Annotated in this window: 69 protein-coding genes, 1 tRNA gene and 7 pseudogenes; 48 read left to right on the top strand and 29 right to left on the bottom strand. The window is 59.0% G+C overall.

The features are described from left to right. Positions 1–381 precede the first annotated feature (381 nt). Together xopAG and ABIB80_RS34065 are read right to left on the bottom strand one after the other, a co-directional pair. The gene (xopAG, locus tag ABIB80_RS34070; RefSeq protein WP_354129073.1) at positions 382–1,755 is read right to left on the bottom strand and encodes a XopAG/AvrGf1 family type III secretion system effector; all 1,374 of its coding nucleotides are present in this window, start codon (positions 1,753–1,755) and stop codon (positions 382–384) included. A gap of 832 nt (positions 1,756–2,587) precedes the next feature. After that, positions 2,588–2,926, bottom strand: a complete 339-nt coding sequence (locus ABIB80_RS34065; protein ID WP_354129072.1) for a hypothetical protein — start codon at positions 2,924–2,926, stop codon at positions 2,588–2,590. 135 nt (positions 2,927–3,061) lie between these two features. On the opposite strand from ABIB80_RS34065, the gene ABIB80_RS34060 reads away from it, so the two are divergent. The 7 genes and pseudogenes from ABIB80_RS34060 to ABIB80_RS34030 form a co-directional block, all read left to right on the top strand. Next, positions 3,062–6,208 (top strand): DUF2169 family type VI secretion system accessory protein, encoded by a 3,147-nt coding sequence (locus ABIB80_RS34060; protein ID WP_354129071.1) that lies wholly within the window; start codon positions 3,062–3,064, stop codon positions 6,206–6,208. After that, positions 6,198–7,274, top strand: a complete 1,077-nt coding sequence (locus ABIB80_RS34055) for a pentapeptide repeat-containing protein (RefSeq protein WP_354129070.1) — start codon at positions 6,198–6,200, stop codon at positions 7,272–7,274. The genes ABIB80_RS34060 and ABIB80_RS34055 overlap by 11 nt, the downstream gene beginning before the upstream one ends. A 3-nt stretch (positions 7,275–7,277) precedes the next feature. Then, entirely contained in the window at positions 7,278–7,685 is a 408-nt protein-coding gene (locus ABIB80_RS34050; protein ID WP_354129069.1) for a DUF4150 domain-containing protein, read from the top strand. 33 nt (positions 7,686–7,718) lie between these two features. Further along, complete coding sequence (locus tag ABIB80_RS34045; RefSeq protein WP_354129068.1) at positions 7,719–8,675, top strand: hypothetical protein; 957 nt, start codon at positions 7,719–7,721, stop codon at positions 8,673–8,675. 17 nt (positions 8,676–8,692) lie between these two features. After that, positions 8,693–9,349 carry a DUF3540 domain-containing protein gene (locus ABIB80_RS34040; protein ID WP_354129067.1) on the top strand — a complete coding sequence of 219 codons (657 nt, stop codon included), beginning with the start codon at positions 8,693–8,695 and terminating at the stop codon, positions 9,347–9,349. A 5-nt stretch (positions 9,350–9,354) separates the two neighbouring features. Further along, positions 9,355–11,127: a tetratricopeptide repeat protein gene (locus tag ABIB80_RS34035; protein WP_354129066.1), complete on the top strand. Its 1,773-nt coding sequence runs from the start codon at positions 9,355–9,357 to the stop codon at positions 11,125–11,127. Positions 11,128–11,845: 718 nt separating this feature from the next. Further along, positions 11,846–12,056: pseudogene (locus tag ABIB80_RS34030) on the top strand (transposase); the annotation flags it as partial. Here ABIB80_RS34030 and ABIB80_RS34025 read toward each other — a convergent pair. The 4 genes and pseudogenes from ABIB80_RS34025 to ABIB80_RS34010 all read right to left on the bottom strand — a co-directional run. Beyond that, positions 12,056–12,223: pseudogene (locus ABIB80_RS34025) on the bottom strand (IS5/IS1182 family transposase); the annotation flags it as partial. The pseudogenes ABIB80_RS34030 and ABIB80_RS34025 sit on opposite strands and share 1 nt — an antisense overlap. 398 nt (positions 12,224–12,621) lie before the next feature. After that, a complete protein-coding gene (locus tag ABIB80_RS34020) occupies positions 12,622–12,867 on the bottom strand; it encodes a hypothetical protein (protein ID WP_354129065.1) in 246 nt (81 codons plus the stop codon). 103 nt (positions 12,868–12,970) lie between these two features. After that, positions 12,971–13,153: a hypothetical protein gene (locus tag ABIB80_RS34015; RefSeq protein ID WP_354129064.1), complete on the bottom strand. Its 183-nt coding sequence runs from the start codon at positions 13,151–13,153 to the stop codon at positions 12,971–12,973. 457 nt (positions 13,154–13,610) lie between these two features. Further along, positions 13,611–14,165 carry a peroxiredoxin gene (locus ABIB80_RS34010; RefSeq protein WP_354129079.1) on the bottom strand — a complete coding sequence of 185 codons (555 nt, stop codon included), beginning with the start codon at positions 14,163–14,165 and terminating at the stop codon, positions 13,611–13,613. A gap of 535 nt (positions 14,166–14,700) precedes the next feature. Here ABIB80_RS34010 and nifH point away from each other — a divergent pair. From nifH to ABIB80_RS33975, 8 genes and pseudogenes are all read left to right on the top strand, one after another. Beyond that, the gene (nifH, locus tag ABIB80_RS34005; RefSeq protein WP_279682290.1) at positions 14,701–15,591 is read left to right on the top strand and encodes a nitrogenase iron protein; all 891 of its coding nucleotides are present in this window, start codon (positions 14,701–14,703) and stop codon (positions 15,589–15,591) included. A 66-nt stretch (positions 15,592–15,657) separates the two neighbouring features. Then, the gene (locus ABIB80_RS34000; RefSeq protein WP_354129063.1) at positions 15,658–16,425 is read left to right on the top strand and encodes a nitrogen fixation protein NifQ; all 768 of its coding nucleotides are present in this window, start codon (positions 15,658–15,660) and stop codon (positions 16,423–16,425) included. After that, positions 16,422–16,481: pseudogene (locus ABIB80_RS39485) on the top strand (hypothetical protein); the annotation flags it as partial. The gene ABIB80_RS34000 and the pseudogene ABIB80_RS39485, both read left to right, overlap by 4 nt. A gap of 228 nt (positions 16,482–16,709) precedes the next feature. Next, a complete protein-coding gene (nifW, locus tag ABIB80_RS33995; protein ID WP_354129078.1) occupies positions 16,710–17,042 on the top strand; it encodes a nitrogenase stabilizing/protective protein NifW in 333 nt (110 codons plus the stop codon). A 1,092-nt stretch (positions 17,043–18,134) separates the two neighbouring features. Beyond that, a complete protein-coding gene (locus ABIB80_RS33990; RefSeq protein WP_502918760.1) occupies positions 18,135–19,250 on the top strand; it encodes an electron transfer flavoprotein subunit alpha/FixB family protein in 1,116 nt (371 codons plus the stop codon). 10 nt (positions 19,251–19,260) lie between these two features. Continuing rightward, on the top strand, positions 19,261–20,568 hold the full coding sequence (locus ABIB80_RS33985) for an FAD-binding protein (protein ID WP_354129062.1): 1,308 nt from the start codon (positions 19,261–19,263) through the stop codon (positions 20,566–20,568). Between the two features lie 41 nt (positions 20,569–20,609). Then, positions 20,610–20,906 carry a ferredoxin family protein gene (locus ABIB80_RS33980; RefSeq protein ID WP_354129076.1) on the top strand — a complete coding sequence of 99 codons (297 nt, stop codon included), beginning with the start codon at positions 20,610–20,612 and terminating at the stop codon, positions 20,904–20,906. A 118-nt stretch (positions 20,907–21,024) separates the two neighbouring features. Further along, positions 21,025–21,603: a hypothetical protein gene (locus tag ABIB80_RS33975; RefSeq protein ID WP_354129061.1), complete on the top strand. Its 579-nt coding sequence runs from the start codon at positions 21,025–21,027 to the stop codon at positions 21,601–21,603. Between the two features lie 887 nt (positions 21,604–22,490). On the opposite strand, the gene ABIB80_RS33970 is transcribed toward ABIB80_RS33975, so the two are convergent. Beyond that, positions 22,491–23,354, bottom strand: a complete 864-nt coding sequence (locus ABIB80_RS33970) for a radical SAM/SPASM domain-containing protein (protein WP_354129060.1) — start codon at positions 23,352–23,354, stop codon at positions 22,491–22,493. Between the two features lie 1,617 nt (positions 23,355–24,971). On the opposite strand from ABIB80_RS33970, the gene ABIB80_RS33965 reads away from it, so the two are divergent. Together ABIB80_RS33965 and ABIB80_RS33960 are read left to right on the top strand one after the other, a co-directional pair. Beyond that, positions 24,972–25,036 (top strand) — tRNA-Glu (locus ABIB80_RS33965). A gap of 99 nt (positions 25,037–25,135) precedes the next feature. Then, entirely contained in the window at positions 25,136–25,870 is a 735-nt protein-coding gene (locus ABIB80_RS33960) for a DUF6538 domain-containing protein (RefSeq protein ID WP_354129059.1), read from the top strand. Positions 25,871–26,266: 396 nt separating this feature from the next. On the opposite strand, the gene ABIB80_RS33955 is transcribed toward ABIB80_RS33960, so the two are convergent. Next, positions 26,267–27,217: a protein kinase gene (locus ABIB80_RS33955; RefSeq protein ID WP_354129058.1), complete on the bottom strand. Its 951-nt coding sequence runs from the start codon at positions 27,215–27,217 to the stop codon at positions 26,267–26,269. A gap of 190 nt (positions 27,218–27,407) precedes the next feature. Here ABIB80_RS33955 and ABIB80_RS33950 point away from each other — a divergent pair, with 190 nt between their 5' ends. Next, positions 27,408–28,808, top strand: coding sequence for an IS1182 family transposase (locus tag ABIB80_RS33950; RefSeq protein ID WP_354129057.1), 1,401 nt, complete (start codon positions 27,408–27,410; stop codon positions 28,806–28,808). Between the two features lie 455 nt (positions 28,809–29,263). Here ABIB80_RS33950 and ABIB80_RS33945 read toward each other — a convergent pair whose 3' ends face one another. Continuing rightward, the gene (locus ABIB80_RS33945; RefSeq protein ID WP_354129056.1) at positions 29,264–29,980 is read right to left on the bottom strand and encodes a recombinase family protein; all 717 of its coding nucleotides are present in this window, start codon (positions 29,978–29,980) and stop codon (positions 29,264–29,266) included. A 107-nt stretch (positions 29,981–30,087) separates the two neighbouring features. Here ABIB80_RS33945 and ABIB80_RS33940 point away from each other — a divergent pair, with 107 nt between their 5' ends. From ABIB80_RS33940 to ABIB80_RS33930, 3 genes are read left to right on the top strand one after another with little or no spacing between them, the layout of a single operon-like run. Continuing rightward, on the top strand, positions 30,088–30,933 hold the full coding sequence (locus tag ABIB80_RS33940; protein ID WP_354129055.1) for a DNA adenine methylase: 846 nt from the start codon (positions 30,088–30,090) through the stop codon (positions 30,931–30,933). An 8-nt stretch (positions 30,934–30,941) separates the two neighbouring features. Beyond that, the gene (locus tag ABIB80_RS33935; RefSeq protein WP_354129054.1) at positions 30,942–31,571 is read left to right on the top strand and encodes a hypothetical protein; all 630 of its coding nucleotides are present in this window, start codon (positions 30,942–30,944) and stop codon (positions 31,569–31,571) included. After that, positions 31,561–32,727: a DGQHR domain-containing protein gene (locus ABIB80_RS33930; RefSeq protein WP_354129053.1), complete on the top strand. Its 1,167-nt coding sequence runs from the start codon at positions 31,561–31,563 to the stop codon at positions 32,725–32,727. Before ABIB80_RS33935 ends, ABIB80_RS33930 begins: the two co-directional genes overlap by 11 nt. Before the next feature lie 393 nt (positions 32,728–33,120). Here ABIB80_RS33930 and ABIB80_RS33925 read toward each other — a convergent pair whose 3' ends face one another. Next, complete coding sequence (locus ABIB80_RS33925; RefSeq protein ID WP_279682303.1) at positions 33,121–34,011, bottom strand: ImmA/IrrE family metallo-endopeptidase; 891 nt, start codon at positions 34,009–34,011, stop codon at positions 33,121–33,123. After that, complete coding sequence (locus ABIB80_RS33920) at positions 34,008–34,325, bottom strand: helix-turn-helix domain-containing protein (protein ID WP_279682305.1); 318 nt, start codon at positions 34,323–34,325, stop codon at positions 34,008–34,010. Before ABIB80_RS33920 ends, ABIB80_RS33925 begins: the two co-directional genes overlap by 4 nt. Before the next feature lie 156 nt (positions 34,326–34,481). On the opposite strand from ABIB80_RS33920, the gene ABIB80_RS33915 reads away from it, so the two are divergent. Genes ABIB80_RS33915 through ABIB80_RS33905 form a run of 3 tightly spaced genes read left to right on the top strand, consistent with a single transcriptional unit; the run spans position 34,482 to position 38,104 of the window. Next, a complete protein-coding gene (locus ABIB80_RS33915) occupies positions 34,482–35,693 on the top strand; it encodes a patatin-like phospholipase family protein (protein ID WP_354129052.1) in 1,212 nt (403 codons plus the stop codon). Then, positions 35,675–36,640, top strand: coding sequence for a ComEC/Rec2 family competence protein (locus ABIB80_RS33910; RefSeq protein WP_354129051.1), 966 nt, complete (start codon positions 35,675–35,677; stop codon positions 36,638–36,640). Before ABIB80_RS33915 ends, ABIB80_RS33910 begins: the two co-directional genes overlap by 19 nt. A gap of 12 nt (positions 36,641–36,652) precedes the next feature. Beyond that, positions 36,653–38,104: a T6SS phospholipase effector Tle1-like catalytic domain-containing protein gene (locus ABIB80_RS33905; RefSeq protein WP_354129050.1), complete on the top strand. Its 1,452-nt coding sequence runs from the start codon at positions 36,653–36,655 to the stop codon at positions 38,102–38,104. 106 nt (positions 38,105–38,210) lie between these two features. Here ABIB80_RS33905 and dinB read toward each other — a convergent pair. The 6 genes and pseudogenes from dinB to ABIB80_RS33875 form a co-directional block, all read right to left on the bottom strand. Then, positions 38,211–39,244 (bottom strand): annotated as a pseudogene (dinB, locus tag ABIB80_RS33900) (DNA polymerase IV). 65 nt (positions 39,245–39,309) lie between these two features. Next, a complete protein-coding gene (locus ABIB80_RS33895; protein WP_354129075.1) occupies positions 39,310–40,035 on the bottom strand; it encodes an SOS response-associated peptidase in 726 nt (241 codons plus the stop codon). Positions 40,036–40,092: 57 nt separating this feature from the next. After that, entirely contained in the window at positions 40,093–41,691 is a 1,599-nt protein-coding gene (locus ABIB80_RS33890; RefSeq protein WP_354129049.1) for a Fic family protein, read from the bottom strand. 192 nt (positions 41,692–41,883) lie between these two features. After that, positions 41,884–43,889, bottom strand: a pseudogene (locus tag ABIB80_RS33885) (ATP-dependent helicase); the annotation flags it as partial. Between the two features lie 2 nt (positions 43,890–43,891). Then, positions 43,892–44,593, bottom strand: a complete 702-nt coding sequence (locus ABIB80_RS33880; protein ID WP_354129048.1) for an RES family NAD+ phosphorylase — start codon at positions 44,591–44,593, stop codon at positions 43,892–43,894. A 2-nt stretch (positions 44,594–44,595) separates the two neighbouring features. Beyond that, a complete protein-coding gene (locus ABIB80_RS33875; RefSeq protein ID WP_279682314.1) occupies positions 44,596–44,985 on the bottom strand; it encodes an antitoxin Xre/MbcA/ParS toxin-binding domain-containing protein in 390 nt (129 codons plus the stop codon). Positions 44,986–45,139: 154 nt separating this feature from the next. On the opposite strand from ABIB80_RS33875, the gene ABIB80_RS33870 reads away from it, so the two are divergent. Genes ABIB80_RS33870 through ABIB80_RS33855 form a run of 4 tightly spaced genes read left to right on the top strand, consistent with a single transcriptional unit; the run spans position 45,140 to position 47,562 of the window. Continuing rightward, positions 45,140–45,847 (top strand): multiubiquitin domain-containing protein, encoded by a 708-nt coding sequence (locus ABIB80_RS33870; RefSeq protein ID WP_279682315.1) that lies wholly within the window; start codon positions 45,140–45,142, stop codon positions 45,845–45,847. After that, complete coding sequence (locus tag ABIB80_RS33865) at positions 45,844–46,173, top strand: hypothetical protein (protein WP_279682317.1); 330 nt, start codon at positions 45,844–45,846, stop codon at positions 46,171–46,173. The genes ABIB80_RS33870 and ABIB80_RS33865 overlap by 4 nt, the downstream gene beginning before the upstream one ends. Beyond that, positions 46,170–46,688 (top strand): hypothetical protein, encoded by a 519-nt coding sequence (locus ABIB80_RS33860; protein ID WP_354129047.1) that lies wholly within the window; start codon positions 46,170–46,172, stop codon positions 46,686–46,688. The genes ABIB80_RS33865 and ABIB80_RS33860 overlap by 4 nt, the downstream gene beginning before the upstream one ends. Then, positions 46,675–47,562 carry a HesA/MoeB/ThiF family protein gene (locus tag ABIB80_RS33855; RefSeq protein ID WP_354129046.1) on the top strand — a complete coding sequence of 296 codons (888 nt, stop codon included), beginning with the start codon at positions 46,675–46,677 and terminating at the stop codon, positions 47,560–47,562. The genes ABIB80_RS33860 and ABIB80_RS33855 overlap by 14 nt, the downstream gene beginning before the upstream one ends. A gap of 66 nt (positions 47,563–47,628) precedes the next feature. Here the strand turns inward: ABIB80_RS33855 and ABIB80_RS33850 are convergent. Then, positions 47,629–48,922: pseudogene (locus ABIB80_RS33850) on the bottom strand (DUF2130 domain-containing protein). 384 nt (positions 48,923–49,306) lie between these two features. Between ABIB80_RS33850 and ABIB80_RS33845 the strand changes: the two are divergent. Next, on the top strand, positions 49,307–50,908 hold the full coding sequence (locus ABIB80_RS33845) for an adenylosuccinate synthetase (RefSeq protein ID WP_354129045.1): 1,602 nt from the start codon (positions 49,307–49,309) through the stop codon (positions 50,906–50,908). Then, positions 50,905–51,594, top strand: a complete 690-nt coding sequence (locus ABIB80_RS33840) for a DUF7002 family protein (RefSeq protein ID WP_502918759.1) — start codon at positions 50,905–50,907, stop codon at positions 51,592–51,594. The genes ABIB80_RS33845 and ABIB80_RS33840 overlap by 4 nt, the downstream gene beginning before the upstream one ends. A 2-nt stretch (positions 51,595–51,596) precedes the next feature. On the opposite strand, the gene ABIB80_RS33835 is transcribed toward ABIB80_RS33840, so the two are convergent. Beyond that, positions 51,597–52,967, bottom strand: a complete 1,371-nt coding sequence (locus ABIB80_RS33835; RefSeq protein WP_279682328.1) for a hypothetical protein — start codon at positions 52,965–52,967, stop codon at positions 51,597–51,599. 100 nt (positions 52,968–53,067) lie between these two features. Then, positions 53,068–53,664 (bottom strand): HD domain-containing protein, encoded by a 597-nt coding sequence (locus ABIB80_RS33830; protein ID WP_279682330.1) that lies wholly within the window; start codon positions 53,662–53,664, stop codon positions 53,068–53,070. Between the two features lie 114 nt (positions 53,665–53,778). On the opposite strand from ABIB80_RS33830, the gene ABIB80_RS33825 reads away from it, so the two are divergent. Beyond that, complete coding sequence (locus tag ABIB80_RS33825; RefSeq protein WP_354129043.1) at positions 53,779–54,132, top strand: helix-turn-helix domain-containing protein; 354 nt, start codon at positions 53,779–53,781, stop codon at positions 54,130–54,132. 39 nt (positions 54,133–54,171) lie between these two features. On the opposite strand, the gene ABIB80_RS33820 is transcribed toward ABIB80_RS33825, so the two are convergent. From ABIB80_RS33820 to ABIB80_RS33810, 3 genes are all read right to left on the bottom strand, one after another. Continuing rightward, positions 54,172–54,588 (bottom strand): BP74-related protein, encoded by a 417-nt coding sequence (locus tag ABIB80_RS33820; RefSeq protein ID WP_279682333.1) that lies wholly within the window; start codon positions 54,586–54,588, stop codon positions 54,172–54,174. A 39-nt stretch (positions 54,589–54,627) separates the two neighbouring features. Then, positions 54,628–54,924, bottom strand: a complete 297-nt coding sequence (locus ABIB80_RS33815) for a helix-turn-helix domain-containing protein (protein WP_354129042.1) — start codon at positions 54,922–54,924, stop codon at positions 54,628–54,630. A gap of 76 nt (positions 54,925–55,000) precedes the next feature. Next, on the bottom strand, positions 55,001–55,456 hold the full coding sequence (locus ABIB80_RS33810; RefSeq protein ID WP_354129041.1) for a hypothetical protein: 456 nt from the start codon (positions 55,454–55,456) through the stop codon (positions 55,001–55,003). A gap of 368 nt (positions 55,457–55,824) precedes the next feature. On the opposite strand from ABIB80_RS33810, the gene ABIB80_RS33805 reads away from it, so the two are divergent. The 12 genes from ABIB80_RS33805 to ABIB80_RS33750 all read left to right on the top strand — a co-directional run bounded on the left by ABIB80_RS33805 (position 55,825) and on the right by ABIB80_RS33750 (position 75,333). Further along, positions 55,825–57,066, top strand: a complete 1,242-nt coding sequence (locus ABIB80_RS33805) for a hypothetical protein (RefSeq protein WP_354129040.1) — start codon at positions 55,825–55,827, stop codon at positions 57,064–57,066. Then, positions 57,056–57,619 carry an RNA polymerase sigma factor gene (locus tag ABIB80_RS33800; protein ID WP_354129039.1) on the top strand — a complete coding sequence of 188 codons (564 nt, stop codon included), beginning with the start codon at positions 57,056–57,058 and terminating at the stop codon, positions 57,617–57,619. Before ABIB80_RS33805 ends, ABIB80_RS33800 begins: the two co-directional genes overlap by 11 nt. Positions 57,620–57,697: 78 nt before the next feature. Next, positions 57,698–58,747 (top strand): hypothetical protein, encoded by a 1,050-nt coding sequence (locus ABIB80_RS33795; protein ID WP_354129038.1) that lies wholly within the window; start codon positions 57,698–57,700, stop codon positions 58,745–58,747. A 640-nt stretch (positions 58,748–59,387) separates the two neighbouring features. Then, positions 59,388–62,924, top strand: a complete 3,537-nt coding sequence (locus ABIB80_RS33790) for a hypothetical protein (protein ID WP_354129037.1) — start codon at positions 59,388–59,390, stop codon at positions 62,922–62,924. A 317-nt stretch (positions 62,925–63,241) separates the two neighbouring features. Next, positions 63,242–64,666 (top strand): Orn/Lys/Arg family decarboxylase, encoded by a 1,425-nt coding sequence (locus tag ABIB80_RS33785; RefSeq protein ID WP_354129036.1) that lies wholly within the window; start codon positions 63,242–63,244, stop codon positions 64,664–64,666. 12 nt (positions 64,667–64,678) lie between these two features. Beyond that, a complete protein-coding gene (gene lysS, locus ABIB80_RS33780; protein ID WP_354129035.1) occupies positions 64,679–66,157 on the top strand; it encodes a lysine--tRNA ligase in 1,479 nt (492 codons plus the stop codon). 357 nt (positions 66,158–66,514) lie between these two features. Next, positions 66,515–68,701: a hypothetical protein gene (locus tag ABIB80_RS33775; RefSeq protein ID WP_354129034.1), complete on the top strand. Its 2,187-nt coding sequence runs from the start codon at positions 66,515–66,517 to the stop codon at positions 68,699–68,701. 276 nt (positions 68,702–68,977) lie between these two features. Continuing rightward, positions 68,978–70,387 (top strand): ankyrin repeat domain-containing protein, encoded by a 1,410-nt coding sequence (locus tag ABIB80_RS33770; protein WP_354129033.1) that lies wholly within the window; start codon positions 68,978–68,980, stop codon positions 70,385–70,387. Positions 70,388–71,229: 842 nt separating this feature from the next. After that, positions 71,230–71,937: a hypothetical protein gene (locus tag ABIB80_RS33765; RefSeq protein WP_354129032.1), complete on the top strand. Its 708-nt coding sequence runs from the start codon at positions 71,230–71,232 to the stop codon at positions 71,935–71,937. Between the two features lie 314 nt (positions 71,938–72,251). Then, a complete protein-coding gene (locus ABIB80_RS33760; protein WP_354129031.1) occupies positions 72,252–72,587 on the top strand; it encodes a hypothetical protein in 336 nt (111 codons plus the stop codon). 205 nt (positions 72,588–72,792) lie between these two features. Further along, on the top strand, positions 72,793–73,941 hold the full coding sequence (locus tag ABIB80_RS33755; RefSeq protein ID WP_354129030.1) for a hypothetical protein: 1,149 nt from the start codon (positions 72,793–72,795) through the stop codon (positions 73,939–73,941). A gap of 24 nt (positions 73,942–73,965) precedes the next feature. Then, on the top strand, positions 73,966–75,333 hold the full coding sequence (locus ABIB80_RS33750; protein WP_354129029.1) for a DUF2272 domain-containing protein: 1,368 nt from the start codon (positions 73,966–73,968) through the stop codon (positions 75,331–75,333). A gap of 417 nt (positions 75,334–75,750) precedes the next feature. Here the strand turns inward: ABIB80_RS33750 and ABIB80_RS33745 are convergent, their stop codons facing one another. Genes ABIB80_RS33745 through ABIB80_RS33730 form a run of 4 tightly spaced genes read right to left on the bottom strand, consistent with a single transcriptional unit; the run spans position 75,751 to position 78,557 of the window. Next, entirely contained in the window at positions 75,751–76,773 is a 1,023-nt protein-coding gene (locus ABIB80_RS33745) for a DUF3616 domain-containing protein (protein ID WP_354129028.1), read from the bottom strand. Positions 76,774–76,804: 31 nt separating this feature from the next. Beyond that, positions 76,805–77,599: a hypothetical protein gene (locus ABIB80_RS33740; RefSeq protein ID WP_354129027.1), complete on the bottom strand. Its 795-nt coding sequence runs from the start codon at positions 77,597–77,599 to the stop codon at positions 76,805–76,807. 3 nt (positions 77,600–77,602) lie between these two features. Then, on the bottom strand, positions 77,603–78,109 hold the full coding sequence (locus ABIB80_RS33735; protein ID WP_354129026.1) for a hypothetical protein: 507 nt from the start codon (positions 78,107–78,109) through the stop codon (positions 77,603–77,605). 10 nt (positions 78,110–78,119) lie between these two features. Continuing rightward, positions 78,120–78,557: a hypothetical protein gene (locus ABIB80_RS33730; RefSeq protein ID WP_354129025.1), complete on the bottom strand. Its 438-nt coding sequence runs from the start codon at positions 78,555–78,557 to the stop codon at positions 78,120–78,122. Between the two features lie 211 nt (positions 78,558–78,768). On the opposite strand from ABIB80_RS33730, the gene ABIB80_RS33725 reads away from it, so the two are divergent. From ABIB80_RS33725 to ABIB80_RS33710, 4 genes and pseudogenes are all read left to right on the top strand, one after another. After that, a complete protein-coding gene (locus tag ABIB80_RS33725; RefSeq protein ID WP_354129024.1) occupies positions 78,769–79,395 on the top strand; it encodes an acyl-homoserine-lactone synthase in 627 nt (208 codons plus the stop codon). Further along, positions 79,392–79,589, top strand: coding sequence for a hypothetical protein (locus ABIB80_RS33720; protein WP_279682361.1), 198 nt, complete (start codon positions 79,392–79,394; stop codon positions 79,587–79,589). The genes ABIB80_RS33725 and ABIB80_RS33720 overlap by 4 nt, the downstream gene beginning before the upstream one ends. Beyond that, positions 79,586–80,068, top strand: a pseudogene (locus ABIB80_RS33715) (aminotransferase class III-fold pyridoxal phosphate-dependent enzyme); the annotation flags it as partial. The gene ABIB80_RS33720 and the pseudogene ABIB80_RS33715, both read left to right, overlap by 4 nt. 37 nt (positions 80,069–80,105) lie before the next feature. Continuing rightward, positions 80,106–80,726, top strand: a complete 621-nt coding sequence (locus ABIB80_RS33710) for an aminotransferase class III-fold pyridoxal phosphate-dependent enzyme (protein WP_354129074.1) — start codon at positions 80,106–80,108, stop codon at positions 80,724–80,726. A gap of 151 nt (positions 80,727–80,877) precedes the next feature. Here ABIB80_RS33710 and ABIB80_RS33705 read toward each other — a convergent pair whose 3' ends face one another. Then, a complete protein-coding gene (locus ABIB80_RS33705) occupies positions 80,878–81,585 on the bottom strand; it encodes a helix-turn-helix transcriptional regulator (RefSeq protein WP_354129023.1) in 708 nt (235 codons plus the stop codon). Between the two features lie 23 nt (positions 81,586–81,608). Beyond that, complete coding sequence (locus tag ABIB80_RS33700) at positions 81,609–82,421, bottom strand: alpha/beta fold hydrolase (protein WP_279682367.1); 813 nt, start codon at positions 82,419–82,421, stop codon at positions 81,609–81,611. 671 nt (positions 82,422–83,092) lie between these two features. Here ABIB80_RS33700 and ABIB80_RS33695 point away from each other — a divergent pair. Next, positions 83,093–83,920: a site-specific integrase gene (locus ABIB80_RS33695; RefSeq protein WP_354129022.1), complete on the top strand. Its 828-nt coding sequence runs from the start codon at positions 83,093–83,095 to the stop codon at positions 83,918–83,920. Positions 83,921–84,265 lie beyond the last annotated feature (345 nt).

The raw sequence follows: 84,265 nt of genomic DNA, 5'->3' as shown, positions 1-84,265 counted from the left end.
GCCTGGCTCAGAGAACTCTTGTGCCTCTTCCTGATCCAGCTATCGCATACGCTTGCCTGTCCGCTCCCGCTCAATTCGGCTTCTTAACGGACGACTATCCAACAAGAGACAAAGCCTCGGTCAAAGGCTGCGCTCTCCGGGGTGACCGCGGCACCGTCATGGCCAACTTCCCGTTCTTAGAGCGCGACCGAAATCGTTCTTGAAGTGGCAACATGCGGTCACGTCCCGCGTTATCATTGCTGGAACGAACCGTCTTTTTCAACCTATCGGATTTGATGTCCAGAGTCTCAGGAAGCATGCACGCGATGATCGGACGTAATTCGCGTTGCGGTTCAGACTGCCTCGATAGCGGCGCTCGCTAATGCACGACTCCTTACGGCGTCAACTCTGCTTCGAGAGATATCTGCCACCGTAATACTCTCGCGAGGCCTTCCGACACACCGTCTCGTAGAACTCATCCGCGTCTTCGATGGTGTAACCAGCACCAGCGAAGCAGCCACGTGCCGTCTCCTGGAGCGTATGCCGTATTGACGTCGTGTCTTCGTAGACGGCGTTCAGACACGCGATGATGACTATAACGTCCTCCTTTGGAAGGCGTGGCTGTCCACTCATCAAGCGCGCGTGATTGATGCAGGCAACGGCATTGGCGCACGTGAACGAGTCACCCAGCCCCGAGCAGTCTTCGAATCCATTGCCTTGCTCGTTCAACTTGACGTGCGCGATGGGCAGATATTTCATGTCATCGATGTCCGGGTGGTTAAAGTCCTGGCCTATCGCGCGATCATGACCCGCTCGCCATTTCTGAAACCAGGTGTCGAGTTGGTGCAGTCCTGGCCCAACCCAGCTTTTGTTGCGTTTGAGCAGATTCTTATTTGGATCCTCGAACATAAGAGTCGCATCGAGCCTGTCGGTTTCCGCCCGTGACAGCCAGCCGTGCTCGCGCAAGGTCTGCATCACGACGTTCTCAGCGTGGCCCCAATGCGGATCCGCAGCGTACACCTGCCTGAAGTTCAGGATGGTCTGCCCAGCCGCGAACTGGGCCTCCTCTCTGAGGCCGCGGTGCTTCTTGAGCAGTGGCTCCAGCCTCTCGACGCATCGCTTGAAAGTTAGTCCCTTCTCGCCTTGGAAGGCGCCCCGGAAGTGCTGCACGCCCTTGTTCACGAAGGGCTGAGTGACCGATCGCGAAGTGTAGCCGTAAGCGCCAGTTGTCTCGTTAAGCACGCCCGTCAATGCGTACTTGTTCTTTCTGTCGTATAAGGGACTGTTCGTCAGGTCCGGATCCTTCGGCACCTTCGGCGGTTTATACTTGGCCACGCACTCGTCCTTGACAAGATGGCCCTTCATGCAACTCAGGTTCAGAAGTAGCGAAGCGTGCGCCGGCATGGAATCGACCAGGTGCGCAACGTGCACGTAAGTCGCCGCCCGGTAGTCGATCATCGTTACGAACAGGTTCATACCGCAGGTGCGGATTGGGTTGAGGGGACGTTCATTGAAACGCCGAGTGTCAGGGTCGGCGGCGTGATACGATGTGTAATACTCCCTCGCCTTCGCCAGAGCCAACCTGAGCCGTTCGTTACTGGTGAAGCCCTTCTTCCCGTCGTGCAGTGACGTGGTCGAAAGGAAGAAGTCGTTTGCGACCTCATTATAGGCGTAGCCCGCGCCAACAAGGCACAATCCGCATTTTACTGCGCTCGCAAAGTTTGGCCCGCGCCCCCTTTCGCCTCCACTATTCGTTCCCTTTTCGACCTGTCGCATTGCAGCGCTCCCCGAAGCTGGAGTTGCCCCGCCCCCGGCAAAGAGCCGATGAGGTGAAAGCCCCTCTCCATTGAGCGCAGTCATCGCATTCGCGGCCTCGGCCAGTCCGCCGACCATTTGCCAAACCTGGGAGCGAAGCGTAGCAAGTGAATGGCCCGCTTGGTGAGACGCACTGAGTGTACTTGGGGCCTTTGCCTGGCCGCCAACGATCAGCCAAACCCGGGAACGGAGAGAAGCAAGCGAGATTTCGTGGAACGCGGTCATCGCACTTAAGGCCTCACGCCGTCCATGAACGATCCACCGGTTGAGTCTCGGCGCGGAGGCTGGTTGTTCCCAATTCGCATCTCATTTGGTGAATCACTGACCGTGACGCAGGCTCACCGGTACGATCCCAGCGCCCTGCGGCTACATGCGCTCGATATTTTGGTCCGAACAGATCGACTTGATCGTACCGCGAGATCTCAAGCCACCAAACGGATCGGTGTATATTCCCCGCGTATCTACGTTGTGCGTTGGACAATTCGTCCGACTCGCAGACCTCCTGTTCGAGCACCTCGTTGGCAGCAGCGACGAGCCCCGATCGAAGAACTTGGCGAAGAGCACCGGCTGGTGGTTGCGGGCCCGTGGCGACACCACTCGTCATGTCACGCGGAACGATGGTGAAGGCAATTCTTTCCTTCCGGCTTGCAGGCATCCTTGGATATATCGCCTGCTTCTTCCCCTTGATTGTCATGTAGGCTTCAAGAGACACTTCCGTCGCCCAGTTTCTGGCATACGCGCTCAGCCGTTCGGTCTTGCTACTTGGATCGCGCGGCCCATTCGGTAAGCTTGGTCACTTGCGATCCGCAGCCTGGTACCCGGCCGACATCGACGATTTGCCTTCCTCGACTGCGACCAAACACAGCGCGTCGGCTAGAATGACGGGCGGGCCACGCAATGTAGTGATTCCGGCTCCCAGTGCACCAACAGCTTCGTCTCCAGAGGGCAGATTTCCAACGACAGCGAAGCGCTTGGTTTTCTGCAAACCGGAGCGCTTGTCCATTTCGGCAATCGCCGCAAGCCCCGACGCAGTCTTCCATCTGGTCGCGCGAGCGGGTTCCGAGCCGATGAGGGCGCCACAGAAGAAAGTCGCGGCTTTCTTGATCAATCTCCTGCAGTTCGGATCGGCCATCTACGCCCCCCTCTGCTGACTTGGCTACCCACCTGATTTGGCAGGTGACACAAAGACGCGTCCGCATGGGCGGACCGAAAGTCCGTCATGTTTGAGAAATATAGCTAAGAAGCGACAATTGTCTCGGCGGGTCTTATGCCTATTATTGTAAAGCCGCGCACATTGGGTCTTTTGACGAAATGCGAGCGCCATCCGCCAGGGGCGAGCCTCGTCATTTCCGTTTTCGCGATGTTCGACCTGGCCAACCCGGGTGCGGGCCGTCTGGAAGGCGAGCAGGACCTCTGGGTTATGGCAGCGAAGGAGCTTCCGCCCGGCAACCCTCTCGACATCGGCATGCCCAAGCCGCAAGCGGAAGTGCTCATCGGCGGACATGCCGCGGCACCAGAGGGGCGGCTGACCGAGCGCATGATGTTGGGCTGGACCGTCGGGTCGATGCAGAAGCACCTTCTGGTGACGGGCGACCGCTATTGGCAGATGGCAGCCTCCGGCTGGCGACCGACAGCCGTGCAACCGTTCCATCAAATACCGCTAACGCGCCAACGCGCGTTTGGGGGGCCCGACTACGCTGCGAACCGACTCGGCGCCGGCCATGAGGCTCTCCGCCGCAGCATGGCCGGCGAATTGGTGGCCCTGCCCAACCTCGAAAGCCCCGAGCATGCGATTCAGTTCATTGACACAAGCGCACCGCCTGCAACGTTCGGACCAATGGCGCTTGATGATAGGGAGCGTCTGCAATACGCGGGAACCTATGACGCTGCGTGGCTGAAATCGGTCGCGCCAGCTCTGGCGACCGACGCTGATCCGCGCCTTTTTCTATTCGCTCCGCCAGACCAGCGCATGACCGGCTTTATCTGCGGCGGAGAACCCTATGCGCTGCAGAACTTCTCGGCGGAGCATCCGTTCATTGCAGATCGTCTACCGGCCTTTCGCGTGCGCTGCTTCATCGGCTGGAGCGATGCGGCGCGGGGCGTCACGGAACTGCAGACGCGCATCGATACCCTGTGGCTGTTCGCGGGCGCCCGCCGCGGCATCATGATCTACCGCACCTCGATTGCCATGCAGGAATTGGACGGCGGTGACGTTGGCGACATTATGGTCGCCTACGAGCGACAAAGCGAGCCCGCGCGTCCGTTAGATCATTATCTGACCGTTCGGCGGTTGCGGCTCGCCCCGAAGACGGCCGCACGCTATGCCTTTTCAGAACATCAACTCACCCCTGGGCCTTCGGTTGCCGAACGCGAGCGCCGCGCAACGCGGCGGCGCCAACTGGCCGAACAGCGTACAGAGCGGAAGATGGCCTCCATGCGCTGGGCGCTCGATCGGGAACTCGCGCGAATTGACCTTCCGCCTTCGCTGCGCCCCGCGATCGAGATACCATCCATCGAACCCTCGAGTATTCCGGAACTGTTGCCCGAAGAACTCGAGAGCGGCGAGATCGAATTGGCCGAGATCCTCGACGCGTTGGAGAAAGTACAGGAGAAGGCGGAATCCGACATCGACAAGCTCGCAGCGCAATACGAACCCGCACGCGCAGCCCATGGAAAGATTGCCGACGGAAACGCCGCATCGAACGATATCGACGCCTTGCTTGCCGCGATCTCCTCCATGGACGCTGCGGGGTCGATGGACGCGAGCCTAGAGGGAGATCTGCCGCTGCCGGTGGACATTGATCCGGCCTTCCTGGGCGATATCAAAGACAGGCTCACGCGCGCTAGGAACTGGCGCGGCAACCTCGTCGGTACGGCACAGCAGCCGCTCGACGAGCAAAAGCAACTCGAGCTTGCGCATGCTCGTTTCTTTAACCTGGCGGCTGGCCGGCCGCTAGAGCCGATACGCAACGCCATAGCGGACGACGCCTTTTCACTTCCCGATATTCCGACGTTGGTCCTGCCGGATGAAGCGCGCAGCGTCGCCCCGGAAGCGCCGCCGCGCCTGTCGATTGACGAGATACTGGCGCAGATCGAGAGCGCCGGTACACCGTCTGAGACCGCAGCACGTCTGCGGGCCGGCTTCGCCGATGCAGAAGCGGCGCTCAAAAAGGTCCTTTCTTCACTAGCCGCCGATGAGCGTCCGCCATTCGAGGCCTTGAGTGCAACCCGTCAAGCGGCAACCGCCGATGGACCCGAAGCAGCGATCGCCGCGGCCAAAACGGAATCTACGAAGGCGCTGACTGCCCTGCAGGCCGAGATCGACCAAGCGGAAGGTCCATTGGCAGCCGGCATGGCCGCGGCCAGGCTTGCCTCACCCAAGCCGCTCAGACCAGAAACCATGCTGGCGCCAGCTGTCGCGCGGGCGCTGGGGGATCTGGTGGAAGAGGAATTTCGGCGCGGCGGCACGGTTGCCGGACGCGATCTGGCCGGCGCCGACCTCTCCAGGCGACGATTCACGAACGCGGACTTCTCCGGTGCCTTTCTCGAACGCGCGAATCTCAACGGGACCGATCTCGCCGGCGCCAAACTCATGAAAGCCACACTGTCAGGCGCGGCGCTCATCAACGCTAATTTAAGCGCGACCGACCTGACCGAAGCCAATCTTTGTGAAGCCGACTGCCGCGGAACGCGTTTCGCGGGGAGCCTGCTTGTGCGCAGCAATCTTCTCAGCGCGCGCATGGCGGGCGCCTGCTTCGACCGAGCGCGTCTTATCGAGCTGCAAATCTTGGGGGTGCCGATGATCGCGGCAACCTTCCGCTCTACACAGCTAGAACAATGCTGCTTTATCCAAGCCACCCTCGATAATACCGTTTGGGAGGACGCCATCCTCCGGCGGGCGCAATTCATGGATTTATCGCTGTCCGGTGCGAGCTTTGCTAACGCGCGAGTCGAGCAAACCTGCTTTCTCAGGGTGGCAGCGCCCCAACTCGATGTCAGCAGCTCGCAATTAGACCAAGTTAGCTTCATCGGCGACATCGATCTGCGCGACGCCCGCTTCGGCCGCAGCAGCGCCGAGGCGCTTTCCTTTCAGGCAGCCGACCTCAGCGGCAGCGACTTCAACCTGGCCCGACTAAACGGTGTTTATTTTGGTAAGTCGACTCTCGCACGCGCCTCCTTCCGAATGACATCGCTGAAACGTGCGGTCTTCACCGGCAACAATCTGCGCGGCGCCGACTTCTATGCCGCCAACCTGCTCGAGGCACATCTCAATCAGACCGACCTGACCGGCGCCAACCTGCGTCATGCAAATCTCTATGGTGCCGACCTGATGGGCTCTGCTTTAGTCGCCGCCGATTTGAGCAACGCCAATATTGATCGCACCGTCATGATGGTCCCGCGTCATGTCAATTGATCTGCTATTGCAGTCGATCGCCCATGGGTTCCCCGTACGCGAAGCTCGCGTCGATGGCCAGATGCTATCTGGACTGATCCTGGATGATGGCGTTGTGCTGAATTCCTCCTTTCGCGACAGCAGCTTCTCGGGCGCCTCCCTGACTGGCATGATGTTTCACGACTGCGACTTCAACGGTGCTTCCTTCGCCGACGCTCGCTTCGAAAAATGCACGTTCGTTGGTTGCCGCGCTGCCGGATCCGACTGGCGACGAGCAGGCTTCACCCAGTCGACGTTCATGTCATCGGATTTGGGCCATAGCGACTTCAGCGAGACGCGGTTTACCCAGACGACAGCGATGCGTTGCATCTTGGCCCATACCGTCCTGCGCGGCGCGATTCTATCTCAAAGCGCTATCATGGATTGCGGGCTTGCCCAGGTCGTGCTCGACAATGCCACGCTTACGAACGCCGCCATCACGCAAGCTGATTTGCGTAGTGCGCGGGTCACGGGAATGCGTTGCGACACGATCGTTTTCTCGGAATGCGATCTGTCGGACCGAGATCTCACCGGGCTGATGCTTGCCCGAGCGAACCTGAGCGGCGCCAAGCTCAACCGCACAAACCTGTCCGGCGTCGACCTCTCCGGCTCAATTTTGACTGGTGCGAGCCTCGTGGGTGCCGACCTCTCCAACACGACCGCCCCGAACGCACTTTTTGTTAGGGCTGACCTGCGAGCGGCCCAGCTGCGTAATGCCAATATGACGCAGTGCGTTTTCACAGACGCGCGCCTCGACGGCTGCGATCTCTCGGGCGCACAACTGGCGATGGCCGTTTTCACGGGTGCATCGGCCAGGTTCGTTTCATTTTCCGGTGCCGACATGTCCTACGCGCTGATGCATCATGCCAAGCTCGATGGAAGCGACTTTTCCGGCTCGCGCTTTCTGCGCACTGACTTTCATTGCGCGTCGGCCGGCGGCCGTCTGTTCGTGCCCCAGCAAGGCAACACACTGCATACCGTATCTGAACGCGCTATCGCCGAGCTCTACGATGCGAGCCGCATCGTCCCGCTCAACGGAGGGTCCTAAACGATGACCTTTGTCAATGCAAATGGTCCGATGTCGGCGAAGGATTACGGCTTTCCCGACGTCTGCAACACACCATTCGGTCCTGTCGTCGTGCCTACACCCTATCCGAACATCGCGACGAACACGGCGGCCATTCCCACGCAGTCTCGTTGTCTTATCATGTGCATGCCTGCGCACAACATGACGACCGAGCGTGCGGTATCGTACGGCGACAATGCGGGTTTGGCCCTCGGCGTCATCTCTGGCCTTGTCATGGGTCCTGGGCGCGCCAAGGCCGGGTCCGACAATTTGTCGATCGGCGGGTCCCCGGCAACCAAAATGGGGATGCCGACTAAACAGAATGGAGCCAATCCGAACGCGTTCGGAGTTTCACTATCGCCCTCTCAAACCCGCTTGATGGCGCAGCGCTAAGGCGCCGACAGTCCTACGATTAGGGAGCCTACGATGCCAAATGCCTACACGCGACTGTTCGTTCCAGAAACACCAGTCTCTCCCATGACGAAATCAACCTATCTGCGCCTCGGTTCTTATTCGGAAGGGGAGGCAAATATTGTCACTGGACTGACGACGACTGTCGAGCAGGGCCTTGCTGGAACGAGTCAGTATGAAAGCGACAACACCGGCATGCTTGCCTTCACCAATGCGGACTTTCAGGCAAACGTCGAAGGTGCCGCATTGATGAAAATCGGTCGCGGTCAGACCACGGAGGTCATGAACGGAAACTCCCAACATAAGGTCTCGGAAGGTACTTATGATATCTCCGCTGAGAAGGGCATATCAATCACGGCTGGCGCTAACGGGACGCCCGCCGACATCACGCTCACGGCCTCGAACGGCGTCAAGTTAATCAACAAAGGCAATAAGTCGGAAACTACCACCGGTGACGTGGAAAAGCAGACGATGGGCAACACCAAGGAGCTCTTCCTAGGCACCAAATTCACTTGCATGAGTGGCGCAGCTACCAAGCTGACGATGGCCCGCAAAGTATCGATTTTCCTCGGAGAAGCGTTCGCGTACAAGGTCTCCCGCGAATGTTCCGTCAATCTCAATGATTTCAACTCGATAACGATCGGCAACAGACTTGATATCGTCCAAGGAAACGACATCAAGCAAGTGATCGGAAACTCGACCAAATCAGTCGTTGGACCCGACTTCAAGTCGGCCGATAGTGATACCAAGATTCTCAGAAGAAGCGATTTCAAGCTCGCGCCAGTTGACGATTTGAAGGTGGTCGGCCGCGACGGCAAGGTCAGCAAGACTAGCGTGTCCGTCACAGAAGAAGAATTGAGAAAGGGAAAGTTGAACACTGAACAGTACGAGGTTGTGAACCGAACAGCGGAGATCATGTCCAGCACCGGCAAGGACGAAGTCATACAAAAGACGTCGATAAATTTCATGTAGCCGACTGGAGAGCGGGAATGACGATGACAATCCGCGTCACAAACAGCGACAGCTTGGCGATGGCCGAGCGCATGCTTGAACCTGGACATCACACAGCCCATGTAGTGTCACTCAGCGATGACGGCAGTGTGATGGAGGTCGAAGTCGCTGGCGCTCGTCACACGGCGACGGTGGCTGTTGGTTGCCTGATCCGGCCTATACCACGGGACAGAGTGCTGCTCTTCGCTAACGTGGAGCAATCCTTCGTCGTGACCGTGCTCGAGCGGGCGGCTTCCAATGATGGCATGCTCGGCTTACCAGGATGTCGCAACATATCGATTGAGGGCGAGACCATCACCATCGCCGCGCGCCAGCGGATATCCTTTCGCGCTGATAGTATCGATTTGCAGGCTAAGTTGTTTGCCGTGCTCGCGAACAAAGGCACCTGGATCGGCAAGCTCTACACGTTAATCGCGGACCGTGTCCGATGCTCGGCGCGGACCCAGGAAGCGAGCGCCGAGTTGCTTACGGTGAAGGCGGGCGAACGTGTCTCAGTGATCGAGCGTATCGACTCATTGCAGACCGAAACCCAGGTTATCAGGGTCACCGGCATTGCCTCCGAGACAGCCCACAGCAAAGTCATCACGGTGAGCGAGGATCTCCGCCTCGACGGCAAACGCGTGACGGTTGCATAATGCGCATGCCGACCACTGGCATGGCCGGCCCGACCCGACAAGACCGGCTCAGGACGGCGCAGGAGTTTATTGCGGCCGGCCGTCTCGAGGAAGCGGAGACGCTGTTGGAGCAGGTCGTCGCCACAAGCGATCCCGATACGCTCAGTGCAAAGGCTGCACTAGCGCTCGCACGGCAACGCACGGAATTGGCATTCGAGCTGCTGGCGGAGGCGGCGACCGGTCATCCCGATCACGCTGGGCTTGCTACTAACCTCGGGATCGCCCATGAGATGCTCGGCAGGTTTGACGAGGCAGTTATTTGCCTCAAACGCGCAGCGGCGCTCGCCCCACGCAGCCAGGAGATCAAGCTCACGCTGGCTCATGCGCTGGAGAGCCGCGGTGACGTTGCTGAAGCCCGCGCGATCACAAAGGCTGTTGTCGAACACGAGCCGGGCAATGCGCGCGCCCTCCTTCAGCTCGGCACACTCGATATCGGCTTGCGCGATTACTCGTCGGCCGAGATCGCCCTGCTTCGTGCCCTGGAGCTTGTTCCCAACGATCCCGATACGCTGCGCAATTTGTCGGTACTCTTGTTTGAATGCGGCTGCTTCGAGCAGGCGCTCAATGTTGCTGAACACGCGCATCTGCGCGCGCCGCTCGACACGGCCGGGCTCTCGCATCTCGCTTATTGCCGTGCCGCGATGGGACTTTGGGCGGAAGCGGAAGCAACCTGCAGGAGATTGCTCGCCTATGCACCGACCCATCTTGGCGCGCGCGAAATCCTTACCCGCGTCATGATTGCCAATGGCGAGGAGGAACGCGCAATTGCTGAGCTCACAACGTTCGTACGCGCGCACAAATCGCACCCCTCTGCTGCGCTTCTTCTGGCCGACGTTTTGCGGTTCGTTGGCCGGTTTGATGAAGCCCTAAGGCTCGCCAGCTACGTCTCGCGAACGCAAACTCAAGATGAAGCGGCTAAATCTCTCGCGACCGCGCTTGAATTGACGCTCGGTCGCTTCCCGAGGCCCGAGCCGGCCGCCTTGGGAGTTGTGATGCGAGTAATCGTGCCACCGAGGACTGGCGCCCTCGAATTCATCGCACTCGCTCGTCTCTTGCGTCGGGCCACCAGCCGGCAAAATGTGCATGTTGTCGCGGAGCCACGTTACCAGGCTCTTCTTAGGAATCTAGCCGAGCAGGCCATTCTCGATGAGCCGAGGCCCGGGCTCTCAACTACCCCCCTGCAATCGTTATTGCCCATTCTGTCGACGGACGCGCGGAACATTGCCGTTGATGTTCCCTACCTGCGCCCCGACGCCGAGCTGTCAGCGAGATGGCGGGATGCCTTGGCCGCCTTCCCAAGGCCTTGGGTTGGCCTCGTGTGGGAGGGCGGCGCTCTCGGCCTATCGATGGAGCAGATCGCCGCCGTGATTCCTCACTCGGTGACGCCGGTCAGTTTGATGACCGACGCGCGACGGCATGACTTGAAGCGATGGAGCCGTCCGATTGATGTTGGTGTGCATATCGAACACCCTGCGGAATTCATTGCAGCGATCGCCAATCTCGACGCCGTGGTCGGGCCCGACAGCTTCGCCGTCCATATCGCCGGAGCGCTCGGCCTTCCAGGGGTAGTCTTTGTTCCGCGCGGTTATCCCTGGTATTGGGCTCAGGCGGATGGCAAGCCCCTGTGGTATCCTTCATTCGAGGTTGTCGTGCAGGAGCGGCTCGGCCATTGGTCCGGCCCTATCGACGACGGTCGGCACCGGCTCGAGACCCTGCTGCGCATACAAACGATTGACTGAGCGGCAAGCTCTTGCTCGTCGGTGGACTGGGGAAAATGTCGGCGAATGGGTTAACGTGGACGGCGCTCGAAAATTTGATGCATTCCACCCAAGCCGGTTCAATCCATTCCTTGGAGAGTGGTGGTTGGCGTACCAACAGCAGCAAGCTGAGAAGCCGAGGCAAGCTGAGCAAGCGGCGCAGCCGCGGTAAGCAGCGCGCCGCCCCCCGAGACCATCCGAAAGAAATTACCCTCACGCCTCTTCCGACAGCCTGAACTACCTCGACGACCTGTTCGAGAAAGCCGCTGAAAAGTCTGACCCGGCAGCTAAGACCCTGAGAGAGAGCCTACTCTGTCTTCGTAAGTTGGCGAATGATCTCGGACGTCTGGGACGGATGATTAGAGCAGACGATGCATCCTTGCCGCTCACGTCTAAAAGTACTGACTTCATGACCACCACGTGATTGGCGCGCTGGGCATGTTTCCTCGATTTCGAAAGGGCTGCTGGCTCGATGGTCGGCGTCAAGCCGCTTGCCCCTCTAAGGCAGACGATGATCTCATTGAAGCTGCCTGTGGTCTGAGTCGGAGAACTACCAGGACTGATGGTGACAAGCTTCGCAAGTTTCCAAAACAGTTCATTGAGGACCTGAAAGACCTAGCGGGCTGCTAAACAGTGGTTTTGCGAGTTGGTTGGAGTGTGATTCCGTGCATGTGTCTGATTCCTTTGGGCTGGGGATGCGATGCGCGGGGCAGATCAGCGGTCGGAAGACATATTCAGCTACCTGCCGTTGGAGCAGCGCGTTCCAGGGGATCATCCCCAGCGTGCCATCCGCGACGTGGCCTACGCGGCGCTGAAGGATCTGTCGCGACTTTGCCAGGCTGTACGCGCGCCATGGCCGACCGTCGATTCCGCCGGAGCGGCTGTTGCGGGCGCTGCTGCTGCAGGCGTACAGCCCGTTGCCGTTCTCCATCATTAGATGCCCCATGTGGCAGAGCTTGGCCTCGTTGCCAGCGGCCTTGCGAAACAAGCGGGCGTCGGGGTCGGTCGAAGAATGCGTATCGTTCTTGCGCTTCTCGCCACGGAAGCCACGCTCGACATTGCGTCCCTGGCCGCTGCCCGATTGCTTTTCGCTTCCACTTGGCCAAGCTTCGCAAGGAACGGTTCCTACCGCTGGACCCGAGCGTCGAGCAGCGACTGGAATGTTACGGTCGCGAGCGATACCTGCTGCTCGGGCGCAGCCCGGATGCGTTCTTCGTGACCTGTGAGGGGCATCGTCTCGGCGATTGCGGTGCGCGCTACAACTTCGCGCATGTATACCAGCAGATCGGGCTAAGGCTTCAGTTCGCTCGCGTTCTGCGACGCACGAATAAGGGGTCGGCAGTTCGAAGTACGCCCGCGCGGCTTGCGATCTGGACTCGGCCGCGTTGTACGCATGTCAGTTCGATGTCGGCGAGGCGGTCCAGATCCGCCACCACACGTCAATCCCTCGTAGGCCGTCATCCCGTTCGCGCGCCATCAGTGCAGCGCCGAGAACAGCCTGTTCAACTGATCGCTCTTCTTCCTCAGGTCGCCAGTGGCCGTCGACCAGTGCTCTTCGATGACGAGATTGCGCTCGCGCCAGGCGGTCGAGAGTTGCTCCAGCACGCTCGACTTCTCGGCTTTGGTCGAGTGCACCTCGAGACAGTAGTTGCTGAGCCCGGTGGCTTGCATCCGCTGCCTGACGCCTTCGAGCGCCGCAGTCTTCTGCGAGACGAACAGCACCGTCTTCTCGCGTGCGAGGCAGTTGGCGATAGTCTGGACTCTAGCCCGGGCGGGCCGAACAGTACATAGTCCGCGCCGCGCTTGGGGCAACGACGCTAGGGATCTACAAGGAATCGGCCGAGAGCGGCGCGAACAGTTCGATCGGATCGATGATCTCGCCGATGGTTCGCGCATCGATGAAGCTCGCCCGGGACCCACCGTAGCTGTGGGTCGGGGTATCGATCGGGTGACGCGCAACCGGATTACTCTTGAGCAAATCTGCGCGGTCGACGAGATCCTTCCACATCAGGTACTTGGTAAAGGACAGCGTCGCGAGCGCAATCGGTTCGGTGACTTCCCAGCCCTTGATGCTCTTAATGTGGCCGCGGACACCTTCGAGCTGGCCAGGCGGATCGGCTCACTCTGAAATGAGTGGGTTTGAGTTGGGCCGGTGCTCTCCGACTTGTCGGCCGAACTCAATCCGCGGGCTGCTGAAATACGAGCTTAAGAAATTCGGCGGAAGCTGATCTGGATGATCGGGCTTGCAACGATGCTCATGGGTCTGTTTGCCTCACTGTCGGGTTGCCGCATCGCCAAAACAGTCGTGTCGGTGACGGCAGCCATGCGCCAGCTCGGCGACGGCCGGTGCGATGTGGTTCTGCCGGCTAGGGGTTCTAGGAAATAGCCTCCATGTAGACGGTACCGAGTCTGATGTCCTTCGAATGCGGGAGCTTCTCCTTCAACTGCACGATCAACATGTCGCCTCAGGCAATTTTAAGCGTATCGCCACCGATCTCCCGGTTGCAAGGGCAGAGCTCGTGAGTCTGTATCGCATCCAGAACGCGTAGCGTGTCCTTTGGGCTCCGGCCGACATTGAGGCTTGTCGCATAGACATGCTGGATCGTGTTCTCAGGATCGACGATGAAGGTGTAGCGATGCGCGATGCCGTCACGCGAGCGCACTCCAAGGCCATCGACCAGCGCGCCCTTGGAGTCGGCAAACTGCCAGATCGATAGACGGTGCAGGTCCTTGTGCTCACGCCGCCAGGCGAGCTTGCAGAACTCGTTATCGGTCGAGCCACCAAGTACGACTGCATCGCGATCGGCGAAATCCTTGGAAAGGCGGGCAAACTCTGCGATTTCGGTTGGGCAGACGAATGTAAAATCCTTCGGATAAAAGAAGATGACTTTCCATTTGCCTGGGAAGCTCCTCTCAGTCAGCGTCTCGAAGGCGCTCTGCCCGTTCTCCTGGTGCAGGTGAAAGCCGGGCTTCACGCCTGTGATGTCGAACGGCGGCAACTTACTTCCAATTCCAGACATATTGTCCTCACAACAACATCGCGTCACGCGCAAACTGCGTTCCGGGACTAGTAAAGCAAGCGATATGCCACCCCATCAGACGGCAAGTACCCACCGTGCCGGTCATGAAACATTCGCCTTCGATGGCGGTGTCCTCGAACCCGATCTCGCACTGTATGATCTCCTCAATCGCCTTGGGCTAAGGCCCGGCGTTCCCCGTTCGCGCCCTTTCGCCGGGCGCTGGTAATGGAACAAACGCGCCAAGGCTTTGTCCGGTTTCTGTCAAAGCCCTTGCGGCTGTCGCATCCGCCACGGCATCCGGTCTCGGACGCCGCGCGATTAGTCGAGCATGGTCAGGCGCTTGACGCACCTTCGAACGAAATGGCACGCCGGTTGCTAAATGAATGCAGCAACAACGAGTGAGGGCTGAGGGCACGCCGACGCCGATGGCGAGCGATGGCCTCCTTCCCGAAACCCGTGTGCCCACGTTTCTGAGAGAGAAACAGCCTCGCGCGTTCGGCGCGAAAAAGTTGGCAATCGGTTGATGGAGAGCAACATGTCTTCGCTGAGACAAATCGCGTTTTATGGCAAGGGTGGCATCGGTAAATCGACGACGTCGCAAAATACGCTGGCGGCCCTTGCTGAGCTGGGCCAAAAGATTCTGATCGTCGGTTGTGATCCCAAAGCAGACTCGACCCGCCTTATCCTGCACGCCAAAGCGCAGGACACCATTCTGAGCCTGGCGGCGAATGCCGGCAGCGTCGAGGACCTCGAAATCGAGGACGTCATCAAGCTCGGCTACAAGGACATTCGATGCGTCGAGTCCGGCGGTCCGGAGCCGGGGGTCGGGTGCGCCGGAAGAGGCGTGATCACTTCCATTAACTTTCTGGAGGAAAATGGCGCCTATGAGAACATCGACTACGTCTCTTACGACGTGCTCGGCGACGTCGTCTGCGGCGGCTTCGCGATGCCTATCCGCGAAAACAAGGCACAGGAAATCTACATCGTGATGTCCGGCGAGATGATGGCGATGTATGCCGCCAACAACATCTCCAAGGGGATTTTGAAGTATGCGAATTCCGGCGGCGTGCGCCTCGGCGGCCTGATCTGCAACGAGCGGCAGACCGACAAGGAGCTGGAGCTTGCAGATGCTCTTGCCAAGAAGCTCGGCAGCAAGTTGATCTACTTCGTGCCGCGCGACAACGTCGTTCAGCACGCGGAGCTGCGCCGCATGACGGTGCTGGAGTACGCGCCAGATTCTAAGCAGGCGGATCACTATCGCAATCTCGCGACCAAGATCCACAATAATGCTGGACAAGGCGCTATCCCGACGCCAATCAGCATGGACGAGCTCGAGGATATGCTCATGGAGCACGGCATCATCAAGCCCGTCGACGAGAGCTTGGTCGGCAAGACCGCCGCCGAGCTCGCCGCTGTTTCGGCATAATTCATATTGTCGGCCTTCTCGATCCGGGAAGGCCGACATCGTCCACTCAGATGCTGGGGGACCCTCATGATTGGTACACAAAGGAAATTGGCCGATACGGTGTTACCTCCTGTATCGGCAGCTCACGTCGCCGAGCAGCGCGATGGAAGTAAGCTCTACGGCCTTCTGACTGGCAGCCATCCAACAGAAGTCGACATCAGCGATGATTACGATTTCGATCGCCATGTGCTCGCTTGCGTTCTCGCCGCATCCGCTATGGATGGCGGCCAACTTCCCGAACGGGCTGGCCTGACTAGCCAGGAGCTCAATGCGCTCCTAGTGCAATACTTCCCGTCCAGCCCGTTCAGAAGGTGTACCTGGCGCGAACAGTCCGCGTCAGCGGCTCCTGACGAGACAATTATGGTGCGCGACCTCCTGCTTGCGCAACGTTCCACCCATAGCGAGGTCGGCGGCTGGTTGGCGACGATGATCGCGCGGCGCGCCATGGAGCCCAATCACTTGTGGGAAGATCTCGGTCTGCGGAAGCGGGACGAATTGTCCCGCCTCCTGGCGCGCCATTTCGGGCCGCTAGCGGCTCGCAACTCCAAGAAGATGCGCTGGAAGCGCTTCTTCTATCGCATGCTATGCGAAGATGACGGTCTGGTGATGTGTACTACGCCGGTCTGCACGGAATGCAATGATTTTGATCTTTGCTTCGGCGAGGAGAGCGGAGAGAGCCGGATGGCAGGACGACGGCGTGATCATCTGCGTCGTCTCGATGACTCCGTTGAAAAGACCGGCTTACCTACCAAGCGCTGGACCCGCGATTGCTTGGTCGCTCCCACCGCATTGTGATCGGCAAGCATTCAGGGCTTGCCGCGATCACTTCGCTGTTGTCCGAGTTGCAGCTATCGATAACCGCCGAGCAAACCGAAACCATCATCGCGCGCGTCCGCAAGCATGCCATCGAGCACAAAGGCCGGTTGCCCAGGAACGGTGGTGGCAAGCTGGCGCGATATTCACGAGGGCTCCCTCATCAGCGGCGGGTGATCGGTTGGTCAGCCATGCGCGCGCGCGATCAGGTTGAAACATTCGGCCCGGATGGTTTCTGGGCGCGGATCTCTAGATGGAGGTTGAGAATGATGACGGACGGCATCCTTTCGCAATTGCAGAAGGCCTCGGCAGCAGAGGAGTTTTTTGCACTGCTCGGCGTCGAGTACGACGAGAAGATCATCAACGTGGCGCGGCTTCACATCCTGCGTCGCATGGGTCAATATCTTGCGGGTGAGGAGTTGACCGGTGCATCCGATCCTGACATCGCCTTGCGTTGTAAGGCTACGCTTGAGCGCGCCTATGCCGACTTCGTTACGTCATCCCCGATCGAACAGCGCGTGTTCAAGGTCCTCAAGGATGCGGCAGCGCCACAACCGAATGAGCATCCAGCATTGGTCCAGCTCGGTTCCTTGGAGTGAATCGAGTTTATATCTCGTGCTCTGGACCGTGAAAGTCCGGAGCTGACATCCCTAGGGCTTCCAATTCAAACGGAAGTTGCGGTGGCCTCGTGGATCCGCAGCTTTAACACTCACTCCGCTCTCCTTAAATGCCAATCACGACTGAGCGCTGGTTTGTCCATCCTTTCAAGCTCCTATCTCCTCCAATGTACGCCGGCAGCGGGAAGCGCACATTTGGCGAGGAAAGCCCACCAGATTCGGATGACTGCCTTGTGTCGCATTCCGGACACGCCTCGACTCGGCTATCGAATGGTCCGATCGTCGTGAGAGGCAGCCAACCCAATTTCCTTCAGCCAGAGTCTGTATTGGCGCCCAATTTTAATCGCCTACGCAATTGGTACGACAATTGCTGACATATGCTCAGCCAGTCTGGAGAAGCGCATGCACATCTTGGTCCGCATCGATGTTGGTTTTGATGTCGCGCAGGTTCGCGCGCGCTGCCTGTCGGCACCGTGATGCGTCGCGACGCCAAAGCGATGGCCGCATATTCCGACCCGGCTCAGCTGAAAGCTGCGCTTGATCCGCGCCAAAGGTTCGTCGACGATATCACCCCCGTTGGCCGATCCATGGCCGAGGTTTCGCCGGGGCAGTCCTTGCTCTCCAGCGCCGGTCGCGCGGCGCCGTTGACGGGGGGGACCCCGGCGCTCGCGCCCTCGCCAAGAGTTGCGGACTTGCCGCTGCGATCGGCGAGAGATCGAGCGCATTCGGAGCAATGGATCGCGTTTTCACAGGCAAGCACGCGGATAATGATATCAGCCGAGCCTCCGCCATATCCTCGATCCGTTCCAGTTCGGTTGCATCTCGAAGATGAGGGGGACAAATCGATCGGCTCGCGTGAGCGGCGTGGAGAACCCGAGACGCGTGCTTCCGGGCTCGTCGACACATCGAGCAATGTCTGTCTCGGCCCCGCGCTGCTGGCAGGCGGCGCCGACTGAATGGCGGCGGGCACCCGGCCGAACTTTTGACTGAAGCAATCCTCAAGCGCGAATTCAAAGCTGGGGGCGGAGCGCGCTCCGCTGGCGAACCGCTACTGAACAACGGATGGGAGTACAGATGATGAGCACCGCACCCAAAAGCGCAGCTCCGGCCGCGGGTGGTGGTCGCGCAGCGACCAAGAGGGAGCTACCCGAACGATTTAAGGCGTATAAGCACGTCTGGGTCTTCATCGAGCAGGAACGCGGGGTTGTGCACCCCGTCTCCTGGGAGCTGATGGGTGCCGGCCGCCGGCTCGCTGACAAGCTCAACGTCGACCTCGCCGCGGTTGTCATCGGCCCGGTCGGGGAGACAACGGAGCAGGCGGTCGCCGAATCCTTCTGTTACGGCGCCGACCTCGCCTATATCGTCGCGGACCATCTCTTGGCCGACTATCGCAATGAATCTTATACCAAGGCCCTGTCAGAGCTGGTCAATACGTACAAGCCGGAAATCCTACTCCTAGGGGCAACTACACTCGGCCGGGATCTCGCCGGCTCAGTGGCCACCACACTGCTCACCGGCCTAACTGCCGACTGCACCGAGCTCGATGTCGATCCCGACGGCTCGCTTGCAGCGACCCGGCCGACGTTTGGCGGTTCACTGCTGTGCACGATCTACACACTCAACTATCGTCCACAGATGGCAACCGTCCGCCCGCGCGTGATGCCGATGCCCGAGCGCGTGACGGGGGCCGTCTGGCGCGTCATCTCGCATCCGCTCGGGCTTGTAGAAGAAGATATCGTCACAAAAGTCCTCTCGTTCCTGCCGGACCGCGATTCCAAAAAGTCCAACCTTGCCTATGCGGACGTGGTTGTCGCTGGAGGGCTCGGTCTGGGATCGCCTGAGAACTTCCAGCTGGTACAGCAACTTGCCGACGTGCTTGGCGCCGAATACGGCTGTTCGCGGCCGCTGGTCCAAAAGGGCTGGGTCACCTCGGACCGACAAATCGGCCAGACTGGGAAAACCATTAGGCCAAAGCTTTACATCGCGGCCGGCATTTCCGGGGCGATCCAGCATCGCGTCGGAGTTGAGGGTGGCGACCTCATCGTTGCCATCAATACCGACAAGAACGCCCCGATCTTCGACTTCGCCCATATCGGTATCGTCACCGACGCCATTCGACTGTTGCCGGCATTGACCTCTGCATTCCGCGCGCGGCTGTCGCCGCACTCGCACGACCGCATCGCCGGCTAGGGAGCTTGTTATGATCGAGGAAAAATTCGACGCGATCGTCGTGGGTGCTGGCATGGGCGGGAATGCGGCGGCGCTTACGATGGCCCAGCGTGGCCTGAAAGTGCTGCAGCTGGAGCGCGGGGAGTATTCGGGGTCTAAGAATGTGCAAGGAGCCATCCTCTATGCCGATATGCTGGAGAAGCTGATCCCGGATTTCCGCGAGGATGCACCGCTTGAGCGGCATCTGGTCGAGCAGCGCTTCTGGATCATGGACGAGCGTTCGCACACGGGGCTTCACTATCGCTCCGATGATTTCAATGAGGAGAAGCCGAACCGCTACACCATCATCCGCGCTCAGTTCGATAAATGGTTCTCGCAGAAGGTCCGCGAGGCCGGCGCCACGGTGCTGTGCGAGACCACGGTGACCGAGCTCCTCCAGGATTCACTTGGGCGGGTGGTCGGGGTGCGCACAGACCGCGATGGCGGTGAAATCCATGCAGATGTCGTCGTGCTGGCCGAGGGGGTGAACGGAGTGCTCGGGACGGGTGCGGGGTTAAGAGGGCGGCCGAAACCGGATAACGTGGCACTCGCGGTCAAGGAGATGCATTTCCTGTCGCGCGAGACAATCGATGCTCGCTTCAGTCTCAAAGGCGACGAGGGGCTCGTCATCGAAGCTGTCGGAACCATCTCCCGCGGCATGACCGGCATGGGCTTCATCTATTCCAACAAGGAATGCATCTCGCTCGGTATTGGCTGTCTTGTTGCCGATTTCCAGCGTACCGGCGAGACGCCCTACGGCTTGCTCGAGGATTTCAAGCGTCACCCCTCCGTTGCGCCGCTGATCGAGGGTTCGGAAGTAAAGGAATATTCCGCGCACTTGATCCCCGAAGGTGGGTACAAGGCGATCCCGCAGCTTTGTGGTGAGGGCTGGGTCGTCGTCGGGGACGCCGCCCAGCTCAACAACGCCATCCATCGCGAGGGGTCCAATCTGGCGATGACGTCGGGCCGTATCGCGGCGGAAGCGATCTGTCTTATCAGATCGCGAAAGGATCCGATGACGGCGAAGAATCTTTCGCTTTACAAAAAAATGCTGAATGACTCCTTCGTAATCAAGGACCTGAAGAAGTACAAGGATATGCCGGCACTGTTGCATACCCACTCGCAGAACTTCTTTCTCACATATCCGCAGCTCTTCTCGAAGGCAATGCAGGATTACGTGCGCGTCGACGGCACACCAAAGCTCGAGAAAGAGAAGCTGACGCTGAACTCGTTCATCAAGGCGCGATCGTGGAGTGGACTGTTCAGCGATGCCGTCCGCATTGCCCGGGCCTGGCGCTGATCACGAACCAAAGATAACGACGATTGACGGAGCCAGAATCAATGCCGTGCGAGCCATCCCAACGTGTCGAGGACAAACTATTCTACAACCGTTATCTTGTTGATTCCGGCCGCGCCCATATCAAGGTGCGGCCGCACACCACGCCATCGTCGCAGCTGCTATCAATGCTGAAGGCTTGCCCAGCACGGTGCTACGATCTCAACGATAAGGGTCATGTTGAGGTTACAGTCGACGGGTGTCTCGAGTGCGGCACCTGCCGGGTGATTTGCGAAGAAAGCGGTGATATCAAGTGGAGCTACCCACGGGGCGGTTACGGTGTGCTATTCAAGTTTGGTTGAAGCTTCAGGGGAGCGCCTGACTTTGGCAGGATGCGGCGTTGTCGCGATGCAACGAGATGCGCGGGACTCAAGATTTCACCCGGGCACATTCAATCGGGGCAACGGGGCAGGCCCTTGCATGGTGGACAACCGCAGCTTCCCAGCTTCCCCCCATGATATTCCCGAAGACAGCCAAATCGAGCGGATCCAAAACAAGGGCGCGACGCATTGTATCGCGGGGATATATCGCCGGCCGGAGAGCATTATGATGATTCGAGTACAAAAGAGCAGGGCAGCCGCTAACGCGCGGGGAGCAGAGGTAGGCCGTGAGAGTTCGGTTGTCGACATCCAGGCATGCATAGCCGAACTGAGAAGCTTGCCGCGCGAGAAGCTCGCGGATGCGGTGTTCATGCTCTCGATGAATGCAAGACGGCAGGGCGAGTTGATCCGACAGGCGATCGAGAAGCGCGCCGAGGTCGACTTGGACTTTGATCCGCCGGCGAATGCGGATTTGGCGACCTATCTCGCCAATGATGCGGTCTCGACCTTACGCCACCACGTTGTTGACCTTCCGGACTTGCTGGACTTCTTGGTTCAGCAAGCGCCTGACGTCTGCTTCACCGTCCACCGGAGGAGGCCGTTTTGCTGCTCGCCGCAATCATTCGCGAACAGCGGCTCGAAGGAGTCCTTGAAGGCCTCAGGCTCGCCGGGCTGCTGAATGAGCCAGCGAAGGATCGTCATGCCGGGATCGGTTCGAACGCGGACTTGAGGGGAGCCGCCGACGGCGTGTGAGTGTTCAGGGCGCTTTGAGGATAGTCCCTGCAGAGGGTCAAAACCGCGTCGAAAGTCGCGGCGTAGTTCCTTTGTCCTCCGTTTGACGTTTATCCCGACGCGGAGCCGCTATGCACGCCCGGTCGCAGTCCCCGGCCGCGTCAAGCTCGGGTCTTTATAGTGAGCACAAGATCCGCAGTTCTGAGCTTTCTTGCTCAGTTGCAGCACGCGCGGTGCGCTGCTGGCGGATCACGGAACCGTTCGTTAACAGCCTAGCAAGGGAAATCACGGCAGGACACGTCGGCCAAGCAGCGGCGAGGCGGACGGCGCTTTTGCGCAGATGGCAGGCTTGCCGGGCGCAAGTTGATCCATGTTCACTTTAGCGTCCGGTTTGGCGCCACGTCCTCCCGACCATGCTCAAAGGAGTAAGATGGTCTCAAACTCTCGTAAGCGCGAACGGCGCAAGACACAAAGTCGCGAGCTCGGCAGGAACGATGCCATCTCGGCCCTGATTCTTGGAAACCATGGACTCGCGGTTATGCCAAGACGCCGCCTTTTGAGTTTGAGAGAGAGCGGCATTCGCCTCAGAAGAATGATGGGGTTCTCCAGGGCCTGACAAGACAAGGGCGTGGCACGGAAACAACAATCAGATTCCGCCGGGTAGCCCAGGCGACCTTCAGCAGACCGGCGACCCACAAAATGCTCCAGGCCATGGCGACCCTCCGTTTATGGCAGGGTCGTGCCCGCGGCTGATGTAATGATGAGCTGCAGGCCGACCTTCGCCAGGGCTCGCGATTCGCTTCGATCAGGCAGCGGCCTAACTGCTCTCAAAGATCAGCTCTCCGACGTTGTTGGTTCAGCGAATTCACACGATCGACAAAGCAGAAAGCCGTCCGTTCCGTTCATGCGATCGGCAATGTTGCGAAAAGTCGCCCCTTCGAAGAGATCCTTGTACCTGTCGCGCAGGAGGTTGCCCAAGACGTGTCGTCGGTCAAAATCCATGCAGCAGAAAGTAACATCGCCGTTTGGGAGAAGAACATTACGATATTGCCGTTCGTCAGGACATGTCAGTCTTCCAACGATTGGCTGTCGTGCTTCAACCATCTCAAGCTCGCCGCTGCCAGCCCTCCTGCGCGGCGGACGCAAGCGGACCAGCGCTTCGTCAGGAATGATGTCGACAAGTTCGGGATGAACCTCGCCCATGACTATGAAGAGCAGTGATGAAATGTCGGCGTCGACAAGTTGGCGCATCAAATCGACATAGTTGCGCCTGACGAGACCGCTATCCGTGTACGTGCCGTCATCAACAACCTGCACCAGGAAAACGCGGAACTGCAGCGCACGTAAGCGTCTTAGATCCTGCCCATTCATTCCGGCCAGAGTTGTGAAAATCCGAATTCCATGGCCACACGCGTAGGCATGCTCAACCATTTCGGTGCAAGCCGGATTGAGCCAAGGCTGCGAATACCCGGAAAAGCTGATGTCGACAGCTGCTGGTACGCTCGCCAGGCATCGCTTGAAATCTTGCAGAGAAAGATGCTTTACGTCGGATCTCGCTCTTTGCCGTTCAGCAAACCTGTCCTGCGAGCAATAAGAACACCCGACGACACAGCCCGTTGTCGTACTTATCTCCAAGACCCTGCCGCCAGCGACTGCAGAGCGCAGCTCCTGTAGCGTCATCGATTTGATATTATCCACTTCCGCGCTTCCCCGTTTGCAATAAGTGATCTTGAGGGTGACCGTCGAGCTGTATCCCTCATGCCAGTTCGCTCATGCATCATCTTCGTTCGTCGCCCATCAGCGCGACACGGCACCGCTGCAAGCGCGCTTGCGAAAGATGAAGAAAGCGCCACGGCTCTCTCCCGCCTAGTCCAGCAGGATCGGGCGGCTGCCGTGTGCGCTTGCATCGATTGATTTGGTCTAACGTCTCGTTTACTTCAACAAGCATCACTCATGCCAGGCGGTGCTTTCCGTCAGTCGACACGTTCGCGATGAATGTCGTCCCAATTGCGGCAACCGAGGCGCAGCTCTGCGCGATCGATAGAGTACAATATGACCTTACGTACGATTCAAGCTCTTTCGGAAATGAGTTGAATTGCGGGTTTCTATGAAATGTGACGGCGTTGCCGCTGCCCCGAGCACCACGTCATCGTGATCGTGGTGGTCGGAATCCGCCGCGCGACGTTGGGATTGCGATTGCGAGCTCCGTCGGCCGCAGTCGACAACCGAAAATCTCCATCGTGCCTTCATGCAGCAAATCGAGAATTTCAACGGTCGAAAACGCAGTGAACATAGGAGTGAGCTGGCGCTATTTGCGCGACTTGGGCTAAATAGCCAACCTCGATTCCGACTGTGCTCAAGCGAAAAGATGGTCGCTATGGCCCGTGAATTACCGCATTCAGATTACACACTTGAAATCGATAGGCGACTCGAGACTGAATTAGCGACGAGAGACGGGACCAAAACTGGCGCGCGAGCTGAAGAAGCGGTTTCCCATGCTTCGAGTCAGAATCTATGACGCGCAAACCAAGACTCGAGAGGACGTCTAGCTAGGGCGATCGATCGCAGCCACCGACCTGCTGGCTTCTTACCGACAAAATGGCGTTTGAGATCTACATCGAGGCCACCACGGCAAACCAGGCCGGCGGCGGCATTGGTAGTACAAGCTTGCCCACCCGAAAGAAGAACAACGCATTGGACGTATCTGCTCCGCATCTGTCGCGAGCCATCCGTCGATTTGCGATCGATTGGTTTCACGCGCCGGGAAGCGCTCTTGCATTCATCATCGACACTTGCCGGCTATGTGTGTGGCCTCAAGCGCGGAAATATCATGATCAGGGTGATGATCTCGTCATCGGGCTTGACCACAGGCTGTTCACAGATTCCGGGGAAGCAGAGTCCCTCGGTCTTCTCTTTCCAGCCTGTTACGCGGCGCATCGCTGCGGCATATCCTGCAATCGCGGCCCGGAACCTAAATCGCATGGGAAAAGAGCGTTCTATAGCTGCTGTTCGGATGATCCGCTAGACAACGCGCTGTCGTCTCGACCCCACGGCGATTACTGTGGGGGCGCTTTTTGCGCTCCTGGGTATAGTGCTCTGATCTCACTGGTGGACCGAGTCGGACGCGACCTGCAACCAGACCGTTATGAGCGGCAGGATAGAGAATGCGATTGTTGATTTTGCTGCGGTTTCGTCTGCGTTCCATCGCGTTTGTTGCGTTCCCGTGAGGTCGTTTCTGGTGCGAAATTGGTGCGGTCACGCCTGCTCGTGCAGACGAGCCGTGATTGACTTCTATAGGACTCGTTTCAGATACTCGCTGAGTGGATCGACCTTGCCCTCTCAAGGCTGAAACAGGGGTTTGATTCCCCTAGGGAGCGCCAGCGGCTCTAGAAGCGCTGAGATTTCAAAAACATCGCACAAATCAATGGCTTTGCTGCTACTTGACTGGTAGCGAATCTTGGTAGCTTTTGATGCATGCGATGCCATATCTGATCAAGAACTCCGCTGGGGTTTGGTGCGTTCAGCGCAAGGTTCCCGAAAGGCTCCAAGCCGCCGTTGCGCGCATAATAGGCAGCAAGAAGCCGACCCAAGCCTATCTCAAAAAATCATTGGCAACGAAGGATCGTCGCGAGGCTACACGACGAGCCCCGCACGCGCTTGCCGACATAGACCGCACCCCTAGGGAAGCCGAGGCTCTCGTAAAGCAGCCAACGGCAAAGGCTGCACTCCGCGCGAACCTCACCGATACCGAAATCAAGCGAATGGCGGAGTACATTTACGCGAAGGCTCTGGCATGGGACGAGCGCACACGATACGGCCGCGATGAACTTAAACGCATGGAAGCGGAGCACATTCGGCTGGAGGGGCGTCCGCTGAGTGGGCCTTGGGCATTTCCCTATGAGACCCTACCTGCATACGGCCTCTCGCCTGCACAGCTTGCTGAGAACCGCGAACAGCTCGCCGAAAGCCTCAAGGATTTTCGCGAGGCTCTCGCGTTGGGCGACATCTCTGCGGTTGAAGATGACATTGTCGATGCGTTGGATGCGTTTCAAATCGATTTAGATAGACGGAGCGTAGCGTATCCTAAGCTAGGCATTGAGGTGCTGAGAGGCTATGTGCGAGCCCTGCAGGCAATCGAGCAGCGCAACGCTGGTGAGCCCGTGCCCACACCACAGCCTTCGCGGTTTCGATCACAACCGCCTCTGGGACATTGAAGGAAGCCTTGGAGGGCTGGAAGAAGGAGCGCGAGAGACCAGAGGGCACCGTGCATGAGTACGGCAGAGCCATCGACATGTTCGTCCAGTTGCACGGCAATCTCTCGATCCTAGAAATAAAACGCTCGCACGCTCGCACGTTTCGCGAAGCGCTGCAGCTAGTACCCAAGGCGCGCAAGGGCTCGCTTCTAAAGGCGTCTCTGCCTGAGTTGAGCGAGTATGGGCATGCGCATCCTACAGTGGTCGACTAAACGAACGGCCACGTGAGACCTTGCAATTTGAAACGCCAGCAGAGAGATTTAATGCCTGTGTTGCGTCAACCGGTTGAGCCGGCAAGGGCAGAACGGAAATGGCCCAGAGGAGACCGAGGGTCAGTGTCTGACCCAAAGGCGAAGTTTAGTCAGAGGTTGGCCGGTTCTTTGTTTGCCAAGCCTTGCGTACTTTATGGGCCGCGTAAACGCAGAACTGTGTGAACATCCGGTCGTCAAGCATGGATTGAGTCACCTCGCTTAGAGGCTTGTTGGGATGCCAAAGTGCCTGCTGTTTTGAAACTCGCTGAACGTCGCTGAGCATACTGTCCTGTGCGAGCCTAGCTTCCATTGGATACTGCGGGTCTTGTTTGACTCTGTATTCGGATAGAGCACGGAGCGCCTTCTTTGCGGCGTCCAACTCCTTGATCTCAGGATCATCGAAAATGTCGAACAGGGTTTCGATTGAAACTCGCCGGTTGCGCAGTAGGATGCCCCCTTTTCCCATATATCGAGACGTCCCAAAGTCACAGAAGACAGGAGTGGCAACTCCAATGGGGCCGACCCCCTCCAAGATGTACCCGTCAGAGTAATGATAGGTGAGGTTTGGAGCGGGAAAGCGCAGCAGCACGTTTCCTGCGTGGGGATCGCCATGAACCAGACCGGCGTCTGCGAGCTCATTCAGGGCCTTCGCGTATTTTTGCGCCAACATAAGGCGGGTGTCTGCGTCAGTCCTCTGATCTCGCAAGATTGTTCTCAAGGAGGGTCCGCGAATTACCTGCATTGTCGAGTAGAAGTTGCCGTTTGCAACGCCGGCCGCGTAAACAGGTAGGACTGTGGGTATCTCCGCTTCGGCGAGCTTTTGGGCCTCAAAGGTACCCTGAATAATCTTGTCACGGTCGTCCGATGGCTTAATCCGCAACCAAATTTTCAAGGCTTCCTCTCGATCCAACCACTTATTCTTGGCTTTGAAAACGACCCCACTTGCTCCCATGCCGAGCACACCGAGAAACTCATGGTCCGGAAATGAAAGAAGCGTGCCCTCTTTGAAGAGACGCCCGTCTTCCAAGCGAAAAAACTTCATCCAGTCCTTTTTCATTTTCTCAGCCCTCGGCTCGAAAAGCTTATCCCGAAAAGGCAACCAACACAGCCGCTATTGGCCCTTTTGGGACCTCGCCCGATGTTCGACTTGTGTCCGTAACACGCACGATTGTGTTGCAAAACTCCGGTTGAGACGACTCGCGAACCGTGATTCCGTTCGTTTGAGGCGGCATTTGCGGGAGCAGCGGATGTTAGGTCGGCAGGAGAGCGGTCAGGGCCAGTTCTTTTACTCCTTTGATCTCGACAAGGTGGTGCCGGTTGATCACCTGGTACGGCAAATCGACGGTTTTCTGGACCTGAGTTGGGTGCACAACGAGCTCGCTCCATTCTACTCCCACACTGGCCGGCCTTCGATTGATCCGGTGCTCATGATCCGGATGCTGGTCTTGGGCTACGTATTTGCACTTCGTTCCGAGCGTCGGCTCTGCGCCGAGGTCCAGGTCAATCTGGCTTATAGATGGTTTTGCAAGCTCGGCATCGAGGATCATATCCCTGATCACTCGGTGTTTTGCCGGGCGCGGCGCGAACGCTTCCGTGAGAGCGATGCCTTACGCCGGGTTTTTGAACGTGTAGTGGCGCTGTGTATTTCGGCGGGGCTGGTCGGAGGCGAAGCGTTCTCAGTCGATGCGAGCCTGATCAAGGCCGATGTGAACAAGACTAGGCGACTTCCCGGCGACCAGCCTATTACCTGGCCAAAGGCGGAGGAAGCATCCCATGCGGTGCGCGAGTACATCGCAGCGCTTGATGCCGCCAATAGCGATAAGGACGGCGATGAAGACGGCGGCGGTTCAAGTGAAGGCAGCCGTCGCCGCAAGCCTCCCAAGGAAGTCTCGCTCAACGATCCGCAAGCAACATGGGTTACGAGGCCGGGCGTGGATCCATTCTTTGCTTATGATGCGAACTATCTGATCGACAACAAGGCCGGGATCATCCTCGATGCGGTAGGCACGCGCGCGAACCGTGCAGTTGAGATTGCTGTCACCCAGATCATGGTGGACCGTGTTGAGCGTCGCTTCGATCTGCGCCCCAAGAGATTGGCAGGCGACACGGCTTACGGCGCGGTCAGATTGCTCAAATGGCTAGTGGATCGCAAGATCACGCCGCACGTTCCGGTGTGGGACAAGTCGGCACGCCCCGATGGCACCTTTAGCCGAGCGGACTTCGTCTTCGACAAAAAGCGCAATGTCTATGTTTGCCCGGGTGGCGCGGAACTGACCAGCACCGGCAATATCGATCAAGGTCACATCGTTTACTACAGGGCCAGCAAGAGCGATTGCTCTGGCTGCGCCTTGAAGCCCAAATGCACGACAGCGGTCGTGCGCAAAATTACCCGTGACGTCAACGAAGATGTGCGCGATCATGTCCGTGCGCTGGCCAATACGGAAGCCTTCGAGCAATCGCACCGCGAGCGCAAAAAGGTCGAGATGCGGTTTGCTCATATGAAACGCATTCTCAGGCTCGACCGGCTTCGGTTGCGGGGCCTGAATGGCGTCAGGGACGAAGTGCTGCTCACAGCCACCGCGAAGAACCTGAGGCGGCTGGCCAAGCTAATCTGCCGTCTCCCGCCACAACTGGCAGTCCCGTGCTGAAATCCACCAGCAAAATGGAAACCGCCGACACGCCGTACCAAAAAAACCGCCGAAACTCCAAAGCCAAGCTCGCCCCCAAGTCAGAAACGAGTTTTGCAACACAATCCGCACCAAAGCGGACATCAGAAACGGCCATGCACTGGGACCCGCTGAGAGGCATGACGATATCGCCTAGGATTTCACACTGCTGTCGTCAGCTGGGCGGCGGCGACGACCTTTAGCCGAAGGAACTTGAAATCGCTCTGAGCTTGCGACCGGCTTAGGGTCCCATATCGCAAAAGGGGACCCATTTTTCAAACTCGCATGGGACCCAGCCGCCGGGGCGGGCGCTTTCTTCCTTACGCAGCACGAGCCGAACTCCGAGGCTTTCCGCCGTGGCCGGCAAGTCCGATACGTTTAACCTCACGAGGTGGTGGCGAGGATCACCAAGAACGTTGCGTCTGTTGTCGTCGACCCTACGCGCGCTCAAGGATGTTGCTTACGGACGTGGCGTGCCACTGACCACCGCGAGCCGTCGCGACCCCTCGGGCATTCAGTGCAGCGGCAATGTCCCTTAGCGTGGTAGCGCCGGCTTTCTGTGCCTCGCGGATGATGGGCAGAACGTTGGCGGCGAACTTGTCAGCCGAGGCCGACACCGTCTCTACCGCGCTTTTACGCGCCACGTGGAGCCTTGGGTTACCGAGGGTCACCCCCCGAGCCTTTGCTGCCGCGAGAGCCTGCCGGGTCCGTGTGCTGATAAGCGCGCGTTCCTTCTCGGCGAGAGCGGCGAACAGGTGAAGCACAAAAGGGTCGACGTCGGGGCCGAGTTCGGCAACCAGGAAGGGCACCTTGTGAGCCATGAGCCCAGAGATGAAATGGACGTCGCGGCTCAGACGGTCGAGCTTCGCAACGCCTACGTGGCACCTGAGCTTACGTGCGGCGGTCAGCGCGGCCTTGAGCTGCGGCCTATGGTCCAGTGCATCGGCTCCCTTCCCGGTCTCCACCTCCACGAACTCCCGAACCACTTCGTATCCCTCCGAAGCCGCGAAGTGAGAGAGGGCGTGCCGTTGCGCCTCTATGCCCAAACCTGAACGGCCTTGGCCGGAGGTGCTAACGCGGATGTAGATGACAAGGGGAGTTGCGGGCACGTCGGGGGTCCTCCAGAGCCGATCTGTAAAGAATATATACGCCATTTAGGATCTTTACAACTGTTTACATCCGTCGAAAGGCCGGTACTGTGCAACTTGCAGTAGGGGGCGACGAGCGTGGCGCTAGTGGGCGCACGCTTGCTGAATTGTGCATGTTGCGAGCGGTATCGAGTGAGACGTCTGCGTTCGTTAGTGAGCCGCAGGTCATTGTGCCATTCTTGAAGTGGGCAGGTGGTAAGCGGTGGCTTTTGAGAAGCTATCCCCACCTCTTCCCCGAGAGCTTTGATACCTACATCGAACCGTTCCTAGGTTCAGGCTCAATCTTTTTCGGCCTCAATCCCCAGCGCGCAATCCTCAGCGACCGAAATGCGGCTCTCGTCGAGTGCTATGCGGCTATCAGAGAGGACCACAAGCGCGTTGCGCGCCACCTAGCGCTTCACGCCGCAAGTCACAGCGCATCGCACTACTATCAAGTTCGCGCGCAAAGTCACCGGACATCAGCCACAAGGGCGGCAGCATTCGTGTACCTAAATCGGGTCTGCTGGAATGGTCTGTACCGAGTGAACCAGCGCGGCCAATTCAACGTTCCCCTCGGGACAAAGACTGCTGTCCTGTTGGATACCGATAACTTCTCGGAGGTGGCGAAGCGCCTTGCCGCAGCGACGATAGCGGCTGCCGACTTCGAAAATACAATCGAGGCTGCCCGCTCGTCAGATTTTATATTCGCCGATCCGCCCTACACAGTGAAGCATAACAACAATGGCTTCATAAAGTACAACGAGGCTTTGTTCGAGTGGTCCGATCAATTGCGTCTGAAGTCGGCGCTGGAACGCGCTTCCGAACGTGGCGCACTTTTTATGCTCACGAACGCCGACCACAGCTCCATCCGAAAACTCTATCAGGGTACCCGCATCCGCAAAGTTCGACGTTTTTCTGTTTTATCAGGAGATGCGAGCTTTAGGGGCGAGACCTCCGAGGTTGTCATCACAAACTACTGAGATTGATCGTGCAGCAGATTGAACGAGGTTTCTGGTGGCTTTTGAATGTCATGACGTATGTCGTGCCGTTCTCGCGAGAGTTCAGGAAGTGTTCTGCTCGCGATTTCAGAGAGGCCTTTCAAGAATTGGCTATCACTACATTCTTTTCCACTATGCCGCTGTGGATCATGCCTTTGCTCGGTCCGATCATCTTCAAGACGGACGTGAGCTTCTCCCATGAACTGGTCGGAACGATCACGGGTGGGGAGCTGTTTGTATACTGCGCCGCTCTCGTAGGGCCGCTGATTTACATCATTACGCGGCGGTATGGAGAGATCACTGAAGACAAAAATCGGTTCGCTTTCAACATTGCTTTTCCGCATGGTGTATCATTCGTGCTGTTCTCCGCGCTGATCTGCCTGTTTGCCGGTTTTGCGTTCAGCTTGATGAAGAACCCTATCTTCCTGCCGCAGGACAGCCCCGTTCACTTCAATCCAAATGGGATATTTTGGACGTCCATCATCGTTTACGTTTTTTCGTTGTACTGTATCTTTACCGCTTCGGCGTATCGAAATGCCATGACTGAGTTTGTTCGGGATACGCCGCGAGAAGAGGATGCTTTCTCAACTCAATTCGAGAACCGCCCCAATGCAGGATGAACTCGAACTGGTTGATCCAGATCCGATACAGTACGAATTTAGCTGCATCCGTGCCTCGCAGCCGATTGGCGATATCTTCGTCGCGTCCATTCCCTTCAAAACGCTCATACGTATGTCGTACTTCGATGTGCGGCGCGTCTTGCAAGAAGAGCGGGACATCGAGCGATACCTCGGCATACAGCGTCCGCTCGAAGACAGGCGCGTGCGGAGCTTGTCCGAGTACGTGAACTACAAGGACGCATCATTTCCGACCTCGATCATCCTTGCAATTGAAGAGGATTACGCGCTCTTCAACGACAAGAAAAACACTATGACCGTTTCGAACAAGCGGCCCGAGGAGGAAGCTCCGTCCATTGCCATCGGTCATCTGGCCAGAGTTTTGGATGGCCAGCACCGAATTGCCGGATTGAATGCGTTCAGAGGGGCTACCTTCGACGTTCCGGTAACGATATTCGTCGGCGCTGACATCTCCGATCAAGCGCACATCTTCGCTACTGTGAACCTAGAACAGACTAAGGTTCAAAAGAGCCTAGTTTACGATTTATTCTCGCTCGCACGCACGCGCAGTCCCCAGAAGACGTGCCATAACATTGCTGTAGCGCTGGACCGTGACAAGAAGGGGCCTCTTCACTCGCGGATCAAGAGGTTGGGCTTCGCCACAGAAGGTCGTGTGTTCGAACCGATCACACAAGCCACTTTCGTTGAGGCCCTGATGCCGTATCTTAGCTCGGCACCGAAAAAGGACCGAGATGATCTTCTGCGCGATAAGCCATTGGAGAAGGCCGTTGACAGCGACCTCTACCGCATGCCGCTGAGAAACCTCTTTGTCGCCGAGCGGGATTTGGAGATCACCGAGACTGTCTCGAACTACTTCGATGCAGTCAAAAGGAGGTGGCCAGTGGCATGGGACGATCAGGGGCGCGGCATGATGTTGAACCGTACAAACGGTTTTCGAGCACTCATGCGGTTCTTCCGCCATGCGTATCTAGATATCGCTGCTCCAGGTGACGTGCCCTCAGCACAAAAATTCTTTGACCGCGTATTCCGTCCGCTAGAGCTCAAGGATGAGGATTTCACCACCGAAAACTTTGTCCCCGGTACGGGCGGTGAAGCGCGCCTCTATCGCGTTCTCCGGAAGGAAGAGGCACTCAGCTGAGGCCCGGTGTATTGCTGGTGGTAGCAAAAAGTGGTAGCAGAGCTACCGCAGCCAAGCCGTTTTTTGCTGGTTTTTCAACGCTTCGCGAGGGCGCGCTTCGTTTCCCTAGGGAGCGCCATCAATTCTCATATTCAACGCACGCGTCCGGCAAAATTGTTGGATGATCTTGGCTGCGCAATGGTGGAGAACCTCGGTCAGATCGAGGCGTCCAGCAGTGATCACGCCGTCTCTTGCCTCTGCTGCCCCCATGCAGTCTTTTGCGGTCGGTCAGGAGTCAATATCCGGCGCCGATATTCTTTCGTTCGCGGATCGGTATTAGAGCAGCCGGATGACGAGCGAGAGATGATCGCGGTCGTGAAGTATTGACCGAGCCCAAGCATCACGGCGCAGGCCTTATCGGCGTTCTGAAAACTTCTCGAAAGTATCCATCAATTCGGGCTCGGCGCTCGGCTGGTAGCGGTATTCCTTCGCAAGATGCAGCAACGTGAGAGTCAAATCATATCGGTTCGACCTAACCGAAATCTCCTCCGTCACCTCGGGGAACCATACTCCCGGAGGATGGGTGCCGATCGCACGGCCAGCCCCGTCGAATTGTTCGCGAACGGCTAGACTCCCCGCTGGAAGCATAAATGTCTGCTTGGCGGTGCGAATAAACCGCCCTGACCTAAATGCCGCATCGCTCGCCTTTGACCAAATGGCTCCGCCATCGCGCGAAACGACCAGGATTGCGCGGCGCTCGGTGTATTCAAGCCATCGCATGATAGCAGCAACGAGTGAAACTCCGTAGCGCTCGGCGCACGCACTCAATTCATCTACGCCCGGCTTGTCGGTCGATGACACCCGCTTTCTGAAATCGTCGAACGGCATGAGCAAATACGCGGCAAACTCGTCGGCTTCCTTCTCGATGCCAATGCCGGCGCGCTGGATGACGACTTTGTCGTCACACTCGATCCCGTCGGGCAGCAAATGCCTATGAGCCAAGTAGTGGCCGAATTCGTGCCCCGTCGTAAATCTTATACGTCCTGGAGATACGTTTGCATTGTTGTAGATTATGGCCCATCCGTCGCGCGGCTCGCCCAGCGGATATAAGGCGCCCTCAAATCCGGGGAGGTTACCCCCCTTGATGGCCTTGAGAGGATCCTTTGGAAAGCGGCTTGCCGACACCTCCATCGCAAGTTTTTCGACGTCGACCGGAAATCGCTCGTCGCCGAGAACTGCGCGCAGCAAGTGGGTCAATTCGGTTGCCCACTTTTTATGACCGATGACCGCGCCGACGTCAGTCATTTCTTGATCATCAGATCCAACATCTGCCTGACTTTATCCTTGGTTGCGGGATCCACCGTCCGGTATTTGCGATAGAAGGCGAGATCCTGTGCGGTCTCCTTCTTCTGATCCTTTTCATCCATCAGATAATCGCTGGTCACGCCAAGTGCCGCAGCAATCCTTGCTATTTTTTCCGCCGATGGTCTTGGCGGATTCTTGTTCTCGAGCTCCCAAATGTAGCTCTTCGACGACTCAGTCTTGTCGGCCAGTTGGTCGAGCGTGAGCCCATTTTCCTTCCGGAGAGCTCGGATCTTTTCTCCGAACGTTTGCGCCATCTCATTTTTCTCCAAGCGATTCAACGAATTAAATAAGTTCAGAGTAGCGATACCAAAACTCCTTGACAATGGAAACCCGCGTTCCCATGTTCGGAGTAGGCATACTTTATGTGCCATTTTTCTAATCGTGTTTTTTTGGGCAGGATTATTTGGGTCATGAGTGACGGCATCGATACCGCGGTTGCGCCGCAGCCGCCTGCGGCGGGTCTCGCTGGCAGGAAGATCGGGCTCGCGCTGTCCGGCGGAGGAGTGCGTGCCGCAGTCTTCCATTTGGGAGTAATCAAGCGCCTCGCCGAAGAAGGGCTTCTCGAGGAGGTCTCGACCGTGTCAACGGTATCCGGCGGCAGCCTGGTGATCGCTGCGGTCATTTCGCACTCGGGAATGTCGTGGCCATCATCGCGGCGCTACCTTCAGAACATCTATCCGGAACTGCGCCGCCGCATGACAGCGGCCGATCTGTTCAGTTTCAAGGCAATAGGCTGGAGCGGCGTCGTCGAATTCAATGCTCGCCTATTCATGGACCGTGCCGCGGTGCTGTCAACGCTCCTTGAGAGGCAGTGGGGCATCCGCGGGCGGCTCGGCGACCTTCCGGACCATCCGCGTTGGCTGATCAACGCCACCTGCTTGGAGACCGGAAAGAACTGGCGCTTCGCCAAGCGCGAAATGGGCGACTGGACTTTCGGCCGGAATTACGCGCCGGACGTGCCCTTGAGCATGGCCGCGGCAGCTTCAGCTGCGGTCCCGTACGCAATCGGCGCGCTGACGCTCCGGTTACCACCCGGAGGTTGGTGGGAAACCGATCCGGCGACCGGCAAGCAGATCAAAATGCGGCCGCCACCGGCGACTTCGGTGCGCCTTTGGGACGGTGGTGCCTACGACAACATGGGCCTTGAGGCGATCTCTAAGCCGGGCTGTGGCCTAAAAGATTGCGACTTTCTGATCTGCAGCGATGCCTCGGGGCCGCTGCGGCCACCGGGCAGATCGCCGCTCGCAGCGCTGTTCAGGGGAATTCTAGCCAAGCCCCGGTTGTTCGACATCGCCGGCGACCAGATCCGCGCGCTCCGCAGCAGGATGCTCATCGCGGATATCGCGTCCGGCAACGTCAGCGGCGTCTTGCTGCGCATGGGCAATTCGGTGCGCAGCGTCGACATCAAGTCGGACCGAGCACGCCCGGTCGGGTTCTACGACGAGTTCCAGTCCGACGAGCAGGCAGTGACGGCCCTGCAATATCCGACCGACCTCAAGGCGCTCTCCGAAACGCAGTTCGACGCTCTTGGGCGGCACGGGTTCGAAGTCGCTGACGTGACCTTGACGACATATACCCCGGCGGGTTTCCCGCGATCGCTTCAGTGGGAGACCCGATCATGAAAAGTATCATCACCCGGTTCCGTGCCTATCACCTGGGTTGTCCCGGCTCTTCGTTCTCCTATTTCGCAGGCGGCCATTTCACCGTCATCGAAGGACGGCTCACCGACGAGAGCCGCCGCCAGCTTGAGCATGAAATGATGAACCGTTGCGGCGTTGAGCAGGCCGACCTTCTCCACATCACGAGTTGGGACGCGGATCACTGCAACAGGCACGAGCTTCTCGATTTGCTGAACCTGATCCAACCGCTGAGGATCGAGTGTCCCGGCTACGACCCCTATACCGACCACGGCGAAGGGTGTCTGGAGATCATCGCGGACTATCGAGACCGCCGTCGCAACACCAATCGGATTCCGGAGATCACACACATCACGCCGGCCTATATCAATGGGCTCGAGCGGGCCGAGAGTCAGGCTTTCCGCAACACGTTGTACAACCCCTATCACATCGGTGATTGCGCCAACGACAACTCGACGGTGAAGCATTTCCGCAAAGGCAGTTTCAACGTCCTGAGCCTCGGCGACGTCGAGTCGCCGATGATCGGCGCGCGGCTTCGCCGGTCACCGGTCCTGACGACGGAAACGGACGTCATGATCCTGGCCCACCATGGTGCCGACAACGGCTTCACCACCAAAAAATTCCTTACCCATCTGGGGCCCAGTCTGGCGATCTGCTCGGCCGACTACGACAACCAGTATGACCATCCACGCGAAGAGATCCGGGAACTGCTGCACGAGCAAGGCATCCGGCTCATGACCACCAAGACCGGCGACGTGATCGTCCGTTCCACCGGCGACCACACCGGCGCGTACCAGGCCATCAACCTGATCGAAAAATCGGGCAAGGAATCGTCCCGAGTCGACTTCGTGTCGAAGAAGAGCGGAATTCTCGACGCCAACGGCGACACGTTGCGGCAGCGCTACGGTCTGCACAAGTCGTATCCCCGGTAGGAGCAGGACATCATGGCAAAGAACATACTAATCTTCTCAGACGGCACCGGACAGGTCGGTGGTCTTCGCCCGGACGAGCGCCGCAGCAACATCTACAAGCTCTACCGGGCAACACGTTGCGGACCGGACTCCGACATCGACCCGGCCGACCAGGTCACCTTCTATGACGCAGGGCTCGGGTCGATGCCGCCGGAGGGCGCCTTTTTCGTCGTCCGCGCCTACCGCTGGCTGCACAACTTGTTCAGCCTCGCTACAGGGCTCGGAATCACCACCAACATCATCGACTGCTACTGCGCGATCCTGAGCATGTGGGAGCCTGGCGACAGGATCTTCGTGTTCGGATTTTCTAGGGGCGCCTACACGGTCCGGTGCCTCGCGGCGGTGCTGTCGATGTGCGGCGTACCGACCACCATGGCGGACGGTAAGACGCCGCTGCGGCGCGATGCGAAATCCATCAAGAAGATTGCAAACGAGGCCGTCAAGAACGTCTACCAGCACGTCAGTTCGCCGGCCGACGAAAAATACGTCGGCCAGCGCAAGGCCATCGCGCTCCGCTTCCGCCGGAAATACAACTCAGATGTTGCCGGCATTCCGAACGTCAACCCGTACTTCATCGGCGTGTTCGACACCGTCGCATCGCTCGGAAGCTACCGGCTGTCGGCGGCCATGGTGGCCGGCGCTGCGGCGCTCCTGCTGCTCGGAAGCTGGGCCCTGTCTATGTTCGCGCTGACGTTCTGGACGTGGATGCTGGTGTTGGGAGGGCTCGCCGTTGCCGTCGCCGGCATTTGGTATGTCGTTTCCCACCTGCGCTATGCCACCGGCCTCGAAGGCTACACATTTTCGGAAACGCTGCACTTCACCTCGCCGAAGATGAGGTTCTACGACCCGCACCTGGACAATGAGGTGCGGTATGCCCGCCACGCCTTGTCGCTCGACGAGAACCGTAACGATTTCGCCATCGTGAAATGGGGCAGCAAGAGCAACAAAGGTCCGCCGCGCAAGGACAGCGATCCGGACTGGCTGCAACAGGTCTGGTTCGCCGGTAACCATTCGGACGTTGGTGGTAGCTATCTGGAAAACGAATCCCGGCTCTCCGATATTTCGCTGAAATGGATGGTGCACGCGGCGACCGCGCTTCCGGACGAGACCGGACCGGACGGCGCCGGCATCAAGGTCAACCCGCTCCTGCTGCAGCTTCGGCCGGATGCACTGGGACCCCAGCACGACGAGCGCGAACCCGGCTTCTGGGGCGTCCGATGGCCGAAGGGGCTGCGTCACGTCGATCCGGAGGCGATCCTGCATTCATCCGTCTACGCAAGGGCGGCCGCCGCGCGCGTCCCGCATTTCTACTCCACCGAGGAGTACTCGCCCGAGAATCTCGCGGACCACATCAAGTTTCAGAAGGCTAAAGCCGACCGAAACGCACCGCCGCCACAGGCTGCGGTCGATCAGCCTTCCTTGTGAGACGCTAGGTGATCGAGATTGCGGACATGCGGTCCGCCGGAACATCGTGCTGGGAGTGAGTAAAGGGCGGGTGAGGACACCGGAATCCCTCGTTGATAGCAGTTAGCTAGATCGGTAGCCCGAGTTGCGGCTCTGCCTGATTGTCACCTTGTAGCGACGAGAGCGCGCCCCCCAGAAGACGCACCGGTTTGGAAAAGGGGATCTCATTCTGCAGTAAGGCGACCGAAAGGCGTTCCAACTCGCGCCGGCTAGAAACCGGAACAGGTACGGACCTGCTGCGCGTGATAATCTCGAAGTCGTTGAATTTCACCTTCAGGGTCACCGTTCGGCCCCGAGACCCCCTGTCGTCGCAATGCCGCCAGACCTTGTCGATTAAGGGCTGCAATTCTGAAAGCATGGCGTCGAGGTCAGATCGCTGGAGAACGTGTTCTCGGCGCCGACGGATTTCCGGATGCGGTCGGCGCGGACCTCACGATTGTCGATGCCTCTGGAGATCCAGTAGTAGTACGCGCCGGCCTTGTCGAAGTTTGCCTGCATGAATTCGAGCGACTGGTTACGCATGTCGAGACCGGTGTACAATCCGAGCGAGTTCATCTTAGCGTTGGTCGCTGGACCTATGCCGTGAAACTTGCCGACGGGGAGAGCTTCGACGAACGCCGGCCCCATCTCCGGCGTGATGACGTACTGGCCGTTCGGCTTGCGGAAGTCGGAGGCGACCTTCGCCAGAAATTTGTTATAGGATATCCCGGCGGAGGCGTTGAGGCCGGTCTCCTGTTTGATCTTGGCACGGATCGCCAAGGCGACGTCCCGCGCCAGCGGAATGCCTTGAAGATTTTCCGTGACGTCCAGATAGGCCTCGTCCAGCGACAGCGGCTCGATGATCGGGGTGTGCTCCGCGAAGATCTCACGAATCTGCTGGGATACCGCCTTGTAGACCTCGAAGCGCGGCTTCACGAAGATCAGATCTGGACACTGCCGCTTGGCGGTTACCGACGGCATGGCCGAGCGCACCCCGAACTTCCTGGCTTCATAGCTGGCTGCCGCCACGACGCCCCGCTCCTGAGATCCGCCGACGGCGACCGGCTTGCCGCGGAGATCCGGATTGTCTCGTTGTTCGACGGACGCGTAGAAGGCGTCCATGTTGACGTGGATGATCTTTCGCTGGCGGCCCGGGGGAACTGCCTGGTCGTCCTCGTCCTCGATGGTCACGTTGTCTGTCCGGGCGGGTCTTCCTTGACGCCGCGGGCGACGATTTTGAGCGACCCGTCCGAAAGCTGCCGTTGCAGCTTCAAGACCTCGTCCGGAGGAGCCGTCATCCAGGTCTCGATCTCGTCCGGAGTCGTCAGGATTACAGGCATCGCCTTGGGGTGGACGGCGCCGACCTCGGCATTCGGCTCAGTCGTGAGGAACGCGTAGAGGTCGTTGGTCGTCTCACCTTCCTTGACCTTCCGGACGGAGGTCCAGTTGGTCCATATGCCGGCGAAGCAGGCGAGGGGACGCGTCTCATCGAGCGCGAACCATATATCGCCGCCCTCGGACTTGTTGAACTCGCTGAAAGAATTGAACGGGACGACGCAACGGTTTTCCGCTCCCAGCCATCTCGTCCAGTGCTTGCTCTTCACGTTGCGGATGTTGGTTGTTCCGCCGTCCGGCTCCATTCGAAGCAATTCCTTGAAATCGACCGACTTGCCTTTGGCCTCAAGTTTCGCGGCGCGCTTCTTGGTCGCCTCCATGAGCGCGTGCTGCGACGACGGCATCCCCCATCGCGCAGTGACAAGCTCGCGTCCGTCGGCGCCGTTGCGCACGATCGGCGCCTTGTAGTCCGGGAACACGCCCGGCATCGGTGCCAGATTGCCGACGTATCGGTTCACGACGCGAAACAGCGCGGTTATGGCAGCCTGGTTGGTGGTGATCGAATAGAGGTTGCACATCTTTGAGCTTGTGGTGGGAAGTCTCATCCGTGTTTCGCGCGGAGCGGATGGAATCCCTTATGGTTTGAGTGGAGACGCCGCTTCGACGATTTCCGCCAGCTTCTCGCCTGGGCGGCTGCGCCTCGGCGGCGGCGGTTCATGTTTCGCGCAGTCGGCAACCATCTTGGCGAAGGGAACGATGTCGCCGTCGCTGCTGGCATTTTCGAGAGCTTGCATGTACTCGACCCGCCGATCGACCGGAATGATCGTCCAAGGAATGCCGCCCGATGCCAGCATCGTGTTCATGATAAAACGGCCCGATCTGCCGTTTCCGTCCGGCAGCGGATGGATAAACGTGAAGAGAAAATGCCCGAGTATCGCGCGGACGCGCGGGTCTTTCTCCTGCTTCAGGCAGTCGAAGAACGCTTCCATCGCATCGGGTACCGACTCCCAGTTCACGGGAGTGTGCCGAGAGCCTCGGATATGGAGGAAATGCTGGCGGTATCCGGCCATGTTCTCTGGCTTGACGATGCCGGCGGCGAGCGAAGGCTGGAACAGCGCGCGGTACCAATTGAGGTGCTCCGCCTCGACGACTTCTGCCGATTGCTCTCCCTTGAGAATGCGGTCGACGGCTTTGCGGACTTCTTGAAATGCATCCCAATATCCTTTGGCCGCCAACGCATTCTTCTGTTCGCGATCTTCCGGATCATCGTCGGGATTCCACTTTCCGCTTCTGACCTTCTCGATCAGATCTTCGGTGACCGTGTATCCCTCGATCGACAGGGAGTGGTAGGCGTCGGACGTGTAGATGTCGTCAACCGAGGCCATGTATGCGTCGTGATCGTTGATCAGCCGCGGCTCGATGTCGAAGTTCTGCAGGACCTTGTCGCGCATCTCCGCCCACATGAGACGGACGCGGGTGGCGATCGGAGAGACCTGGCGCGCGCCCGTTAGTTGCATGGGCACCGGCCCCTTGAACGGATCGGCATCCTCGCGGACATCGTGTCCTGCGCGCTGCATTGTGGCGACGATTTCGTCCGCGACCCGGGTATTTCCGAGCGTCCGATAGGCGCCCGCGATACGTCCGGCTACCAGCGCATGCCCTCCGGCCAGGAGAACGCGCAGGATGACGGGGCTGCGGACTGCGCCGATCAGGGCGACGACGTCGTTCTTGTTGTTTTGCCAGAAGGCTGGTCCAGCCGAGCACAAGGCTTCCTCAGCCGGGAATGCCCGCATTCCAGCGACTTCGATCGGGGTGACGGCGAGCTTCGGGACCCTGAGCAGATAGAAGGAATTGTCGTGCGGTAGCTTGAGCAGTTGGTTGTTGGCGTCCGGGGCATGAATGATGATCTGCTGCGGGACGTTGAGGTTCTCGGCGTTCAGCAAGACGGAGACCTCAGGAGAAAGGACCCACGCTTTGGCGAAGCGGTCATCCAGGTAGGCTCTCGCGAACTCCCAGAACGACGAGTACCAAGAGGTGGTATCGCCCTGGCGGTCGGCCGGACGGGTGGTCATAACCCATCCTTTTATGATTTCAGTCAGAAAGCCGGCTTCGGTTAGGCGCTCGCGGTCCGTGCGGGACAAGTCAGTTGACTTGAACACCCGCCGAGAGGGGTCTCCAGATAATTTCTTGAGATTACTAAGAGAATCGGCCAATTTTTGGTTCAGGCTCGGCATCTGGAACCTCCGGCTCCGGCGTTTGCGCGCACTAACTTTGGGTTGGGTGATTACACTACTTTTATGCTGTATGTTTACACTACTTTTATGTTGTGTTAAAACACTAGTATTATGTTGTTTAGTTACACTAGTATTATGCCGTGTAGCGACACTAGTATTATGACGCGCCTTCGCCCCTTTTGTGGCGGTCAGCTACCGCCACATTCCACGCATGCGCGCGCCGATATCCACCTTGGGTCCTTGGCTAGGAGCACGTGCGCCGGCAGGTACAACTGGCCAAGTCGTCCGCTCGAACAGATCCAGCAGCTTTTCTGGGATGAACCGTGTCCTCGAGGCGTAGAGGTGGCGGTCACCCAGCGAATGCTGACCGTGAACGAAGAAGCGCTGCGGCACGACCAGATGGAGGTCATCCTTTGCTCGGGTCATGGCGACGTAAAGCAGGCGGCGTTCCTCCTCGATCTCGGCCGAGGTCCCGGCACCGAGATCGGACGGCATGCAGCCGTCGACGACGTTCAGCAGATAGACCGACTTCCATTCCTGACCCTTGGCGGAGTGGATCGTCGACAGGATCAGATAGTCCTCATCGAGCAGCGGCACGCCGGCCTGATCGCTAGTCGCGTCGGGCGGATCCAGCGTGAGTTCAGTTAGGAAGCGTTCTCGGGAAGGATATCCGGAGGCGATCTGCTCGAGCTGGAGCAAGTCGGCCCGCCGTGTTTCGGCGTCTTCATGGATGCGGTCGAGATGCGGTTCGTACCAGAGGCGGGCACGCTCGAGATCGACGGGCCACTCGGAATAATGGAGATTGCCCAACGCTTCGACGAAGCCCTTCCAGTCGTCGCCCGTGCGCGGTGGCGTCGGTATGTCCGCGAGCGCTGTGATCGGATCGGAGGCTTGCGCCATGTGGTCAAGCACACGCTGCGCGGTGGCTGAGCCGATGCCAGGCAGCAAATGCAGCAGACGAAACCCGGCCACACGATCGCGCGGATTCTCGACGATCCGCAGCAATGCCAGCATGTCCTTGATGTGAGCGGCATCGAGAAACTTCAGTCCGCCGAACTTTACGAACGGGATGTTCCGACGCGTCAATTCGATCTCAAGCGGACCGCTGTGGCTGGATGTCCGGAACAGAACAGCCTGCTCTTTGAGGAGCGTTCCGGACTCGCGGTTCTCGAGAGTGCGTTCGACGATGAAGCGCGCCTGGTCAGCCTCGTCACGTACGGTGACGAGCTGCGGTTTCGCTGCCGAGGTGCGTTCGGTCCATAGGTTCTTGGTGAAGCGTTCCTTGGCAAGGTCGATAACGCCATTGGCGGCGGCAAGGATCGGCTGCGTCGACCGATAATTGCGGTCGAGCGTGATGATGTTGGCGGGCGGCGAAAATTGTGCAGGAAAGTCGAGGATGTTGCGCACGGTCGCGGCGCGGAACGAGTAGATCGATTGAGCGTCGTCGCCGACGACCGTCAGCCCCCGGCCTCCGGGCTTCGACGCGAGCAGGATCGAGGACTGCAGGCGGTTGGTGTCCTGATACTCGTCGACCAAGACGTGATCAAAGCGGCCGCCGATGTCGTCAGCCAAGGCAGCGTCGCCGACCGTCTGCGCCCAGTAGAGAAGGAGGTCATCGTAATCCAGCACGTTCTGCTTCTGCTTGGCTTCAACATAAGCCGCGAACAGTTCCTTGAGCTCTGCGGCCCACCCGGAACACCATGGATACCAAGCGCCGATTACCTGCTCGATCGGCATCTCGGCGTTGACGCAGCGCGAGTAGATCGAGAGGCACGTCCCTTTGGTAGGGAAGCGGCTCTCGGTCTTCGAGAAGCCTCTCTCATGCCTGACGAGGTTCATCAGGTCTGCAGAGTCTACGCGGTCGTGAATCGTAAAGGCGGGATCCAGGCCGATCTGTTCGGCATACTCGCGCAGCAGCCGGGCGCTAATGCCGTGGTAGGTGCCGGCCCAGGTGAGCGCGTCGGTCATGATCCCAGCGTTCTCGCCCAGTACCTTGCGGGCGATCCGTTCGACCCGCCTTGTCATCTCGGCGGCGGCGCGCCGGGAAAACGTCATCAACAGGATTCGGCGCGGATCGGCGCCTGAACGATCAGATGGGCGACCCGATGGGCGAGGGTGTTGGTCTTTCCCGAACCTGCTCCCGCAATGACTAGCAGCGGCGCAGCGGCCAGTCCTCCGGCGGCGCCGTGCTCGACCGCACTTAAGCCGCCATGGACCCGGCGATAATGTCGTTGCGATCCATGTCGCGGTCGGCGGCGAAGTCATAAAGGCGGCCGATACGCTGACCATCCCATCGGAAACGGTAATGGGCGCCTTGCACGCCACGGTCCACCAAAACCTCGTTGGTGAAAACACAGATGAATTCACTGCCTGGCAGTTCGGTCATCTTGAAGAGGACGCCGTGAACCCCATCCTCATATAGCTGCCGCCCCATCATCCACCTTGCGGTTTGCGATGTGTCGGCCGGCAGTCCGCGAAGATCGACGAAATTCCCGACGACCCTGTTCGTGATCATCCTCATGTCGATGCCGCAGGCCGGTTCGTCGGTACGGGAAAGGAATTCCTCGCGCCGGAGGATTGCCCGGGCAAGAGCGCCGCGCTCTTCGGCGGCAAGCTCGAGGACCGAATAAGGAGGCGGAAGCGAATACGTGCCCTCCGGCATGGGATAGGCGAACGGCGCGTGATTCCAGTTCTGAAGCCTCGGCGAATTTGAATCGGCGGAAATGTCGCCGCCTGTGATGCGGGCCTTGGCAGCAAGACGCGGGTTGGTGATCGTCTCGATCTCGGCGGCAACCGCCTGCATCTCGCGAGAACCGAATTTCTCGTAGATGTCGATGGTCGGCCATTTCGAGGGAATCAACCGCCGATACTGGCCGTCGACTGAGATTTGCGGATACGCCAAACTTAGCCTCCGCGCTGGGCATCGACGTACTGTCGTACCCTGATGATGTCGCTCAGATTGCCGGTGAGCATGATGTCGAGGGCAGATGCCCCCTCGAAGAACCGGTTTGGCTGGCGGATCCAGCGTACGGCGGCTTCCGGCGAATCGAGCAGGATGCCGAGAGCCTTGTAGACGGATCCCAGATGCGAAATCCGCTCGAGGGTATCCGCAGAAACGTCGCCGCCGTCCTTGCGCCAACGGAAGTAGGTCGAGCGGCCAGGCGATCCCAGCAACTTGATCTGTTGATCAGTGCTCAAGTCCCAGATCTCCGCCAGTTTGAAGAAGAAATCGAGTGTTGATGGGCGTGGTCCTTGTGGCTGCTGTGCTGTCTCTGTCCGGTTGCTGATGTCCATAGGGCTCCTCGGTTTGTGCCAAATGGGACTTGATTTACAATTTTAGTCCCATTAGATATAGTCCCAATACGAACTGATTCGGAATCATCGGTCTCTTCCGGGATTTCGTCAAGCCAAACGACGCCTGTCCGGGCGCATGAGACGGAGAAGACGCATGGATACGGTGTTGAAGATCCCCGGCGGCGAAATGGCCCAGCGGGCCCGCTCGTTCAAAGCCGAGGTCGGTGACGACCAATTCGAGTTCCACACGGTGGCGTTCGACGACGCCAAGGTCACCGGGGCCGAAGTCTGCATGGCTGCCGGCAAGCACCCGGTCGAGGATTACGTCGTGCTGCGGCACCTCGCGACCTGTGAACTGGAAACGCTCCGCCCCACCGAGACCTCCGATCTCGACAAGAACAACGTCGGCCGTTTCTTCGTCATCAAGGGCGGCGACATCCACCGCTTTTTCGTCGAGGGCCTGGCGATGGAATGGCCGCTTGCGAAGCTGCTCGCCTCGCAGATCAAGTTCCTCGCCGGCGCCGGCGACGATCAGTCCCTGTCGCTCGAGCGTCCCGGCGTCGACCAGGTCTTCGATGATGACGACGTCGTCGACATCGGCGGTGGCGGTGCCGAACGCTTCAAGCTACGGCACCGCAAGAAGACGGTGACGGTGATCTACGGTGGCGATGCCGAGTTCGAACTCGAGCGCCGCGTCTACACCACCGAGGAACTGATGACGGTGTTCGGCGTTCCTGCCGGCTACAAGTTGGACTTCATCGGTGCCGACGGCGTCTTCCGCGAGATGGCGCCGGGCGAACGCCTCAAGGTCAAGGACGGCATGGAGTTCGCCTCCCATCCGCCGGTGGGACAGTCTTCGTGACCGCTGAACTCCAACTCGCGGCACTGCGGCGGATCAACCGCCGCGCCGAAATCTGGGACGAGGGGGGACAGCCCCTCGTCTACCTGCCGAGCATGCCGGTACAGCACAATGGGGGAAAAGTGACCGTCGATGGTCTGCTCTGTCCCCGCAACCACGCCAGCTACACCACGCGGCTGTTCCTGTCGCAGGCCTTTCCGAACCGCGGCCAGAATTGGACCGCGCACCAGATCATGGGCCGCGCCTGGCACACGATGTCGTTCAACAACGTGCCGGCAGCGCTGCCGTGGTCCGAGATCCTCGCCATCCACTTGGGACAGCTCCAATGAAAGTAGCACTTAAAATCACCGGTTCGCTGCTGGATCTGGTCCGGCGCGACCTCGCTCGGCTCCACTTTTTCGCACACGAGCGCGTCGGCTTCTTGACCGCAGGTGCGGCCGCGGTGCCGGGCGGCCTGATGCTGCTGGTTCGCGAATACATGCCGGTTGCCGACGAGGACTACGAGGTCGATCCCAAGGTCGGTGCACGGATCGGCTCCAACGCAATGCGCAAGGCTGCGCAGGCGGCCTATCGACCAGCCGCGGCCCTTCTGCATGTCCATACCCACGGCGGTCGCGGCCTTCCCGGATTCAGCGGGGTGGACCTCGAGAGCGGCAACAAATTCGTGCCGGGGTTCTTCCATTCATGCCTGAAGATGCCGCACGGGCTGCTGGTGCTGAGCAACAACCGCGCGACCGGCCTTCTCTGGCTCGAGGCCGGCAAACCTTCCGTGTCGATCGATCGCTTCATCCGCATCGATCAGCCGATCGTCGAGCAATGGAGTGCGAAATATGAGCTGGCTTGATCGTCAGAGCTTTCTCGGCGCCAACAGCGAGCAGCGGCTGGCCGAGATGACCGTCGGCCTGGTTGGGCTCGGTGGTGGCAATTCGCACGTCGCCCAGCAGCTTGCGCACGCCGGAGTCGGCCACTTCGTGCTGGCGGACGGGGACCACATCTCGCTGACCAACCTCAACAGACTAATCGGGGGCACCTGGTGGTACGTGTTGAAGCGGACCGCAAAGGTCGCGATCATGAAAAGGATGATCCTTGCGATCAATCCGAAGGCCCGCGTCGAGATTCATTGCAAGCAGTGGCAGCTTGCGGGCGATGCGCTGAAGCGCTGCGAGGTCATCGTGGGCGGTCTCGACAACGTGCGCGGCAAGGACGAACCTGATGCCTTCTGCCGACGCTTCCTGATACCGTACATCGATCAGGGAATGGACGTGCACAAATTGGGCGGCGGCCACGGCCACCTGGTCGCGGGCCAGGTGGTGCTGTCCGAGCCCGGCAGCCCGTGCCTGCGCTGCATGGGAATCGTCATCGATGCGGCGCTGGCAGAAGAGTCCCGTAAGTATGGTGCCGCCGGCGGACGACCGCAGGTGGTGTGGTCGAACGGTGTGCTCGCGTCGCTGGCGGTCGGGCTGGTCGTGCAGATGGTGACGCCCTGGAGTCGACGGGCCAGGCCAGGCGCCTATCTCTCGTACGACGGCAATTCCGGCTTGGTCACCGAGACCGAACGATTTCGGCGCTGGTCGGCTTCCTGCACGCATTACCCGAGTGCGGCCGTCGGCGACATGACCTTTGACATCCGCAAGCTCATGGCCAGCGACCGGCAGGGCTACCGATGGGTGGAGCGGATCATGCGCTCGGTCCGCAAGTGGACGAGCACCGTTATCTGAGCGAGCGATGCGTACGCCGGGACTGCGTCTGCCAATTTCTTGGGCAAGACGCATCTCGGCGCTCCATCATTCGGCCGCGTCAGATATCTCAAGGAGCGGAAGATCCAGGCTGGGGATCTCGGGCATCGCCTTGCCGGCGATCGCCTGCAGGTCCCCGACCATTCCGACGGTCGACTCGACGACGGAGAGTATTTGCGTTTCGCGCTTCGCCCATTGTCGGTTCATGAACTTGCGTTCCTTATCGAGGTCGTCCCGCATGTCGTTGAACTTATCGATGACGGCATCGACGCGCTGCTTGAATTTCGTACCCGTCAGATAGTTGTAGACCTGCTCCATCTTGGTCTGCTGTCCTTGCTGGACCAGCCTCGTGTTAGACACGGCGATTAGCGCCTGCCTCAGCGATACCGCGACGGGAAGGGCGCAACGGGGATGAGCGACCCACACTCCGTCGACAAGATCGAAATACTCGACGTTTTTGGGAAGGGCGTGAGAGACGCGCGACATCGGCGCTGCAACGGCGCTGGTCCTCGCGCAGTTTGGCGAGCCAACCATCGCTCCAGTTTTTGGTACGTTCGGTTTCCCAAAGAATGATGCCGGCCGGCTGCCCGCCGGCGCCATTGACCTGCTGTACCACATCAGCACCGAACTCTCCCTTGGCGACCGGTTCGATTATGTCGGTCGGGAACCTGCCGCGAAGGATCTCCTCAAGTTCCAGTCGAACACCTCGCCTTGCGTCTGCTGGGAGCCCTGTTCGGCCTTGCGCTTGAGCTCCTCGATGGTTCGGGTCATGGATTGGATCGTGTGGTCCTTTTCCGAAATCCGCAGCTTGGCCGCATCATCGGCGTCTTGCCGGGCCTTGATCCGGACGCCCTCGACGGAGGATTGCACCCGCTTTTTCCACGGTTAGGTCGATTTCCCGCTTTTCGTCATCGAGTTCGCGCTGTTTTCGCAATACGTCGGCCTGCGCCTTCTGGGCCTCGGCGAGCTTGACGTTGTTGGCCTCGAGCGTCCTGCGAAGTTCGGCGGCTTCGGCGGACTTCGCCTGGAGTTCGATGGCTGCTGCCTCCCGCGCCTTCTTCGCCTCGGCTGCAACCAAATGATTCCGCTCAACGGCGAGCCGTTGCTTTATTTGGTCCTCGACCTGATCGCGCGCCTTTGCGAGATCGTCCCGCTCCTTGACCAGCACTTCGTTCTTGCGGGCGATCTCCGCGTCCTTATGCGCCATCTGCTCCTGAAAGCGCCGGCGATTCTCCTCCAGCAGGGGGGCCGCCAGTGACTCGGTCAGCCTTATGTCGTGACTGCAGTTGGGGCATCGAACCACCGGTTCGTGCGCCTCTGTTACCGTGGCTGTGAAGGTCATGATTCCCCCGTCGTTCGATCCGTCGCGGGATTAGACCCGGTATGGGCTGCTTCGCCATTTCTGCGACGCGGCATGGAAGCGATGTCCACACCTCTATCCAGCTCGGCGGCGCGCTCGTTCGCTTCGCTGCGGATCCCGCCGCATCATCTCACTCAGCATGAGAACATATAGGGAACATATAATTCAATGGCTAGAACTTGAGCGACGGTCGAGCGGAGGCGCAACCCATTGATTTGCTACCAAAAGTTTTGTGTTCATTAGGGCAGGAGACGCCTTGGCGGACCTCGGAGAATGCCTAGCTTGTCAGGTACTGCCCGCCCGTTAATCAGCTTGAGATGAAAAGTCGGGATTCGTCCTCGTCGCCACGACGAGGGAGGAGGTCTTGTGAGATACGTCATCGCGATATCCGGGCCGGTTGCGGTCGGTAAGTCGGCGCTTGCAGGCGAATTGGAACGGCGTTTCGGTGCCTATCGGATCTCGACGCGCACCTTGCTTATCGATGCCGGGACCAAAAACGAGCGCTCTGAACTGATTGAGGCCGGCAAGCGCCTGGACGTCCAGACCGGCGGCACATGGGTTCGTGACGGCGTGGTCGACCATCTCGGTGTGCACGGCGAAAAGGAGATCGTCCTCGTCGACTCCGTCAGGATCGCCGACCAGGTCAAACACTTGAGAGAAACGTTCGGCGAGAAATTCGTGCATATGCATGTGACCGCGCCATACGAGGTTATCAAGCAGCGCTACGAAGATCGCGGTTCGGTCGCCGACACCGGCATGGAATACGATCAGGTTCGGGCCGATTCCACCGAAAGCGGGGTCTGGCTTCTCGGCCGCATCGCAGATCGCGTCGTGGAAAACTGGAGGTGCGAGCCGTCATCATTGCTGGCGCGCGCGGTCGTGGGATTGGGTCTTTTCCCGTCGGTCGCTGAACCGCTGGTCGATGTGATCATCAGTGGTCAATATGGCAGCGAGGGCAAGGGGCACGTTTGCGCCCACATTGCCAAGGGATACGGCGTTATGGTCCGTGTCGGCGGGCCAAATGCCGGTCATCAGGTGGCTTTTCCGCCGTACAACTATCGACAACTTCCGTCAGGTACGCAGTCAAACGACAGGGCGAAGATATTAATCGCCGCAGGTTCTACGATCCATCCTGAACGAATATTGAAGGAGATCAAGGAGTGCGGTCTGACGCCCGATCGGCTGGTCATCGACGAGCAGGCGATGGTGATCGAGGACTGGGACAGGGAATTCGAAGGTCAGGACGGTGGCTTGGGGTCGATCGGCTCGACCAAGCAGGGCGCCGGTGCAGCACTCGCGCGCAAGATTCTGAATCGCAGCGACAGTCCGATGCTGGGGCCAAAGGTCCGGCTCGCCAAAAATCAAACTGACTTGGCTCCCTACGTGAAGCCCGTGCAGCGCGAGCTGGAGAATGCCTATGCAAACGGAACGCGGATCATGATCGAGGGCACGCAGGGAACGGGATTGAGCCTGCATCACGGACATTATCCGCATGTGACGGCGCGAGAGACGACCGCATCGGGTTGTCTGGCGGATGCCGGCGTGGCGCCCACACGGGTGCGAAGGATCGTCATGGTGGTCAGGAGATATCCCATCCGTGTCGGCGGCGCTTCGGGGCCGATGGGCATCGTGATCGACTTCGACAAGATCGCCGACCGTTCCGGCATCCCGGCCGCAGAGCTCAAGGAAAAGGAGATCGGATCGGTGTCGGGCAACCCCAGGAGGGTAGCCGAATTCGATTGGGAGCAGCTTAGACGCTCTGCCGTCATGAACGGCGCGACCGACATCGCGCTGTCGTTCTCCGACTACATCAGCGTCGAAAATCGCCAGGCTCGGCGCTTCGAGCAGCTCACGGACGAAACCAGGGCCTTCGTCGCCGACGTCGAACGCGTCGCCAACGCCCCCGTGTCGCTGATTTCGACTCGCTTCGAACGCTTTGGCGTCATCGACCGGAGGAACTGGCGTTGAAGGAAGAAGATCTGCTCCGCCATTATCCGCGTCTATGGCACATGGCCGAGGACGGCAGTTGGGATTCGATCCGCAAGCACGGTCTCCTTTCGACGTCGTCGCTGCTAGATCTCTACGGATACACCGGCAAAGCTCGGCGCGAACTCGAAGCTGCAAGACGGCCGGAATCGGTCCTGATCGCGTCCGATGGGTTGCCGCATGCGATCGTACGCGACCAGAAGCCGATGACGGCATCCGCTCTCGAAAAATGCCTGACCGACGGCACCACGCCGGCGGAATGGTTTAAGACGCTCAATTCACGCGTCTTCTTCTGGCTCTCGAAGGAAAGGCTCAGAGGGTTGCTGGACGCAAGAGCCTACCGGGACCGACCGCAGACCGTCTTGACGCTGGACACGGCGAGCCTGGTCGGCGCCAACCGGGAGCGCGTCAGATTGAGCCCGATCAACAGTGGCGCCACTATTTACAATCCGGCACCCCGGGGACTCGATACATTTCTCCCGATATCGGACTTCCCGTTCGAGAAAAGGCGGAAAACGCGGACGCTCCAAAATACGATCGTCGAACTCACCGTTCTCGGAGGCGTGTCCGACATCAGGGATCACGCGATAGCTGTGCATTCGATCCACAATGGCAAGCACACCGAGCTTTGGCGCCGGAAGGGAACGAATTCCGCAGACGGTCCCTGAATTCAGCGCGTTAGCGCGGGGTTGTCGATCCGAGCCGGCCGCCGTGCCTTTCGCAGCAGGTCGGCGATGTGGCTGGTAAGTCCGATTTCACCCTCGATGCGGACCCCGACGTCGCCCGGAAGCTGATCGAGGAAGCCGCGCAAGGCTTCCAATCCCCTTGAAACTTTGAAGACCTCCCAACGGTGGGCGTCGCCCGGCACGATGGTGGATGCTGCACTGTCCGTCGCGCCTTTGTGTAACTGGACGATCCACGCTCGAGAGCCGTCGTGAACCCACTCGAACCGTACGGGACCCAGAGCCGCCTTCGCGTGTTCGTAGAGTCCGTGGACGTCGGCAGAAATAGAAGTCGGAATTTTCTCCGGTACCTTGCGACCGAGCATGAAATGGTCGCCTTCGCCGGCGGTACCCTCGATGACCACTTGACCGTTAGCGTCCGTGATCGCGGCACCCGAATAGGTCGCCGGGACGGCGGCTTGGCAGAGTACCGCCGGGATGGCGGTGCCTTGCGGATCCTCGATCGCAAGTAGCTTGAAAGGATCGGTCCAGCCTTTGACGGTCGTGTAACGGCCCGGTTCCTGCTCTCTCGGACACGTTCGGGTCCATACCTCGCGAGATGCGGTATCCTGGCCGAACGTGAAGGGCGCGACCCTTCTCGCGAAGCAGGTCGTGCGAGGGACGGGCAAACCTATCGCGTGGGCAACGAGAAGCCCGAACGTCTTGTCGCCGATGTGCTGGCTGAACCTGTTCGGCCACTTCATGGCTGGTCGCGCCGGCGCCGATTCCGTGCCTTCGTATTCCCACATCAGGGTATGCGTCCGGCGCCAGCCGCGGGGTTTCGGATGGATGCTGAACTCCAAGCGGCCCCGATCGGCCGCCACCGTTTCGGGTTCGAAGCCGAATACGATGCGGATGACCGCTCGCGCCAGGTCGGACGGCATGGACGCGGTGCCTTCCTTCTCGACGCATCGCGGAGTGTCGTCCGGAGCGAATTCCGCGACCCCTCCTTGGATTACGCCCGAAACGCCGCCATCGGAAATGTCCACCGTCTCGTTCGCGATGACGAACAAGCCTTCCGCCGACATCCGAGCGAGGAGGGATTGCGCTTCGTCGACATTCGCCAGGCCGTAGTGGAAATCCCTGCTGCGCGGACTATCCGGAGTGAAGCTGCGGAGGTTGATTGTGCCTTCAGGGCTGCGTTCGATGAGACTGACCAGTCCCCCACGAACGGAATCGAACGAATGGTTCGGCTCGTAACCCGCGACACGGCAGTACTGCTGTAGAGGAAGCGTCCCGCCGGGCGAATAACTTATGAACTGTGCAACGTTGCCGATCCTCGCGAGTTCATCGAGCGATTGGTCTTTTCTGAGCGACATTGTAAGACCTCGTCGCGAACATGATCGAGAACTAAACTAACGCGGGTGCTACAGGCGGGCGCCCGCTACGTCCAGCGCGCTGCGCGGATATCACCGCATTTCACCGGGCGGATCGAAGGCTATTGACTCTCGAACGCAAGGGATACAGCGCCTCGTAGCGCTCGAGCCAAGCCCGTTTCGCCTCTACCGGGGGCAAATTGCGGACGACGATCGGGGCCGGGACGACATCCTGTCCACGCAGCCAGTCGTCCGTTCCTCGAGGCATGATCTGGCGCTGTTCGGCGGCGAGCACGCGCAGGTCGGCCTGCTTCACCTCGCGAGGTATTGGTGTCTGAATGCCGAACCGGGAGAAGATCGCTCGCTCCACCTCGCCTTCGATCCGTTTGTACTCGGGAAGCATCTGCTTCAGCGGCCGCGTGATGTCGCCGAGAAAGGCCTCCGCCGCGTCGTGCATCAATGCTTCCAACTCAAAGCCGGTGGCCGTCTCGCTCACCAACAGGCTGTGTTCCGCAACCGAATAGAAGCCATTGCACTGTCCCGAATACCGGCAGATGTGCGCAAGCCCGTGCGCGATGTCCTCGATGGTGAAGGGGCTGGCGTGCGGCGCAGCGAAATCGAACCATGCTCCGCTTTGGAGCATGATCGACGGTCCAACATCTATCCTGACAGCAATCACCTTATTCGCTTCCCACGCCATAAAGCCCTCCGACTATAACCCGGAAATCCGGTGTTGTTCCATCGACCGCGTCTGCCACACACGCCTCTTTGAACAAGGTTGCAAAATCGTATATTCCAATTTATGCAAATTTGCATGAAATTAGCAAGCGAATCGAAGCGGGCGCTCGTGGGAGAGATACAAGCCCGGATGGAGGCTAGAAAGCTGGTAACCACGCAGTTTGCGCAATCTTGCGGGGTTGATCAAAGCCAAATCAGCAGGGTGCTGGCTGGCGACTTCAAAGGCGTAAGCCATAATGTAATGCAAATTTGCATACATCTGGGAATTGATCCCATGCGATTTTTCGTTCCTTCGCGCGAGGACGAGTTTGCCAAGAAGCGCATCATGGAAAGTGCGCTTGCGGTGTGGGACGGCACTCCAGAGGACGCCGATCTCCTGGTGTCAGTGTTGGGAGGCATGGCAGCAATGCGCAGTGCACGACCGAAGTGAGACGATAGCCAAGCCGTCGACGTCGCTACGCCAGGTGGATCAAGGGCGGACGGGGATCTCGGACTCTAACTCCGAAGACCAGGGGCACCAGAACGATTTGGGCAGGAAGCTTCCGCCTACCTCGTCGAGATGCTCTTCGACGTAGGTGACGTTGGCATCGCAAACTTCAATCTGCATCTCGAACAGGCGAACCGTCTCGGGGATGAGATGGAACGACCATTCTGGATTATAGGTCGCCTTGTGCTGATCGATGACACCGGAAACGTGACGTTTGGCGTTCGACGGGTTGGCAAGTGCGGCCCGCAACTCGTCGATCCCCGCTTTGCCGCGGACCTCGAAAGCGAAGTGCTTCAGCTCCTTCTTGGGGGACATCTGACGGAATGTGAAGCGCGCGATCTCGGGCGAGGGCTGCTGAGCGTATGTTGCTCCACATGCGGCCAAGCCGGCCGCAACCATCGATAGCTTTGCCATCCTGTTAGCCATTGAGATGCCTCCCTAACGATCCTTGGCGCGTCTCGACTTCGCTTGAACCTCGAACAGCTGTTCGACCCGCACTTCCAGCGTCGTCGCGAGCGTTTCGAGAACAAGAAGAGTGGGGTTCGCGCGCCCATTCTCGATTCGACTGATGAAGCCCTGCTCGACGTCGATCTCGGCGGCCAGGACGTCCTGCGTCCATCCTTTTTCCTTCCTGATCCGCCGGACGTTCGCAGCCAGAGCCTTGGTGGCTACCGAATCCCGCGTTGGAAATCTCTCTTCGAATCCCGACCGTGCCATAGGGGCACGGTCGGGCAATACGTCGATTCTGGTCTATGTGATTTATCATATATTTACCCGCAAACCGCTAAGTTCGGGCGGTTCAGCAGGAGGATCAGCATGAATCTGTTCGAGGTTGAAGGTACGGTGACGGCGCTGGGTCAAAACGTTTTCGACAATAATCGCGATAACCGACGTTTCGGGGCGGCGAACGTTGATCGAGAAGGTTGCCGTCTGCAACGACATCGGCGCTGTCCTCGAACTCGGGCAAAGCGGACATTTTTACGTGGACTGCTTGTTCAACAGCAACAACACATTGAGGTGCCAACTTTGGGGATTGAGAGCCGACGGACTCGCCGTCGTCGACCGCCACAATATCTGATCGCAGACCGGCTTCTTCAGGATCGCCTACGGGATCCTCACCATTCCGGTATTCGGCCTCGGCCTGATGCTGCTCTTCAGCGGTATCCGACTCCTGATGGGTAACTGCGACCGGCAGAAAGTCTTCCGAGGTGGAGAAAATGGTTTGCCGCCGCCGCTTCCGGCACAGGCAATTCGGATATGAAGTCAACAGTACCCGCTCTCGCTGCAACGCTACTGGCTGCCTCAAGTCCATCCGCGATCCGGAGAATTGACTTCTGTTCGTTCGACAATGTTGCAAGCGCTGGCGCCATCACCGGTGCCGCCTCCGTCCGAGCCCTTTCTTCCCTTCGGCTTCACCGCCTTCGCAGCCGGGTCCGCAGCCGTCGCAGGTGGGAAAAGAGGGGTGCGTCGCCACGCCATCCGCCGAGCATCGATTGGACCCTCAAATCGGGAGCAAGCGACACATCGCCTCTCGTCTCCGGTTCGAAGCAACTGTTGGACCTCGTAGATTCCCTAGGCGACACACCCCCAGCGATCCCTCATTCATCGGGGTAGGAGCGGCTGTGGGGGCTTCACATGACAGAAGAGAAGCCGCCGGACGATCGGAATGTTCGGCGGAAACCGGCGTTGCTTACCGTGCACGGCGCGAATTCGGACGGTGTTTGGCAGCGCGAATTGCAAATATTGATGACACCGCACTTCGACTGTCATCCGTACAAATATGGCGGGTACGAAGGTAAGTACGGCGTGGTGAGGGCTGTAATCTACCCTTGGTCGCCGGTGATTGCCCTCGTGATCGCGATCCTGAGCGTAGGTATATTCAAAGTCGGCCTCGTCAAACTCAGCTGGCCTCTTTCCCTCCATGCGATCGCCCTAAGCTTCTGGGCGGTAGCCGCCGTAGCGGGAGTAGTGGCATCCGGCTTCCTTTACTCATATATGAAGCGATCTGCTACCGCAGAGGAACTCAGGGCTGACGTCCACGTCAGGGCATTGCGCCGGCCCCACGTCATCGCCCACAGTTTCGGCTCATATCTCATTGGACGAACGCTCGACAAGTTTCCGGACTTTCGAGTCGAGAACGTTGTTCTGGTTGGCGCGATACTGCCGCGTTCATTCCCTTGGTCGAGCATCCTGAGGGAACGAAAAAGCAGTATCCGCAAGGTTCGCAGTGAGTGTGGACTATCGGACAACGTGGTCCGGGCAATCGGACTCATACGACTATTCGTCCGAGATGTGGGAACCGCGGGAAACCGCGGATTTCTTGAAGGCGCAGACGTGCACTCCGTTCAGGGGCCCATGGAAACGTGCACACGATGCACCGCTGAAAATCAAGCCGTCGTCCATAACGTTCGTCTGCGCAACTTCGGGCATCGCGACCAGTTCTTGACCCGGAATCATGCGCGTTCGTTGTGGCTTCCCTTCCTTTGGAATTTGGAAGTGGAGGAGTTCATTTCGTTCGTCGACGATTGTGACCTAGCAGCCCAGCATCACGCGAACGGGCTTTATCGCGAAGCAGAGCTGTTGATCGATGCGATATGGGAGCGCACCTACTCCTGGACCGGCGGCCGCACCCTGGAGGCTTACGTAAGAAGTGAGATTGCCGCCCGGGTCAAGCATCTGCGGTGGAAGCCAACTGCACCATTGGTCTCGACGCTGGCGGAACAGGTAAAATTCGGTTTGCACAATATGGTGTCGGACGCGGACAGGGAGCATTTTTCCCAAAACAACCCGCTGAACGAACGAGTAGCCCGCTCCCTTCATCCGCACATTGCGATCGCCTCCTATATCGAACAGATCGTCGGCGAAAATGAGCTCTGATCGAAGGGAAGAGGTTCTTTCACAAGGTCTCAAACGGCTGGCGGCACAGCCTGCCGACGAGACCGCATGGCGCTCCGTCTACGACCGGTTGTGGCCATTCGTCACCGCGATAGCCTGGCGACGTCTTAGGGACAGGACCGCGGCGGAAGATGCGGCACAGGAGGTCTTTCTGCGACTTCTGAAGATGAAGCCGTTCGTCGAAATCAACGAGCCAGAAGAGTTCAAGGCGTACGTATGGCGGATGACAGTGAATGTGGCGAACGACATCGCCCGAAAAAATCAACATTCGGACCGTGTCCAGGAGGCCGTGTCGAAATTTGGAAGGGCCGATGAATGGGTCCAACTCAATCCGGCCGATCAACGTCTGCTATTCGAAGAAGTGATGGGCCTTGCCCAAGAGGATCTTTCGAAGGACGAGAACGAAATCTTGAAGCGCCTCGTAGTCGGCCTCACAATTCGCGAAATAGCGGGCGAACTCGGGCTCGCATATTCCGCCACTGCCGTGAGGGTGCATCGACTTCGCCGCAAGCTAGATAAGCTATTGAAATCGTGAAGTAATTTAATTTTGTGGAATGCTGTAATAAACCGGCGCTCCAAGTGGTTTCTCTAAGTACCGGTTGGAGCAGTCCCTATGACGAGAATCGAAGAAGCCGAACCGGACGCCTTGGTGCGTCCCGAAGGAAAAACCCGCATGGAAGCCGTCCTCACGGCCCGCGCCAAGCGGCTGAACCTGCGACTTGATCAGCTTCGAGAGCATGATCATAAAGTAGCGCGCGAATCGCAATACCCCACCCCGACGTGTCTCGATCCAAGTGAGGTCGATCGGTTCTTCACGGGCGATCTCACGGACGATCGTGCGTCTCACATAGAGACGTGCGCGATGTGTGCGGCGATGATCGAAGTGGCGGATCCTCCGGTTCGTTGGTTCGACGATGTGTTCGGCCATGCGATCAAAGACGCTGCGAGCGAACCCAAGCAGCCGCCTCCACGACCGCAGCAGCCCGTGATGACAGCGACGCGCTATACCGCGCCCATTCTCGTGTTTCTCCTAATGATGTTGGTCGGTCTCGCGTTCACGAGTAAAAGCGACGTAATCCTGTTCGGATTGCTCAGGGACAAGATGCCCGCCGTAGCGGTTATCGTCCTAGGTATCGTAGCGTGCACCTTGCTGTTGACCTGGCTTCTCGCAACGGGTCTGCCATCTACAAGAGCGTGGTCGGGCCTCGTCATGGGCGGCATCTGCAGCCTCGTCGTCGGCATCGTACTGGCGCAGTCAATTTTCCATCTTGTCGAGGGATATGACGGAATTACTTCCGCCCAGTATCATCTGTTGGCGACCATCGCGGAAAATCCCACGAAACGAGGCTTCATAGAGCGGGTGGCTTTCGATAAGCAGCAAAAATCGGGAACCCTCGTAGCAACGACGGATAATGGATACTACAAGATATATTGGGAGTTACCTGCAGGGACACGTCGATATTTGGCGAAGGTCTACGAAGGCAAGCTGCAGTATCAGTCAAATGGAGACAGGAAGGTTCTGACGTCCAGCAGAGAACTTCCGGCGAGTCTTCCTCCACCTGACAACAAAATTGAGAACCTGCAGAACGTCATGGCTCTAGTGCCCGAAAAGACGAGCAATGCTGCTCGGATATTTCCGATCGAGAGCGCGGCGCGGTACTAGGCCTAGGTTCGACCTATTCGAAGGCATTCCCCTGATCGCTTGCCGGCGCAGGATCAAGCCTTCCGCCAGACACCCGAATAACTAGGCCTCGACCTGGGCGTCGGAGGTTAGGAGACCCTATTCGTGCCAGACCGATCGACACATCCGCGCCCGAGGCCAAAATGGCTGGTCAATCGACAGCGCCCGCGGCCCCCGGCGACAACTCGTCGTTTTGCGTTCAAGACGGCGATCGTCCCACCGGAATACCTTGCGCCCTATCTGATCCACCTACTGGCTGAATTCCGTGGTCGCTGCACTTGCGCATTGCGCGGGACGGATTGCAACGAGGCGTTTTCAGCATCCGCCGGCCTGCGGTGTTCGGGGGCCTGTTTCGGTCTCGGCATATGGAAGCCGCGGAAACTCGAAATCCATGAGCGACCGAAACGAAATATCGCAGGAGCCACCTGCCAGAACTACTTGGACACCGTCCACCCGGATTGCGACCGAAGAAATAGGTTTTGTCTCCCGTCGCGCTCGCATGCCGACCGGATTCACTCCCGACAGGCGGGGAGCGACCGCATAATTCTGCATCCGCGCTGCATTGGCTTGTTTCGGTGACGAAACCAGCGGAGTCTGAAAGCCTAAGAATTGGGGAGCCAGAATGGCGTACGCTAAGCGTCACAAAAAGCCGGGAAAGCACCCGAAGGTCGAATCCTTCGACAAGGAGCTGCGTAAACTCGAAAGCGAAACTTTCGAGGAGCACGAGGAGTGGTGGCGGGATGACCACTTATCCGGCGCGTTTTCGGCCTTCAAGCGTACCTTGATTATAGAAAGAGCCCTCGAACTCGTTATTCCGCAGCTGAAGAAGAGAACTGCATTTTGCGACGAGCTGGTAGTAGCGATGGAGGGAGCCCTTCCTCAGAAGGGCGCCGGCAAGGGGACAACGAAGGTCGTGACCGCTGATTGGGATACGATCACGTTCAACAACTACCTCCGTGGAGGCACGATCACGCCCGATGCGGAAGAGAGGGAGGCGGTCGCCGAAGCCGCAACTGGCATTGCCATCCGCGAATTCGGGAGCAGGGACAGGGAAGGCGCTGCGATCGACCACGTATTGAAGCAGCGTCACATCTCACCGTCGGCTTGCTTGGAACTTGTGCTGGGCAGCCTTCGGCCGGCGGCTCCCGAAACCTACCGGGCGAGGCCGCCGTTCGCTTCCATCTTGGGGCCGGGATTCGCGGCCGAGCCTCAAGCCGCATCGCCGGCGCCGCTCGAGCAGATGGCGAACCAAATACATGATGAGTTGCGCGGTTTGGATGGAGCGAGGCTTATCCTTGTCGCGGGCCCCCATCTCTCCGGCAAGAAGACAAGTCTCAGGTACCTGTGCAAGAGATTCCGAAATGGAAAGCTATTGAAGCTGGAAAGCGGGTCTCATATTCCCGTGCTTGCGCTCGCGCTGGACGAGTTGGCGCCCGGCGATTTCGTAGACCAGGTCTTCCAATTCTTCCGGAATGGAGATCCCAGCGCAGTGAAAACGCCCGAGGGCGACGAGGGCTTGACCGTCGCCGCCAAGGTGGAGCATGTCCAGCGCCTTTGCAAAAGGCAGCCGGCTTGCGTCATCTTGGCCGACGTCGCGCCGATGGAAAGCGACGAATTGGTGCGAAGCCTTCATCACGATCGCGTCGCGGAAATAGTCAGCCATCTGCTTTCCGGAAATCACGAGACACGGGTCGTCCTGACCGCTCACGATCATGACAAGTTCGGCCCGATGCAGGAAGAAGCTTCGCGTCGGGGGATCCGGCCGGAGGTGTTCCGGTTGCCCCGGCGATTGCTGATCAACCGGGATCTAAAATTTTTGAGAGAAGCGTCGGAAGTCGATGAGACGTCCTCCTCGTCGTTCAAGGTGAGCGGGATAACATACCAGCTCGCGTACATAGCGAAGAAGCTGTCGCATCTCCGTCGTAAGCAGTCAGGCTTCCGGCTGCGCGTCGAGCGAAGCCTCGCGAACAACGAAGATTGGAAAATACTGGACATCGTCTGGGTGGATCTCCTCGAACCTCACGAGCGCTTTCTGCTCGGCGCTGTCGCTTCGAGCTTCGACGGTCTCCGCACCAGCGTCGTAGTCCGAATGGCCAAAGCACTGGCTCAACGCGATGTGCCCTGGATTGAAATGCTATCGACCGAGCAAAAGGTGCAAGAGGTCGCGCAACGCCTTTCCGACTTCGTCCAGATCGGCGCCAGACAACTCGACCTCGGCCAGCATGGCTGGCGAAAGCCGACCATGGAGGATCTGATCTTCATGGATCAAGGCTGGCGCACACATGTCATGTCGACCTGGTTCGAACATGACGACGATATGGCACGTGAATGCCTGTGGCTCGTGGCGAGAGAGGCGGCCGAGCAAGCCCGCACCTTCAAGACCGTCGGAGGTTTCGCGAATGCCAGGAGCGCCTTGGCGCGCGACTTGCAATCATTTGACGCCCTGATCGCTTCCATCGACCCGGAGGATTGCTCCACCGACCGCAAGGATGAGAGCACGTGGTCATCCGAGGCTCGGATTTTACCGAGCTTGGATCGCCGCGATGCTCCGAGACCCGACGCGATAACCGTGTTGCGGTACGCGTACCAGCGATGGTTCACGGACTACCTGGAAGGCGCCGATTACCGTCTTCTTTCGGAGCTGGACGATCCGAGCCTTCGACTGAGGCTTTTGCTCCCTCTCTTCGACCCATCTCGACCTTGGTTGAGGCTTGCCGACAGGCGACTTCATTGGGAAGAGGATGGAGACTCCGAGCGTCCGTCCGACGACTTGTATAGGCAGATTAAAAAGGCCTTTCCCGGCAAGAGGCTGCTGCCGCTTTTGACCGGCATCGCCATGGCATCGTTGCGGGTACAACGCTTCGACCTCCTGAGGACGGTGGGCAGAATGGCAGAGCAGATACTGGATGCGGACGCCGCCGGTCCGGACGCGACCAAAGCATTTCGGATCCTGAGGGCCGAAATCGATGCCGGCCTGTACGGAGGTGGAAATCCGGACGTATCGTTGCCTATGAGACCGTGGGAGAAGTCGGAGAGGGAACGACTTCTCGAGGCTCCCAGCGCCGGACGGCGATCGGAAGGCGAGCAGGAACAATCATATGACGAGGTTGTCGACCGGATAACAAAGGTTTTGGCCGGGAGGTTTCAAGACCAACCAGACGTAACCGCGGAGATGGTGGTCGCGCGGGCGAAGATCGTGGCGCGACTGGGCGAAGCCTACCACATGATGGGACTGACAAGCCGAGCGCGTCAGGCGTTCGATGAAGTGTTGGCAGCCGAAGCCAAGTTGGCGGACAAGTTGGGAGATGAGAGCGGCGTCGGCAGAATACTGGGGGGGCGTTGCGCCCGAGCGTCCATCGCCTTCTACGTCGATTGCAGCCGAAGGCGGCAGTGGATCAAGGACCAGCCAGACCTCAGATTGCCGAATGGCCTGAATTTGCCGCTGCCGCTTATTGTCCGCGGCGACGACGAGGAGTTGAAGAGGGCCCAGGACCTGCTGGCGCTCAACGTTCGGAGGATAGGCGCGTTCGACGCAGCAGACCGGCTCGGGGTCCGGATGGATCAGGCGCGACTGGCAGCCGCCAGGGGCCAATACCTGAACGCCATGGAGTTGTTGAAACCCACCGAGTCTGTACGTCTCAGGCCCGGAGCCAACATCGAGCTGTCGATGGAATTCTGTACCCTCCACACGAAGACGCTTTTGGAGGCTGCCCTGCTGACCTTGCGGTACGAAGCCGGGGCACCGCCGACGGACGACTTCTGGAACCACATTCGGGATTTGAAGCAAGGATACGACACCGATGGAGCGCCCTTGGTCGACGAACTGGTGGAACTCGCCGAGCAGAGCCTGGGGTCCTTCCGATGGTTGGTCGGCTCGCGTAAAGCGTTGTTCCTTCCTTGCGGAATGGTCTTCCGCTACTTCGAGATATGGCTGCGGCTTCTGAGGCTGCGGAATGTCGATGCGGCGGAGATGCGCCATATGGTGCGTCATATTGTTGGCGATCTCGATATCGTCATGGACCACATGAAGGCGATCCATTTTCATCGCTTCCATTACGAAGCCGATGTCCTGAAGCAGCGGTTGGAAGCAATCCTGGCGGACCCCGAGGACACGAGACCGATTCAGAGCGATCCAATCGTCTCCGAGAGTATGGCCTAGCAAATCATCGTACTGAAACTGCATCGGCTGGAGTCGGTCCTTCCGGCGTGCATCATCCTTCCTGCGTTCGCTTCAAGCAGGAAGGAGACTTCGATGATTTCGCAACACCGCTCTTCCGCCCGCGTCTCACCGGTCACGACACCCGCGCCTAATCGAGAGGCGTCGATCTACACCGTTCTTCTCACGTCGGTCGGAAGAACGCGATTCTGCACCCCCCTGAAGAGTCTGCTGGCGAAGGGGGACGAACAATGAACCTGTCTCTCCTGTCGACGTCCCCCGCGGAGCGCCTCGCCGATGTTTTTGGCGAAGCGTACCGGTTGCTGCTCGATCCGCCGTCATGGGCGGCGCTCGCCACGCTTTCCGATCACGACATGGATTGCATGCGCCGCATCGAAAGGAACTTCTTCGGCATCCTCAGCGTCCTGGACAATAGCGGGTCCAATCCCAAGCTCCTCGGGAAACTGGCCGAGGTCAATGTCGCTCTCGCGACCGCATACGGCGCGGCGGAATCGCAATTCGTCGAAGCCGGAAGTTCGGTCGCGAACAATCGGCTTGGGATCGCGTTGGCGAGGCGGCTCGCGCTCGAGAAGCTGCCTTTGAAGGTAGTTCTTGATCGAAATTCGCATGCAAGCGCGCTGGGGTCCGCCGCGCTCGCCGGACTCGATGTCGAGTTCGTTCATCGCGAATACGATTCCGATCTCGACGTGACTATTCCGCTATCCCCGACCCAGGTCGATGAACGGTTGCACGCCACCGGCGCGCATGCGGTCTGGATCGTGTCGCCCACTTACGACGGCTATTGCCCCGATCTTCGGGCAATTTCGGCCGTCTGCAAGAGGCGGAGCGCATTTCTCATCGTCGATGCTGCGTGGGGCGCACTGCACGGACTGCTGGAATGCGGTACATTTCCCCAGTCTGCGATAGCCTGTGGCGCCGATGCGTGCGTCGTCTCGCTGCACAAGAAGGGCCTCGGCCTCTCCCAATCGAGCGTCGCAAACTTCAACGATCCGATTCTTGCGCGTTACTTCAGGCAGGCCGGCGAACTCGGTCTGATGACCACCAGCCCGCTTTACTTCCTGCCGGCTTCGGTCCAGGTGGGACTGGAAGCTCTGCGCTCGGACGCCGGCGGCCAAGCTTGGCGAGCGGCCGCAAATTCGGCAAGCCAATTTCGAATGCTGGTCGACAACTACCAGGGCTGCCGGGTGGTTCGCGCCGAGCACCTTGGTTCCGGCATTTGCGGCGATCCCTGCCATGTTCTGATCAACGTTCGCGAAACGGGCGTGAGCGGATTTCAGATCCTTCAGGCCTTGGGCGGGGCGGACAATGACATCGAGATGGCAACACGGGACACCGTACTGTTGCTCTTCGGACCCGAGCACGCGGGGTCGGCAGTTGCGCTCGCGCATCTGTTTCGGCACGCGGTCGAGACCGCCGAACGTGGCCGCGACGCCGATCATCTTCGTGTTCCGTCTTTGCGCCCGCCGCGCGCCATGAACCCTCGCGATGCCCTGATGGCGCCGGCGGAGCAAGTGCTCCTTTCCGAAGCGGTCGGCCGCGTCGCTGCGCAGACCATCGGTGCATATCCCCCTGGCCAGGCCATCCTGTGTCTCGGAGAGGAGATCACGCGCGAAGTCGCGGACTACCTCTTCGCCGTCGAGCGGGCCGGAGGACGCCTCAAGGGTGTCGCGGGTCGCCTGGACGAGAGCCCTATCGAAGTCGTCGCCGAAACCACTGGACATTGAAAGGAAGCTGAAATGAACATGACAACGCTCAACAACTCGAACAGCGAAATGTCGGTGCGGCTGACCCGTATCAAGGCCTTGCGGGACCGGGGTGTCGATCCCTATCCGGCGGCTGCATTCAAGCCGACGATGCCGATTCGGGATGCACTACTCAACTCCGACGATCTCATCTCCGATTCGACCCAGTTGCGCTTCGCCGGCCGGCTTCTCGGACTCCGCCATTTCGGTTCGGGCGCCTTCGCCGATCTCGTTCACGACGACGAACGTATCCAACTTTACGTGGCCGCCGCGCACTCCGATCAGGAGGCCATGGAACTCGTCGAGTACCTCGATCTGGGCGATTTTGTCGGAGCCGAGGGCACGATGTTCATGACGCAGAGGGGCGAAAAGAGTTTCAAGGTAAAAACGCTCCATGTGCTTGCAAAGTCCGTCCGGCCGCTGCCGGCCGGGAAGCGGACAGCCGCCGGGAGCGTGCATCAGGCTCTCGTCGACCAAGGACGCTTGGCGAGGGAGCGACACGTAGCACTGATCGCCGACCGCGAGCTTCGCCAGAGGATCTTGTGCAGGACCAAGATCATTCGCGCAATACGGCGATATTTCGAGAACGAGGGGTTCGTCGAAGTCGATACGCCGATTCTCTCCGGCGCCTACGGAGGCGCCGCGGCCCAGCCCTTCGTGACGACAAGCAAGGCGCTCGGAAGCGATCTTTACCTGCGGGTTTCCCCGGAATGCAGCCTCAAGCGCGCACTTTGCGGCGGGATCCCGAAGGTGTTCGAGATCGGCAAGAATTTCCGCAACGAGGGCATCGATCATTCGCACAGTCCGGAATTCACGGCGATCGAATGGTACGAAGCCTTTTCTGACTACCGCGAGCAAATGGTCCGGTTCGAGAATCTCGTCGGAGGACTCGCCATGGAGGTGCATGGCTCCCATTTCGTCAGGTTCCGGGACCGCACATTCGATTTTGCTCCTCCGTGGCCGCGGGTGAAGGTCCTGGACGCGGTGGCGTTGGCTCTCAAGCGCTCCCCGACCGAGTTGTCCGAGGCAGATGTCCTGAACGAGTATCGACGGATTGATCCTGAAATAGGTCACTTCACATGGGGTGAGGCGCTCATGGGCCTCTTCGAGGCGCTGGTCGAGCCGGAACTGGTGGGACCGGTTTTCGTGATTGATCATCCGGTCGAGGTCAGCCCGCTGACGAAGCGGCACCGGTGCGATAGTCGTCTTGTCGAGCGGTTTGAGCCTTTTGTTGCAGGCATGGAAATTGGCAACGCCTACAGCGAACTCAACGATCCGATCGAACAGCGGCAACGGCTCGAAAATCAAGATATCGCACGCGAAGAGCCTTACGGTTTGGACGAGGACTTTCTCAGGGCGATCGAGCACGGGATGCCGCAGGCCGGTGGTGCAGGGTTGGGCATCGATCGGATCGTCATGATCCTGACGGATGCACGTCGACTTGCCGATGTGCTGCTGTTCCCCATGGTCTAGACCGAAGCGGATCCGGGAGAACCATATGGGTGGCTGTGACAAAGCCAAACTCGCGGCCACCCACAGACGAACGCTGCCAATGCGGTAGCTGCGCTCGTTACCAGTTCGTTTTCGCTGAACACCGGATGCCCGTGAGTTCGAAAGTGTGCTCCATCATGCCGCGAGGTCGGGGCCTGAACGTTTTCGATCCGGGCCCGATCTACCGCGACCTGGCGTCCTAGGGAGCCTCCTAGGACGATGGACGCGACGGCTGTGACAGGATAGGCGAGGTGGAGAGACGGACAAGATCTGCCATCTTAGCTTCGTCGGCAGTTGACCGATCGGGGCGCATTCGGTTGCGCAATGCGGGAGGCTACGTTGAAGCGAAGCCAGACGGTCCTGATGGCGTTGGCCTGCGGTTTCATCCTGGCATTCCCCCCGCAAGTGCATGAAATCTATCGGTCTATGGCCGAGGCGATCGCTATTGGCGTTCCGCGGGCCTGGATCGAACCAACCCTATCTTCGATTGCTCTGGTGCTGCTCTGTTGGGGCCTCTTCTACTTGGACCGAATCTACGGGCGGCCAGCGACGGGTGCAGGCCCGCCAGCCGGTCCGCTGGTACCAATGGCTGTCGCTCAATTCCCCATAGTCGGCGCAGCCGTCGGCATTTTCTGGTCCAGGATCGACGATGCGGCGCTCGGTCCAGTGCGGTCGGCTCTCATGCAGGCCAGACTCGACTATCTGGTCCTCGACGGCGCCGGTACCGCCGAGCAGGTGGCCCCCATCGCCGACCGCTTCGCGTCCAACATCATGCGCTTCGACGACTATCTGTTCTATTCGTCGTTTGCATTTGGTGTCCTGGCGGTCGCCTCCGGAATTCTCCTTCTCGCGATCGTGTCCCGGTATTCGCGCGGAGCGGCCATGGGCTCTGGGCGTTCGTACTTGGCGACGGCTGCGATGGTCGCGACCATGCTTCTCATCGCCGCGTTTGCAATCTCGGGCACGCGCATAGTCGTTGCTAGAGTACTAATGCCGGTTCCGTTGCTCGCGATGGCTCTTTTTCTCGCCGGGTTCTGGCTCTCGTGGCTGGGGACGGAAGGTCGACGTCGAGGCTTTCCGATCATAATCTGCATTGTTCTGGCGGCGCTATTGTACTCGGCGTTCGATCTGAACGATGACCATCGAGTAAGTACGCTTCCGAATCAAAGTCCGCCTTCGAGAACCACGGTTCGTGACCAATTTCGAACCTGGCTGGAAGCTCGTTCGGCGGACCTGAGCGCTTTCTCGAGCAAAAAATACCCGATATACATTGTCGCCGCCCAAGGCGGGGGCATTTATGCCGCCTACCACGCAGCCGGCTTCTTGGCGACCGTCCAGGACGATTGCCCCAATTTCGGACGACATATTTTCGCGATCAGCGGCGTCTCGGGAGGAAGCGTCGGTGGATCGGTATTCGCCTCGCTCCTTCATCAGGCCAGCGAAGCGGGGGTAACAAACGTGATTGGGGGGCGCCCCTGCCGCAAGACTAACGATACCTCCCCGATTTTTCAGGACGCCACAGACGAGTTGTTGAGTGAAGACTACCTCACGCCGCTTCTCGGCAGCTTCCTTTTCCCCGACGCATTCCAGCAGACACTTCCGATCGCCGTCCCGCCTTTTGATCGCGCGCAATCGCTCGAGCTTGGACTCGAACAGTCCTGGCAGAAAATAATGGCGTCGAAGCAATTTAGAAGTCTACGCGGTACAAACGACAAACTGACGCTTCCACTTTCGTCGTCTTTCACAAGTCTTTGGCAGCCAGCGCGGTCACCCGCTCCGGCGCTTGTACTGAATACCACCGAGGTAAATTCTGGGCAGCGGCGTATAATCGCTCCGTTTGAATTCGAGGGTATTGAAACCTCATTCGTGCCGATCTGGAGCGATACGGAACTCGCCCGCCGTTTTCCCAAATTCGTGCCGAATATTTCGGTCAGCACGGCCGCGTTCCTCAGTTCGCGTTTCCCTTGGGTAACCCCCGCAGGATACTTCGAAGACGTAGGGCCGAAGGACAAGAAGCCGGTAAAGGTGAGAGTAGTCGACGGCGGATATTTCGAGAATTCGGGACTGGCTACCGCTCTCGATCTCCTCAGCTCTCTAGAGGCCGCCGTCGAAGCTGATCCCAAACTTCGACCTTTCCGGGAGAAGATCGAGATCAACATCATCACACTGAATTCTAAGCGCTTCGACTTGGGGTCTTTTGCCGGGTTCGGAGAATGGCTCTCGCCAATCTCCAGCATGATGAGTACCAGAAACGCGCGCGCGCCTTTGGAAACATCACGGGCCGAATTGCTGGTGGCACGATCCGCAAAAGCATCGACCGGAATAGCCAAAAAGCTGTTTCGCTTCGATCTCGACGGTTTGGGATACCCGTTGCCACTGGGTTGGCGGTTGTCCCCCGTAACAAGACTATTGATTTCGAACCAATTGGGTACCCGGTCCCGCTGCGGGGCCGCGCCTTCGGCCGACGGTGAAATTTCGCCGGATTGCCTGAAAAAGGTCATCGCGGAGCAGTTGGGCGTCGAATGAACCGCCCATAGGAGAACAATCCATGCTGCGTTTCCTTTCGATACTGGTTATCTCGGTCCTGTGCGCTTCGGCCTGCTTGGCACAGACGAGGGATCCACAGTCGCTTACTTGCGCGGAGCAATTGGCAGACCTCAGCAAGCAGTATGCGAAGGAGTGCGCCCCCAAATTCGGGCAGCCGCCCGCCTGCGACAAATGTCCGACGGGTTCGGCAAGCTGTGCGGCCAAGTGCAACGAATGTAAGATCATCTACCAGGAGATGAAAAAGAAGGAAGATCAATGCGGAAAATAACCGCCATGGTTCGGCGGGCGTTTGCCACTGCGATTCTCGTGGTTGCGATTTCGTGTCCGAACGGCGAGGTTGCAGCGGCAGATAAGGCGGTCGTCTCGAAAGAGAGACCCAGGGATGAGGCCCAAGACCGTCAGAGCATCGAACTCGCCAAGGCGATCATGTCCGCGGATCCCAAGTTTCGCGACCTCATCGCCGGCGCGGATCCCAACGCGGTGATTTTCATATATTATCAGAATGAGAAATACGATCTTTCGCTTCTGACGATGGCGACGCTTTTGGGAGACAAGGAAGTCATCACGGCGTTGATTGAAGCCGGTGCTCGACGAGGCGAATCTTGCAACATCAGGTATCTCGTCCCTGTCAGCTTGGCCTTCAACACCATCCTTCCCGAGTTCACCAACCGTCGGGCCGGCCTTCCCCGCATCATGATGGGCCAGGCCGCAATGTCTTGTTTTTTGGCGGAGCCCTATCGCAAGGCGGTCAAACCGTCCGACCAGCCATTGCTCGACGCCGTCGTCGATGGAAGCGCCGAAAAGGTAAAGCGCGCGTTGTGGCGCGGCGCTGACAAGAACGCAAGGGAGCAGAAGCTTCCGGGAAACATCGTATGGCCAGGGCGTACCGTTCTCATGATCGCGCTGATCGAACGGAAACCGAAGATCGCGGAGCTCTTGATCAAGGCCAGAGCAGACGTGAACGCAAAGGCAGCTATTGCGTCGAGATGGGGAGGAGTCGATGGAATAGACGCTCTTAAGATCGCGATCAATTTGAAACAGAGACAGATCGTCAAATCTCTCATTCAACATGGCGTCGATGCAGCCGCCGCCGACGAGGGCGGAAACTTAGCCGTCCACGAAGCCGCGGCGGGCGGCGATACACCCTCGCTGCAGACACTCCTCGCAGACGATGCGCAATTGAAGGCCAAGGACGCGATTATCTCTCGAAACAAATCGGGCGAAACGCCGCTGGTTCTGGCCGTCCGGTCGCATCGTCCTGAGGCGGTCACCTATCTGGCCGGTCGCGGAAAAGCACTCTATGGCAGCGACTTCCTCGAGTACTGGGGCAACGGCGCGATCGACGAGACACTCACCTTGCGCTTCATCGCTAGTGACGATGCTTCTGAGAAAGACAGAGTGACGCGCAAAGCCGGCGAGATTCTACAGATACTTCTCAAGAACGGTGCAGACTCGTCTTTTAAGGGGGAGAGTGGAAGGACAGTCCTGATGCGCGCCATCGAGACCGGATTCGATCTGGGCGTGATCCAATCGGTGCTCGACGGCAAACCGCAGCTCGACGTCGTCGATCCCGACGGAAAGGACGCCTATTCCTTCATCGAGAGCCGCGACGATGGGAAAGAGTTGAAATCGCTACTCGATCGATCGCGGGGCGATAATCGCTGATGAATCAACAGGCCGAACAGTAGTTTCGCCCATTTATTTGCATCCAGCAGCCCGAACGGTTGTTGGTATCCGTACATTGACCGCAACGCCGCGGCGAGCGGTTCTGAGCGAAACGCAAGAGCTTTGCATCCGCGCTCGCAGTTTTCTCGCACACAGGCAGTGGCGCCTTCGAGGATAGCTCGACGGCTTGTACGGTGGTTGTCGAGAGCAAGGCAACGAACAGCAGCACAGCGTACTTCATGTTCCGCTCCTAGGAGAGATTGCAAAATTGCAGGTTCTAGACTTTGAGCCGCGGGTCGTTGCCCGACAACTAGGGAATTCCCTTGGGGTGCTTGGCGATGGCGAGCCCGCTCCCAGATCCGCGCCAAAAAATTCGAACTGACCCTCCAGCGGTACCTGTCGAAAGCAACGAGGAACGTCCCTAGCTTACGTATACGAGGACGTCGGAATATCGTCGTACATCGTCTTTCTTCGAATTTGTTGCGGCGGCCGTGCCGCGCCTGTGCACAACGGCGATCGGGCCACGAGCATGATATGGCGCATTGCGTACCTACCGGCTAAGCGTCGATCCCCGGTTGCCGAGGCTTGGCCGTAGGGAAGGGTTGAACTATCGGAACTACCATGACGTCGCTAATGATCTTGTCGCAGGGGCCCGTCCTTATGCACACGCGTCACCAATACGCAGTGGGGCAGGGCGGCTTCCATCTGGGAGAACTGGTCGCACCGGGCGAAAATTCGTTGATTCAGCAAGGACAAGGCACCGTCGAGGTATTTGCGAATCGCAAGTTCACCTACGTCTATGATTGTGGCTCAAACGCTGCGGAATCGTCGTCGATCGAGTAGTGGAGAATTCGCCGGAACGCCGGATTGATCTCCTTTTCCTCTCGCACTTCGACGATGACCATGTGAACGGCGTGCCCGACCTTCTCGGCGTTCCGCACGGGATGAAGGTCGATACCATCGTGATGCCATGGGTCGACGACGTCGAACGACTAATATCCTTTGGCCGCTCATACGCGAAGCGGAGCGCCACGAGCACATTCTTCCGGGGCTTGGTAGCTGATCCTACCGGCGCCCTTTTGAGCCTGCGTCCGGGGCGGATCATCTTCCTCAGGGGGCCACCGGAGGATCCGGACGCCGATCTAGGGGGGCCCATTTTCATTGATCCGGACGGAATGCCTGACCGGCCTTTCACCTACAAGGTCAGTTCGGAGCCGTCGGCGAAGGCGGGCACGAGCCGGGGCGCGCCCACCGGAAGAGTGAGCCGCGTTGGAAATGCGGTCGTTGTCGAAGTCGACGAAAGCGCCGTCATTCAAGCAGGTGCTCTCGGCTCCGAACTCTCATGGCTTTTCAAGCCCTACGTGCGTCGGGCTGATCCAGCCTTGGTCCTTAGTTTCGAGAGGCACGCAGAGCAGTTGCTGGGCTGGCCATGGGGTTCGTTCAGGAGAGATGTTTCATCCGCCACCGTTCGCGCCCAACTGGTCGACGACCCGGTCAAGTCTACACTGATTGCCAAGGTCATCGTTGACCTCACCGACGACGACACGTGAGCGAAACCACAAAATCGCGCGCAAAATCCTAAACCTTATGGCTTCACTTCGATGCAGGTGTATCTAGCAAGAAGCTCACCTCTTACTTTTTCGTGGGCCGCGGCCAACTCGTTCGATTGTTGGGTCAAACCGAGCTTCGCGAGGTGTCGGGCTGGCCTTCGGCGCAAAAGTAAGTTGTGCTCGGAATGCGTGCATCTTACGGCGCATAGTCCTACATCGGGCCGCGCCGAAGACTACATCTGGCGCGCGAGTCGGATGGCCAGACGCTTAAGAGCGCTCGACGCAACAAGGAAGCTCTTCAACAGACCGTCGAGGTGCCGCAGCAGAGCTCGATCGAACCTGTCACAAAGCCCACCGAGGCTCCATTCGAAACTGGCGACGTGAGATTCTCGGACGAAGAGATCGAAAGACTCTGTGGTTTCATGCCTGGCTATTTCCGCTCCATCAAGCGGCGGCCGAGCCCTCGTTCAATAAAGGCGCTTCTCTTCAAGCTGCAGCTCGCCCGACTGCTCATCCAACTGCGCTACCCGGAGGGTCGGGATGAGGAAGCGCGGCTGAACGAATTGTTGAAGGCATTTACCTTGGAGGCCGTCAACGCCCCCAGGGAGAACGAAAGCGCTCACACGCTAATTGCCCGACAGGTTCTCTGAGCGACGCGCCCCCTCAGGCGACGTATTTTCTGCAAAGCAGCTTGTGGATGTCCTAGGCTCCCGCCCAGTCGAAACCCTGTTCGACTCGGGCCTCTCTTGCGGCGCCAAAATGGCCCTCGCGAGCTACCTAGTGAACCTCCTAGGAGTGCCCGGCGTCATCCTGAGGCACTGTCCACCGTGAAAGACCAATTCACGGACAGCAGTTATGGGTTTCTGGTCCGCCAAAACAGCCGCTACTCCGGACCCGGTCGGGACGGCGCGCACCTCGATGAGAAAGCTCTCGGAGCGCGGGGTGGAGATTCCCACAAAGATATCCGCACCAATCATCGCGGCGCAAACCACCAACAATCTGTTGCAAGCAAGCCCGGAGACGCAGTCACATTTCTGGGCCGCTTACGGCGCACTGAATTCCAAGATCAAGTCGCCGGAAGAGGCCAGAGGTTATTATCGGCGCTTCTTCTACGGAATCCTCACGGCATTGCTGTTGCTACAGCTTTACTTCTCGTCATTCGTAGCAGTGCAGAAGGGATTGCTGGAAGTAAATAAGAGCATCGAGGCCGCGGAAGTGATGCCGGCCGGAGGCGCTCCTGCGGCCGTCGCCGGCGGCGCGGTACAGACCGCGGCACAGGCCGCAGTCCAGACCAAGAATTCGGAGCTGGCCGGAAAGCAAGCCACGTACCTTCACGTCGCCGACTATCTAATGGGGTTTCCGCGCAAGGTAGCGAGCTTCCTTGGAGTCATCGGCCTAGGCACAAGCGAATACAAGGGAGAAAAGGACAGGCCCGAGGTCGTGGCTCAAGTCCAGCTTGAACTCGCCACATCGTTCGTCGGCGGCTTCCTGCTGCCGGTGCTGTACGGAATGCTGGGCGCCATAGCATTCGTACTCAGGCGCCTCTCGGATGAGACCGTGGCCGGCGAGGAAGCGTCTGCGCTGAAGAGAAAATACTCGTTGCGGGTCCCGATCGGCGCGTTGTCCGGCCTGGCAGCCGGGTGGCTGCTCCAGCCTTCGACAGGATCCGTCACCGCATCACTTTCCCCGTTCGCCCTTGCCTTCGTGGCCGGCTACAGCGCGGATCTCGTGTTCGCAGCGATGGATCGCATCGTGGGGGCGTTCACTACGCCGTCGCCGCCTCCGACGCCTCCGCCTGCTCCCGAACTGCCATCTGCACCGCTCGAGGCCCCGGTCGATGACGGCACTCGGACCGACGAAGTGCAGCCCAATACGGCCAGCGAAGCGGCGCCCAACACTGCCAGCGGAGCGACAGCCGACACTGCCGGCGAAGCGCCGGCGCCGAGCCCGAGCGTAGAGGCCGCGACTCCGACTTCGAGAGCTCAGGCCAATCAGGACGTGTAGCGGTTTCCGCGAGGAGATGTTGTCATGAAAATAACTTTTGCTCAGGTTCAGTCTCTGGCGCCCTCAATGAAGGAGGAGTATGCGGCCGCTTTTAGCTCGCCAACCGCCAACGAAATCCTCTCAAAATTCAAGATCGCCGCCAGCGGATTGAGATTGGCGCATTTCTTTGCGCAGATGCTTCAGGAAACAGGTGGTCTCAAGATCCAAATCGAAAGCCTGTATTATTCTCCATCGCGCCTGATGGCAGTCTGGCCACGACGCTTTCCGACGTTGGAAATCGCCCAGCAGTACGCGCACAATGAGGAGAAGCTGGGCAACTACGTCTATGGTGGCCGCCTCGGAAACGTGAATCCGGGAGACGGCTTCAAGTACCGTGGCCGTGGATTGATCCAGATGACCGGCCGGGCAGCGTATGCCAAATTCGGTCACGACCTGGGCATCGACGATCTGGAAACGAATCCCGACCTTGCGTTCCATCACGACCACTGTCTCGAGATCGCCGCAGCGGAGTGGGGTGCGAGCGGCTATCACGGCAAGTCCTGCAACGAGCTTGCGGACGACGACGATATCGTCGGCGTCACGTACGCGATCAACGGTGGTCAAACGGGTATTGACGATCGGCGCTTCTGGTTGAGCAAGACCAAGGCGGTCTGGACCAGGCCAGCGCTGTCTCCGGCCCTGGATCAGATGTCCAGTCGCGCCAACGCCAATCTCGAGCTTGATCTGTCTGCAACCGAGTCTTCCCACGTGGCCGATCTGCTAGTGGCCGATGCGACAGCGCCGAGCGGCTTTGGCGCCCGCGCGGCTGCCATCGCTTTGGCCGAATGGCAAAGGTTCGGGGGACAGACCTACGATATCGACGGAAACGCCACCCGGGTTGGGCACAAGGAGGGCGAGGATCCCTACTACAAGTACGTCGGCAAATATTGGAAGGACGGTGTCAACAACGATACGCTCACCGGTCTCGATCACAGCGTGCCGTGGTCGGCCGCGTTCATTTCATGGGTCATGCGGACTGCCGGCGCTGGCACCCGTTTCAGCTACAGCCCGCAGCATTCGGTCTACATTTTCCGTTCGATCAAGGACCTGCTGCAGGCGCGACCCCAAGCAAGCTATTACGGCTACCAGTTGCGGGAGTGGAAGCCGCAAGTGGGAGATCTCGTCTGCTGGGCCCGACGAGAGGGGATCGACTATCAACATCAGAATGGCGGCGATTATCCCGGACATTGCGACGTCGTCGTCGAAGCCGGCGGCAGTCAGGTGCAGGTCGTCGGTGGCAATGTCGGCAACTCGGTCACGAAGCGGCCGCTGGGACTGAACGATGGCGGTTTCCTGCTCCCGACAAATCAGGGAGGAGAAAACCTCTTCGCGGTCATGCGGTGCAGGCTTTGAGATGCACCGGACCGAAATGCGGCAAAGGTCCACGTTTTGGCCGACCGCCGAAGGCCCCGAAGTTGACAGCCATAAGCGGTGACAACTAGGGGGCGGCATCGACCTAAACCAACTTCGAGAAGCGCTCGGTCTGGCAAAATCGTCGACGACCTAGCCCGGCGTGCAGCCGCTAAGCCGCCCGATTGGGCTCTCGTCGGATTAGAGGGGGCTGGTGACGCTTCGCGCGGAAACGCGACCGATATCCCGTGTCGCCTGGTGAGGGTGCGCAGTGGCGCTTGCTGCCGGCATCGGGCCGCGACGAAGCGATGCCCGGCTATAGGAGCTATGTGTCGGCCACGCGGCAGCAATCGGTACCCTCGTCACAAGAGCCCGACCGATCGTCCGGCCCAAGACAGCGTTCGCGGAGCCGTTGAGTAGTTACGGCTTGATGGTAACGCTTCTAAATGTTTGTTCGGTGCGGGCAGCACCTTTGCATTCGCCGCCGCCAACCGGAAATGTTCCGTCGTCGCTCAAAATCTGAACCTCCCCCGTTTCGGGGATCGCGAACATAGCTTCGGGAAAGAGCCCCTTTAAGGCGGGTGCATCGACGGGCTCGATGCCTTCGCCGTTCTCTTTTCCCGACCAGCGAAACAGCTTGAAATCCCCTTTGCCGTCGATTGGTCCCGCGACGATTAGATAGGCGCTTCCTACACGCTCGATGCTTCGTATACCTCGACCTTGTAAATCCAGTTCGATGGGAGTTCCGAAACTCGCCTCTATCTTCTGACGTACTTCTGCCTTCTCACGTACCTCCGGCTTCTCACGTGCTTCCGGTTTCTCGTCGACCAATTCGGTTGGGTTCTTGAGCGGAATGATGAGGGCCTTGTTGCCGGGCAGCGGGTTGCGAAAGCCGATGAGAAGGTTGCCGTTAACCCCCTCCGCGAGGCCCTCGATATTGAGCGCCCCGAAAGTCTTGGGAGGTTTGGTCGCAGCTTCACCCAACTTGTACTGCGAAAGCTTGGCGAGATCGTCGACCAATGTGGAATAGGGCTTCCCAAGCGGGCGAAGGGTGGGCGGCGAGGACCCCGGAATGACCTCGGTCGCAAAGAATCTGCGTCGGCGGTCTTGAACTTTCCCCTCGCTATTGGTCCCATGCGAGGAAATCCAGAAGATGGTGTTGCCAACGCGTGCGGCTCCCTCCAGGTCGGATTCCTTGTCTGGCTTGGTACCCAGGAACTTGGACAAATCCACCTGTGCCACGGAGGAGGGCTGTCCTCGGCGGTACACGCGGAGCACATTCATCTCGTCATCGGCCACCACGAAGTGATTTGCGTCCAAAGCGACCGACGCAGAGGCATCGCACATCTCGCGATAAGTGGTGATATCGGAATCCGCCGCGATTGCAGGTCCGCACAGAAGGCTCGTCGCCGCGCAGATCGCGTAAGTGAGCGCATTCTTCATGTTGGAACTCCCGTCGCGTCAAGGGAACAGTTCAAAGCTTGTAACTGAGTGCGACCAGGTACTGGCGCTGCTTGATAAGCGTATCCTTATCGAGGCCGTTGGTGTAGCTGACCGAAATCGAGGCCGCGCCGTCCGGCGTGATGTTAAACCCGACCTCGGCACCCCACAGCAAAGCATCTATGCCCCGGTTTAGCTCCCAGTGATAATTCACCGTGATATCGGCATAGAAGCGACCGACCAGGTCGGGAAACAAGTTCTCTCCGAAGGGGTCGTAGACGCTCCTATCCGGGAACGGCGTCAGATGCAGGCGGGCGACCGCCCCTGTCCACGCGTAGTCGCCGCGCGTAAGGGCGGTAGCGCCGACAACGTCGACTCTCTTGACGTCGGCTTCGGCCCGCAATTGCCAGAACCAGTCGAGATATTTCATGGCAGGCGCTCCGATCGTGCCCCCCAGCCGCACGTTCGGCGCAAACGGCTCCCATGCCGCGGTAACGCCGTAGATTCTCGCTTCCCCTCTGAAGTCGGTCTGAGCGTAAGGGCTCGCGATCAAATACTGCAGATCAAAGAAAGGACCTCCCGCAATAGCAGCCTGCGCGTCAAAACCGCCCTTTAGAGCGCTCTTTTCGCTTTTGGTCCTTGGCGAATTGATGGTTCCTTGTGCATCAGTCCAAAGCGCAACCGTGGTCCCGAACAAGGAGGGCACGCGGAAATCATGCTTTGCGTATGGGTCGTCCGGCAGGCCGGTGAAGCATGGACTCATGGGATCGTTCTGCGAGATCACGTAGGAGACACGCCCGTTGATGGTGGCGGAATTCGAGCGATCCAATCGTCATGCGTGACGCTCGCGGAAGCGCCCTTCGCCTTGGATTTCGGTACGAAGCCGGTAATGCAAGGTTCCCTCTCTGTACTGGTAGGTGTCGAGGCGATCTCTCCGCACGAATAGCCGCTGCTGGTTTTCGCAACCGCCTTTCGGAGGTTTGACCTCGGCAGGAGCCGCAGGCGGCGGACGCGTCGACGCCACCTTGTCGATATCGGCAATCTTGCGGTTCTTGAAGAACAGAACATCGTTGGCCACAGAACGTGCGCGGTCCGAGAAGGTGGTCGCGCTGTCGGCCCTGAGTCTATCGAGCTCTGCGGGATCGAGCCTCCCGTTGAGGTTCACGTCGTACTTCGCAAGTACCGGATCCTGGACGTGGAGGCGCCACACCAGGGCTTCGTTTTCGTCCAGGATGCCGTCTTTGTTCTTGTCATACTTGGCGGCGGAAAGCGTCTCCGCCGTTCCAACCGTAGGCGCCAAAATAACTATCGCAAGCGCTGTCGAAACGGCGAACCTCATTCTACACTCCCTAGCTCACGTGCCAGCGGAAATGCTCGTAAGTAAGCACGGCCGAGTCGATCAAATTGCCGAACGACTGAATGTCCCGCAATCCGATCGCAACGTCCTTTTTCGACAACCAGGGAAACTGGACACCATGGAAAAGTGCGCTTTTCCATGCCGGAACGAAAGTCGGGTTGATCTTGTTGATGTTCACCCAGAGGACTTTGCGGCCGGTGGATGGATCCATGTTCTCAAAAAAGGCGTCAATCGGTGTGTTCGGATCGATCGTGTGCGGACCCTTAGGATTGTGGCTGTGGTCGAAATACCACTCAAGGCGATGGTAGATCTCGTCGCGAGATATGAAACTGCCGGCCATCCCCGCAAAATTGGCGGACATGGTCGAACCTTGCTTCTTAGCTGGCTTGCCGTTCTTCTTGGTTGGTTTGCCCTTCTTGCCCTTTGCCATACATCCCCTTCCCGTCAGCTTCGATCGTGCAGCAGAAGATCAAACTGCCCACAAGTAAACTAGGGAATATCCCGGTTGGGAACATACGCCAGCGAGACACCGGGCTGGGCCGGGCATGACGAGTACTTGAGGCGGGCCTTAGGGATTCTCCCAGTACACCGCGACGCTTCGATTTGCTCCGATATGGCACCGTTCATCGGAGCGACAACCCATGATCGAAGCGTTTTCCATTGCGACCGCGCATCATTTCCAGGATGCCTTGGCGTCGCAGGCCAGGCTGAGATACGAGGTCTTCGTCAAGAGAAGGAAGCTGGACCACTCGTCGTGGGGAGGCTTGGAGTTTGACGAATTCGATACGCCGGCCGCAACATATCTGGTTTGGCGCGATGAGCAGCGGGTGGTCAGGGGCGTGGCTCGCTTGCTCCGTACTACCGGGCCCTACATGCTACGTAGCTATTGGCCGCATCTCGTCGAGCATGTCGACCTTCCCTCTTCGACGGGCATCTTCGAAGTTACGCGCGTGTGTGTCGACAAAACGGTCGAGCCAGCGATCCGGCGTACGATCTTCCCGGAGCTCTTGTGCGCCATTCAAGAGTTCCTGCACCGTAATGACGGTATGGGGATGATCGGCGTCACGCGTGAACATCTGCTCGCCCATTTCATCCAGTCTGGAATCGACTGGCTAGGGCCTGCACACTCCGTCGAAGGAGAGATGGAACGTGCCTTCTTTGTGCCGACACCCAGCATTCGACCGGCTTGGCATTGCCAAAAGTTCGGCATTGGAAAGGACATTCTGGCACCCGATCCGGACACGTCTGCCGAAAGGCACGCCGCATGAGCGGGAAAACAAGCCACCCCTTGGTGGATGAAGATACTGCAAGGAATATGGCCGACGCGTTGACCTTCCTTGGGCGCGTGGCGCTCGACGCTGGATACCAGTCGGTAGTCGCCGACATCCTCGCGCTGCGGGATAAAATGCAATCCATTGCGGACGCGGAGGATGCGAACCGGCTCAGGAGGGCGAACGCATGAACTCCAATTTATCACCCGCCGGTTGCGATCACCTCGAATTCTTTGCCGAGCATGAATCTCAAGTCAGGGCCTATTGTCGGCATTTTCCCGCGCTTTTCAAAAGTGCTCGTGGATCGGTGATCACCGATACTGAGGGCCATACCTACGTAGACCTGTTGTCGGCTTGTGGCGCGCTCAATTACGGACACAACCATCCTCATCTGCGTTCCGCAGCAGTGGAGTATCTGCTGTCGGACGGCATATCCGCCGGGCTCGATTTCCACACGGAGATCAAGCTCCACTTCATGTCTAAGTTCGAGCAGAAGATCCTTGCCCCCCGAGGCTTACGGTATCGCATGCAGTTCCCAGGGCCGACCGGTACCAATTGCGTTGAAGCAGCGATAAAGCTCGCGCGCAAGGCCACCGGAAGGCCCTCGATCGTCGTGTTCACAAACGCCTTCCACGGGGTGTCGATGGGATCGCTGGCTGCTACCGGCTCGGCGTCGTGCCGAGCTTCAGCGCAGGGACTTCTTGGCGGTGAAGACTTCCTTACGATGGATACGCCGGGGCCGGCCTCGACGAAATTGCCCGGTTCGAGAGAATGTCGGCGGACCCGTCAGGAGGCATCGATCCGTCGCAGCGATTTTGGTGGAGTCCGTCCAAGGAGAAGGGGGACTGAATGTTGCGTCGGCCGAATGGCTGGGCGGTCTCGCTGCCACCGCGAAGCGTCTAGGCGCCCTGTTGATCGTCGACGAGATCCAGACGGGCTGCGGTCGAACCGGACCGTTCTTCAGCTTCGAGCGCGCCGGCATCGTACCCGATATCGTGTGCCTTGCGAAATCCATCGGTGGATACGGGCTTCCGATGTCGTTGCTGCTGATGCGACCGGGCTACGACGTCTGGTCGCCCGGAGAGCACAGCGGAACCTTTGGCGGGAATTCGCTCGCTTTCGCGACGGCAGCTGCCGCGCTGGATCTGTGGACGGACGACTTCGAGAAGGAGGTGGATCGACGCTCGCGCATACTGACGCAGTGGTGCCGATCGCTGTCCGTTCGACATCCTGGTTACCTGAAGGCAAAAGGACTAGGAATGATGCAGGGATTGGAGTTCACCAAGCCATCGGACGCGGATCGAGCCGCGCGCCTTTGCGGCCCTTGATCGTATCCTAATCGAGCGTTGCGGGCCCCGCGACGAAGTACTCAAAGTGATGGCGCCGCTTAACATCGAGATCGAACTGTTCGCCTCGACGCTGATACGGCTAGGTCACATCATTGATGCGACGATCGAATCGACCGATGCGGCACCGCGACTAGAGCGAGATGATTCCGTGCTTGATGCCCATGATCACCGCGGTGATGCGATTGCCGGCGCCGAGCTTCTTCATTGTGTTGCCAACATGGAATTCGACTGTCTTCTGGGAGATGCTTAGGATTTCTCCGATCTCCCAATTCGTTTTCCCTTCCTTGCACCACTTTAGACACTCGATCTCCTGCGCGGTCAAAGCTACTGCAGGTAATTCTCGCTTGTCGACCAGCTCGCAGTACTTGAGCCAATACTGCACGCAAATCATGTAAACGCGGGCCGTCTTGTCGATTTCTGGTTCCCCTTGTCCTCGAAAGCTGAGACTAATCAGATCAGTTTCGCGGGCGGGTCCGCGCATCGGAATCGTTATTCCGGAGTGGACGCCCAATTCACGGCACTCCTCGAAGAAGTTTCGTTGAACTCGGCTGATCTGGTTCGGGAGGCAGGTTTCGGTCCATCTAAACGGGCCGCGTGCGCCGTGGACATGCTGCACGACCGGATCGATCCGGTCCCACTGCATGGCCCTGTATGTGTCGAGATAGCCGGGAGGAAACTCGCTCCACGGAATCGAAATCAGACGTTTATGCTGCGCCCGCGCGAAAACCGCGTTCTCATATCCTGCCTCCCGCATCGTCACAAGAAACAGGTTTTTCAGCTCGGCGTCGCTGCCGGCTACCTGAGTTCTCTCGATGAAATCCTCTACAGTCGTAACCATGGTGCCCCCCAGCTCCAGTGGAATTAGCCAGCGTGATGCAGAAACTCCCTCATGTACCGATTGAACGTCGCCGGCGCTTGCCAATGCGGCGCATGCCCGGCGTCGAGCAGTACGGGACTTCCCTTCCAGATGTTTCGGTATTTCAGCCCGTTGATGTATTCGATGCGGACGAAAGGATCGGCGGCGCCTTGAAGGATCGCCAGCGGACGTTCGTCGGCACAAACGGTCTCGACCTCGTCCGCGCCCACGCCGGCCATACCGTTTCGAACCATCCAGTAGCGCGCGTTGCCGTCGGCCGCGGCCGCCGCGCGAAGATGGGCGTCGGAAGCCCGCCTGGCCCCCATCATCGCGCGAACGTAACGTTGACAATCGTCCGACGAGAATCTGCGCCGACCGGCCAATGCGGTCGACGGGGTCCACCGAAATCCCGCGCCAACTCCCTCCGCATTCAGGCGAACAGGAGGGGTGCCCGTAAGGACCAGGGATCTCACCTCGCGATAATGCGCGAGCATCTCAATCCCGATGTGTCCTCCAAGGGACCAACCGACGACGTGATACGATCGATATCCGAGCCGGGTCATCAGTTGGTGAAGCAGTGCCGCGTAGCCGGGGAAACTGTAGGTCTTCCGCGGCGTGTTCGACCGGTCGGATTCACCGTGGCCGGGCAGGTCCGGTGCCACCACACCGAGGCCCATACTCTCAAGAGCGCGGAACTGCCGTGCGAAGATTTCCTTCGACGACGAGTTGCCGTGAATCAAAAGCGTACCGACGCGACCGGAAGCGCTTTCCAGGACGCCCAGACGCAGTCCGGCGACGGTTCGCCTACGCGAACGCATGATCTTCTATTTCAGGAGACCGATCCGGCGGCCACGCGGTATTGCATATGACTTTCAAGGAATGGCCTCACACAACTAAGGCTAATATTGAGAAAAGTATGCCCGTACTGATGTACCAACGGTTTTTGCGGTCTATGCGTCTTGACGTGTAATGAAGAGGCTGGTCACGCAACTTCTCTTAGCGGCCATCGAACAGTGCCGCGAAATCCGAGCGTGGGGTTCGAATTCCAACAATCTTGTGATATGCAATGTCTGATTGATCATCCTACACGCGAGAAACGGTAGGTCAAGAACCTAAGCATGTGCTTCGCAAGTATGCGAAGCATGCCGCAAAGGCATGCGAAGCCGCTTCTGCAGCGACTCCAAGAGACACGCTTCTTCCACCTTGGCGTCGGCGCGCGAGGTTTCTACATCTTTTTCCGGTTGCTTCGAAATGAAGCCTTCGGAACCGCATCAACTGGCCAGATATGTGGACGCAAGCATCTCTTACCGGGTCGTAGAAAAATTCTTCTGGCACGGGGTCCGGTATCGCCTGCCCAAGGCCACCCGAATCGCCAGTCTATATCACCGGATACAGAGCTCACTCGGCGCGAACAGTATCGTGGAGTGCAATACAGACAGGGTCACGAGGTTTATGATGGTCATCCGTCGCAAAGGTTTCTCCGGGCACCGTGAACAAGCAACTGGGAGCGGTGCAAGCTATTGCCGGGTGGGGTCATCACCACGGCTTAGTGCCCGAGGATGTCCCGTGGTCTGACCCGTACAGCGAAATGCGGCTGGCGGAGGAGCAATCCGAGCGTGAGCCATTCGATGCCCGCGACCTGCAGACAATCTTCAATGCTCCTCTGTTCACCGAGCACAAGCTTCCCATGGGCGCCAAGGGCGAGGCCGGAACATGGTTCCCACTGCTCGCGCTGTTCGTGGGGGCGCGCCAAGCGGAATACGCGGGCCTGCTTGTGTCCGACGTTCGCGAAGATGAGGAAACAGGCGTTCCGCTCATGTGGTTCATGCGGGACACCAAGGCAGGACGGCGGCTCAAGACGAAGACATCGGAGCGCGTTGTCCCCGTGCATCCCCAGCTCGCAGAACTGGGTTTTCTTGAGTACGTGGCCACACGGCGTACAGAGGGTGAGCGGGCTTGGCTATTCCCTACGGTTGCTCCTGATCAGAAAGGCGCTCTTAGTGCTTGGTCCAAATGGTGGGGCCGCTATCTACGCAACCACGTCGGCATCAATGACCGCAACAAAGTGTACCACAGCTTCCGCCATGGCTTTCAGGACGCACTCCGGCGTACCACGCCCGATGAAGAATTGCGGGATGCTCTGACAGGACGGAGCAGTGGCAAATCGGTTGGCCGAACCTATGGTGCCAAAGAAATGCTGCGGCGTTGGGTGCCCAAACCCTTAAGCGAGCAGTGGATGACGTCTCATATCCTGGTCTGGACTTGTCGCGTGTCCGCACGTCAGGGCTTGTTAAGCGCACGCGCGGTGCCAAGGTAACCCGATGAGGACGCAAGGTCGCTCTAGTGCGCGCGAGAACCGCGTCGGGTAATGCAGTAGGAGCGGACGAGCCCGGAGCAGTTTGGCAGGTCGCAGTTTGACCCAATGCTGCCGTTGCTTCCCTCGGGTGAGGCTCATTCAATACAGGCCCCGAGTTCATTACCCTTTGTTGCCGTGGTCGCCTTTACACTGCACGCACCGCGGCCTTGGCTCTTAACGCCATATTCAACGCAGGATCGTGTCCTGATGGGTACGCATACGACGAAGGCCGCCTGATTGACACATGCGCGCGAGCGCGGCGAGTTCTACGATGGCGTTGCGTGAAGGTCAGGCGGCTTGCTGATC

The organism is Bradyrhizobium sp. i1.15.2 (genome assembly GCF_040548425.1).
In the GTDB taxonomy this organism is placed as follows: Bacteria; Pseudomonadota; Alphaproteobacteria; order Rhizobiales; family Xanthobacteraceae; genus Bradyrhizobium; species Bradyrhizobium canariense.
Note: the sequence above shows the minus strand (reverse complement) of the source record. Positions and strands in the feature narration are given on the sequence as shown.

Bases quoted from the DNA above. Each gene is read 5' to 3' on its own strand.
- ABIB80_RS34040 (WP_354129067.1), top strand. From the start codon at position 8,693: ATGACGATGACAATCCGCGTCACAAACAGCGACAGCTTGGCGATGGCC.
- ABIB80_RS34010 (WP_354129079.1), bottom strand. From the start codon at position 14,165: ATGTCTGGAATTGGAAGTAAGTTGCCGCCGTTCGACATCACAGGCGTG.
- ABIB80_RS33860 (WP_354129047.1), top strand. From the start codon at position 46,170: ATGAAAGTAGCACTTAAAATCACCGGTTCGCTGCTGGATCTGGTCCGG.
- ABIB80_RS33980 (WP_354129076.1), top strand. From the start codon at position 20,610: ATGCCGTGCGAGCCATCCCAACGTGTCGAGGACAAACTATTCTACAAC.
- ABIB80_RS33730 (WP_354129025.1), bottom strand. From the start codon at position 78,557: ATGGCAAAGGGCAAGAAGGGCAAACCAACCAAGAAGAACGGCAAGCCA.
- ABIB80_RS33890 (WP_354129049.1), bottom strand. From the start codon at position 41,691: ATGCCGAGCCTGAACCAAAAATTGGCCGATTCTCTTAGTAATCTCAAG.
- ABIB80_RS33830 (WP_279682330.1), bottom strand. From the start codon at position 53,664: ATGGCGTGGGAAGCGAATAAGGTGATTGCTGTCAGGATAGATGTTGGA.
- ABIB80_RS33825 (WP_354129043.1), top strand. From the start codon at position 53,779: ATGAAATTAGCAAGCGAATCGAAGCGGGCGCTCGTGGGAGAGATACAA.
- ABIB80_RS33875 (WP_279682314.1), bottom strand. From the start codon at position 44,985: ATGGACATCAGCAACCGGACAGAGACAGCACAGCAGCCACAAGGACCA.
- ABIB80_RS33915 (WP_354129052.1), top strand. From the start codon at position 34,482: ATGAGTGACGGCATCGATACCGCGGTTGCGCCGCAGCCGCCTGCGGCG.
- ABIB80_RS33800 (WP_354129039.1), top strand. From the start codon at position 57,056: ATGAGCTCTGATCGAAGGGAAGAGGTTCTTTCACAAGGTCTCAAACGG.
- ABIB80_RS34045 (WP_354129068.1), top strand. From the start codon at position 7,719: ATGCCAAATGCCTACACGCGACTGTTCGTTCCAGAAACACCAGTCTCT.
- ABIB80_RS33950 (WP_354129057.1), top strand. From the start codon at position 27,408: ATGTTAGGTCGGCAGGAGAGCGGTCAGGGCCAGTTCTTTTACTCCTTT.
- ABIB80_RS33855 (WP_354129046.1), top strand. From the start codon at position 46,675: ATGAGCTGGCTTGATCGTCAGAGCTTTCTCGGCGCCAACAGCGAGCAG.
- ABIB80_RS33960 (WP_354129059.1), top strand. From the start codon at position 25,136: ATGCCATATCTGATCAAGAACTCCGCTGGGGTTTGGTGCGTTCAGCGC.
- lysS (WP_354129035.1), top strand. From the start codon at position 64,679: ATGAACATGACAACGCTCAACAACTCGAACAGCGAAATGTCGGTGCGG.
- ABIB80_RS33755 (WP_354129030.1), top strand. From the start codon at position 72,793: ATGGGTTTCTGGTCCGCCAAAACAGCCGCTACTCCGGACCCGGTCGGG.
- ABIB80_RS33770 (WP_354129033.1), top strand. From the start codon at position 68,978: ATGCGGAAAATAACCGCCATGGTTCGGCGGGCGTTTGCCACTGCGATT.
- ABIB80_RS33945 (WP_354129056.1), bottom strand. From the start codon at position 29,980: ATGGCGTATATATTCTTTACAGATCGGCTCTGGAGGACCCCCGACGTG.
- ABIB80_RS33750 (WP_354129029.1), top strand. From the start codon at position 73,966: ATGAAAATAACTTTTGCTCAGGTTCAGTCTCTGGCGCCCTCAATGAAG.
- ABIB80_RS33905 (WP_354129050.1), top strand. From the start codon at position 36,653: ATGGCAAAGAACATACTAATCTTCTCAGACGGCACCGGACAGGTCGGT.
- ABIB80_RS33735 (WP_354129026.1), bottom strand. From the start codon at position 78,109: ATGAGGTTCGCCGTTTCGACAGCGCTTGCGATAGTTATTTTGGCGCCT.
- ABIB80_RS33940 (WP_354129055.1), top strand. From the start codon at position 30,088: ATGTTGCGAGCGGTATCGAGTGAGACGTCTGCGTTCGTTAGTGAGCCG.
- ABIB80_RS33795 (WP_354129038.1), top strand. From the start codon at position 57,698: ATGACGAGAATCGAAGAAGCCGAACCGGACGCCTTGGTGCGTCCCGAA.
- nifW (WP_354129078.1), top strand. From the start codon at position 16,710: ATGATGACGGACGGCATCCTTTCGCAATTGCAGAAGGCCTCGGCAGCA.
- ABIB80_RS33700 (WP_279682367.1), bottom strand. From the start codon at position 82,421: ATGCGTTCGCGTAGGCGAACCGTCGCCGGACTGCGTCTGGGCGTCCTG.
- ABIB80_RS34060 (WP_354129071.1), top strand. From the start codon at position 3,062: ATGCCTATTATTGTAAAGCCGCGCACATTGGGTCTTTTGACGAAATGC.
- ABIB80_RS33975 (WP_354129061.1), top strand. From the start codon at position 21,025: ATGGTGGACAACCGCAGCTTCCCAGCTTCCCCCCATGATATTCCCGAA.
- ABIB80_RS33955 (WP_354129058.1), bottom strand. From the start codon at position 27,217: ATGAAAAAGGACTGGATGAAGTTTTTTCGCTTGGAAGACGGGCGTCTC.
- xopAG (WP_354129073.1), bottom strand. From the start codon at position 1,755: ATGCGACAGGTCGAAAAGGGAACGAATAGTGGAGGCGAAAGGGGGCGC.
- ABIB80_RS33925 (WP_279682303.1), bottom strand. From the start codon at position 34,011: ATGACTGACGTCGGCGCGGTCATCGGTCATAAAAAGTGGGCAACCGAA.
- ABIB80_RS33705 (WP_354129023.1), bottom strand. From the start codon at position 81,585: ATGGTTACGACTGTAGAGGATTTCATCGAGAGAACTCAGGTAGCCGGC.
- ABIB80_RS33725 (WP_354129024.1), top strand. From the start codon at position 78,769: ATGATCGAAGCGTTTTCCATTGCGACCGCGCATCATTTCCAGGATGCC.
- ABIB80_RS33745 (WP_354129028.1), bottom strand. From the start codon at position 76,773: ATGAAGAATGCGCTCACTTACGCGATCTGCGCGGCGACGAGCCTTCTG.
- ABIB80_RS33835 (WP_279682328.1), bottom strand. From the start codon at position 52,967: ATGTCGCTCAGAAAAGACCAATCGCTCGATGAACTCGCGAGGATCGGC.
- ABIB80_RS33985 (WP_354129062.1), top strand. From the start codon at position 19,261: ATGATCGAGGAAAAATTCGACGCGATCGTCGTGGGTGCTGGCATGGGC.
- ABIB80_RS34035 (WP_354129066.1), top strand. From the start codon at position 9,355: ATGCCGACCACTGGCATGGCCGGCCCGACCCGACAAGACCGGCTCAGG.
- ABIB80_RS33790 (WP_354129037.1), top strand. From the start codon at position 59,388: ATGGCGTACGCTAAGCGTCACAAAAAGCCGGGAAAGCACCCGAAGGTC.
- ABIB80_RS33820 (WP_279682333.1), bottom strand. From the start codon at position 54,588: ATGGTTGCGGCCGGCTTGGCCGCATGTGGAGCAACATACGCTCAGCAG.
- ABIB80_RS33930 (WP_354129053.1), top strand. From the start codon at position 31,561: ATGCAGGATGAACTCGAACTGGTTGATCCAGATCCGATACAGTACGAA.
- nifH (WP_279682290.1), top strand. From the start codon at position 14,701: ATGTCTTCGCTGAGACAAATCGCGTTTTATGGCAAGGGTGGCATCGGT.
- ABIB80_RS34050 (WP_354129069.1), top strand. From the start codon at position 7,278: ATGACCTTTGTCAATGCAAATGGTCCGATGTCGGCGAAGGATTACGGC.
- ABIB80_RS33720 (WP_279682361.1), top strand. From the start codon at position 79,392: ATGAGCGGGAAAACAAGCCACCCCTTGGTGGATGAAGATACTGCAAGG.
- ABIB80_RS34055 (WP_354129070.1), top strand. From the start codon at position 6,198: ATGTCAATTGATCTGCTATTGCAGTCGATCGCCCATGGGTTCCCCGTA.
- ABIB80_RS34065 (WP_354129072.1), bottom strand. From the start codon at position 2,926: ATGGCCGATCCGAACTGCAGGAGATTGATCAAGAAAGCCGCGACTTTC.
- ABIB80_RS33805 (WP_354129040.1), top strand. From the start codon at position 55,825: ATGACAGAAGAGAAGCCGCCGGACGATCGGAATGTTCGGCGGAAACCG.
- ABIB80_RS33920 (WP_279682305.1), bottom strand. From the start codon at position 34,325: ATGGCGCAAACGTTCGGAGAAAAGATCCGAGCTCTCCGGAAGGAAAAT.
- ABIB80_RS34000 (WP_354129063.1), top strand. From the start codon at position 15,658: ATGATTGGTACACAAAGGAAATTGGCCGATACGGTGTTACCTCCTGTA.
- ABIB80_RS33870 (WP_279682315.1), top strand. From the start codon at position 45,140: ATGGATACGGTGTTGAAGATCCCCGGCGGCGAAATGGCCCAGCGGGCC.
- ABIB80_RS33895 (WP_354129075.1), bottom strand. From the start codon at position 40,035: ATGTGCAACCTCTATTCGATCACCACCAACCAGGCTGCCATAACCGCG.
- ABIB80_RS34015 (WP_354129064.1), bottom strand. From the start codon at position 13,153: ATGTGGAAGGATCTCGTCGACCGCGCAGATTTGCTCAAGAGTAATCCG.
- ABIB80_RS33990 (WP_502918760.1), top strand. From the start codon at position 18,135: ATGATGAGCACCGCACCCAAAAGCGCAGCTCCGGCCGCGGGTGGTGGT.